This window comes from Bacillus sp. CPT56D-587-MTF (genome assembly GCF_058792335.1).
Genome location: NZ_JBYTEF010000001.1, coordinates 125,001 through 240,343 on the forward strand (window position 1 = coordinate 125,001; position 115,343 = coordinate 240,343).

Consider the following 115,343-nt stretch of genomic DNA (forward strand, 5'->3'; position numbering starts at 1 on the left):
CAAGCAGTTAGGCTGATAAGTAGGCAAATCCGCTTATCGTAAAGGCTGAGCTGTGATGGGGAAGCTCCTTATGGAGCGAAGTCTTTGATTCCCCGCTGCCAAGAAAAGCTTCTAGCGAGATAAAAGGTGCCTGTACCGCAAACCGACACAGGTAGGCGAGGAGAGAATCCTAAGGTGTGCGAGAGAACTCTGGTTAAGGAACTCGGCAAAATGACCCCGTAACTTCGGGAGAAGGGGTGCTTTCTTAACGGAAAGCCGCAGTGAATAGGCCCAAGCGACTGTTTAGCAAAAACACAGCTCTCTGCGAAGCCGTAAGGCGAAGTATAGGGGGTGACACCTGCCCGGTGCTGGAAGGTTAAGGAGAGGGGTTAGCGTAAGCGAAGCTCTGAACTGAAGCCCCAGTAAACGGCGGCCGTAACTATAACGGTCCTAAGGTAGCGAAATTCCTTGTCGGGTAAGTTCCGACCCGCACGAAAGGTGTAACGATTTGGGCACTGTCTCAACCAGAGACTCGGTGAAATTATAGTACCTGTGAAGATGCAGGTTACCCGCGACAGGACGGAAAGACCCCGTGGAGCTTTACTGTAGCCTGATATTGAATTTTGGTACAGTTTGTACAGGATAGGCGGGAGCCATTGAAACCGGAGCGCTAGCTTCGGTGGAGGCGCTGGTGGGATACCGCCCTGACTGTATTGAAATTCTAACCTACGGGTCTTATCGACCCGGGAGACAGTGTCAGGTGGGCAGTTTGACTGGGGCGGTCGCCTCCTAAAGTGTAACGGAGGCGCCCAAAGGTTCCCTCAGAATGGTTGGAAATCATTCGTAGAGTGCAAAGGCATAAGGGAGCTTGACTGCGAGACCTACAAGTCGAGCAGGGACGAAAGTCGGGCTTAGTGATCCGGTGGTTCCGCATGGAAGGGCCATCGCTCAACGGATAAAAGCTACCCCGGGGATAACAGGCTTATCTCCCCCAAGAGTCCACATCGACGGGGAGGTTTGGCACCTCGATGTCGGCTCATCGCATCCTGGGGCTGTAGTCGGTCCCAAGGGTTGGGCTGTTCGCCCATTAAAGCGGTACGCGAGCTGGGTTCAGAACGTCGTGAGACAGTTCGGTCCCTATCCGTCGTGGGCGTAGGAAATTTGAGAGGAGCTGTCCTTAGTACGAGAGGACCGGGATGGACGCACCGCTGGTGTACCAGTTGTTCTGCCAAGGGCATAGCTGGGTAGCTATGTGCGGAAGGGATAAGTGCTGAAAGCATCTAAGCATGAAGCCCCCCTCAAGATGAGATTTCCCATAGCGTAAGCTAGTAAGATCCCTGAAAGATGATCAGGTTGATAGGTTCGAGGTGGAAGCATGGTGACATGTGGAGCTGACGAATACTAATAGATCGAGGACTTAACCATATAATATGTAGCAATGTTATCTAGTTTTGAGAGAACATAAAAAACTTGTTGACTTTTAAAGTAAATAAGTTATAATAATGATTGTCTCAAAAGAATAATGTCTGGTAATGATGGCAGAGAGGTCACACCCGTTCCCATACCGAACACGGAAGTTAAGCTCTCTAGCGCCGATGGTAGTTGGGACCTTGTCCCTGTGAGAGTAGGACGTTGCCAGGCAATATTATTCCGCAGTAGCTCAGCGGTAGAGCTATCGGCTGTTAACCGATCGGTCGTAGGTTCGATTCCTACCTGCGGAGCCATTGGAGAGCTGTCCGAGTTGGCCGAAGGAGCACGATTGGAAATCGTGTATACGTCACAAGCGTATCAAGGGTTCGAATCCCTTGCTCTCCGCCATAGGATTTATAATATTTGGCCCGTTGGTCAAGTGGTTAAGACACCGCCCTTTCACGGCGGTAACACGGGTTCGAATCCCGTACGGGTCACCACTTTGGAGGATTAGCTCAGCTGGGAGAGCACCTGCCTTACAAGCAGGGGGTCGGCGGTTCGATCCCGTCATCCTCCACCATATAAATTTTATATGAATAGTATTATCGCGGGGTGGAGCAGCACGGTAGCTCGTCGGGCTCATAACCCGAAGGTCGCAGGTTCAAATCCTGTCCCCGCAACCAAATGGTCCCGTGGTGTAGTGGTTAACATGCCTGCCTGTCACGCAGGAGATCGCCGGTTCGACCCCGGTCGGGACCGCCATTTTAATAAGGCTCGGTAGCTCAGTCGGTAGAGCAGAGGACTGAAAATCCTCGTGTCGGCGGTTCGATTCCGTCCCGAGCCACCATTTATTTTAATAAAATACGCCGGCTTAGCTCAATTGGTAGAGCAACTGACTTGTAATCAGTAGGTTGGGGGTTCAAGTCCTCTAGCCGGCACCATGTAAGTTTCGGAGGGGTAGCGAAGTGGCTAAACGCGGCGGACTGTAAATCCGCTCCTTCGGGTTCGGCAGTTCGAATCTGCCCCCCTCCACCATTTACATAGGGGCATAGTTTAAAGGTAGAACTGAGGTCTCCAAAACCTCCAGTGTGGGTTCGATTCCTACTGCCCCTGCCAAATATATTTACACAACATGGCGGTTGTGGCGAAGTGGTTAACGCACCGGATTGTGGCTCCGGCATTCGTGGGTTCGATTCCCATCAGTCGCCCCATTTTTATTTTAAAAATTACAAATAATCTAATGGATACTTACATATAATTAAGTAAGAATTCGATGGGCTATAGCCAAGCGGTAAGGCAACGGACTTTGACTCCGTCATGCGCTGGTTCGAATCCAGCTAGCCCAGCCATTTTTGCGGAAGTAGTTCAGTGTTAGAATACAACCTTGCCAAGGTTGGGGTCGCGGGTTCGAATCCCGTCTTCCGCTCCAATAAAATTTAATATGGCGGCATAGCCAAGTGGTAAGGCAGAGGTCTGCAAAACCTTTATCACCGGTTCAAATCCGGTTGCCGCCTTTTCTTTTGTGCCGATGTGGCGGAATTGGCAGACGCGCACGACTCAAAATCGTGTTCCTTCGGGAGTGTCGGTTCGACCCCGACCATCGGTATCATGAACGGCGTAATAAAAGACTCTACACCAAATGTGTAGAGTCTTTTTATGTTTTCATCATACTATAAAATAAGCAAAAATGGTGTGTTGGTGAAATGGTTATAAATGATTAAGGTAAACTTATTCATTTAGTACATGCGATACAGTTGGGGAAAGCTACAAAACAATAAAGGGATAAATTTTTATCCCTTTATATAATTTCATTATTTTATAGAGAATTTCTCCAACCTGGTGACATGAAGTTAAATCCGACGCCACCAGTAGATATTAGTACATGATCAGCTGTTAATTTCGTAATTTCTAAGAACTTCTTTTCAAACTCTTCTCTGTTGTATTTGTACATAGTTGAGTGGCATGACCACATGTGCGTTGAAGTACTCAACCAGTCTCCTAATTCCTTTAATTCAGGAAACGACTCAAATCGAATTGGTTCATCTAATTTCATGAATCTCACTTGATAGATAGTTGGGTTTAACTTCTCTCCTATTCCTTTAAAAGCATGTGATTTTTTGTCTTTGGAATGTGTCATAATTCACCCTCCATCTTTTCTTCAAATTTTTTCCTATTTTTATTATACAACAATAGAAAACAATTATGGGAATAATATGGAAATGTTTATTGGCAATATAAAAAGACTGTAACAGAAATGTTAGAGTCTTTTTGTTAAATTATACTATGTGCTTCTAAAATTCGTAATAAACGTAGGAATTCATGTATAATATAACTTGTCGAAAGAACAAAATGATAGTGATTTATATTATGTCTGTAATATGAATCAAAAATGAACTTTTTATATTTCTTTTAAAAATGTGTTGAACACACATTATATTTCATATTAATATTTTTATGTAGATTTAAAACGGGAAAGAGAGTGGAAAGTATGGGCCGTAAATGGAACAATATTAAAGACAAAAAAGCATCAAAAGATGCAAATACAAGCCGTATATACGCGAAATTTGGGCGTGAAATTTATGTGGCAGCAAAACAAGGCGAGCCAGATCCAGAATCAAACCAAGCACTAAGAGTTGTATTAGAGCGTGCGAAAACATACAATGTTCCAAGAACAATTATTGATCGTGCAGTTGAAAAAGCAAAAGGCGGTTCAGAAGAAAATTATGACGAGCTTCGTTATGAAGGATTCGGACCAAATGGAGCTATGGTTATTGTAGATACACTTACAAATAACGTAAACCGTACTGCAGCAGATGTACGAGCTGCATTTAGCAAAAATAGTGGTAATATGGGTGTGAACGGTTCTGTAGCTTACATGTTTGATGCGACAGCTGTTATCGGCCTTGAAGGTAAAACATCAGATGAAGTTCTTGAAATTTTAATGGAAGCAGATGTAGATGCACGTGACATTCTAGAAGAAGAAGATTCTGTTATCGTGTATGCTGAACCAGATCAATTTCATGCAGTACAATCTGCACTTAAAGGTGCTGGCGTTGAGGAGTTTACAGTTGCAGAATTAACAATGCTTGCACAAAGTGATGTAACACTTCCTGAAGATGCTCAAGCACAATTTGAGAAAATGGTTGATGCATTAGAAGATTTAGAAGATGTTCAACAAGTTTATCACAACGTAGACTTAGGAGAGTAATACGATAGATGACCCTTTTCGCTTAGCGGATAGGGTCTTTTTTATGAAGTTAATTAAGGTGATGAAGTATTAAAGGTATTTTGTTGTAGGTAGGGAATATAATTATAGGGATATATAAAATATTCATTATCTCTAGGAGGCTTAATATGGAACATAAGACACCAAAGCATATCGTTGCTGTAGCCGGTTATTTAACAAATGGAAAAAATGAAGTGTTATTAACAAAAGTGCACTGGCGAGCTGATACGTGGGAGTTGCCAGGAGGACAGGTAGAAGAAGGCGAAGCGCTCGATCAAGCTGTCTGTAGGGAAATAAAAGAGGAAACAGGGTTAACGGTGAAGCCTATCGGAATTACAGGCGTTTATTATAATACTTCTATGCATATTCTAGCTGTTGTTTTTAAAGTAGCATATATAAGTGGTGAAATAAAAATTCAACCTGAAGAAATACAAGAGGCTAAATTTGTTGATTTAAATGAAGAGAACATAGATGAGTATATAACGCGTCCTCATATGAAATCCAGAACGCTTGATGCAATGAGAGCAACACATTTTATTCCGTATGAAACGTGGGAAGTACAGCCGTATAATTTAATAGGAAGATTGTAAAGAAAAGAGTAGCCGATTTGAGATACATTCGAATCACTACTCTTTTTTTGTATACTGTTTAAGAAAAAGGTCAAAATAATAGTAGCACTAGTATTGATTTTGAGAACGTTTGTTCTGTATAATAAATCTATATGTTATATACATTTAGATTACTAGATAGTCAAAAGTATATATATTTGTAGATGATATAATTAAAGTGTAAAGTGAAAATATAATAGTCTTAAGGGTTTCTCTTTTATTGGTTATTCGTACTTTAACATAACCTATATTCAATATTTCAGATGAATAGTAGATAAAAAAAGACTGTGATACAATACTTTTTTATCCCACTATTTGCTAGGCAGTAAGCTTGATTAATGAGGACCGATTAAAGTTTCACTTTATACCTTACAATGATGTAAGGTACGTGTAAGAGAAATCGATGGGATATTTTTTTACAACAATGTATTCTTAAAGTAAGAGTTATATGCTGTGTGGAAAAGAGGTGTTCAAGATGAAAGAACGAGTATTATCTAGGGTGAACTATCATCAAAAAGTTGCATTAAATCCAATGACTAAACTTTTTTATAAAGCCATTATATTATTATTATTGTTAAGTTGTACGTTATTATTCATTGGAAATGTAATGATTGAGAAAAGTGATATTAGTAAATTACATGTACCGGCTAAGTTAGAGGTGCCAGAATCATTAACACATGCATTTATTGCGACAGAAGATAAAAGATTTTATCATCATAACGGTTTAGATTATATAGCAATTATTAGGGCCTCTGTTGAGAATATAAAGGCTGGTGGTGTCGTGCAAGGAGGAAGCACAATTACACAGCAGCTATCTAAAAATGCCTTTTTAACGAATGAACGTACATTTTCTCGGAAGTGGAAAGAGATTTTTTATACGAAAAAAATTGAACGCACATTTACGAAGGATGAAATATTAAAATTATATGTAAGTAATATTTATTATGGAGAAGGAGCATGGGGAATTGAAAAAGCAGCAAACCTTTACTTCGGTAAAAAGGTGAACCAATTAACGTTGGCTGAAAGTGCAATGATGGCTGCTGTAGTAAAAGCACCTGCTTATTACTCACCTGCCCAAAATTATGATAAAGCAGTAGAGAGACGTAATGTCGTTTTGAGACTAATGGAGAAAGAAGGCTATATAAGCCATGATGAGTATGTTCAAGCAGTTAGTGAGAAATTGGTAATTCGTCATGATATAAAAATAGAGCAGTCGATGTTAAATAGCGCGCGTAAAAAAGCAGTAAGTTAAGAGAAGTTCCTACAGAGGAGCTTCTTTTTTTGAATAAATTGTGACAAATTGTGACACAATATCGTCACAATTATTGTGTTTTTGTAATTTATGTGAGCGTGTTCATTGCGTGACGTATATAAGTGTTGATATTATGTGTATTGTGTACAATGCTGTATACAGAATATGAATTTAAAGAGGAATGTATATGAAATCAAATAAACTCATGGCTCTTGGTATAGTTTTTTCTATCGCAGTATTGATTGTAATTGGAACAATTGCGTATAGCATCATAAATGACAAAAAAGATAAAGGGAATGAGATGTTTGCTTATTCTACGCAACAATCTTTAGGGAAAGATGATGCTCCAGTTAAGGTAGTTGAATTTGGAGACTTTAAATGTCCTGCTTGTCGTACTTGGGATGTAACAGTATTACCTCGATTAAAAGAAGAGTATATTGATAAAGGCAAAGTGCAGTTATACTTTATTAACTTCCCATTTATCGGAAAAGACTCAGATTTAGGTGCAGCAGCTGGTGAAGCAATTTATAAACAAGATAAAGATTCATTCTGGATTTTCTATGATGAGATTTATCAAAATCAAAAGAAAGATACGGAAGAATGGATTACAGAAGATTTGCTTCTTAGCATTGTGAAAGAGAAACTTCCAAAAGTTGATGTAGAGCAATTTAAGAAAGATTTACACAGTAAAGACATTAAAGAAAAAGTAAGTAAAGATTCAGATCGTGCTCAAAAATTAAAAGTTCAAGGTGCTCCTTCTGTATATGTAAACGGAAATCTTGCAAATCCTGATTTTGATAGTATGAAGAAGGCAATTGATAAAGAATTGAAAAAGTGATGAGGTCTCTCATCACTTTTTCGACTTTTTTCGATAAAATTCTTGCCTCTACTTTTTTTACATGCTATACTATTTTACATAAGTTATTCTAATATCTTATATGTAATTCATATTTGCGGGTGTAGTTTAGTGGTAAAACAAGAGCCTTCCAAGCTCTGGTCGAGAGTTCGATTCTCTTCACCCGCTCCAAATTTTATTAAAAGTTTTTCTATAAATTGTGATCAACGCAGTGTTTCGTTTCCGAGATAAACGAGGCATTGCGTTTTTTAATGTTTGAAAAATATAATTACATGCGAAAATAGAAGTAAATGATAGTATTCCAAACGTGAATTACTAACCAATAGAGTGGTTACATAAGGGGTGGATTCATCTGAGGAGGCGATTAAGAGTGGATTTTGAACAATTAAAGCAAGATGTAATTGCGTATAGTAAAACAATTGGCATAGATAAAATAGGCTTTGCGAGCGCTTCTCCTTTTGAGGAATTAAAGCAGCGCTTAATCCAGCAACAACAATTAAATTATCAATCTGGATTTGAAGAGCCTGATATAGAGAAGAGAACGAATCCGCAACTGTTATTACCGGGTGCTAAATCAATTATTGCGATTGCTTTAGCATATCCTTCAAAATTAAAAAATGCACCATTAAGTAAGCGTGGAGAACGCCGTGGGATTTTTTGTCGTGCTTCTTGGGGACAAGATTATCATCTTGTTTTACGAGATCGTTTGAAAAAATTAGAGGCATATTTAATTGAAAAACTTCCCGATATAGAAGTGAAGTCCATGGTTGATACAGGTGAATTAAGTGATCGAGCTGTATCAGAGCGTGCTGGTATTGGATGGAGCGGTAAAAACTGCTCTATTATTACACCTGAATTTGGTTCGTACGTATACTTAGGGGAAATGATTACAAATGTTCCATTCCCGCCAGATAAGCCGATAGAAGATCAATGCGGAGGCTGTACGAAATGTATCGATATTTGCCCTACCGGTGCTTTAATACAGGGGGGACAGTTAGATTCGAAGAAGTGCATTGCGTTTTTAACACAAACGAAAGGATTCCTACCTGAAGAATATCGCGATAAAATAGGAAATCGCATATATGGATGTGATACGTGTCAGACTGTTTGTCCGAAAAACAAAGGAATGGATTTTCATAATCATCCTGAGATGGAGCCGGATCCTGAGCTAGTTAAACCATTATTAACGCCACTTTTAACAATTAGTAATCGTGATTTTAAAGAGAAATATGGGATTATGTCAGGGTCATGGAGAGGGAAAAAACCACTGCAAAGAAATGCGATTTTAGCATTAGCACATTTTAAAGAAGCATCGGCAATTCCAGATTTAATTGGTGTTATGAAAGATGACCCAAGACCGGTACTACGCGGAACGGCAGCATGGGCACTTGGGAAAATTGGCGGAGATGGAGTAGGCGAAGCGATTGAGAAAGCGATGGAACGTGAGAAAGATGAAGAAGTGCTTCATGAAATGAATCGCGGGCTTGAATTGTTAGCACAGAAAAAAGAGTAGATAATATTTCCCTTTTTCATATTGTAATATGGGAGGGAGACAGAATGGTTGTAAAAACGAAGATTGAAAACCAAGTACAACAATTTTTAGCATATATAACGGAGAAAAGAACGAATGTGGATGGTATTGCTGAGGATTTACTACAAATGGCACTGAGAAAGAAACAATTGTTTCAAAGGCGTAGTGCACATATAGTGAAAGCAACTGCGGATGTTTCTTTCATTAGACAATTAAATAGTAATGACCATCAAGAAATTGATTATCAAATACATTTTAAATATTTAATTAAGCATAAAGAATTATTTTATATTGAAGAGGAACAATTAAAACGAAGAGTTTGTTTAAATAATAGTCGAATTATAGGCGATTCTGCTATTGAAGTGTCAGAAGAAATTAGAATGGGTGAGACATTAGAAAGGGATATTACGAAAGAGAAGTACGGTTCTTATCAGTATAATCGTTTAGAGGCAGTGAAATATGCAGAGCGTTGGTGGGATGACCGGAATCCTATGTATCGTAATTTCCCTGATAATTGTACGAATTTCATTTCTCAATGTCTTCATACTGGAGAAGTACCTATGAACGGGTATCCTAATATTCGTAAAGGATGGTGGCAAAGGGAGAATCAGTGGAGTTGGAGCTGGGCTGTTGCACATTCTTTTTATTGGTATTTGTCAGGTGCTACAACAGGACTTCGAGCAGAGGCGGTAGAGAGGCCAGAAGAACTTATTCTTGGAGATGTCATTGCTTATGATTTCGAGGATGACGGAAGATGGAATCATACGACGATTGTAGTAGCAAAAGATGCAGATGGTATGCCGCTTGTAAATGCACATTCAGCGAATAGCCGTCGACGTTATTGGAACTATGAAGACTCTAGTAAATATACACCACAAATGAAATATAAATTCTTTCATATTATTAATGGGTAGAGATTTTTCGCTCAAGTGGTATAATACGTAGTAGACAAAAAACAGAGGTGAATATCGCGTGGGAGTACATGTTGTTTTATATCAGCCAGAAATTCCAGCAAATACAGGGAATATTGCTCGTACTTGTGCAGCAACTGGAACAGAATTACATTTGATTAGACCGCTTGGATTTTCAACGGATGATAAAATGTTAAAGCGTGCAGGATTAGATTATTGGCAGCACGTAAAAATTACGTATTATGATTCAATTGAAGAATTTTATGAAAAAAATAAAGACGGTGAATTCTTCTATTTAACAAAGTATGGCGAGAAAGCTCATACAGCGTTTGACTATAGCAAGCGTGAGAAGGATTACTATTTTGTATTTGGAAGAGAAACAAACGGCTTACCAGCTAATGTAATCGAAGAAAACTTTGATCATTGTTTACGTATTCCAATGACAGATAAAGTACGTTCATTAAATTTATCTAATACAGCAGCAATTTTAATTTATGAAGCGTTCCGTCAACAAAATTACCCTGGATTAGATTTAGAAATCGTTTATTAAAAGTCGCCATATGGCGACTTTTTTTTATAAAATAAAAATAATATATAATCATACATTTAAAAGAGAGGACATAATCATATAGAATGGGATATATGATTAAAAATAGATAAGACGGGTTGAGATAAATATGAAGGAAGAATATAGTAATCAAAATACCTTTTTAAGTATGATAGATATGGATTTAATTAGACAAGGATTATTACATGCTATTCAAGATTTAGTATTCATATTGAAAGTTATTGATAATGAAACGTTTCAATATATGTATGTGAATAAAATAGGAATGGATTATGCTAGGTTAAGCGAAGAGTGCTATGGAAAAACTTTTGCAGAAGTATTACCAAAAGATATAGCGGGGATATTGCAAAGGCAATATGCAAAAGTAGTGAGAGAAGCGAAAGCACACACCTTTTGTGATGTAGTCAATTTACCAAAAGGTGAGATACATTATGAATCTTCACTTAATCCTGTCTGCGACGAAGAAGGAATATGTCAATTTGTTATTTGTATTACAAGAGATATTACAGCTCAAATTGAGGAGAAGACAAAGATAGAGGAAAAACAAATGTTATTTAAGTCGTTACTGGAATATAATAATGACTCAATTATATCTATAGATTCTATAGGGAGAGTTACATATGCAAATCCGGCAACGTATGAAATATTTGGATACCGGTATGAGGAATTAAATAATAAATTTATTTTTGAATTCATTAATAAAGAATATGAAAAAGATTTTCAAATTATATTTAAGGGATCGATGCAAGGAAAAGCAAAACAAATTGTTTCAAAGAAATATGTTCATAAAGAAGGGTACGAGCTATATATTTCTTTGAGAACTATCCCGATTATTGTGAACGGTGAAATTGTTGGGATTTATATTGTTACGAGAGATGTTACAAGGCAAGTATTAAACGAAATGCGAACAGAATATTTAGCTTACTATGACCAGTTAACGGGATTAATGAATAGAATTTCATGTACAAATAAGTTAAATACTTTTTTAAATGAGAGTGTAAATTTTGCGCTTGTATTTATAGATTTAGATGAGTTTCATCGTATTAATGATACATTTGGTCATAAAGAGGGAGATAAAGTATTACAAAAAGTTACAGAATGTTTAAGCAATCTAAAAATAGAAGGTATGCACTTATTTAGAGAACACGATGATCAATTTGTTATGTTGATAGAAAATATAACGAAAGAATATGTAGAGGAAGTTGCAAAAAGCATACTGAAAAATATTAGTGAATATTTTGTAATCGAAGAAGAAGATGTATATTTAAGTGCATCAATTGGAATTGTAATGGCTCCAGCAGATGGAGAAGATGAAAAAATACTATTTCAGAGGGTCGATGCTGCTTTAGAAAAAGCAAAAGAAAAAGGAAAAGGACATTATCATTTTTATTGTAGTGGATTAGACTGTGAGCGTGAACAAAGGTTTATAATAGAAAACCAGTTACATCGTGCTATAGAAAAAAATGAATTTTTCTTATATTATCAGCCACAAATTAATATTGAAACGAAAAAAATAGCTAGTATGGAAGCTTTAATAAGGTGGGAGAATAAGGAATTAGGATTTGTTTCTCCAAACCAATTTATTCCGTTGGCAGAAAGAACAGGATTTATTATTAAGCTCGATGAATGGGTAGTAAATCAAGTGTGTCAGCAACTGCGCGAATGGTTAAATAAAGGATATGAAGTGGTCCCAATTGCGGTTAATATTTCAGCTAGACACTTTCGTTCTATTACATTAATAGAGATGATTACACGGGCTTTAAATAAGTACAATGTATCAGCTCATTTATTAGCGATAGAGGTTACAGAAGGAGCTCTTATACATAAAGATATATCAAAGAGAGTGTTACTACAATTAAAAGAACAAAATTTAAAGATTCATTTAGATGATTTTGGAACAGGCTATTCATCTTTAAGTTATTTAAAAACATATCCAATTGATACTTTAAAAATTGATCGTTCTTTTATGGAAGGTATACATATAGATGAACGTGATACGAATATTACAGCTGCAATTATTCATTTAGCTCATACTTTAGAATTGAATATAATTGCAGAAGGAGTAGAAAAAAAGGAGCAAATACAGTTTTTGAAAGAAAAGAATGTGAAGCTTGTACAAGGTTATTATTATAGCCGACCACTATCCAAATATGATATGGAAAATATGTATTATAAATAAAAAAATGATGTGCTAAAAGCACATCATTTTTTATGTGTACCTGGTTTGTCATTGTAACCGGATGTAAAAATAGCTGTAAGAAATGTGAGTGATACACCTAAAATTAATAATAATTTCATACTAATATCCTCCTTACTGTTTTCGGTTTATGAGTTTTATTTATTATCCAAAATGTATGTAAGGTTCTTAGAAGAAAAGAATTTATTTATAATGAATAGCAGTGTAAAAATGTTAATACCTATATTATACAGAATTTTCTTTGAATTTTGGAGAGAATTTTAGCGTGCTATTATATATTTCGTTTTGATTTAAAGAATGTTTAAGGACATCCTAGCATACCTTTTATAATAATCCGATTGAACAAGGAGATGGGGGAGGAGCTATAATGGATATTCTAAAAAAGATTGAACAGCATCGAGCAGCAGAAGAACGTTTACAATGGGAAGGTACGTTTGCGGAGTATTTGGAGCTTGTGAAAGAAAGACCATGGGTGGCTCAAACAGCACACTCTCGCATTTACAATATGATAAAAGACGCTGGAATTGAAGAAGTTGATGGTAGAAGAAAGTATAACTTCTTTAGTAATCAGCTCTTTGGATTAGAGGATGCTCTAGAACGTCTTGTAGAGGAATATTTTCATCCATCTGCAAAACGATTAGATGTTAGAAAAAGAATTTTATTATTAATGGGTCCTGTTAGTGGAGGGAAATCAACGTTAGTTACAATGTTGAAACGAGGATTAGAAACATATTCAAGAACAGATCGCGGAGCAATTTTTGCAATTAAAGGATGCCCAATGCACGAGGATCCACTGCATTTAATTCCACATCATTTACGAGATGATTTCTTTGATGAGTATGGGGTTAGAATTGAAGGGAATTTATCACCACTAAATGTCATGCGTTTAGAGCAAGAATACGGATCAAGAATTGAGGATGTAGTTGTAGAGCGTATTTTCTTCTCTGAAGATCGCCGTACAGGGATTGGTACATTTAGCCCGTCTGATCCAAAATCACAGGATATTGCAGATTTAACAGGTAGTCTGGACTTTTCTACGATTGCAGAATATGGTTCAGAATCAGATCCGCGTGCGTATCGATTTGATGGAGAATTAAATAAGGCAAACCGAGGAATGATGGAGTTCCAAGAGATGTTAAAATGCGATGAGAAGTTTTTATGGCACTTATTATCGCTTACGCAAGAAGGGAATTTCAAAGCGGGAAGATTTGCGCTTATTTCAGCAGATGAATTAATTGTAGCGCATACGAATGAAACAGAGTATCGCTCATTTATAGCAAATAAGAAAAATGAAGCATTGCACTCAAGAATTATTGTAATGCCAGTTCCTTATAATTTACGAGTAAGTGAAGAAGAACATATTTATGAAAAAATGATTCGTGAAAGTGATGTATCGAATGTTCACATTGCACCACACACACTTCGCGTTGCAGCAATGTTCACTATTTTAACTCGTTTAAAAGATCCGAAGCGTCCGGATATTGATTTAATTAAAAAGATGCGTTTGTATGATGGAGAAACGGTAGAAGGTTATAATGCGATTGATGTAGAAGAATTACAACGCGAATATCAAGATGAAGGTATGAAGGGTATTGATCCTCGTTATGTCATTAACCGAATTTCGTCTACAATCATTCGAAAAGAGGTACCATCTATTAACGCGTTAGATGTACTTAGATCTTTAAAAGATGGGCTAGATCAGCATCCATCCATTAGTAATGAAGACCGTGAACGTTACATGAACTTCATCTCATTAGCGAGAAAAGAATACGATGAAATCGCGAAGAAAGAAGTACAAAAAGCGTTTGTTTATTCATATGAAGAATCAGCTAAGACGCTTATGGATAATTACTTAGATAACGTTGAGGCGTACTGCAATAAATCGAAATTACGTGATCCGTTAACAGGAGAAGAAATGAGTCCAGATGAAAAATTAATGCGCTCAATTGAAGAGCAAATTGGAATTTCAGAAAATGCTAAGAAAGCGTTCCGTGAAGAGATTTTAATTCGCATTTCTGCTTATGCCCGTAAAGGAAAACGCTTTGATTATAATTCACATGAACGTCTTCGTGAAGCGATTCAGAAAAAACTATTTGCTGATTTAAAAGATATAGTGAAAATTACAACATCAACGAAAACGCCGGACGAAAATCAGCTTAAGAAAATCAATGATGTTGTTGCGCGTTTAATTGATGAGCATGGTTATAATTCTTCTTCAGCAAATGAATTACTACGCTATGTAGGTAGCTTGTTAAACAGATAGTTTGATAACAAAACGCTGTCTCTTGTATTTTGCGGGACAGCGTTTTATTATCCGTTCATATGTGTATAAAGTGTCATACCTTGTCCAAATGTAATAAATTAAGATGCAATTTTATGAATTTATTGTCAATTATTTTTACAATATGCATATGATAGAGTAACCAACCATTCATACGAAAAAAGCCAACACAATACAATATGTTGCAAAGTAAAAATGTGTGCAACAATGCATTGTGTTTCTTTCTTATCAGTGGCTGAATATTTCTTTCTATTTATGTGAGTGGCAAAATTTTGTTTAGGATGCTCGGGGTATTGTATGAAAAACGTTATAAATGTTTATGGGATGATTTTCTGTGGGCAGTTACCTTTCAAATATTCTAGCTTGCATATTACAGAACAAAATTTATAGATTGCTGTTCATACAGGAAGACAATTACAGTAAGGAGGGAAAGGAATGGGCGAAGAAAATCAACCAAATTATACGATTTCACAGGAAAACTGGTCCCTCCATCGCAAAGGATATGACGACCAACAGCGCCATCAAGAAAAAGTACAAGAGGCAATTAAGAATAATTTACCCGATCTTGTAACAGAAGAAAGTATAGTTATGTCTAATGGCAAGGATGTTGTAAAAATACCAATTCGTTCTCTAGATGAATATAAGATTAGATACAATTATGATAAAAATAAACATGTTGGGCAAGGAAACGGTGACAGCAAAGTTGGTGATGTCGTTGCGAGAGATGGATCAGGTGGTCAAAAACAAAAAGGGCCAGGAAAAGGGCAAGGAGCAGGAGATGCAGCTGGGGAAGATTACTATGAAGCTGAAGTCTCTATTTTAGAATTAGAGCAAGCGTTTTTCAGAGAGTTAGAACTGCCTAATTTAAAGAGAAAAGAAATGGATGAAAACCGGATTGAACATGTTGAATTTAATGACATTAGAAAAACAGGATTATGGGGAAATATCGATAAGAAACGAACAATGATATCCGCATATAAACGAAATGCGATGGGTGGTAAAGCATCTTTTCATCCAATTCATCAAGAAGACTTAAAGTTCCGCACTTGGAATGAAGTATTAAAGCCAGATTCAAAAGCTGTTGTATTAGCGATGATGGATACGAGTGGATCGATGGGAATATGGGAGAAATATATGGCACGTAGCTTCTTTTTCTGGATGACAAGATTTTTACGCACAAAGTATGAAACAGTTGATATTGAATTTATTGCTCATCATACAGAAGCGAAAGTCGTTACAGAAGAAGAATTTTTCTCAAAAGGAGAAAGTGGCGGAACAATATGTTCTTCCGTATATAAAAAAGCATTAGAACTTATCGATAATAAATATTCACCTGACCGCTATAATATTTATCCATTCCATTTTTCAGATGGTGATAATTTAACATCAGATAATGCTAGATGTGTAAAACTTGTTGAAGAGCTAATGAAGAAGTGTAATATGTTTGGGTATGGGGAAGTGAATCAGTACAACCGCCACAGTACACTCATGTCAGCCTATAAAAATATTAAAGATGAAAACTTTAGATACTATATTTTAAAGCAAAAAGCAGACGTATTTCATGCGATGAAAAGCTTTTTTAGAGAAGAATCAGGTGAGAAAATGGCATAACCTCTTTTAAAGAGGTTCTTTTTTTGTAAACTTTTTATTTTTTCAGTTGATAATGATAATGAAAATCATTATCATTTATTCGAGAAATGATTACATTTTGAATTATATATTTCGGAGGAGATGTAAAGTTGAAACAAAATAAAAGAAAACGTATAAATGCAATGATTATAGCGGCGGCGTTATCACTTCCGTTTGCTGTGTATTCAACACCTGCTTTAGCGGCAGTAGCAATTGAGGCGAATAAAACTGGACAAGGTTTAGAAGATGGTACATATGACGCTGTTATTAAAGCGTATAAAGATAAAACGAATGAAGAGTCTATGGCAGCTGTTTATATAAAGGATCCGAAATTAACAATTGAGAATGGAAAGAAAATTGTAACAGCAACGTTAAGTGATAGTGATTTCTTTCAATACTTGAAGACAGAGGATATTCACACTCCAGGTGTGTTTCATGATGTGAAAGTAATATCAGAAGACAAAAAGAAAAATGGAACGAAAGTGATTCAGTTTGAAGTAGGGGAATTAGGAAAAAGGTATAATATGCGAATGCATATTTATATTCCAACAATGGCCTATGACAATAAGTACCAAGTACAGTTTGAAGTAAATACATTGAATTTAGATAAAGATGTTCCATAAGCACAAAAGGAAAATAAAGAGGATAAAGTGGATCAACAAGATGCAAATGTAATAGTAGATAAGCAATTACAAAGGCATATTAATAAATACAACTTAGATAGAGATAATGTTGATGCGCCAATCACAAAGAAAGATTTATTAAAAATTAAAACGTTATCCATTTATTCTGGTAAAGGAATAAATGAAATAACTGGTTTAGAGTATATGACAAATTTAGAGAAGTTGACGTTACGAGAGTCTAATGTAAAAGACATATCAGCCATCTCGAAATTGAGAGGTTTGAAGTACGTTGATTTAACGTCTAATTCAATTGAAAGTATTCACCCAATTGAGCAGCTAGAGAATATTAGTATGCTTTTTTTAAGAGATAATAAAATTTCTGATCTTACACCATTAAGTAAAATGAAAAAAATTAAAACATTAGATTTAATCGGTAATAACATTAAAGATATCCAGCCATTATTTACATTATCAACTATGAAACAATTATACTTAGCAAATAATCAAATCAGTGATCTTACGGGAATTGATCGATTAAATAATGTGGAACTATTATGGATAGGGAACAATAAAATTAATAATGTTGAATCTATTAGTAAAATGAGTAATCTTATTGAACTAGAAATTTCTGATAGTGAAATAAAAGATATATCACCATTATCTCAATTAGGAAATTTACAAGTGCTGAATTTAGAAGAGAATTATATCTCTGATGTATCGCCGCTGAGCACCTTAACAAATTTACATGAGATAAATCTTGGAGCAAATGAAATTTCTGACGTAAGGCCTGTTGAGGAATTAGGTAAGCGAATTTCAATTGACATTCAAAGACAAAAAATCTTTTTAAATGAAGCAAGTGTAGATGAAGAAATAAAAATCCCAGTATACAACCTTAAAGGAGAGCCACTTCAAAATATTAATCTACAAAGTGAGGGGGCTACTCTGAATAACGGATTTATAAAATGGAATAGTCCTGGAGAAAAAATATATGAATTTAAACTAGATACTAATTCTACTGAAAGTAAAATAAGATTTAATGGCACGGTTATACAGAATATAGTTGAAAAACAAAAAGAAAGTCAAAATGTAATTCTCGATAAAACTTTACAACAACATATTAATAAAGAGAATTTAGGTAGAGAGAATGTAAACGCTCCTATCACAAAAGAAGATTTATTACAGATTAAAAAATTAGAGATACTTAAAGAAAAAGGAAATGAGATAAAAGATATAACAGGTTTAGAATACATGACGAATTTAGAAAAACTTACTTTAGAAGGAGTAGGCCTGAAAAATATTGAGTTCATCTCAAACTTGAAACAATTGAATAATGTGAATGTATCTCATAATCAAATTGAAGATATAACACCACTATCTTCATTGGAAAATTTACAGTGGTTAAATCTTGCGGACAATCATATTAAAGATGTAACGGTTATTGGTTCCATGCTAAACTTATTTAGCTTAAATCTAGCTGGAAATGAGATTCGTGATGTAAGGCCGTTAATACAATTAGGTCAGTGGTTTACAATTGATGTTGGAAGACAAAATATCATTTTAAATGATGCAAAAATAAACGAAGAAATTCAAATTCCTGTATATGATTTAGAAGGAGAAAGTATTGAAAATATTCAATTGGTAAGTGAGGGAGGGACGTTTAATAACGGAGTAATAAAATGGAGTACCCCAGGTGAAAAGGTGTATAAATTTGATTTAGATTCTGATGAAATTAGCATAAGGTTTAACGGAACAGTTATACAGAATATAGTGGAAAAAGAAGAAGAAAAAGAGCCGGTAAAAGAAATTGAAGAAACAAAAGAAGAAGTGAAAGAGCCGGTAAAAGAAGTTGAAGAAACAAAAGAAGAAGTGAAAGAACCAACAAAAGAAGTTGAAGAAGCGAAAGAAGAAGTAAAAGAGCCAACAAAAGAAGTTGAAGAAACAAAAGAAGAAGTGAAAGAACCGGTAAAAGAAGTTGAAGAAGCGAAAGAAGAAGTAAAAGAGCCAACAAAAGAAGTTGAAGAGGTAAAAGAAGAAGTAAAAGAACCAACGAAAGAAGTTGAAGAAACAAAAGAAGAAGTAAAAGAACCGGTAAAAGAAGTTGAAGAAGCGAAAGAAGAAGTAAAAGAGCCAACAAAAGAAGTTGAAGAGGTAAAAGAAGAAGTAAAAGAACCAACGAAAGAAGTTGAAGAAACAAAAGAAGAAGTAAAAGAACCGGTAAAAGAAGTAAAAGAGGAAGTAAAAGAGCCAACGAAAGAAGTTGAAGAAGCGAAAGAGGAAGTGGACGAGCCAACAACAGGAGTTGAAGGATCGAAAGCGGAGGTAAAAGAAACAGGAAAAGAAATTGAAGGTTCAAAAGACGCGGTAAATCAATCAGCAGTAGTCCAAGAACAAAACGTGAATAATCAAGTTGTGAAAGAAAATAAACCAGCTGTTAATAAGCAAGAAGAAAGTAAGAAATCATTAGGAGCAACAGGTGGACAAGAGAATACATCAACATTACTTTCAGGCATAGCGTTAGTTCTTTCAGCACTGAGTATGTTTGTATTTAGAAAGAGATTATTTAAGAAATAAAAAACGTTTTATCTTATTATAACGTAAGATGATTATATGAGTTTTTGAGAAGACATTATCATGGCGATTTCATTTTGAAATATGCTTATGGTGATGTCTTTTTTAGAAGGATATAAATGGAAAAGGTGTGAATATATTAGTGAAGGAGGAGAGGTTATGTATGTCAGTTCTATTTTGAAAATTGAAGAGGTGGCAGCATTTATTGCGAATATGAATAAAGATGCTACTCATCATGTTGGCTATTGTGGAGATGAGAAAGAGGAGTTGTTACAGACAATTATTCATGATTTTTCAGATATAGGCTGGGAACAATCTTTTGTTGCTACTTATGAGAATAATAATTTAATAGGTTTATTAGGATTTGATGTGGATGAAGTAAAGAAATGTGCAGAGATATGGGGGCCGTTTATTATCGAAGAGAATTGGGAAGAAGTTGCTTTACATATGTGGAAGGAACTTATAGAAAAGGTGCCTTTTCATATTGAGAGATTTTATGGTTTTTATCATGTGGAAAATAATAATTGTGCCCGTTTAATGAGGAATTTACATGCAAAAGAACAAGGTCGACATAGTATTCTCGTTTTAAATAATATTGTGGAGCACCGTATTATATGTAATGTAGAAGAGGCTTTACCACAAGTGTTTGAGCAGTTTATCGCTTTACACAATCATGTATTTTCTAATACGTATTATGACGGAAACGAAATTATTGAACGTTTAAGTAATACGAATAAATTATTTGTAAGTATGAAGAATGATAAGTTAGAAGGTTATGTATATGTGGAAGTAAATCCAGAGTTTCAAGAAGCGAATATCGAATTTATTGCAACCGCTGAAAATAGTAGAAGAAAAGGTGTCGGAGAGCGGTTATTACAAAAGGCAATTCAGTATATTATTTCCTTCCAAGGAATGAAGGAGATAGAATTATGTTTGAATACGAATAATGATCGTGCGATGAAATTGTACAAGAAAGTAGGATTTGAGGAGAAGGCATGTTTACAACACTATATAATAGAGTGAAAACCCATTCGTATGAAAATTATATTTCATACGAATGGGTTTTATTAATCTACTTTTCCCTCAGTTGTTACGGATTCAGAAGTAATTTGAGGTGCTAATCGTTACATAACCTTTTTTATTTTTTGAGATACTTCTTTTGTTTGCAAATTAACATCTTCTTTTCGCAGCTCCTTAAAGAGCGAAATGACCATAAGAACGACTACGATAGAAAATGGTAGTGCTGCGATGATAGCTGCGATTTGTAGTGCATTTAATCCTCCAGCTTGTAATAAAATAGCGGCAATTATCGCGATTGTTAATCCCCATATAAGTTTTAAACTATTTTTCGGTGATAAGCTTCCGTTACTCGTTTGCATGGAAACAACAAATGTTGCTGAATCGGCAGAAGTAACGAAAAATGTGGCTACTAAAATTAACCCGATAATCGTTAAAAATGTAGAGAATGGTAGATGTGAAATAACAGCAAATAATCCAATCTCTGTACCATTTTTTGCAATTTCATCAGCTATTCCAAGCGATTGGAACATTTCCATATGAATTGCGGTACCACCAAATACTGCAAACCAAAATGTACAGATAAGAGTTGGGACTAATACAACTCCAAAAATAAATTCTTTTATTGTGCGTCCTTTAGAAATACGTGCGATAAATGTGCCGACGAATGGAGACCAAGAGATCCACCATCCCCAATAGAAAATAGTCCAGTTTTCAATCCAAGAAGAAGATTTTTCACTAAATGCTCCTAAATTTAATCCCATACTAGGTAAAGCGCCGATATAAGAACCGAGTGTAGATGTGAAATATTTCATAATAAATACAGTTGGTCCTAAAAGTAAGAAAGAGATGAGTAAAATACCTGCAAGAGAGAAATTCAAGTTACTCAAATATTTAATCCCACGATCTAAGCCAGTTTGTGCACTTGTTAAATATAAAACAGCGAAGATAGCTATAAGTACGAGCTGAGTAAGTAAAGTGTTATGAATGGAAGGGAATAAATAGCTTAATCCTCCAGCAATTTGTTGAGCACCAATCCCAACAGATGGTACAATGCCAAATACTGTGGCTAAAACAGCTAGAATATCAACTGTTTTTCCAATACGAGAATTTTTCGATCGATTAAATAATGGAGTAACTGTAGCCCCGATAGTGCTACCTTTTTGTTTGCGGAATGTGAAATATGCAATTGTTAAAGCGACCATTGCGTATAGTGACCACGGAAAGAGTCCCCAGTGGAAAAATGAATATTGCATAGCGAGTTTGGCGCTTTCTTCTGTACCTGCTTTTCCTGTTAACGGATCTGTAAAATGTGAAATCGGTTCAGCGATTCCATAAAAGAGGAGTCCAATTCCCATTCCTGCCCCAAACAACATGGATAGCCAAGATGGATAATTATATTTTGGCTTTTCTCCATCTTTACCGAGACGAATAGAACCGTACTTGGAAAATGCTAAATAAGCAGCCAAAATAATCATTGTAGTCATAAGTAGAGAGTAAAACCATCCAAATTTATTGAGGATAAATGAGTTTAAAGAAGATGTAACACTTTGTAAATCGTAGCCTTGTATCCAACTTGCTGGGGTAATTCCCCATATAATGAATAATGTTGTTAGCAAGAAGGAGATATAAAATACACTGTTTTCTTTTTTTATCATAGAATCCCACCCTTATTTAATAAAGTTAACAATTATAATAATCATAACAATTAAGTTTTTAATTGTCAAAAAATTCCCTTTTTATAATGTGAAAGGATGCAATTTGTTTTAGGGAGGTAAAGAGCAATGCGTTCACGATATGTACAAATTATAGGAAGAAATAATATGAAATATTGCATTTTATATTGTTACATCCAGATTTTATGTTAAATTCTTGAATGGAATATTAAAATAGGGGGTCAGGATATGAACAAGAAATCAAAGATCAATAAAGTGATGCTTAGCATTAGTACAATGGCTTTATCGTTAGGCGCACTTCAAACTCATGCAGCAGCGGAAGAAAAAGTACCGTATAACGTGTTAAAAACGAAACCGGTTGGAATTGAAAAGTCGGTAGATGAAGTTGGACATATTTCAAAAGTTGATGAAACTTTATCATTTCAAGAACGTTTAAAAGTAGGAGATTTTTCACAGCGACCAGCATCTATTACGAAGAAAACTGCAGTAAAGCAGGTTAAAGAAAGCTATTCAATGGCTGATTTAAACAAAATGAATGACCAAGAATTAGTTGAAACGTTAGGCAGTATTAAATGGCACCAAATTACAGACTTATTCCAGTTTAATGAAGATGCAAAGGCTTTTTATAAAGATAAAGGAAAAATGCAAGTCATTATAGATGAATTAGCTCATAGAGGTAGTACATTTACGAAAGATGATTCAAAAGGAATTCAAACGTTTACTGAAGTGCTGCGTTCAGCTTTTTATCTTGCATTTTATAATAGTGAATTAAGCGACTTAAATGAAAGAAGCTTCCAGGATAAATGTTTACCTGCTTTAAAAGCAATCGCAAAAAATCCAAACTTTAAGCTTGGTACAGTTGAACAAGATACAGTCGTATCTGCATACGGTAAATTAATTAGTAATGCTTCAAGCGATGTTGAAACGGTTCAATACGCATCGAATATTTTAAAGCAATACAATGATAATTATACTACTTATGTAAATGATCGAATGAAGGGACAAGCAATATACGATATTATGCAAGGTATTGACTATGATATACAGTCGTACTTAACTGAGGCTCGTAAAGAAGCGAATGAAACGATGTGGTATGGAAAAGTAGATGGGTTTATTAATGAAATAAATCGTATTGCTCTTCTAAATGAAGTAACGTCAGAAAATAAATGGCTCGTTAATAATGGAATTTATTTTGCTAGCCGTTTAGGGAAGTTTCATAGCAATCCAAATAAAGGATTAGAGGTTGTTACACAAGCAATGCATATGTACCCGCGCTTAAGTGAACCGTATTTTGTTGCGGTAGAACAAATTACAACAAATTATAATGGTAAAGATTATAGCGGGAATACAGTAGATTTAGAGAAAATACGTAAAGAAGGAAAAGAGCAATACTTACCAAAAACGTATACATTCGACGATGGATCAATTGTGTTCAAAACAGGAGATAAAGTATCAGAAGAAAAAATTAAGAGACTATATTGGGCTGCGAAGGAAGTAAAGGCACAGTATCACCGTGTAATTGGAAATGACAAAGCGTTAGAGCCAGGAAATGCGGATGATGTATTAACGATCGTAATTTATAATAGTCCAGATGAATATCAGTTAAATAGACAATTGTATGGATATGAAACAAACAACGGTGGAATTTATATTGAAGAGACAGGTACATTCTTTACATATGAGCGTACACCAGAGCAAAGTATTTATAGTTTAGAAGAGTTATTCCGTCATGAATTTACTCATTATCTGCAAGGGAGATATGAAGTTCCTGGTTTATTTGGAAGAGGAGATATGTATCAAAATGAAAGGCTAACTTGGTTCCAAGAAGGAAATGCAGAGTTTTTCGCAGGATCTACTCGTACGAATAACGTTGTACCAAGAAAGAGTATAATTAGCGGATTATCATCTGATCCTGCAAGCCGTTATACAGCAGAGCGTACACTATTTGCTAAATACGGTTCTTGGGATTTCTATAATTACTCGTTCGCATTGCAGTCTTACTTATATACGCATCAGTTTGAAACATTTGATAAAATTCAAGATTTGATTCGTGCGAATGACGTGAAAAATTATGATGCATATCGTGAAAATCTAAGTAAAGATCCTAAGTTAAATAAAGAGTATCAAGAGTATATGCAGCAGTTAATTGATAATCAAGATAAATATAATGTACCGGAAGTAGCAGATGATTATTTAGCTGAACATGCACCGAAATCGTTAACTGAAGTGAAAAAAGAAATTAGTGATACGTTGCCTATGAATGATACAAAAATGACAAAACATAATTCTCAATTCTTTAATACATTTACATTAGAAGGTACGTATACAGGTAGTGTCACAAAAGGTGAATCAGAAGATTGGAAAGCAATGAGTAAAAGAGTAAATGAATCTTTAGAACAATTGGCGCAAAAAGAATGGAGTGGCTACAAAACTGTTACAGCATACTTCGTCAATTATCGTGTGAATAGCTCAAATGAATTTGAATATGATGTAGTCTTCCATGGAATCGCAAAAGATGATGGAGAAAATAAAGCTCCAACGGTTAATATAAATGGCCCTTATAGCGGTCTTGTAAAAGAGGGAATTCAATTTAAAAGTGATGGCTCAAACGATGAAGATGGAAAAATTGTTTCTTATTTATGGGAATTTGGAGATGGAAGCACAAGTGCAGAAGTGAATCCAGTACATGTATATGAAAGAGAAGGTTCTTATAAAGTATCGTTAAGAGTAAAAGATGATAAGGGAAAAGAGAGCAGAAGCGAAACAACTGTTACGATTAAAGATGGAAGTTTAACAGAATCAGAACCAAATAATCGTCCAGAGGAAGCAAATCGTATCGGGCTAAATAGTACGATAAAAGGTAGTCTTATTGGCGAGGACCACACTGATGTTTATACATTTAATGTAGCATCAGCGAAAGATATCGACATTTCTGTTTTAAATGAGTATGGAATTGGGATGACATGGGTACTTCACCATGAATCAAATATGCAAAATTATGCAGCTTACGGTCAAGCCAATGGGAATCATATAGAAGCGAAATTTAATGCAAAACCAGGCAAGTATTACTTGTATGTATATAAATATGATAATGGCGATGGAACGTACTCATTATCAGTAAAGTGAAACTTTAATCATTCATTCCCCAATGATTATTAGCCCACACCAATCGGGGGAAAATAAGTGATTTTCCAATGTATGTTTAACTTTACTTTTTGTGGAAAATAGTATATTATATAGATATATAATATATCGGTTATTTTCTAGGAGGAGCCTGTCACAATAGGTTTCTCCTGTTCTTTTTTAGGGGCCTGTTTTACAGGCTTTTCTTTAAAAAGTAAATAACTGAAAATTAAGAACTATAATCTTTGAAAGAGGTGGGGCATACACATAACAAAAAAGGGATTGTTTAAGAAAGGGGGATAAGAAATGGTCTTGTTTGGTTATCCACTTGAAACAATTTATTTATATGGATTTATTATTGCTACTATACTCACTGTTATTTATATCTTCTTTGGAGATATATTTGAATCGATATTTAGTTTTGGGGGCGGATCTGTATCCGTTGTTACTTTATTACTTAGTTTCTTCGCCATGTTATGTGGGCTTAGTTATATAGGAGAGTACTTATTTTCCTTTAATAGTATTACTATTTTCGGGGCTGCATTTGCTATATCTTTTCTCGGTGTTTTCATCATGAAAATACTAATTTTAAAACCGATTGCAGAAGCAGAACAAAATACGATGCAACGTATGGATGAATTTATCGGTTGCAAAGGAGAAGTCATTACGACAATTCCTACAGAAGGATTTGGTGAAGTATTAATTTTATCCCAATTTGGAAGTAATGCAATCCCAGCTAAAACTGTTGGAAAAAAAGATATTTCGCAAGGAACAGAGGTTATTATCGAGGGAGTCCAAGATGGTGTTTTACTTGTACAAAACATCGCTTATTCTTTAAAAAAACCAAAATTATAAGGGGGAATTTACATGACGATTCCATTAATTATCGGTGGAGTTTTACTGGCAATTTTAATTCTACTCATTTTAGTATTCATTACGAAGTATCGTACGGTTGGTCCAGATGAAGCGTTAATTGTTACAGGGAACTGGCTTGGTGGAGGAAAGAATGTTGTTACCACTGATGATGGAAAGAAGATTAAGATTATCCGCGGGGGCGGTACTTTCGTAGTTCCAATTATGCAAAGAGCAGAGCCTTTAAGCCTATTAAACTACAAATTAGAAGTTGGTACACGTGATACGTATACGAAGCAAGGTGTTCCAGTTACAGTAAATGGTGTTTCTATTATTAAAGTAGGTTCTACAATTGAAGAAGTATCTACTGCAGCTGAGCAATATTTAGGAAAAGAAACAGAAGAGTTAAAAGTAGAAGCAAAAGAGGTTTTAGAAGGTCACTTACGTGCAATCTTATCTTCTATGACAGTAGAGGATGCGTATAGTAATAGAGAGCAATTTGCTCAAAAGGTACATGAAGTAGCTTCTACAGATTTAAAGAAGATGGGACTTCGCATTGTTTCTTTCACAATTAAAGAAATAATGGATAAAAACGGATACTTAGATGCGCTTGGTCAGCCGCAAATTGCGACAGTTAAGCGTGATGCAACAATTGCAAATGCAGAGCGTGAAAAAGAAGCACGTATTGAAAAAGCACGTGCTGAAAAAGAGGCAAAAGAAGCAGAATATCAACGTGATGCACAAATCGCTGAAGCTGAAAAACATAAAGAATTAAAAGTACAGTCCTATAAGAGAGAACAAGAGCAAGCACGTGCAGATGCGGATCTTTCTTACGAATTACAACAAGCGAAAGCACAACAAGGTGTTACAGAAGAGCAAATGCGCGTTAAAATCATTGAGCGTGAAAAGCAAATCGAGTTAGAAGAAAAAGAGATTGCGCGTCGTGAAAAGCAATACGATGCAGAAGTTAAGAAAAAAGCAGATGCAGATCGTTATGCTGTTGAGCAATCAGCAGAAGCAGAAAAAGTAAAACAAATTAAAAAGGCAGATGCGGATCAATATAAGATTGAAGCTGAAGCGAGAGCTCGTGCGGAAGAAGTACGTGTGGAAGGTTTAGCGAAGGCGGAAATCGAAAAAGCGCAAGGTCAAGCGAAAGCGGAAGTACAAAAAGCGCAAGGAACAGCAGAGGCAGATGTTATTAGATTAAAAGGTTTAGCAGAAGCAGAAGCGAAACAAAAAATTGCTGAAGCATTTGAATTATATGGTCAAGCGGCAATTATGGATATGGTTCTTAAAATGCTTCCAAGTTATGCGAAGGAAGTTGCAAGTCCGCTTAGTAATATTGATAAAATCACAGTTGTCGATACAGGCGGCGGTGGTAAAAATAGCGGGGCCGGAAAAGTTGCGGGCTATGCGACTGATTTAATGGCAACGATGCAAGAAACGTTAAAGGCTTCTTCTGGAATTGACTTAAAAGAGCTATTAGAAGGATTTGCAGGAAAAGGAGCAGTGCAACAATTATCAAGTGATAAACCTGTTGTATCTGTAGTAGAAGATAAGAAAAAAGAAGTAGATAAAGAATAGTAAGGTGGAAAGAACCTCTAGTAAGTGAAATACTAGAGGTTCTCCTATGAATTATAATATTTCGAATAATATACATTTTTATACATTGTTTTAATTATTTAATTTATATAGAATGAAAAAGATATGTATCAATTCTTTAGATGTATAAAAAGATAGAGAGTCTCATTGATACATTTAAATCGTATTATTTTTATAGAAAGATTAAATGTTAATTAATTACATTTAAAACGGTATGGAGGGGTAGAAGTATGTTTCAAGGGAAATTAAGGAGTAGTAGTTTAAAAACAAAGTTACTTGTATCATTTATTATTATTTTAATTCTTCCAAGTATTGTAATTGGTTGGACGTCTTATCAACAGGCGAAGACGAATTTTAATGAAACGATTTTAAACTCGGCGAAAGATAATATAAAAATTTTGGATAATGTAATTAATAAAGAATTGGATAGTAAAAAAGTAGATGCAACTTATTTTACGAAATTATTCACACAATCAAGTTACCACGCAGATCAAATTCAAAACATACAAAATAAACTAGAAGAATACAATAAACTGCATCCAGAAATGGAAGCAATCTATACAGGATCTGGTAATGGACAGTTCATTCAATCACCAGCTATTCAGATGCCAGATGGATATAATCCTACAGAAAGAGATTGGTATAAAGAGGCCGTGAAGAAAAGTGGAGAGGTAATTGTAACTGCTCCATATAAGTCAAAAACGACAGGGAATATTGTTATTACACTAGCAAAACAAAACGAGGATAAAAGTGGAGTTCTTGGGATTGACTTAATCATTAATAATATTGTTACTACTTCCAAGATGGTTAATATTGGTAAGGAAGGATATGTAGCGATATTTGATCAAGATAAAAATGTAGTAGCGCACCCGAAAATGAAGCCAGGAGAGAAATTAGAAGAGAAACTTAGTAAAGAATTGTATAAACAGGAAGCTGGGGATTTTCATTATTCATTAGATGGTGAAGATCGCAATATCACTTTTAAAACGAATAAGAAAACTGGGTGGAAAATAGCAGGAATTATGCCTTCCAAAGAAATTATCGAAGCGGCTGAACCTATTTTCTATAAAACAGTAACTGTTCTTGGAATTTCACTAATAATCGGTGGGATTGTAATTTACTTCATAATTGCGTCTATTATTAAACCGTTAAAACAACTTGTCATATCATCGAAGAAGATTAGTGAAGGTGATTTAACAGAATCAATTACAGTTCATTCTAAAGATGAAATTGGACAGCTAGGAGAAAGTTTTAACGAGATGGCTGCATCGTTACAAAGTGTCATTTCCAATATAAACACTTCAGCAAGTCATGTAGCGGCATCTTCAGAAGAATTAACAGCTAGTATGAAGCAGACAAGCGAAGCAACGGAACAAATTACACAGGCGATAGAGCAAGTATCAAGTGGTGCAGAAATACAAACGAAAGAAGTTGAAGAAGGAGCAACATTGTTAGAAGAAGTTACAGAAGGAATTCAGCGTGTTGCAGATAGTTCTTCATTAGTATCTACAGCCTCTATGTATACGAAGAAAAAAGCTGAAAATGGTGGGAAGTTAGTTGAACAAACTGTGAATCAAATGCAATTAATTCATGAGTCTGTTTCACAGTCAGACAAAATCATTGGTTTGTTAGACGATAAGTCGAAACAAATTGGAGCAATCCTTGAAGTGATTCAACATATTGCAGAACAGACAAATTTATTAGCGTTAAATGCGGCAATTGAGGCTGCGAGAGCTGGAGAGCAAGGAAGAGGATTTGCAATTGTAGCAGATGAAGTGCGAAAGCTAGCAGAACAATCAGGACAGTCTTCTACGGAAATTGGGAAACTAGTGAAAGAGATTCAATTTGATATAAAAGAAACAGTAAGCTCTATGAATCAAGTTGGAGCAGAAGTACAATCAGGACTTGTAGTTGCAAATGAAACGAAGCAAAGCTTTGCCGAAATATTGAAGTCTACAAATGATACAGTTGTACAAATTGATAGCATGGTAGATGTAGCAAAACAAATGACGGTAGATGCAAAACAAGTAAGTGCATCTATTAATGAAATTGCAGCTACAATTGAAGAAAATGCAGCAAGCGTTCAAAATATTGCTGGTTCTTCAGAAGAACAATTAGCTTCAGTAGATGAAATAAATGCAGCAGCAGTCCATTTATCACAAATGGCAGAAGAATTACAAGAGATGATTAGTAAGTTTAAAGTGTAATAACAAATATTAAGAAACGAGGTAATAATTTTACTTCGTTTCTTTTTTTATGAAGAGAAAAAGAAAGAAATATAGAGTAACCGTGTTATGATTAAGTATAATTAAAGAGACTGTATATTCTTTAAATTCTATCTTTAATCATGTTAGGGGAATGGTTTTGAAATTAAAAAAATTAAAACTCCAACCGAGAATTACATTAACTATTAGTACACTTATTTTAGTGGTACTTCTGCTAACGAGTTATTTATTTTATTACATATTATCTGAAACGGTAGAAGAGCAAATTGGGAAACGGGCTTTGCATGTTGCGAAAACAGTTGCCGCGATACCAGAAATTCAGGAAGCTTTTCAAAAAGAAAATCCAGCTTCTATTATTCAGCCAATCGCAGAAAAAATTCGAATGGATACAGAGGCTGACTTCATTGTAGTTGGAAACAAAGAGGGGATTCGTTATGCGCATCCTGAGCGAGATAAAATAGGAGAAAAAATGGTTGGCGGAGATAATAAAGGCGTTTTATTAGAAGGAAAATCATATGTTTCGAAAGCAACTGGATCATTAGGCCCTTCATTACGCGGAAAAGTTCCAATCCGTAATCAGGAAAATGAAATCATTGGTGTGGTGTCTGTTGGATTTTCAATGGCTGATATTCATGGAGCGGTAGAAGTGTATGGAAAGCGTGTATTTTGGATTACAATAATAGGGCTATTAATTGGAGTAATCGGCTCTATATATTTAGCGGCAAGTATAAAAAGAATGATGTTCGGGATGGAACCAGAAGAAATTTCATCTTTATATGAAGAGCATAGTACAGTGATTCAATCTGTACGTGAAGGGATTATTGTAATCGATAAAAATGGCATGATTAGTTTAGTCAATCAAGCAGCTTATGATATTCTTTCGCTAGATAAACAACAAAATATTATTGGGGAATTTATTTTAAATGTAATTCCTAATTCAACGATACTAGATGTACTTCAAACTGGTGAAGAACAGTTTGATCGCCAATTAAATATAAAAGGACAGGCTGTTATTGCGAACCGTCTACCTATTAAAGTAAAGAATAAAGTAACTGGCGTTGTATCGAGCTTACGTTTGAAATCTGAAATGGATCAGTTAACAGCAGAATTATCTCAGACGAAGCAATATACAGAGGCATTACGAGCGCAAGCGCACGAATATAATAATTTATTGTATACGCTTTCAGGTCTTATTCAATTAGAATCATACGAAGATGCTTTAGAGCTTATTCATAAGGAAACAGCGGTATATCAAGATTTTGTTCAATTTATTATGAAGCGGATTCAAAATCCATGGCTAGGTGGAATTTTAATTGGATTTTATAATAGAGCACGAGAGTTGAAGATTGATTTTATGCTAGATAGAGAAAGTGGTTTAGAAAAATTAAGTCCACATATTGAGAGTAATTATGTCGTTTCTATTTTAGGAAATTTAATTACGAATGCATTTGAAGCAATTGAAAAAAATGAAGAGAATGATAAGAAAGTAAGGATGTTTGTAACTGATATTGGAGAAGAAATATTAATTGAAGTGGAAGATTCAGGGCAAGGGATTCATGATGAAATAATTACTAGCATATTCTATAAAGGCTTTTCGACGAAAGAAGGAGGAGAGCGAGGATATGGATTAGCAAAAGTGAAAGAGTTAGTAGAAGATTTAAATGGAAGTATTGCAATTGAAAAAGGGGATTTAGGTGGTGCGTTATTTATTATTGCACTACCGAAAGAGAGAGGCGAATAGTAATGGGTGAGGAGATTGAAGTATTAATTGTAGAAGATGATATTCGGATTGCTGACATTCATCGTCGTTTTACTGAGAAAATTGAGGGATTTAAAGTAATTGGAACGGCAACGACTGGAGAACAAGCGAAAGAATGGCTAGAGCTTGTGAAGCCACAGCTTGTTTTATTAGATGTGTACTTACCTGATATGCAAGGAACGGAACTTGTCACATATATTAGGCATCATTTGCACGATACAGATATTATTATGATTACAGCGGCATCGGAAACAGATGTAGTGAGGCACGCCCTGCGGGGCGGAGTAACAGATTATATCGTAAAGCCACTAATGTTTGATCGATTTAAAGCAAGTCTGGAAGGCTATCAAAAAAAGATTATACAGTTAAAGAAAAATAATCAATTATCTACGGAGCAAATTGAATATTTATGGTCTCAAAGAGGGGTGAAGGGAGATCAAATAGAATATGCCCCGAAAGGGATAGATCCTTTAACTTTAGCGAAAATAAAAAAGCATATGTTAACAGTTAATGAAGAAGGGATTACAGCAGAGGTGCTAAGTTCAATGGTAGGCGTAAGCCGATCAACGGCAAGGCGTTATTTAGAGTATTTGATATCTGGGAAGAAGGTCCACGCAGAGCTAATATATGGAAGTGTTGGGAGACCCGAGAGACGTTATTTTCTTGTTTCTTCATAATAAAAAACAGTAGAGGATTTTATTCCTTCTACTGTTTTTTTTTGCATCTTATATTGGAATAATCCCAATTACAATTCCGGTAATTAACATAACCATTGTCGTTCCAACGGCCCACAATAAAGTGAAGCGTTGATGTTCACCGAAATCAACTTTTGCCATTCCAACCAATAAATAAGTGGAAGCGACAAGAGGACTTAATAAGTGAACGGGTTGCCCAAGTAAGGAAGCGCGTCCCATTTCAGCTGCACTAATTCCGTAAGTAGCAGCAGCTTTCGTCAAAATAGGTAATACCCCGAAGTAAAATGCATCATTAGACATGAAAAATGTGAATGGCATACTGAGAAGTGCTGTAATAATTGGCAATTGTGGTCCAAGTGCATCTGGTATAAGAGTTACTACACTGTTAGCCATTGCATCTACCATTTTTGTTCCAGATAAAATACCAGTGAAAATACCGGCAGCAAATACGAGAGAAACAACTGCTAATACATTCCCAGCATGAGAAGCAATACGTTCTTTCTGTTGCTCTAAGTTTGGATAGTTAATCATAACAGCGATAGCAAAAGCGACTGTAAATAAAACAGGTAATGGCATAACTTCTAGTATGAGACAGACAAGTAATGTGGCGGTTAATAAAAAGTTAATCCATAGAAGTTTAGGGCGTTTATGCACTGCTGCTTCGACAGTTGCAGCTTGCTCATCCATTGTTTGCATTTGTTTTAAATACTGTACATCCATAATTCCTAAACGTTTTCTTTCTTTTTTTCCAAGATAGTAGGCAACGAAAACAACCCAAATTGCACCAGCAATCATTCCTGGAATAAGAGGTGTAAATAATTCGGAAGCCTCAAGTCCAAGTGCGCTCATAACACGAGCTGTGGGTCCACCCCAAGGTGTAAGATTTGTTACCCCTGCTCCTAACATAACAACTCCAGCTAATATGAGGGGGTTCATTCCAAGGCGCTTATATAGTGGATACATTGCGGAAACTGTAATCATGTATGTTGTTGTACCATCACCATCTAGAGAAACGATAATAGTTAATATAGCCGTTCCGACAACGATTTTTAAAGGATCTCCTTTTACAAATTTTAAAATCTTACTAATGACAGGATCGAATAAACCGCTATCAATCATAATCCCAAAATATAAAATAGCGAACATAAGCATAATACCAGTAGGTGCTAATTTTTGGATCCCCTCTAACATCATAGGCCCCATATTGGCATAGAATCCGCCAATTAATGCAAAAACACTCGGAATTAATATTAATGCTACTAGCGCTGACATACGTTTCGTCATAATTAAAAACATAAAGACAAATACCATCGCAAATCCAAGTAGTGCTAACATGTAATTTCCCCCTCAAAAGAATGATTGCGCTTTCAAAATAGAATAAAAATTCAGAAAAAGGTTTTTTATTTATAATAAAAGCATCTATTCAAATGGTAAATAATTTGAAAAATAACATCATTAGAAGCATAATTTTTATTTTGTTCATTTTGTTCACGGTAGTTAATTTGAATTTTTAAAAAGTAAGCTGCTTCTCGTAAGAATGGTAGAATAAGATGAAAATAGTGAAGTGTGAAATAGGGAGTAGATGTTATATGAAAACGAGAATTGAAGAGATTTATAGCTCTTATGAAGGAAAAGTAGAGGAGATTTTTATTAATGAATCTTCTTACGTATATGAATGGGAAAAATTACTGATGATCCGAAAAAATGACGGTGAGCTTAAAAAAATTGCAGTCGGGATTAGTGGAAATATAAGATTGGTAAATGTAGAAGTTGGACAGGAAATTAGTGCGGATACATTATTAGTTAAATTAGAAGATGATTTGTTAATTACAGGTTGCGAGTGATGAGAGATGTGTAGAAATAACTACACATCTTTTTTTGTTTCCTATATTACAAAAAGCACATTGTTTTTTCACAAATCTCACACAACCTTTTGGTATTCTTTTCGTGGAGTATACGGTTTCTAGGGAGGAATATTGATGAAAGTAAAATATGTCGTACTTGCTATATGTTTATGTTTCGTATTTACGGTAGTCGGGTGTGGGAAAAAGGAAACAGCAGCTGTTGCCATTGATGAGAAACATGATAAATGTGATATTTGCCAAATTGGGGTAACAGATAATCAATTTGCAACAGAAATTATTTTAGAAAATGGAAAAGCGTTAAAGTTTGATGATATCGGTTGTATGTATAAATGGATGGAGATCAACTCAGATGAAAAGACGAAAGAGAAATTTGTCCGAGATTATGATTCGAAAGATTGGATTTCGTTAGAAGACGCTACTTACGTATATGATAAAACAATAACGACACCGATGGCTTATAATGTCATTTCATTTAAAAATAAAAAAGATGCAGAGAGCTTTGTATCTAACTATAAGGGGAAAGTTCTTTCGTATAAAGAGCTAGCAGAGCATAAATGGGAAATGAATAAAGAGATGATGGGGAAACCGAAAGCAGGAAATCATGGTGGACATCATTAATAGAAAAAGACAACTATGTAGTTGTCTTTTTCTCAGGCTGTGGAGAAAGTCTTCTCCACAGCCTGTTTTTGTGTCTGAACCTCTTTTTATGTGTCAACACTGATAAAAAAGAGGAAAAGGAGAGATTTTTTATGATGGGTGCTTTAAAAAATCATCGTGATGAGCGTGTATCTGTTTCTGTAGAAGAGTTGGTTCCACAAGATCATTTCCTTCGTGCAATTGAAGCGACAATTAGTTTTGATTTTATTGAAGAGAAGTTACGCCCTTATTACTGTGAAAACAATGGACGCCCGTCCATTCATCCTATTGTTTTATTTAAGATGATGTTTATTGGATATTTTTACGGTATTCGTTCTGAGCGTCAATTGGAAAAGGAAATTAAAACGAATATTGCCTACCGTTGGTTTTTAGGGTTTTCTCTATCGGATACTATTCCGGATCACTCTACAATCAGTTGGAATCGTCGTACTCGTTTTATTCATACAAATATTTTCGAAGAAATTTTTGATGAGATTGTGAGACAAGCGACGGAGCACCGGATGGTAGGAGGACGTGCACTGATGACAGATTCTACACATATTAAGGCCAATGCCAATAAAAATAAATTTGTACATAAATATAAAAAAGAAAAAGCAAAGTTTTATATAGACGAGCTAGAAGCTGCGGTAATCGAAGATCGTGAGGTACATGGAAAAAAGAATTAAAACCTAGAAAGGAAAGTGATACCCCTACCAAAAAAACTCGTATAAGTACAACGGATCCAGATAGTGGATTTTTAATGAGAGATGGAAAACCAAATGGTTTTCATTTCTTGGATCATCGTACGACTGATGCGAAGTACAATATTATTACAGATACCTATGTAACGGCTGGAAATATGGCAGATTCCGAGCCGTATTTAGCACGCCTCCAAGCTCAGATTGATAAATTCGACTTCAAAGTAGAAGCTGTTGCCCTTGATGCTGGCTATTTTACAGGATATATCTGTAAGAAACTATCAGAACGGAATATATTTATGGTGATGGGGTATCGCCGATTTGGAAAACGGAATAAAGAAGTACCGAAAAGCCAATTTAAATATGTAGAAGAAATGAATGTTTTCGCTTGTCCGATGGGATGTATTCTAGAATATGTAACAACTGATCGTGAAGGATACCGTCAATACAAATCGAATCCAGAAGACTGCGCTGTTTGTCCGTTACGTGAGGTGTGCTTTTCAAAGAAACAAAAACAAAAAGTTATCACTCATCATGTGTGGGAGAAATATAAGGATATTGCTAGAAAAAACAAGCTAACAGCTACAGGGAAAAGGTTGTATAAAGTACGCTGTTCCACTATAGAGCGAAGCTTTGCAGACGCCAAAGAACTACATGGCTACCGCTATGCCCGGTTTCGAGGGCTGAAGTCTGTCCAAATGCAAGCTTATCTCACCGCAGCTTGTCAAAACATGAAAAAAATAGCCCTCCACCTGACCAAAAAGGGTCAGGTGGAGGGCTATTTTTTAAAATTCTATTATTTTATGTTGTTTTTATTCGCTAAAATCAAAAAAGATTCCAGAGTGTTGGGAACCCTAAAGGGTTTCCCAACACTCTGAGAAAAAGACAACTATGTAGTTGTCTTTTTCTATTATTACTCAGGTGCAAATATAGAAAAGGTGTAAAATTTTTAGCAGAACGGTTACAATGGAATATAGTAACCTAAAGCAATCATTTATGTACTTTTTAGAAATGTATACAAATGCGGTAAAAACGTGCTAAACTAATTGCTTCATAATGTTAATGATGGGGCCATCAGGCGTATCATTTCAATAGGTTGAGAAACATAGTATAAGCTTAAGATAATCCGATTAAAGAAGGAATCTAAAGGGCTTATGGATAAATGTACTCAAGAAGAGTTATTGTATGTGATGGAGGAATGGTTAAGAAAACATTATCTTTCATAGGAGCTGTAGTTGTGAGAAAACAAAAAATTTTATTATGTATTTTATTAGGACTTTTAATGACGGTAGTGGCTTGCGATAAGCAAGAAGAACCAGAATCGAAACCGGTTCATGTGAAAAATGAGAAGAAAAAAGAGAAGCATAAAGAACAGGAAGAATCTAAAGAAGAGAAAAGTATAAATTTAATGGACAAACAGTTGTTACTTTCAGCTACTCTTGGAGACACAGAGACAGCTATGAAGTTGATTCAGGATGGAGCGAATATAAACGTAGAAGGTGACAACGGAGAAACGCCTGTCCTTGCAGCGACGTACCAAAATCATGTAGAGACAGTTAAAGCATTAATTGGTGCAGGTGCTAATATTGAAATTAAAGATGAGAAAAAAAGTAATCCACTTCTTTATGCAAGTAGAGAAGGATATACGGATATTGTAAAAGTATTAATTAATGCAGGAGTTAATACGAAAGAAACGACTAGGTCAGGTGGGACAGCACTTATTTCTGCATCTGAGCGTGGCCATGTAGAGGTTGTTAAAGAATTATTAGAGCATACAGATATTGATGTGAATTATAAAAATGAACGTGGTGGAACAGCGTTATTAGAAGCAATTGTATTAGGAAATGGTAGTGAAAACCATAAGAAAGTAATTCAATTACTTATTGATCACGGTGCAGATGTAAACATGGCTAACAAGGAACATCTGACGCCACTGCAATACGCTGAAAAAAGAGGTTTTAAAGATATTGTAAATATGTTGAGGGTAGCTGGAGCGAATGAAGTAGTACAGCCACAACAACCAGTAGAGTAAAAAACGAAAAATAGTCCCATTTAGATAGACAGAATGAAGAAATCAGTTAGTATGATGGATTCAGTAATGTGTATTTGAATGGGATTTTTATTTTGAACATGAAAAATAGATTATGAATGGATGGTAAATGGAGTAAATAAGGAGGCAACCTTATTTGGCAATTGTAAAAAATGAAAAAGTAGTTTCTGTTTGTTGCAGTGCCAGAAGTACGCCCGTAGCTGCTGAGGCAAGTGTGGAAACTTTAGCGGAGTTTCAAGGGAACGGATATGGTACTGATGTTGTTACAGCCTGGGCCATATCAATACAAGAGAAAAGGCGCATTCCACTTTATAGTACTGCATGGGATAACTTTAGTTTGCAAGCAGTGGCAAGCAAACTAAAAATCATTAACTATGGAATGAATTTACATATTGATTGAATTTTAAGTATTGTTTCGTTCTATTTATTTATATTTTAATATCTAGATTAATGTAAATAATGATATGGTGAATATTAACATTCGATTAACACCTAATTAACAATCTATCAAAACTGACTTAATAAATGCGTAATATAGTAAAGGTAACAAAATAACTAGGGTAGAGAACATTTGAGAACACCCACTTACATATAATGTGCCACTTTCTTAGGTGTGCTCTATTCCCTAGAGTTCAAATAAGGAGAAAGGCGTTCTATGTAAGTAGGTGTTTTTAGTTTGGATAAAAATAGAACAGTTAGGTGGAATAAATGTTTAAAGAACCTTATATTGCGATGATAAAGGATTGGAAAGGATACAAAGCATACAAAAAATTGCCGAAAACAGTTTTTCTTATGACTGGTTCAATGCTGGAATTACCAGAGCGTGTATATGAATTGCAGAAACATGGACATGATGTATTTCTTCATTGTGATTTTATACAAGGCTTAAATACGAATACAGAGGAAGCGCTTTTGTATATTCAAGATGTTATCGGGGCACAAGGTATTATTTCAACAAAGGGTTCAACAATTCGAAATGCTAATAAAATTGGATTGAAAGCAATTCAACGTATTTTTATTGTAGATACGTAACTACTCAGCTTCTTCAAATAAAAAAACAGGCCAAATACATGTTTCCGATTCGAAAACATGAAAAGAAAATACTCCAATCAGAGAAAGAATCTATGCCAAATAGAGAAATTCTCTTATGAAGTCGTGTTATTCCAAGGAACCGTTCTAGTTTCTATGACTTGGTTTATCGCTTGTAAGACCGATTGTTTTTGTTTTTTCATGGTACTCATAAAGCTTCGTATCTGACAAAAAGATTCTGCGCCTTTCTTACTTCGGAAAGTCCCAGACACTTTCTGTTTTACTTTCGTCATCCGAATATCCCGTTCTGCTTGATTGTTATCAAATGGAATGGCTGGATGTTCTAAAAACGCTAGAATTCTGTCAGAATACTTGACGAAGCGATTCCATAAATTTTGAGAAGGCGTCTGCTTTCCTTTCTTCTTTTGTTTCGTGGAAAGAATCTGTTGTTCTTTCAATATGGATTGATACATAATAAACAGATTCTTTTGCGTCGCTTTTGGCATGGTACCTTCGGATTGCTTTTTCATCGTCAACGCTTGCGTTAGAAATTTCTGCATCTGTTGTGCCCATTGTTCTCCAGTACTATCTATAATTCCTTGTAAATCTCGTAAGAGATGGGCATTACATAAAACGTGACGACAATCTGTATACGCATCATACGATTTCCAACCATCATGCATCGCAATTCCAGAAAAAGATGGCAAGATTTCTCCAGCATCCATTGCTTCTTTTCCACGTTTTTGATGAATATGTTGCAATGTCACCTCCGGTGTACTGGCAGTATGTAACCATTGTGTTTTGTTTTCTACACGCATACCAGTTTCATCAAAATGGACAACAGGAGACTGCAGAATCTTTTCCTTTACTTCTTTTATGAATGGCTGCAATTGAGAAGCGAAAGCCTGTGTATGATTTACCAGGGTTCCTTCGCTTATAGAATGTCCAAAACAATCCTGAAAGAATTCTTTTGTTCGCTTCAAAGAAATGCATTGATAATGCGTTAAATAGGGAATCAGTCTTTTTATATTTGGACCATATTGAACAGGACGAGATACTGTCGAAGGAAATTGGGCTTCTTGGATAGAATGGCAATGTGGGCATTCTTTCTGTTCTACTTTATGTTCTGTCACTTCGATCTGAATAGGTGGTAAGTCATACACTTGGCGAATGCGATACCCTTTTACAGGCTCGTGGTTCAAGGAAGTATGACAACAAGTACAATATGTAGGAGAATGTGTAATCGTATGATCTGGAGTCGCTGTCAAACCAAGAGTATGTCCCTTGTGGCCCAACTGGCCACCCGTTTGACGATGAGACGGTTTGCGCAAACTTTTTGTAACGGGCTTACCCAAACCATCTGTAGAAGGTGGCTTATGACTATTTTTGGAGTTTTTTTTTGAAGCATTTTCTAGTTCTTGTATACGTTTTTCTAACTTAGAAAATGTTTCTTCAAATAAAGAAATAACAGCTTCAGGTCCTTTTTTATATGTATCTAAAATAATTTTTCGATCGACCATAAGATTCACCTCCCCTGTTTGATATACTCAGTATTTACAAATGGGAGGCATATGAAACTAGTAAAATTTAAAAAAGACACCGAAAGGTGGCTGAGTAGTTACGTAGATACTTTATCTCTTACTAAATCAATTGAAAATTGTAAAACGACTAAACCAAATGCAGTAGAGATTATGCCGGGGATTATGCCTTCTATTATTAAGCAGCTAGTAGAGGAAATAGAGTTTCCTATTATTGCAGGAGGGCTGATTCAAACGCGAGAAGATGCGGAAATTGCAATTCGTGCAGGAGCAAGTGCGATTTCAACAAGTCATTATGAAGTATGGATACAAGAAGAAAAAAGGAGTGCAACCTTGTGATTGAATTGAAAAAGGTTTCAAAGGTATATAAAAATGCAGAAGAGACAGCGGTTAAAGGCGTATCGGTTCATATTAAGAAGGGTGAATTTTTTGTTTTAGTTGGACCTTCGGGATGCGGGAAAAGCACATTATTACGAATGATCGCTGGCTTAGAAGAGATTTCTTCAGGAGATTTAATTATTAATGAACGTGTTGCAAATGATCTAGAGCCGAAAGACCGTAATCTATCAATGGTATTTCAAAATTATGCATTATATCCACACTTATCTGTAGAAGAAAATATTTTATTTGGACTTAAGGTAAGAAAAGTACAAAAAGAAGAGCGACAAAAGCGATTAATGGAAGCTATTGAAATGGTAGGACTGAAAGAGTATGTGAAAATGAAACCAGGCCAATTATCAGGCGGACAAAGACAGCGTGTTGCACTTGCCAGGGCAATTGTGAGTCAAGCGCCAATCTGTTTAATGGATGAACCACTTTCGAATTTGGATGCGAAATTACGTGCGCAAATGAGAATTGAAATTAGAGAAATTCAGCAGCGATTAGGAATTACGATGATTTACGTTACCCACGATCAAATAGAAGCGATGACTATGGGTGATCGTATCATGGTTTTAAATAAAGGAAGTATACAGCAAGTTGGAACACCACTTAACATATATAACGAACCAGCAAACGAATTTGTTGCAAGCTTTATAGGTTCTCCTTCTATGAATATAAATGATGGGGAAGTAAATAAAGAAAAAGGTGTATTACATATAGGACAATTGCAAATTCCATTATCTATTAGACAGTTAAAGCAATTACCAGAAGGAACAATTCGCATAGGCATGCGCCCTGAGCATATTGCACTGTCTGAGGAGGGACAAGAAGTGACGTTGCAATCTGTAGAAGTATTAGGGAATGAATCTATATTGAACTTTGCGGTAAATGGAACAACTTGGAGTGCGAAAGTTATCGGACAGTTACTCCTGAACAAAGGTGACAAAGTAAAATTATTATTCTCGCAAGAAAAGTTATGCTTCTTTAACGAAAACACGAATGAACGCTTAAAAGTGGTAGGTGAAGAAGAGTTGAAAGTGGTGGCGAAATAATGATCGAAGTAAGTAAGTTACCAGTTCAAACAAAGGTGTCAAAAAAGAAAAAATTATGGGAGAGAACGAAAGATTTAAGAATAGGATTATTGTTTTTGGCGCCATCTATTTTGCTATTTTCGATTTTTCTGTTCTATCCATTGTTTAGGACGATTTATTATAGTTTTTATTTAACCGATATACATGGAGAAGCTAATCTTTTCGTTGGCTTAGAAAATTATCAATATTTATTCTCTGATCCAGCCTTCTACAAAAGTATAAAATCAACTTTATTATTTGTTTTATATACAGTTCCTACGAGTATTATATTTGCTTTGTTTCTTGCATTGATTGCAAATGGAAAGGTAAGAGGTATTGGGTTATTCCGAGTTCTTTTTTCTTCGACGATGGGAATATCAGTAGCTGCTAGTGCAGTGATTTGGCTATTTTTATTTCATCCAAGTGTAGGATTATTTAATAATATATTAGCCTCTATGAACCTTCCTGCAATCGCATGGTTAACGAGTCCGGACTGGGCACTATTCTCTGTATCAGTTACAACAGTTTGGGTGAATACAGGTTTTGCATTTTTAGTTATATTAGGTGGTTTACAAAATATTGATACGTCTTTATATGAGAGTGCATCTATAGATGGTGCTAGTTATTTATATAAGCTTCGCCGTGTTACATTACCGATGCTATCACCAACTTTATTCTTTATTGTAACAGTAACATTAATTAGTGCGTTCCAAAGCTTTGGACAAATTGATATTTTAACGCACGGTGGACCAAATGATGTAACGAATTTAATTGTGTACTCGATTTACAAAGAGGCGTTTGTGAATCATCAATTTGGAACAGCAAGTGCACAAGCGATGGTATTATTTGTTTTCATTTTCGTTGCTACATTACTTCAATTTAAGTTTGCTGAGAGAAAGGTGCATTATAAATGATTGTTAAACAGTGGAAACAAAATTTCCTATTATACATGCTACTCATTATTAGTGCAGTGATGGTATTTTTTCCTGTACTGTATGCATTTTTAATAAGCTTTATGACACCAGACGATATTCAAATGAGAAGGTTATTTCCGACCCAGTTTACTTTTGATAATTTCATTAATATTTTTCAAAAAGTACCGCTTTTTACATACTTATATAACAGTTTAATTGTATCGACAGTCGTTATGATTGGACAACTTATCGTATCAAGTTTAGCAGCTTATGCTTTTGTTTTTCTTCAGTTTAAAGGGAGAAACTTAATTTTCTTCCTGTTTATTTCAACGATGCTTATTCCGTGGGAAGCAACGATGGTGCCTAACTTTTTAACGATTCAAAACTTTGGCTGGATCAATAGTTTCGCCGGGATGACAGTGCCGTTTTTTGCAACAGCTTTCGGTATTTTCTTGTTACGTCAACATTTTATGACACTCCCGAATGAACTGAAAGAAGCTGCTTTTATTGAAGGGATTGGAAATATAAGATTTTTATTCAGCGTTGTAATACCGTATTGTAAAACGAGTTTTATTACGCTTGGAGTATATAGCTTTTTAACAACATGGAATATGTATTTATGGCCACTTTTAGTGACCACTGATGAAAAAGTAAGAACAGTGCAAATCGGTGTAAAGCAGCTTCAGTCTCAAGAAGTTGCAACTGATTGGGGAAGCGTAATGGCCGGTGTTACGGTTATCGTTATTCCAACATTGATTTTACTATTTTTAGGGCAAAAGCAATTACAACAAGGATTAACCAAAGGTGCAATTAAATAACTAAGAGAAGGTGAGATTTAAATGAGTCTAGTTAAAAAAGGTGCTGCTCTATTAATGGTAGCAACAATGGCATTATCTAGTGCAGCTTGTTCAAATAGTAAAACAGAGGGAAAATCTGAAGTACAGGCAAAAGTAGCACCAGTTGAAAAAAATGGTGATAAAACTGTAATTCGCTTCTGGCATGCGATGGGTGGAAAAACACAAGGAGTATTAGATGGTCTTGTTGCAGACTATAATAAGTCGCAAAATAAATATGAGATAAAGGCAGAGTTCCAAGGGACATATGAAGAGTCTTTAACGAAATTTAGAACGATGTCTGCAACGAAAGAAGCGCCAGCTCTTGTTCAATCGAGTGAAATTACAACGAAATATATGATTGATAGCAAAAAAATCACACCAATTGATAGCTGGATAAAAAAAGATAAGTACGATACGTCAAAATTAGAAAAAGCAATTACAAATTATTATTCAGTTGATGGAAAAATGTATTCTATGCCATTTAATTCATCTACACCAGTATTAATTTATAATAAAGATGCTTTTGCAAAGGCGGGCTTAGATCCAGAGAAAGCTCCAAAAACATATGCGGAATTACAAGAAGCAGCGAAAAAGTTAACGATTAAAGAAGGCGGAAATGTAAAACAATATGGATTCTCCATGCTTAACTATGGTTGGTTCTTTGAAGAATTGTTAGCGACACAAGGTGCTTTATATGTAGATAACGAAAACGGCCGTAAAGATGCTGCAAAGAAGGCGGTATTTAACGGTAAAGAAGGACAGAAAGTATTTGGAATGTTAGATGATTTAAATAAAGCTGGCGCACTTGGAAAGTATGGAGCAAGTTGGGATGATATTCGTGCCGCGTTCCAATCTGGACAAGTTGCTATGTATTTAGATTCTTCAGCCGGTGTTCGTGATTTAATCGATGCATCTAAGTTTAATGTAGGTGTTTCATATATTCCGTATCCTGAGGATTCGAAACAAAATGGTGTTGTTATTGGTGGAGCATCATTATGGATGACGAATATGGTTTCAGAAGAAACGCAACAAGGTGCTTGGGACTTTATGAAATATTTAACGAAGCCAGACGTACAAGCAAAATGGCATACTGCAACAGGTTATTTCTCAATTAATCCAGATGCATATAATGAGCCATTAGTAAAAGAGCAATATGAAAAATATCCACAGTTGAAAGTAACAGTAGATCAATTGCAAGCGACGAAGCAATCTCCAGCAACACAAGGGGCTTTAATTAGTGTATTCCCAGAATCACGAGATGCAGTTGTAAAAGCATTAGAAGCGATGTATGACGGGAAGAATAGTAAAGAAGCGTTAGATGAAGCTGCCAAAGCAACAGATAGAGCAATTAGCATTTCAGCTCGTACGAGTCAAAAATAAGAGAAAGCCGTATCCTTAAAAGGGATACGGCTTTCTTTATAGGGAGATAAGGGATCAAAGAAATGATGAAGTCTTATCTCTTTTATATGAGTAAAGGGTCTAGAGTGAATGTTGTCCTTTTCATTATTTATTTAACTCCATTGCGACTTGTTTACCATTTACGAAAACCTCTACTACCGCTACTACAACTTCCATTACTTTTTTCATCTCTCATCTCTCCTTATTTTTTGTTTCATTTCTTACTCTCAGTATAAGGAAATACAGTAATTACAACTATCGAATTGGATGACAAGAGACTTACATTGTTGTAAGGATAATAGTTTAGTTTGTAATAAAGTGAAACTGTAATCAGTGGGGGGCTTACTGCCCGTTAATACGGGATTTCAATTCTGAACTTTCTGTCGTTTTGAACTATAATTAGAAAGAGGGGGGATAATATGAAAAGAATTCTTGTTATTAGTGATATTCATGGAGAGATAGAAAAGTTCGAACATTTATTGGAAGAAGCTCAATATGATGCGAAACAGGATCAATTAATCTTACTGGGAGATTATGTAGATCGTGGTCCAAATGCGCGTGCTGTAATTGAAAAGGTAAGAGAATTGAAAAAAGATGGAGCACTCATTTTAAAAGGAAATCATGAAGATATGATGATTAAGGCGTTAACGACAAATGAGGAACGTTCATGGAACCATTGGGTAAAAAAGAAATGGTGGAGATAAGACATTATATAGCTATGGATTTGTAGAAGAAGATATTGCGGTTAATGAGAAAGACTTCCAAAAACCGATTTTACACTCTCGTGTATTAGAGGAACATATAAAGTTTATTCAAGAATTAGATCATTACATTGAAACAGAAGAGTATATATTTGTACATGCTGGGGTTGAACCGATGAAACGAGTTTCTGAATCTGAACCATATACATTAATGTGGATCCGTAATGAATTTCATAATGGATATAGCGGTGAAAAGGTTATTGTATTTGGGCATACGGAAACAAAAACGCTTCATGGTAGTGAGGATTGCGGAGTGTATTTTGGTAGTAATCGTATTATTGGAATTGATGGCGGGGCTGTGTATGGCGGTCAGCTAAATTGTTTAGAGTTGCCGAGTAAAAAGGTATATGTAATAAAAAATTGAAAGAGATAAGAGGAATCTTATTTCTTTCAATTTTTTATTAAGCTAAATTTAAGACAAAGTTTTTATAATAAAACTTCAAAATTTTAGAAGGAAATAGTTAAAAATGAAATTACGTAATGTAACTACATTCTTTTGTTATGAAGAGAAGAAATGTAATAATAAATAGAATTGAACTATTTGATGGAAGGTGAGAGCATGCGTTTACTTGTAGTAGAAGATAATGCTTCGTTATTAGAGTCTATCGTACAAATTTTACGTGATGAATTTGAAGTAGATACGGCAATAAATGGAGAAGATGGATTGTTTTTAGCTCTTCAAAATATATATGATGCAATTTTGCTGGATGTGATGATGCCAGGGATGGACGGATTTGAAGTGATTCAAAAAATACGAGATGAAAAGATTGAAACACCAGTCCTGTTTTTGACAGCGAGAGATTCTTTAGAAGATCGGGTGAAGGGATTGGACTTTGGTGGAGATGACTATATTGTTAAGCCATTTCAGGCCCCTGAATTAAAAGCGAGAATTCGTGCTTTACTACGCAGAAGTGGTAGTTTAACAACGCAGCAAACAATTCGCTATAAAGGCATTGAATTGTTCGGAAAAGATAAAGATGTTCAAGTAGATGGAAAAGGTATGAAGTTATCATTAAAACAATATGAGCTTCTAGAGTACCTTGTTCAAAATAGCGGAAAGATTTTAATGCGTGAACAAATTTTTGATCGTGTTTGGGGATTTGATTCAGATACGACAGTAGCGATTGTAGAAGTGTATGTGCATCATTTACGTAAAAAATTAGAGCCATTCGGTTATCAGAAAGATATTCAAACCGTTCGAGGTATTGGATATATATTAAAAGAACAATGAAAAAAGGAAGTATGTTTCAAAAAACACGCATTCGTTTGACTATAGTGAACTCATTAGTATTTATTCTATTAATAGGTATATTAGGCAGTATTATTTATTCGTACACATACAAGCGTATTTATAGTGAAGTAGATCAATCTATAAAAATGATAGCTCAGTATAGAGAAAAATTAGATGTTAAAGTACCACCAAGAAAACGCATGGAGAATATCCAAATTGGAGATCCGCGAGTAACTAGAATAACTTGGAATGGGAAAATAGTGAAAATAGAGGGCGATAACCGTAAATTCCGTTCTATTTTTGAAGAGAATTTGGAAAGTTTTTCTCCCGAAAAATTAGAGGAGTTACAAGATATTGAAGTACAAGGACGATATTTTAGAGCATTTTCGCTTCAAAAAGATGGAGAAATAGTTCAAATCGTGCGAGATATAACAGCGGAAGAAGGAATGTTAAATACTTTATTTTTAATTCTTGTTATAGGTTGTAGCATAGGAAGCCTCTGTGCGATAGGTATTGGCTTTTTCCTAGCTGGTAGAGCACTTGTACCTATTCAAAGTTCATGGGAGAAACAGCAACAATTCGTTTCTGATGCATCACATGAACTCAGGACACCACTTGCAGTTATTCAATCAAAAACGGATGTTTTATTCCAGTCACCATCCGCTACGATAGAAGAAAAAGCGATGGATATTTCTACAATTTCAAAAGAATGTAGGCGGTTATCGAAACTCGTTAGTAATTTATTATTGCTAGCACGTTCTGATTCTAATCAAATTGAGATGGATAAGAAAATATTTGAACTTGATAAATTGTTAGAAGAAATAGTAGCTCCATATAAAGAGATTGCTTCTTATCAAGAAAAAGAAATGATGCTAAAAGTAGAACGTGGTGTATCTTTTATGGGGGATAGAGAGCGGATTCATCAAATGATGGTCATACTGTTAGATAATGCGATGAAGTATACAAACGAAGGTGGGCATATTCAAATTGATTGCACGCAAACGAGTAGTTCAATTCGCATACAGGTGAAAGATGACGGGATAGGAGTGAAAGAAGAAGATATTCCGAAATTATTTGATCGTTTTTATCAAGGGGATAAAGCAAGAAGTACGTCAGAAGGAGCTGGATTAGGTCTTTCAATCGCAAATTGGATTGTAGAAAAGCATTACGGAAAAATATCAGTAGAGAGCAAATGGGGAGATGGCACTTGTTTTGAAGTGATTTTCCCTAAAAATCAAAAAATATAAGTAAGAAGACGACCTTGTTTTTACAAGGTCGTCTTCAGAGTGTTGGGAAACCCTTTAGGGTTCCCAACACTCTGGAATCTTTTTTGATTTTAGCGAATAAAAACAACATAAAATAATAGAATTTTAAAAAATAGCCCTCCACCTGACCCTTTTTGGTCAGGTGGAGGGCTATTTTTTTCATGTTTTGACAAGCTGCGGTGAGATAAGCTTGCATTTGGACAGACTTCAGCCCTCGAAACCGGGCATAGCGGTAGCCATGTAGTTCTTTGGCGTCTGCAAAGCTTCGCTCTATAGTGGAACAGCGTACTTTATACAACCTTTTCCCTGTAGCTGTTAGCTTGTTTTTTCTAGCAATATCCTTATATTTCTCCCACACATGATGAGTGATAACTTTTTGTTTTTGTTTCTTTGAAAAGCACACCTCACGTAACGGACAAACAGCGCAGTCTTCTGGATTCGATTTGTATTGACGGTATCCTTCACGATCAGTTGTTACATATTCTAGAATACATCCCATCGGACAAGCGAAAACATTCATTTCTTCTACATATTTAAATTGGCTTTTCGGTACTTCTTTATTCCGTTTTCCAAATCGGCGATACCCCATCACCATAAATATATTCCGTTCTGATAGTTTCTTACAGATATATCCTGTAAAATAGCCAGCATCAAGGGCAACAGCTTCTACTTTGAAGTCGAATTTATCAATCTGAGCTTGGAGGCGTGCTAAATACGGCTCGGAATCTGCCATATTTCCAGCCGTTACATAGGTATCTGTAATAATATTGTACTTCGCATCAGTCGTACGATGATCCAAGAAATGAAAACCATTTGGTTTTCCATCTCTCATTAAAAATCCACTATCTGGATCCGTTGTACTTATACGAGTTTTTTTGGTAGGGGTATCACTTTCCTTTCTAGGTTTTAATTCTTTTTTCCATGTACCTCACGATCTTCGATTACCGCAGCTTCTAGCTCGTCTATATAAAACTTTGCTTTTTCTTTTTTATATTTATGTACAAATTTATTTTTATTGGCATTGGCCTTAATATGTGTAGAATCTGTCATCAGTGCACGTCCTCCTACCATCCGGTGCTCCGTCGCTTGTCTCACAATCTCATCAAAAATTTCTTCGAAAATATTTGTATGAATAAAACGAGTACGACGATTCCAACTGATTGTAGAGTGATCCGGAATAGTATCCGATAGAGAAAACCCTAAAAACCAACGGTAGGCAATATTCGTTTTAATTTCCTTTTCCAATTGACGCTCAGAACGAATACCGTAAAAATATCCAATAAACATCATCTTAAATAAAACAATAGGATGAATGGACGGGCGTCCATTGTTTTCACAGTAATAAGGGCGTAACTTCTCTTCAATAAAATCAAAACTAATTGTCGCTTCAATTGCACGAAGGAAATGATCTTGTGGAACCAACTCTTCTACAGAAACAGATACACGCTCATCACGATGATTTTTTAAAGCACCCATCATAAAAAATCTCTCCTTTTCCTCTTTTTTATCAGTGTTGACACATAAAAAGAGGTTCAGACACAAAAACAGGCTGTGGAGAAGACTTTCTCCACAGCCTGAAGACGACCTTGTTTTTACAAGGTCGTCTTTTTTTAAGGGAAAGTTAAGAAACTATTTATATTATGTATGGCATAAAGAAAGTTCGTTACATGAAGAAGAGATTAGGTGTATGTGAGTGGGGTTTATCAATCATAATGTTATCTCAAGCAGCGATGAGATGTATGTATAGTATTAAAAAAACTAGGGGAATGATGGGAAAGAAAGTATAAGAGGGAGGAATTAATTTTGAAAAAGAAAATGATGACGGTATTCACTATTGGAGTAATGAGTTTAAGTATATTAGGGGGGGCCTCTCCTTCTGAAACACAAAAAGGAAAGACAGATTACACGCAGCGCAGTAAAGAACAATTGAACAATGGTAAGATACATGCAGTGCATACAGAAGAAAAAGCAGAGAAACTAGGTATTGAAACGGAAGGAAAAGAACAAATTACACTAGAAAAAGAAATTCATGAAACAGAAGTAGGAAGGGAAGCAGAGCAGTTAGGCATATCGATTGAAGGAAAAGATGTTGGGATGCTGTCAGAAGAAATCTATGAAACAAAAGTAAAGCAAGAAGCGTTAAAGCTAGGTATATCTATAGAGAATACATCAATTGTAGATTTAATTACTCAAATTAATGCGATTAAAATTAAAGATGAAGCAGATAAATTAGGTATTTCGACAGATGGAAAAGAAATCGAAGACATCGCGGAAGAAATCTACGGAAAGAAAGTAAGAGAAGAAGCAGGAAAGTTAGATATTTCTCAAAAAGGAAAAGAAATTGAAGAGTTAGCACAAGAAGTGTACGAACAAAAAGTACAAGAAGAAGCAAAAAAACATCATATTGATTTGTATGGTAAAGATATATATCAAATATTAAGAGAAATTAATGAACAAAAGGTGCTACAAATGGCAGATGAGCTTAATATGGATAAAATGAATATGAATATTCAAGAGTTAGCGGAAAAGATAAAAAAAGATCAGCCTGAAAAAGGAAAAGAACTAAATTTTGTACCGATGGTACGAACGGATGCTGACGCATTTTATTCTTATTTAACGAATTAATAAGGGTGTGAAAGCGATAAGAAAATTGAAGTGGTATATATGTACAGCTTTACTAGGTGCAGCAATATGGAGTGTATATACAAATGGAATTCCAAAGTATGTAGAGAAGTTAACATTCTCAAATATACAAAGAGGAAAAGAAACGGAGTTTAGTAATAACGATGAAAAAGTCATCTTAGCAAATGTTCCCTTAATTCAGCAGTTACCAGAATTGGATAGAGGCTGTGAAGTGACGAGCTTAGCGATGATGTTACAATACGCTGGTGTTTCAGTGGATAAGATGACATTAGCAAATGAAATAAAAAAAGTTGATTTTATAGACGATGGTGTGCGCGGGAATCCGAATGAAGGATTTGTAGGTAATATTTATACATTTTCTGAATCGGGATATGGTGTATATCATGGGCCACTTTTTCAGTTAGCGGAAAAATATTTACCTAATAAAGCTGTAGACTTAACAGGGAAGAATATAGAAGAAATTTATAAGAGTATAAAAGCAGGGCAACCTGTAGTCATGATCACAAATGCAACATTTGCACCATTAGATGAAGCTGAATTTACTACATGGGAAACAAATAGTGGAGATGTTTCTATTACGTATAATGAACATTGTGTTGTACTTATTGGGTATGATCAGGAATCTGTATATATTCGAGATCCACTTGAGGATAGCTTAGATGTAAAAGTACCGAGAGAAACCTTTGAACAGGCATGGGTACAAATGGGAAGTCAGGCAATTAGTTATGTAAAGAGCGCTAAATAAATTAGGACGAAGAGTTTTAGTAATATGACTATAAGGCGAAGGGTAAAGATTTGAGGATTATAAGAGAAGTTTTATAGAGTAGAAGCTGTTAAGAAATAAGAGAACTTTAGCATATATAATGCTAAAGTTCTCTTATTTTTATGATTAAAATACGTATAAGGAGTGGATATGCAAAAATGCATAATTGACGAAAAAATTACATGTTATCATTATATATTGTTTTATATATATTAATTGTATAAAATGACACAAGTATCCACATTACATAAAGGAGGCTTATTATGCAAAAAATATTTAACTGGGTTAAATGTATGAGTATCAATAAAAAATTAATCATTTCATTTTTTATTATTTTAACTATACCAGGAATTATTATCGGTGGTGTTTCATATCAAACTGCCAAAACAAATTTTGAGCATCAAATGACAGATAAGGCAAAGGAGAATATTTCGATTTTAAATACTGTTATTTCTCAAAATATAGAAGAGAAATTTGTTGATGCGACGTACTTTGCAGACATCTTAACAGAGGATACATATCTAAATGGACAAGAAGAAATAGTAAGAACGAAGTTAGCACAATATATAAAGCTTCATCCAGAAGTAGAAGGTATTTATATTGGAACAGAGACGGGAAAGTTTATAAGAGAACCATTTATTCAAATGGCTGATGGGTATAATCCAACAGATAGATCTTGGTATAAAGAAGCACATGAAAATAAAGGGAAAGTAATTGTTACTGCGCCATATCAGTCAGCATCTACAAAAAATATGGTAGTGACGATTGCGAAAGAAGTAAAAGATGGTAAAGGTGTTATAGGAATTAATTTAAATTTAGATAACATCTTAAAAATTTCCAAAATGATTAACATTGGTGAAAAAGGTTATGCAGTTATTTTAGATCAAAATAAGCAAATTGTTAGTCATCCATCTAGAAAACCAGGTGCAAAAGTTACTGATCCTTGGATTAAACCAATTTATGAAGATAAACAAGGAAATGTGTCTTATACAGAACAAGATGATAAAAAGAATTTAATCTTTGCAACAAATGAGAAAACGGGCTGGAAAGTAGTTGGTGTTATGTTCGATGAAGAAATTACCCAAGCTGCCAGTCCAGTGTTTTATAAGACTTTGATTGTCATTGCTATCGCTATTGCATTTGGTAGTATATTAATTTATTTCATTACAAAGTCTATTACAAGGCCATTACGAAAAATAGCTGAATCGGCATATAAAATTAGTAAGGGAGATTTAACAGAGAAAATTACAATCCATTCCAAGGATGACATAGGGAAATTAGGGAATTCATTTAATGAAATGTCTACGTCTTTACAAGATGTTATTACCCAAATTAGCTTTTCAGCAGAACATGTTGCAGCATCGGCAGAAGAGTTAACAGCGAGCGTACAGCAAGCAAATGATGCGACAGATCAAATTACAATTGCAATGGAACAAGTATCAGGTGGGGCTGAATCACAAAGTCAAGGTGTTGAAGAAGGTGCGGCTACATTGCAACAAGTAAATACAGCAATTCAAGATGTAACTGGAAGCGCAGAGTCAATTTCTATTTCCTCATTACATGCGCGAGAAAGAGCTGAAGAGGGAGAAGATTTAGTTGAACAAACTGCAAAACAAATGCAGTCTATTTCTAGGTCGGTATCCGAGTCAGATGCTATTATTAAACTGCTTGATGAGAAATCAAAGCAAGTAGGAGCTATTTCTGAAGCAATTCAAAACATCGCAACTCAAACAAACTTATTAGCTTTAAATGCGGCTATTGAAGCAGCAAGAGCAGGTGAACAGGGGCGAGGATTTGCTATTGTAGCAGATGAGGTTAGAAAATTAGCAGAGCAATCAGGAGAGTCATCTGGAGAGATTGCAAATTTAATTGCAGAAATTAAGGCGGATATTGAACATACTGTTAAGGCGATGGATAATGTGAATGGAGAAGTTCAACAGGGCCTTGATGTTGTAACAAAAACGAAAGTAAGTTTTACGGAAATTTTAAGTTCTACTACACATATTGTTTCTCAAGTTAATCAAATGGTAGAAACAACGAAGAGAATTGCTGGGGATGCAAATGAAGTGACAAATGCTATTGATGAAATTGCAGCTGCTGCAGAAGAAAATACAGCTAGTATGCAAAGTGTTGCAGCTTCAACAGAAGAACAGGTTAATTCCATGGAGGAAATTAGTTCAGCTTCGCAAAACTTAGCTGAGATGGCAGAAGAACTACAAGCGATGACTAGTAAATTTAAAGTATAATAACAGCAGATAAGTAAGGTGAAAATAATATCATCTTACTTATTTTTCTATTCAGCAATTAGGGGAGTCATTAACGGGATGAAAAAAAGAAAAAGACTATGGAATTTATGGAAAACGATTACATTGTTAGTTTGTACAGTTGTAATTTTTTCTTTACTTGTGACAGATATATTAATTAGTCATAATGTAGAACGGACGACGGAGGATAGCCAAGCAGAGAAGGCAAAAACAATTGCACACATTGTGGCGAATGATTCGATTGTAATCGATGGTTTGGTTGGGAAAGCAGATACCTCTGCAATCCAAACGTATACAAATAGAATATTACAAAACACAGGTGTTCAGTTTATTGTAGTTATGGACATGAATGGAATAAGAAAGTCACATCCAAATCCTCAAAAAATAGGGCATCATTTTATTGGGGGAGATGAAGGGCCTGCATTGAAAGGAAAAGAACATGTATCGTTAGCAGAAGGAACTTTAGGTATTTCCATGCGAGTGTTTGTACCAATATTTTCTGAAACAGGTGAACAACTTGGAGCTGTGGCTGTTGGTATTTCAGCAGATAATGTAAAAGAGAGAGTTAAGGAAAGTAGACATATCATTTATATTGGTGTCGGAGTTGGTGTATTAGTCGGAATTATAGGAGCAATATTGCTAGCTAGACATATAAAGAAAAGTTTATTCGGTCTTGAGCCGCACAGGATAGCAAAAATTCTTGAAGAAAGAAATACGATGCTACAATCTGTAAAGGAAGGTATTATTGCTGTAGATAAAGAGGCTAGAGTAACATTAATTAATAATGAAGCGAAACGTCTATTTAAAAAAAGCGGACTTGAAGAAGATTTTATCGGTAAAGATGTTGAGTTGTATATGCCAAATTCACGTATAAAAGAAGTATTGCAAACGGGAGAAGTACAATTAAACGAAGAACAAAATATTTATGGAATTACGATTGTGACGAATCGAGTTCCTTTATATGTAAAAGGAGAAATAGTTGGTGCAATTGCAACATTTCGTGATAAAACAGAGATTAGAAAACTAGCAGAGGAACTAACTGGTATTAGACTATATGCAGAAGCATTACGGGCACAATCTCATGAGTTTATGAATAAGATGCATGTCGTATTAGGGCTTACACATATGAAGCAGTATGAAGAATTACAGAAGTATATAAACGGCATGGTATCAGAGCATCAATATGAAATTGGTGGAGTTATGAAAAGAATAAAAAGTCCAGTATTTGCTGGTTTTTTACTAGGTAAGCTCAGCTATGCTAGAGAGAAAAATATAAAATTAATTATAAGTGAAGATTCTTATATGCCGGAAATAGATGATGAAAGTATTACTCATGAACTTATTACGATTGTCGGAAATTTAATTGATAATGCATTAGAGGCAGTTACGAATTGTGAAAAGAAGCGAGTTGAAGTTAAGATACAACATGGGGATATACTAACTATTACAGTACAAGATACGGGAAAAGGTATACAAGAAAAAGAAATAGAGCAATTATTTACGAAAGGTTATTCCACAAAGGGAGATAACCGCGGTTATGGTTTGTATCTTGTAAAAGAAAGTATACAGCGAATAAATGGGGAAATTCATATGCATTCATTAGTAGGTAAGGGAACAACGATAACAATTGAAATACCTAAAGGTAGGGATGAGAGGCAAATATGATTAAAGTTTTAATTGTAGAAGATGACCCGATGGTAGCAATGCTAAATACGCATTATTTAGAGCAAGTAGGAGGATTTGAACTTGTTCAAGCAGTTAACTCAGTAAAGTCGGCGATCGAAATATTAGAGAAATCACGAGTAGATTTAGTATTACTTGATATTTTTATGCCTGAAGAGACTGGTTTTGAGCTTTTAATGTATATCCGGAACCAAGAAAAAGAAATTGATATTATAATGATTTCAGCTGTACATGATATGGGAAGTATTAAAAAAGCATTACAATATGGTGTAGTAGATTATTTAATTAAACCATTTACATTTGAACGATTTAAAGAGGCATTAACTATATATCGAGAAAAACTTACTTTCATGAAAGAACAACAAAAAATTAGTCAATCGGAATTAGATTCGTTAATTTTACAAAAAGAAAAAAGGGAGCCTACTGTCACGAAAGAGCTTCCGAAAGGGTTAACGAAGCAAACGTTGCAATTAATTTGGCAGAAGATCGAGTCGTTGAATGGAAGAGTGTTTACAACAGATGAAATGGCACAATTAGTTGGAATTTCAAGAGTTTCTATTCGAAAATATGTAATGTTTTTGACTGACATTGGAGTGTTAGAAAACGAAATGATGTACCAACATGTGGGCAGACCTGTAAGTAAATTAAGATGTGTTGATCAAAAGAAAATAGAGTTTTACGTATAAGCGACTTAATATAAGTCGCTTATACTTTTTTTAATTACAAAATCAATTACAAAACTTACAAAAACTATTTTTACTATTGAAAGCGTTTTAATATTGTTATTAAGAAAACGAGGGGGTGCCATATGGGAATTCAAAAGAATGTGGAAGCGGTATCATTTTCTGAAGGAAATGAAGTACAAAGAGAATCTTTCGCTTCTAAAATTATGAATGTAAAAATCGGTGTTATACCTTTACCGTTATATGTAGTATTGGCTGCTATTATTTATGGGGCATCTGTATATAATAAATTGCCAGCAGATATGATTGGTGGATTTGCAGTTATTATGATCATGGGGATTTTCTTAGGCGATATTGGGATGAGAATTCCAATTTTAAAAAATATCGGCGGTCCAGCAATACTTTCGTTATTTATTCCATCATTACTTGTATTTTTTAACTGGATGAATCCAGCTTCAATGGAAGCTGCGACTATGTTAATGAAAAAATCGAACTTTTTATATTTATATATTTCTTGTTTAGTAGTCGGAAGTATTTTAGGAATGAACCGTAAAGTGTTAGTACAAGGTTTCGTTCGTATGTTTATTCCTTTAGTAGTAGGGACGTTAGCTTCTGTAGCAGTAGGGTTATTGGTCGGTTCATTATTTGGATTTGAAATGAAGCACACATTCTTCTTTATCATCGTACCAATTGTGAGTGGTGGTATCGGGGAAGGGATTTTACCATTGTCGCTAGCTTATAGTGATATTTTAAATGAATCATCAGCGACGTTTGTATCACAGCTTATTCCAGCAGCTATTATTGGAAATATGTTCGCAATTGTAAGTGCAGGGTATATGAAGCGTTTAGGTGAGAAGAAACCGGAGCTTAGTGGTAACGGTGTATTAGTGAAAACAGACAATCAAGCAGAATTATTAAAAGAACAAAATACAGAGAAGCCAATTGACTTCTCATTAATGGGAGCAGGTTTATTAATTGCGTGTACGTTCTTCATCTTTGGAGGATTTGCTTCTAAGTTCATCGGTATTCCTGGGGCAATCATTATGATTTTTTCAGCAGCACTTGTGAAATACTTTAAATTAATGCCAGCAAAAATGGAGCAAGGAGCATTCCATTTATATAAATTTATTTCGAAGAATTTAACTTGGCCTTTAATGGTTGGATTAGGATTGCTATATATTCCGTTAAAAGACGTAGCAGCAGTTCTTTCAGTAGGATATGTTGTTGTGTGCGCATCGGTTGTTCTTACAATGGTAGCATCAGGTTTTCTTGTAGGGAAAGTGATGAAGATGTATCCAGTTGAATCGGCGATTGTAACTGGATGTCATAGCGGTTTAGGCGGAACTGGAGATGTTGCTATTTTATCGGCTTCAAATCGTATGGAATTAATGCCGTTCGCGCAAATTTCAACTCGTTTAGGTGGGGCGGCAATGGTTGTAACGGCGACAATATTATTAAAAATGTTTTCATGATCAAACAAGCTAGCTATATTCATATAGCTAGCTTGTCAAATTAAGGGGAGATTATAAGTATGTTAGCAAATCAAATTAATGAAAGATCATTGTTATTGCATAAAGAATTAGTAGGGAAAATTGAAATTACAAGTAAAGTGGAGGTAAATTCAGCGGATGATTTAAGCCTGACGTATACACCAGGTGTAGCGGAGTCGTGTAAAGCAATTGCGGCAGATGAAGAAACAGTGTATGACTATACAGCACGTGGCAATATGGTGGCAGTTGTTTCAGATGGAACAGCGGTACTCGGTTTAGGAAACATTGGACCGAAAGCGGCTATGCCTGTTATGGAAGGAAAAAGTATTTTGTTTAAGAAGTTTGCGAATGTAGATGCTTTCCCATTATGTTTAGGCACAACGGATGTAGATGAAATCGTTACCCTTGTAAAAAATTTAGAGCCTACATTTGCAGGGATTAATTTAGAAGATATTGCAGCACCGCGTTGTTTTGAAATTGAAAAACGATTAAAAGAAGAAACGAATATTCCTGTATTCCATGATGATCAACATGGAACAGCTATTGTCGTTTTAGCAGCTGTTATTAATGCATTAAAAGTTGTTAGCAAACAAATGGATAATGTGAAAATCGTTATTAACGGTGCGGGTTCGGCAGGAATTGCAATTGGAAAATTATTATTAAAGGCTGGTGCAAAGCACATTACGTTAGTTAGCCTAGAAGGTATTGTTTGTGAAGGTGAAACATGGATGAACGAAGCACAAATTGAAGTTTCAAAAAAGACAAATCGTGAACATGTGCGTGGAACGTTAAAAGAAGCAATTCACCAAGCTGATATTTTTATTGGCGTATCTGCTCCTAACGTATTAACGAAAGAACTTGTACAGACGATGAATGAGAAAGCAATTGTGTTTGCAATGGCGAATCCAATTCCAGAAATCTTCCCTGAGGATGCATTAGAGGCTGGGGCAGCTGTAGTAGGAACTGGACGCTCGGATTATGCGAATCAAGTAAATAATGTATTGGCGTTTCCCGGAATATTCCGCGGTGCGTTAGATGTGCGCGCAACTGATATTACAGAAGAGATGAAATTAGCGGCAGCATATGGGATCGCTAACATCATTACTGATGAAGAACGTAATGCGAATTATGTAATCCCGAATCCATTAGATAAAAGAGTTGTTCCAAGTGTTGCAGAAGCAGTAGCGAAAGCAGCTATTGATTCAGGCGTGGCACAAATTACGAAAATACCACGTTATTAATAGCGAAAAGCAGTGCCTAAAAGGCACTGCTTTTTTGAGATAAGAAATCAAAATAATGAAGAAGTGTAGAATTATTTATGTTTCTTCATTATTTATTTAATTCCATTGCAACTTGTTTACCATTCACTAAAACCTCAGTTACTGCTACGATCACTTCTATCATTTTTTTCATCTCTCATCTCTCCTCGTTTCATTTCTTACTTTAAGTATAAGAGAAGAGAGATAATTCAACTATCGAAGTACATGACGTAGAAATTACATTGTTGTAAGAAAGTGGTTTATTTTTGTCACTTTACTCAGCAGTGATTACAAACTGATCATAATATTTTTCATTCACATATATATTTAATAACCATAATCCAGATGAAGGTAGTGACATAGTGAGAGGGAGTTCGTTTGTAGTAGAATCGATTGTATTTGAAGTAGTCCAAGTTTGTTTGGAAGTTTCTTTTTGAAAGAGTACTTGTGTCGGAGTTACAGATCCTTGTTTTAGCGCAATAATAGACAATTTTCCAGTTGGTATTTCAGAATCTAGAAAGTGCCACATTATTTCATTTTGTTCATTTGCGATAATAGGACTATCAGCCATTGCGACTTTACCTTCGATGCCTTTTAAAGGCATTTTTCCTTCTACGAAAGAAGGTGTTTCTTCCCAATTTACATCTTTTAAAACACTAAGGTGAAAGAAGGAAGGTGCGTTCACTTGAGTGGATGACGTTGCTATTACGTCTTTTTTTTGTTCTTTTGAATCCGGTTGCGTTTGTGTGCATCCAGTGATGAGGAAGGAGAGAAGTAGCATAGTTCCGATTTTTTTCATGGTGCCACACTCCTAGTTTTTATTGTTAGTGTAATTGTATTTGCTAGAAGGCGGGACAATTCCTTTAAAGTATAAAAAGAGGTCGTAAGTTTTGTACGACCTCTTTTGACATTTTTATCCCGTAAAAGCCCGATTGGTGTAGGTTAATAATTAGTGGGAGATAGTCCCCACTAATTAAAGTTTCATTTTATATTTGTTCCGTTGTATAGGTTGGTTCGGTTTCTTTTTGAGGCATCGTCAAAAAAATAACGGACAGAACGATACATACGCCGCCTAATAATTGATATGTTCCAAAAGATTCATTTAGCCAAGTGATTGAAACGATGGCAGCTACAAGGGGTTCAATGCTAGATAAAATGCTTGTTTCTGTTGCTGCTAAATATTTAAGACTACCGATATATAGAAGGAAAGAAAGGGTACCACTAATAATGATAAGAATAAGCATAGAAAAAGTTTTTAGTGTAAGGGTTTGTGAAAATTGATTCCACCCGAATGAACGATTATAAATAAGTAGTGCAATTCCTCCGATTAACATCCCCCAACCAATTACTACAGTTGTCCCGCATTCTTTAATGAGAGAAGCCGGATGAAGGGTATAAAATGCAAATCCGATTGCTGTTAATAGTCCAAAAATAATAGCTTCTTTGGATAAAACAATATTTTCAATTGAGCCATTTGTAATAATAAAGTATGTTCCTATTAGCGCGGCTATAATTGCGAATAGTTGCATGGAAGCAGGGAATTTTCTTTGTTCAAATGCAACATACATGGTAATAAGAACAGGACCTAGAAATTGAAATAGCGTTGCTGTGACTGCATTACTAATATGAACCGTTTCGATAAAGGCGTATTGCGCACCGAGCATGCCGAGAATAGAGAAAATAATAAGTTGTATAGAATATCTAGGGTGTTTCCAAATTTGAAATATGTTTTGTTTCTTTATAAGTAAGAAAGACAAAATAAATATTCCTGCAAGCAACAATCGAATTGTTAAAAAATCAATTGAGGATACATTAGTATGTTGAAATAGCCACTGAATCATTGGACCAGATAATCCCCATAATGTAGCCCCTGTAATAATCATAATGAGTCCGATACGTCTACCATTGTTCATTATCATGTTTCTCCTCTCCAGTATTTGATTTTTTATGTGTGACATGATAAAAGGAATTATATATAACTTCTGGTACTGTAAAAAGTATCAGATTTTAGTTTTATTAAGGGGTCAGATATTATGTTAGAATTAACGCCTAATTTAAATATGAATAGTAAAAAGGCATTGTATGTGCAATTGTATGAGTATATAAAAAAAGAAATTAAAGATGGATCGATTGTCCCTTTTACGAAATTACCGGCTAAGCGAAAGTTAGCGATACATTTACAAGTAAGTAAAAATACAGTAGAGGCAGCGTACGAACAATTACTGGCAGAAGGTTATATTGAGTCGATAGCGAGAAAAGGTTATTTTGTATGCAAGATTGAGCAAATGGTTCATATAGAGGATAGCGGAGATAGAATAGAAGAAGTACCGTTTCAGGAGAAGAGTTATAAATTTGATTTTACACAAACAGGAATTGATACAAATGCTTTTCCATTCAATATGTATCGGAAAATTGTAAATGAAATATGGCAGCCGCATAATAACGAACTTCTCTTTCTAGGACACCCTCAAGGAGAAGCGAGCTTAAGAGAAGAGATTACGAATTATTTGTATGAATCTAGAGGTGTACGTTGTTCAGCTAGTCAAATTGTATTAGGAGCGGGAACACAAATATTAGTGAAACTATTGTTTCAATTGTTAAAGGGAAGCAATTATGCAGTTGAAAACCCAGGATATCATAGAAAGATGGTTGTTTTTGAACAGGGAGAAGCAAGAGTCCAAATGTTATCTTTAGATAGAGATGGAATTTGTATTGCAGATTTAGAAAATAGCAATGCGAATGTTGTATTTGTTACACCTTCCCATCAGTTTCCATATGGAATGATTATGCCTATTACGAGAAGGATGCAGCTTTTACAATGGGCAAAGAAAGAAGAGAGCAGGTATATTATTGAAGATGATTACGATAGTGAATTTCGCTATTCTGGAAAGCCTATACCGGCGCTGCAAGGGTTAGATACAGAGGGGAAAGTTATTTATATGGGGACGCTATCTAAAGCATTATTACCATCGCTACGGATGAGCTATATGGTGTTGCCGAAGAAATTAATTAAAAAGTATCAACAGCAATATTTATTTTATACACAAAGTGTTTCAAGAATGGACCAAGAAGTGATTAGAAGATTTTTAAATGAAGGCTATTGGGAAAAACATATTCATAAAATGCGTGTCGTCTATCGAAAGAAGAGAGATCGACTTGTTTTTGAAATAGAGAAGTATTTCTCTAATCGTGTTGAAGTGATAGGAGAAGATTCAGGATTACACATTTTATTAAAAGTGCATAATGGAATGCGGGAAGAAGAATTAATTCAAGAAGCTGCGAAACATAGTATCAAAATATATCCTGTGTCTACGTACTATAAAGACGATACTGCACCTGAAAATGTAGTTTTACTTGGGTTTGCGATATTATCAGAGGAAGAAATTGCGAAAGCGATTCAATTATTACACACGGCATGGTTTACAAGAAAGTAAAAAACATCCTCCAAACATGAGGATGTTTTTTATTATTTATTTTCATCTAAGAATAAGACCATATGCTCTTCGTCCCAATATTGTCCGTTATATTTTAATGAACGTTCTTGTACACCGAATGTTTTAAAACCTAATGATTCATAAAGTTTTTTCGCTCCATCGTTGCCAACAACAACATCAAGCATAACTTGTTCTACTTCTAAAGATTTAGCAAGCTCAAGACATTCTTTAATAAGTGCTTTTCCTGCTCCAAGTCCGCGCGCTTTTGGAGATACATATACAGAACCGATTTTAGCTTTATGTTCTTGTTTTACATATGGTTTCGTTTCCAGTGTTGCAACCCCGATTAATTTTCCATCTTTAAATGCACCTAGCGTATAGTTTTCATCTTGTGCTAATTTTTGTGCTTTATATTCAATTGCACACTCTTTATTAATAATATCTTCATAAGAAGAGCTGAATGCTTCAGGGTTTTGCTTTAATCCTTCTACGCGAAGTTCTAAGTAAATTTCTGCTTCGTCTTTTGTTAATACATGGATATCCAATTATATCACCCTCCAAATCTTTGCAAATGTACCTTTATTTTATATTGAAATAAGAATAATTTCAAAAGCTTAGCTTATATGAGCTGTTTTTATGAACAAAATAACACCAGTAGTGTTTACTGCTACTGGTGTTTTCACACGCATATTATTCAAAAGGTAGCTCGATTATAAAGTTTGTTCCCGCTCCTAATTGGCTTGTTACTAGAATAGAACCGTTATGCAATTCTACAATTTCCTTTGCAACAGCTAGCCCGATACCTTTTCCGCCTGTAGCTCGTGTTCTAGATTTATCGACACGATAAAAACGGTCAAATATATGCGGGATATCTTCTTCAGGAATACCTTCACCTTCATCTTGTACACTTATTGTAAAAGAATCTGTTTCCATGAGTACACGTATCGTAATGGCTGTGTTTTCTGGCGAATGTTGATAAGCGTTGTGTAATAAATTTAACATAACTTGTTCCATACGTCTTTCGTCTATACAAACTTCTAAATCATCTTTGCAATATACATGAAGTTGCATTTGCTTATTTGTTAATGTTGTTTTTGTTTTTTCTACCATTCGTTCTAAAAATGGCTGAAGAAGCACTTTTTGTTTTTTTATAACAAATTGGTGTTGTTCTAATTGTACAAGCATAAATAAATCTTGGACGAGATCGGTTACACTATCCGTTTCATCCTCAATAATTTGTAAGTATTCTTCTCGCTCCTCTTTTGTTAAAGAGTCTCTCTTTGCTACCTTCGCATAACCTTTCATATAGGTCAATGGAGTTAATAGTTCATGAGCGACACTAGCGAGAAATTCATTGCGCTCTTTTTTCATATACGTAAGTTCACTCGATAAATCTTCAATTGTTTTTGCTAAACTTCCGAGTTCATCATTTCGTTTAATACCTAATTGAATTGGCTTGTTTAATTTTGACATTTTTTCTGTCGCTCTCTTCATTTTTACAAGTGGTTCTGTAATAACGCGTGAAAAAACAAAGACAGAAATTGTTGTTAAAATAATTGTTAAAACGCTAATGATAAGAAATTGGTTCATGAGTTTAAGTAACATATTTTCTAGGAAAGATGTTTTTAATAACATATATAGCTTTCCTTGAAACTTTGTTGTGTTAAGTGGGCTTACTGTTGTGATGAACTTTGATTTTTTCCAGTTCCTTTCAACGACCAATCCGCCGTCTGGGACAGTTTCTGTTTTACAAGTAAGTTGTTTTTGCATATCTTTTGTTACGGGTTCTGAGGTGGAAATAATTTTGCCATTATGGTCAGTAATAATGATAGCTATATCGGAGTTAGAAATTGATTCCGATTCAACTAAGTGTGCAGCCTCATTCGTAATATCGAACTCAGGGTACACAGGACGTTTAGGATTTTTATTATGTTCAGCGTGTTTCATTTCTTTATAATATTCATCCCGTCTCTCGCGGCTTTTAATTTTTTTACTATAGCGATTACCTTTCTCTAAAAGAGCATCTGTTTCCTCTACAATACGCATTTTTGAAAGGCTTTTATAAAAAGATACGAAAGCAATTGTTTCAATACATAAAGCTAATATTAAAAAGTATGTCCCAATTTTAAGGGAAAGTTTACTCATTTTTTCACCATACCTTATTCATAATAAAGAGTCAGTGGTATACGATTTCCCACTGACCGAAGTAATTATTCACTTTTCCATTTATATCCGACTTTATAGACCGTTTCTAGGTAATCTTCAATCGGAAATCCTTTTTTGCGTAGTTTATCACGGATATTACGAATGTGTGAGTCAATTGTTCTATATTCGATATCTGTTTCATAGCCCCAAATTTTTTCGATTAAATCATCTCGGCTATAAGCACGGTTTGTATTTTGTAAAAATAGTCCGAGTAACGAAAATTCGATAGGAGTTAATGAGATTTTTTCATCATAAACTGTGACAGTATGTTTCGTTTTATCCCACTCAATACCATTGAAACTAACAAAGCCATCTTTTTTTGTACGGCGTAATATAGCCTCGATTCGTGCGACTAATACATGCTCATCAAATGGTTTTGTAATATAATCATCTGCGCCCATCGTGAGGCCTTTCACCATATCGTAGTTTTGGTTGCGAGCTGTTAACATAATGATAGGAACGTTGGAAATTTGACGAATTTGATAGCAAGTATCCCATCCATCCATACTTGGCATCATAACATCTAATAAAATAATATCGAATTCTTTTTGTTCGATTAATTTTAGTGCTTCAAGGCCAGAGGTAGCTTTCATACAAAAATAGCCGCGAGGGCTTAAGAACAGATCTAATAATCGTAACATACGTTCTTCATCGTCTACTAATAAAATTTTTACCATAATCTTGTGCACCCCAAACTGTTCATTCTACTTGTATAGTTTACATGAAAATAATAAAAAACTCTTTTTATGTGATTGAATGGAGGGCTGATTTTTTCGCTCAGAGTAATTGACATAAAAAATGCACTAGTTTTGCACAACTATTTTTTATAATAGAAAACGTAGCGACACAAAATACCCTATGTTGCGACATAACGTCATGTCATTTTATTTATAAAATGACAATTCCATTCTATTGTGTATGTGAGATAGAGAGGGTTTTCGTATTCACCTCGCATCGGATAAGAAAAATTTCCTATCTCACACTTTTTTTAAAAGGAGATCATACACATGAATTCAAAAGAAGAAATTTCAAAAAAAGAAAAGCAAGATCGTAATACGGTTGTCATGTGCGTTGCCGTATCTATGGTTATTATTATAAGTTGCGTAAATAAAATTTTGGGGATTTTATAATATAAAAAAAGCTGATTGCTTCTTAAGAAGCAATCAGCTTTTTTCATTGTTAGGGGGAGTGTTCATATAATAAACCAAGGTAAAATTGCTAATCCAGAAGTTACAATTGCTGTAGTAAATATTAAAAGCATAGCTCGTTTGTTTTGTTTCATGTCACATTCTCCTCTACATATCAAGTACATGCGATCAGCGTGGGATGTAGTTCCCCACTGAGTAAAGTTTCACTTTATATTTTTAGTATAATGAATGGAAAGGTTTGGTACGATCGATAAAGGTGACATGAAGATTACATTGTTGTAATGAAAAAAGCATCTTTCTTAATAAAAAGATGCTTTTGGAAAACTATATTGAAGTATTAATCATTTAAGAACAGAACCATATGTTCCTCGTCCCAATATTGACCGTTATGTTTTAATGAACGCTCTTGTACGCCGTAAGTCTGGAAACCTAATGATTCATATAATTTTTTTGCACCAGCGTTACCAACTACAACATCGAGCATAAGTTGTTCTACATGTAATTTATCGGCATTTTCAATAATTGCTTTAATAAGAGCTCGTCCTGCTCCAAGGCCACGCGCTTTTGGGGAAACGAAAACGGAACCGATTTTTGCTTTATGTTCTTGTTTAATAAAAGGCTTTGTTTCTAAAGTAGCAATGCCGATTAAATCATCATCTTTGAAGACCCCTAGAGTATACTTATCCGGATTGCTTAATCGTTTTGCCATAGCAGCTACAGGATCCTCATGTTTCAAAACGTCTTCATAGGAAGAGCTAAAAGCTTCCGGGTTCTTCGTTAAACCTTCCATACAAACTTTTAAATATATTTCTGCGTCCTCTGTCGTTAATAAGTGAATTTCCATCGTTGTAACCTCCTTGGTCGATTTCAAATAAAATAAATCCATTACTTTTATAAGAGTGTGTATGTGTTTTGTTAGCAGTCTCTTTTAATTTGTAAAAGAATGAAAAGATATATGCTACAATGTTTTGTTTTTTAATATGTAATGAAATTATATATTAACTTTATTAACTATTCAAGTATTTAATATATTACATTTTCATAACTAAAATAACTCCTCAATTGAGGAGTTATTTTCAGGCTGTGGAGAAAGTCTTCTCCACAGCCTGTTTTTGTGTCTGAACCTCTTTTTATGTGTCAACACTGATAAAAAAGAGGAAAAGGAGAGATTTTTTATGATGGGTGCTTTAAAAAATCATCGTGATGAGCGTGTATCTGTTTCTGTAGAAGAGTTGGTTCCACAAGATCATTTCCTTCGTGCAATTGAAGCGACAATTAGTTTTGATTTTATTGAAGAGAAGTTACGCCCTTATTACTGTGAAAACAATGGACGCCCGTCCATTCATCCTATTGTTTTATTTAAGATGATGTTTATTGGATATTTTTACGGTATTCGTTCTGAGCGTCAATTGGAAAAGGAAATTAAAACGAATATTGCCTACCGTTGGTTTTTAGGGTTTTCTCTATCGGATACTATTCCGGATCACTCTACAATCAGTTGGAATCGTCGTACTCGTTTTATTCATACAAATATTTTCGAAGAAATTTTTGATGAGATTGTGAGACAAGCGACGGAGCACCGGATGGTAGGAGGACGTGCACTGATGACAGATTCTACACATATTAAGGCCAATGCCAATAAAAATAAATTTGTACATAAATATAAAAAAGAAAAAGCAAAGTTTTATATAGACGAGCTAGAAGCTGCGGTAATCGAAGATCGTGAGGTACATGGAAAAAAGAATTAAAACCTAGAAAGGAAAGTGATACCCCTACCAAAAAAACTCGTATAAGTACAACGGATCCAGATAGTGGATTTTTAATGAGAGATGGAAAACCAAATGGTTTTCATTTCTTGGATCATCGTACGACTGATGCGAAGTACAATATTATTACAGATACCTATGTAACGGCTGGAAATATGGCAGATTCCGAGCCGTATTTAGCACGCCTCCAAGCTCAGATTGATAAATTCGACTTCAAAGTAGAAGCTGTTGCCCTTGATGCTGGCTATTTTACAGGATATATCTGTAAGAAACTATCAGAACGGAATATATTTATGGTGATGGGGTATCGCCGATTTGGAAAACGGAATAAAGAAGTACCGAAAAGCCAATTTAAATATGTAGAAGAAATGAATGTTTTCGCTTGTCCGATGGGATGTATTCTAGAATATGTAACAACTGATCGTGAAGGATACCGTCAATACAAATCGAATCCAGAAGACTGCGCTGTTTGTCCGTTACGTGAGGTGTGCTTTTCAAAGAAACAAAAACAAAAAGTTATCACTCATCATGTGTGGGAGAAATATAAGGATATTGCTAGAAAAAACAAGCTAACAGCTACAGGGAAAAGGTTGTATAAAGTACGCTGTTCCACTATAGAGCGAAGCTTTGCAGACGCCAAAGAACTACATGGCTACCGCTATGCCCGGTTTCGAGGGCTGAAGTCTGTCCAAATGCAAGCTTATCTCACCGCAGCTTGTCAAAACATGAAAAAAATAGCCCTCCACCTGACCAAAAAGGGTCAGGTGGAGGGCTATTTTTTAAAATTCTATTATTTTATGTTGTTTTTATTCGCTAAAATCAAAAAAGATTCCAGAGTGTTGGGAACCCTAAAGGGTTTCCCAACACTCTGAAAATAACTCCTCAATTGAGGAGTTATTTTAGTTATTCGATTGATAACCATCAATTCGATGTGGATGTGTGTAAATATTGCAGGATTCATTTCTGATAAATCCTACGACTGTAATGCCTAAATCGTGAGCGAGTTGCAATGCTAGTTTTGTTGGGGCAGATTTAGATAGAACAATTTCACATCCGATTTTTGAAACTTTGAGTAAAATTTCAGATGAAATACGTCCGCTAAATGCGATAATTTTTCCTTTAACAGATATATCGTTGCGCAAACAATGACCATATATTTTATCTAATGCATTATGTCTGCCAATATCCATTCTTGATAGGAGAATTTTGTTTCGATCACAGAGCGCGGTATTGTGAACACCGCCGGTTTGGCGAAAGGTAGTGGAAGATTGTTGTAACGTATTCATTAAGTAAAAGCATTCTTCAGGAGTCATTTTTACATGTATATCATGTAAGTCTTTTGCTTTTGCTGCGTCGTTTACGAAAATAAAACCTTGTCTACCTTTTCCGCAGCAAGAAGTGATGTATCGTTTATTATATAAAGTTTGATAGAGCGGATTCACTTTTGATGATTTTACATGGACAATTCCGTTATCTTTTTGAACCCATATTTCTTCAACATCGTTATAGGAAGAAATAATCCCCTCAGAAATTAAAAAACCAATTACCATATCTTCAATATAATTTGGTGTGCATACGACTGTTACATATTCTTCACCATTCAATTTAATAGTAATAGGAGATTCTGTAACAATCTCGTCAAGTTGTTTTGAAAATGTACCAGATTGATAACGTACAATTGTATAAGTCTCTTGCGTAGGCCCCATATTTAATTCCCCTTTTATATGTATTTCTCTCCCACATTTATCATAAAACAATGGGAAAAATAAAAACACCTATTAACAAGAAGATCACAGATTATTTTGGTTATTATTGTATATGTACGATATAATAGAACTGTAGAATAGTGATATTTTCAAGCTTTCGTAGTTATACCTTATAACATCTAGAATCCACTTCATAAGAAAGTATTTGGGTAGAGCGTTTCAAAAATATGTACAGTAATGCGATTTTGAAAACGGATTCATGATTGTGTTGTACGTTGGTTGTAAGGAGAGGGGAAACTATGGCAGAACAGACAGTCCGTGTAACCGTCGATGGTAAAGAATTTTCTGCATCAGGTGAAAAGACGATACTACAATTATTTAACGAGAGTAATTTGGAACATCCTCAAATTTGTCATGTACCAGAAGTAGATCCAATTCAAACTTGTGATACGTGTATTGTAGAAGTAAATGGAAAGTTATTGCGTGCTTGTTCAACGAAATTAGAGAACGGTATGCATATCGAAAGACAGTCCCAGCGTGCAAAAGAGGCACAGACTGAGGCAATGGATCGAATATTAGAGAATCATCTACTGTATTGTACCGTTTGTGATAACAATAATGGTAACTGTAAAGTCCACAATACAGTACATATGATGGGAATTGAGGAACAGAAATATCCGTATGAGCCAAAAGTAAGTGCGTGTGAAGTGGATATGTCACATCCGTTTTATCGATATGATCCAAATCAATGTATTGCTTGTGGACAGTGTGTAGAAGTATGTCAAAACTTACAAGTGAATGAAACTATATCGATAGACTGGAGCTTAGACCGTCCACGTGTTATATGGGACAATGGTGTAAGTATAAATGACTCATCTTGTGTAAGTTGCGGGCAATGTGTAACAGTATGTCCATGTAATGCGTTGATGGAGAAATCAATGTTAGGTGAAGCTGGATTCATGACAGGATTGAAACCGGATGTGTTAGATCCGATGATTGATTTTGTAAAGGATGTAGAGCCGGGATATAGTAGTATTTTAGCAGTTTCAGAAGTAGAGGCTGCGATGCGTAAGACGAAAGTGAATAAAACAAAAACAGTTTGTACATTTTGTGGTGTAGGTTGTTCATTTGAAGTATGGACGAAAGACCGCCACATTTTGAAAGTGCAGCCTGTTTCAGATGCGCCGGTTAACGGTATTTCAACATGTGTAAAAGGCAAATTTGGATGGGATTTTGTAAACAGTGAAGATCGTATTACAAAGCCATTAATTCGCCAAGGGGATATGTTTGTTGAAGCTTCATGGGAAGAGGCTCTTGAAGTTGTTGCATCCAATATGCAGCATATTAAATCAGAATATGGAAGTGATGCATTTGGGTTTATTTCTTCTTCGAAAGTAACGAATGAAGAAAATTATCTTATGCAAAAACTAGCCCGTCAAATATATGGAACGAATAATGTAGACAACTGTTCCCGTTATTGTCAATCTCCAGCAACAGATGGTTTATTTAAAACTGTCGGTATGGGAGGGGACGCTGGAACAGTGAAGGATATTGCGGAAGCAGGCCTTGTCATTATCGTTGGAGCAAATCCAACAGAAGGACATCCTGTACTTGCAACGCGTGTAAAACGTGCTCATAAATTACATGACCAAAAATTAATTGTGGCGGACCTTCGTAAACATGAAATGGCAGAGCGTGCGGATTTATTCATTCATCCGCGCCAAGGAACTGATTATGTATGGCTCGTTGGTATTACGAAATATATTATTGATCAAGATTGGCACGATAAAAAGTTCATAGCTGAAAATGTGAAGAATTTTGATGAATATAGCAAAATGGTAGAAAAGTATACGCTTGATTATACAGAAGAAATTACGGGGATTTCGAAAGAAAATCTGAAAGAAATGGCACGTATGGTATATGAAGCAGATGGTACTTGTGTACTTTGGGGAATGGGTGTAACGCAAAATACTGGAGGAAGTACAACTTCAGCAGCAATTTCAAATCTATTGCTTATTACGGGTAACTATCGTCGTCCTGGTGCAGGAGCATATCCATTACGCGGACATAATAACGTACAAGGCGCTTGTGATATGGCAACATTACCAAACTGGCTTCCAGGTTACCAAGCGGTTTCAGATGATGCGCTCCGTGCGAAATTTGAAAAAGCATACGGTACTACAATTCCGAAAGCACCAGGCTTAAATAATATTGCAATGTTACTTGCGGCAGATGAAGGAAAACTGCGTGGTATGTATGTTATGGGTGAAGAAATGGCTTTAGTAGATTCGAATGCCAACCATGTACAACATATTTTAGCAAATTTAGATTTCCTTGTTGTTCAAGATATGTTCTTATCGAAAACAGCTCGTTTTGCTGATGTTATTTTACCGGCAGCACCAAGCTTAGAAAAAGAGGGAACATTTACGAATACAGAGCGCCGTATTCAAAGATTATATGAAGTATTGAAGCCGCTTGGTGATTCAAAGCCAGACTGGTGGATTTTACAAAAAGTAGCTCGTGCGCTTGGCGGGGACTGGAATTATGAAAGTCCAAGTGAAATCATGGATGAAATTGCATCGCTTGCACCTTTATATTCTCAGGCAACATACGATCGTTTAGAAGGATGGAATAGTTTATGTTGGGGTAGCCATGATGGTAGCGATACACCGCTATTATATGTGGACGGATTTAACTTCCCGGATAAACTAGCTCGTCTATCATTAGATGAATGGGTACCACCAGTTGTAGCGCCAGATGAGTATGATTTACTTTTAAATAATGGTCGTATGTTAGAACATTTCCACGAAGGGAATATGACGAATAAATCGGCTGGTATTTTATCTAAAGTATCTGAAGTGTTCGTTGAAATCTCGCCTGAACTTGCCCTAGAGCGCAATGTGAAAGATGGTGGTCTTGTAGAATTAGCATCACCATTTGGGAAAATTAAAGTACAGGCACTTGTTACAGATCGTGTAACGGGGAAAGAGCTATATTTACCGATGCATGCAACGGTAAATGAAGAGGCAATCAATATTTTAACTGGAACGGCGACAGATCTTTATACGTGTACACCAGCGTACAAACAAACGATGGTAAAGATGCGTGTATTACGTGAAAAAGGGAAGCGTCCGTTACCATCTTCAAACCCGAGAGATAAAAAGCGTAATCCGCAAAACGGTGTTGAAATCCAGCAAAAATGGCAAAGAAAACAATACGTATCACTTGTGGACTAGGGGGCGGAGATAGTGGCGAAAGAAATTACTGTAATTAAAAAGAAAGTTGTAACAGAGGAAGAACAGAAACAGCAAGTAGCAGATGAACTTCTAAATGAGCTATCTAATAATCGTGAAGCAGTAGAAGAAACGATGCAGCTTTTAGCACAGTTGCAGAAGGCTGGTATATTAGATGCGGCAATTAGTTTACTTGCTGCGAAGGAAGATGTTTCAAAAATCGCTGTGGAGCAATTAAATCGTGAACCCGTTAAAAATGCGTTAAACAATATGATGGGGGCAGGAGAAGCGTTATCTTCAGTTGACCCAGAAATAACGAAGCAAATTACGTCAAGTTTAGTTACAGGATTGCAATTTGCAACAGACGAATTAAATAGTGGTAAAAAAACAAAAGTGATGGATTTCTTTAAAGTATTAAAAGATCCAGATATCAATAGAGCTATTACATTCGGTTTTAGCTTCTTGAAAGCATTTGGACAAGGGTTAGAGAAAAAATAGAATAGATGAAAAAGTGATGGGAAGTAGCCATCACTTTTTTCATTATATGTATAAGAGTGTTCATGTTAAGCGGAATATATTATTATTAAAAAGATGGATTAGAACTGGAAATATGGAATCCATCTCAAATACCGTTTTAGAATTTGGAGGAATATATGCAACACCGTAAAAAACTATCTATACCAGGAGTAATGAGACATTCCTTTCAAACAGTTAAATTTGCCTTTTGGAATGTATTAACTTTTCAACTTGCTTATAAATTATTAGCAGCGATTGTGTTTGTTCCACTATTTGGGATTATTTTTAATAAGTTATTGTATTTTGGTGGTTATGCAAATGCGACAAATGATGAATTATTAGCATTTTTAAAGACGCCTTATGGCATCTTAGCAATCGTAATTTTATCATTGTTAGCACTGTTTCTTATCTTTACAGAATTTGCGGTGCTTATTATTATTTCGTATTTCGCTCATAAAAGACAGAAGGTGAAATTACGTCCGATTTTATATAAAACGGTAACGTATTTACCTACTCTTTTCACATATTGCTTACCAGGATTTATTTTATATGCTGTCGTATTGTTGCCTCTTTTAAATATGGGATATGAAACGGCATTAATCCCGCAAATTCAAATTCCTAACTTTATTACAGGAGAACTGTTTAAGACAACGATGGGACAAGTTGGTTATTACACGTTCTTTGCTGTAGTCGCGTATTTGAATCTTCGATGGATTTTCGTTCTACCTATTGTTGTTTTAGAGCAAAAACCATTTCGCGTGGCAGCACGTAAAAGTGCAACTTTAGTAAAGGAAAGCTTTTTTAAAGTACTATTCTTTTTAGTAGGATTTTTTATCTCAATTGGAATTGTATATGTCGTGTTTTTAGGAATGTATTTATTGTGCCTATGGGGTGTTTATGAATTTACAAACCCGAAAGGAACATTTGCATTATTAGCTGAATCAACGATTTCTGTATTTTTAACGAGTACATTGTATTTATTCAGCTTTATCGTGACGCCATTTTATATTATGGCGATTACGCGATTATACTTACAAAAGGTTCCAGTTGAGGATGTTTTATTAGAAGAAGGATTAGATTATTCGAAAACGAAAGCAGATAAATGTTTCTTCCAAAAACATCGTTGGAAATTCATTGGCGTATACATTGTAGGAATTATTACTGCGGGAATGGTCGTTGCCTTCATTGTAACGTTTATTTCAAATTCGTATAAAGAACCGATTATTATGGCGCACCGCGGGTATATATCAAAAGGCGTAGAAAATACGAAAGAAGCTGTGCAAGGTGCTATTGATGCAAAAGCAGACTACGCTGAAATAGATGTATTACAAACGAAAGACGGTGAGCTAGCGGTTATACATGATTTGAAGTTGAAACGTCTCGCAAATGCCAATGTACATGTGTCAGATTTAACGATGGCTGAGTTAAGGCAGCTTACCCTTAGTCAAGATGGACTTTCAGGATAAATAAGTACACTTGATGAAATCATTAAGCTAGCAAATGGCAAAATCAAACTTAATATAGAAGTGAAGCTTCATGGGGGCGAAAAAGATTTTGTAAACAAAGTCTTAAAAACGATTAAAGATAATGAATTTGAGAAGCAATGTGTAATTCAAACGTTACACTATCCACTTATTAAAGAGTTTAAGCGTGCAAATCCAGATATAAAAGTAGGGTATATACTGTATGCAAGTAGAGCTAACTTAAAGAATGTGAAGGCTGACTTTTACGTAGCAGAAGAATATATGTTAAATAAGAAATTAGTAAAAGAAGCAAGGAAGTTAAACAAACCAATTTACGTATGGACAGTAAATGATATGGAAAATTTAAAGGCATATTATAAGTTAAACGTAGATGGTATCATAACCGATTACCCTGAAGATGCACGTGAAACAATTAAGATGTTAAAAGAGCAAGAAGCGGAAGAAAGTGATCTGTTTGATAAAATTACTGAAACGACAGATGATTTATTTTCTAAGTTATTTATAAGTTACCCAGCTGCTAGCTAAATGCTAGCAGCTGTTTTTGTGTGAAAAGAATATATCTCTAAAGTATTGAGTAAAGTAATAACTGTATATGTATACGTTATCGCTTAGGTTTCTTACATTGTTAAATTATTGTAAAATAATAAATGATTGCTGTTTATTTTGAAGCAGTATAATAAAAATAGAGTGAAAGATAATGGAATGACACGAAACCCCTAATAGAATCAATGTTTTTTATATTTACACTATTCTAAATATAAAAACTTTAGGAAAATGATATGTTAGCGTTTTCATAACTTTTAAGTTATGCTAGAATAAGGACATAAGTTATTAATTATTACAAAAAGAAAAAAGAATCTCTTTTTTCTGTTAATTATAAGGGGGCATTTCATTATGCGTATTGGGGTACCAGCAGAAATTAAAAACAACGAAAACCGTGTGGCAATGACACCAGCAGGTGTTGTACATTTAATTCGTAACAATCACGAAGTATTCATTCAAAAGGGTGCAGGTTTAGGGTCTGGTTTCACAGATGCTCAGTATGTTGAAGCGGGAGCAAAAATTGTTGATACAGCTGAAGAAGCTTGGAATATGGAAATGGTTATGAAAGTTAAGGAACCAATTGAAAGCGAATACAAACACTTCAGTGAAGGCTTAATCTTGTTCACATACTTACACTTAGCTCCGGAGCCAGAATTAACAAAAGCTTTAATCGAGAAAAAAGTTGTTTCTATCGCATATGAAACAGTACAATTAGAAAACCGTTCATTACCATTACTTGCACCTATGAGTGAAGTAGCTGGTCGTATGGCTGCACAAATTGGTGCACAATTCCTTGAGAAAAACAAAGGCGGTAAAGGTATCTTACTTGCAGGTGTTCCAGGGGTTAAACGTGGTAAAGTAACAATCATCGGTGGTGGACAAGCTGGTACAAATGCTGCTAAAATTGCAGTTGGACTAGGTGCGGATGTAACAATCATCGACTTAAGTGCAGAACGTCTTCGTCAATTAGATGACATTTTCGGAAACCAAGTAAAAACTTTAATGTCTAATCCTTACAATATTGCAGAAGCTGTTAAAGAGTCTGATCTTGTAATCGGTGCAGTATTAATCCCAGGTGCAAAAGCTCCAAAACTTGTAACAGAAGAAATGATTAAATCAATGGAACCAGGTTCTGTTGTTGTAGATATCGCGATTGACCAAGGTGGTATTTTCGAAACAACTGACCGTATTACAACTCATGATAACCCAACTTACGAAAAACACGGCGTTGTTCATTATGCAGTTGCAAACATGCCAGGTGCGGTTCCACGTACATCAACTCTTGCATTAACAAACGTAACAGTACCATATGCAGTACAAATTGCTAACAAAGGCTACAAAGAAGCTTGCCTAGGCAACTCTGCATTACTAAAAGGTATTAACACATTAGATGGCTATGTAACATTCGAAGCAGTTGCAGAAGCTCACGGTGTAGAGTACAAAGGTGCTAAAGAATTATTAGAAGCAGAAACAGTATCTTGCTAATAGAAGCATTATACAAAACAAAATCGAACAATATATAAAACAACATGATAAGAGCTAAGAGTGAAGATCTCTTAGCTCTTCTTGGCAAAAGGGGGCATACATCGTGGCCAACCTATTTAAAAAGAAATCCGTTACGCAATTGTTAGGGGAAAGTAAAAGTAAAACTTTGACGAAAACGCTAGGGGCATTTGACCTAACAATGCTAGGGATTGGTGCGATAATTGGTACAGGAGTTCTAGTATTAACTGGATTAGTAGCAGCAAGAGATGCTGGTCCAGCAGTTATTTTTTCATTCATGATTGCAGCCATCGTTTGTGGATTTGCAGCATTATGTTACGCAGAGGTGGCTTCTACACTTCCTGTTTCAGGTAGTGTGTACACATACTCATATGCAACAATTGGTGAGTTTGTAGCTCATTTAATGGGATGGACATTACTATCCGTATATGTTGTAACGACTGCCGCAGTAGCTGGCGGATGGACTGGTTACTTCCATAACTTAGTGAGTGGATTAGGGCTTGAAATTCCAAAAGCACTGCTAACGATTCCGTCTCAAGGTGGTATGGTGAATTTACCAGCAGTTATCGTTACATTAGTTATAACTTGGTTATTATCAAGAGGTACGAAAGAAAGTAAACGCGTGAATAACATAATGGTATTAATTAAAATTGGTATCGTTGTTTTATTCATTGCAGTTGGTGTATTCTACGTGAAACCAGAAAACTGGATACCATTTGCACCGTACGGTTTAAGTGGAGTTTTCGCGGGGGGAGCAGCAGTATTCTTTGCTTTCTTAGGATTTGATGCATTAGCAACTTCTGCTGAAGAGGTAAAAAATCCGCAACGTGATCTACCGATTGGTATTATCGCTTCGTTAGTCATTTGTACAATCATTTATGTTGTAGTTTGTCTCGTTATGACGGGTATGGTTTCTTATAAAGAATTAGATGTACCAGAAGCTATGGCATATGTGTTAGAAGTTGTAGGACAAGATAAAGTAGCAGGTGTAATCGCAATTGGAGCTGTAATTGGTATTATGGCAGTAATTTTTGCTTACATTTATGCAACGACACGTGTATTCTTTGCGATGAGCCGTGACGGTTTATTGCCAGAATCTTTCGCGAAAATTAATAAAAAGACAGAAGCGCCAACATTTACAGTTTGGTTAACAGGAATTGGTAGTGCTTTAATTGCTGGATTTATCGATTTAAAAGAATTGTCGAATTTAGCGAATATTGGAGCGTTGTTAACATTTGCGATGGTTGGTGTGTCAGTTATTATTCTTCGTAAAACACATCCAAAATTACAACGTGGATTTATGGTACCACTTGTACCGATCTTGCCGATTATTTCGATTGCATGTTGTCTATTCTTAATGGTAAATCTACCATTAAAAACATGGATGTACTTCGGTGCTTGGTTAGCAATTGGAGTAGTTGTATACTTTGTTTATTCGAAAAAACATAGTCATTTAAAAGACGATGGAAGTTCGCAGGATAATTTAGAACAAGCTAATTAAAAGCTTAATTAAAAGGGATATAAGTATAGTAAGCCTTGTGCGTCTAGGGAGCGCGCAAGGCTTTTTCTTTTGTTGAAATAAAGGGAATGTATATTACTTTGTTGAATTTTTATGTCGGAATATGAAAAAGGGTGTGCGAATTGTGCATCCTTTTTTGTATGAGAATATAGAGGGTGCGGAAAATATGTATACGACTTATTAAAATGTGAACGGAATGTTCATAAAAAAAATTCAGATTTCATTGACACATATGAGTAGACGCTCATATAATAAGAGTATAAGATATATGAATGATTGTTCATATGTTCAATTAAAGAGGTGAGCTATAATGGCTGGAAATAAAGTAGAAACACCACAAGAGACATGTTCTCAAACGATAATTCATGAAGAAGTTGTAGAGCAAGTAAAACAAACAATTCCAACTGATGAAAGTTTAAGTAAAGTAGCAGAACTATTTAAAGTATTAGGTGACCGTACACGTACGAGAATATTACATGCGCTATTTGAAGCTGAAATGTGCGTTTGTGATTTAGCTTATTTATTAGGAATGACACAATCATCTATTTCGCATCAGCTTCGTGTGTTAAAGCAAGCGAAACTTGTGAAGAATCGTAAAGAAGGAAAGGTTGTTTATTATTCGTTAGCTGACCAGCACGTAATTCATATCTTCGAGCAAGCGTTTGAACACGTAAACGAAGAAGAATAAAAAGAACGCGAGGAGGGAGAACGATGGCTGAAGCGTTAGTGAAAAAGAAACTGATGTTAGAAGGTTTAGATTGTGCGAATTGTGCAATGAAAATTGAAAAAGGTGTTGGGAATATAGAAGGAGTAAATTCTTGCTCTGTAAACTTTGCAACAAAGACAATGATTTTAGAAACGGCACAAAATAAAGAAAACGAAGTTGTTACGGAAGCAAAACAACTCGTTACAAAATTAGAACCGCATATTAAAGTGCAAGAAGAACAAAAAAATAAAATTGCTAAAGAAGTATTTATATTAGAAGGTTTAGATTACGCGAACTGTGCAATGAAAATTGAAAATAAAGTTAAGGAAATGCCAGCTGTCTCAGAAGCAACTGTTGATTTCGTATCGAAGAAACTACGAGTAGAAGTTGCGAATAAAAGAGAACTAGAAGCGACTGTAGCAAATATAACAAATGTCGTTCAAAAGTTAGAGCCAGACGTGAAAGTTGTTCGTGAAGAGAAGAACGGTCATGACCACGGGCATAGTCATGATCATGGTGAAGCAAATGTGAAAAAGATGGTAGGGAGATTAGTGGTCGGCGGAATTTTGACAGCAATTGCTGCATTAGCGGGCTTACCACAAATGGTAACAATTCCGTTATTCGTCCTTGCTTATTTATTAATAGGTGGAGATATCGTTTGGAGAGCGGTAAGAAACATAACTCGTGGCCAAGTATTTGATGAAAACTTCTTAATGGCAATTGCAACTGTAGGAGCTTTTGCAATTCAACAATACTCAGAAGCTGTAGCAGTAATGCTATTTTATCAAGTAGGAGAACTATTCCAAAGCATTGCGGTAAACCGCTCTCGAAAATCAATTACTTCATTAATGGATATTCGTCCTGATTATGCGAATGTAAAGGTTGGAAATGAAACGAAACAAGTATCACCAGAAGATGTACAAATTGGCGATTATATTATCGTTAAGCCAGGTGAGAAAGTGCCGTTAGACGGAAAAGTAATTGAAGGAACATCAATGGTAGATACTTCAGCATTAACAGGTGAATCTGTACCACGTGAAGTTGAAGTTGGAAATGATGTATTAAGTGGCTTTGTGAACCAAAACGGTGTTTTGACAATTGAAGTTACAAAAGAATTCGGTGAATCAACTGTATCGAAAATTTTAGATTTAGTTCAAAATGCAAGCAGTAAAAAAGCACCAACGGAAAACTTTATTACGAAGTTTGCACGTTACTACACTCCAGTTGTAGTTATTACAGCGGCAATCATGGCGTTTATTCCACCACTTATTTTAGAAGGAGCTACATTCTCTGAGTGGATTTATAGAGCTTTAGTGTTCTTAGTAATCTCTTGTCCATGTGCGTTAGTTGTATCCATTCCTCTTGGATTCTTTGGAGGTATTGGTGGTGCATCTAAAAGTGGTGTGTTAGTAAAAGGTAGTAACTATTTAGAAGCTTTAAATGATGTGAAATATATTGTTTTTGACAAAACAGGAACATTAACAAAAGGTGTTTTCAAAGTTACAAAAATGGAACCGAGCGAAGGCACTACAAGTGAAGAGTTATTAGAGTATGCGGCATTTGCTGAAGTATATTCTAACCATCCAATTGCCCAATCTATTCGAAAGGCATATGGAAAATCAATTGATGAAAAAATAATCGATGATTATAACGAAATTTCTGGTCACGGTACAGTCGTAAAAGTACAAGGAAAAGAAATTTTTGCAGGTAATGCAAAATTAATGAGAAAAGAAAATATTGAATTTAAGCAACCAGAAACAGTAGGTACATTAGTTCACGTTGCTGTAGATGGAAGATATGCAGGTTATATTGTTATCTCTGATGAGGTAAAAGAGGATTCGAAACAAGCGATTCAAAAGTTAAAAGAACTAGGTATTAAAAAGACAGTAATGTTAACTGGTGATGCAAAACCAGTTGGTGAAGCTGTTGGTAAAGAATTAGGCTTAGATGAAGTTCATGCGGAATTACTACCGCAACAAAAAGTAGAAGAGATTGAAAAAATTGATGCAGCGAAGCACGGAAAAGAAAAAATTGCCTTCGTTGGTGACGGTATTAACGATACACCAGTATTAGCCCGTGCAGACGTTGGTATTGCGATGGGTGGTTTAGGGTCAGATGCAGCAATTGAAGCGGCAGACATCGTTATTATGACTGATGAGCCTTCAAAAATTGCGACAGCTGTAAAAATTGCAAAACGCACAAGAAGTATAGTGTGGCAAAATATCATCTTTGCTCTAGGTGTAAAAGGGATCGTTTTATTACTTGGTGCCTTTGGTATTGCAACAATGTGGGAAGCTGTTTTCTCAGATGTTGGTGTGACACTACTTGCAGTGTTAAATGCAATGCGTGTATTACGAGTGAAAGATTTATAAAAAAGAGGACGCGAACCGCGTCCTCTTTTTTATTGGTGATTTTGTTGAAATTGACTCAATAAAATAATATCAAATATTATTTTACTTTAAAATAGTATAATATTAAAATTTACAAATAAAATACATTCGTCTTATTATTTTAATATATTTTTTACAAATATCCATATAGTATTGAAAAAACAGAGAAGGGGAAACTTCTCTGTTTACTTTTGTATGTTTTTTTCAACTTGTTCTCGAACTGTTTGAATGTAATTCATTTTATGATCCCAGCACTCTTGGCTTAAATCGACAGGGTATTCTTCAGGGTTTAAAGTTCGCATATATTCTTCCCAAAATAGAGAGAGGCTCTGTTCATTATATTTTTGAATATCTAATATACTTGGTAGTTCATATGTTCTTTCACCGTTAACGAAAATGTCTTTATGCAGTTCACGGGCTTCAAAGTTTGTTACGAATTTACTTATATATGTGTGAACTGGATGGAACATTTTTAAGCGCTCTTCTTTTCCTGGTTCTTCAGAATCTAACGTAATATAATCGCCTTCTGCATGATCGTTAACCCGATTGATAATACGATAAATTCGTTTCAGTCCTGGAGTGGTAATTTTTTCAGGGTTAGATGAAATTTTAATTGTATCATTTAATTTTCCGTCAGTATCTTCAATCGCAACGAGTTTGTAAACAGCCCCCAATGCAGGTTGCTCAAAGGACGTAATTAATTTCGTTCCAACGCCCCATACGTCAATTTTTGCTCCTTGAGATTTAAGGTGCATAATTGTGTATTCATCTAAATCGCTAGAAGCGATAATTTTTGTATTTGTAAACCCTGCTTCATCTAGTAGTTTTCGTGCCTTTTTCGATAAATAAGCCATATCACCACTATCAAGACGTATGCCATAGAAATCAATACGATCCCCAAATTCTTTTGCAACACGAATCGCATTTGGAACACCAGATTTCAATGTGTCATATGTATCAACGAGAAAGACGCACTTTTTATGAGTTTCAGCGTATTTTTTAAACGCGACGTATTCATCGCGATATGCTTGAACGAAAGAGTGAGCGTGTGTGCCAGCTACAGGAATCCCAAAGCGTTTCCCAGCACGAACGTTGCTTGTAGAGGAGAAACCACCAATAAAGGCAGCACGCGTCCCCCAAAGGGCAGCATCGAACTCATGGGCACGTCTTGTGCCGAACTCTAAAAGCTCATCATTACTTGCAGCATGTTTCATACGTGCTGCTTTTGTGGCAATTAATGTTTGGTAATTCACAATATTTAAGAGGGCAGTCTCAATAATTTGTGCTTCACCAAGTGGTGCATCAACACGTAATAAAGGCTCGTTATTAAATACAACTTCACCTTCTTGCATACTGCGAATCGTCCCAGTGAATTTCATATTTTGTAAATAATGAAGGAATTCTTCTTCGAATTGTAATTCTGCTAAGTAAGCGATATCGCTTTCAGTAAAACTGAAATTTTCTATGTACTCTACAATTTTCTCAAGGCCAGCAAAAACAGCGTAGCCGTTCTCAAATGGAAGCTTTCGAAAATATAAATCAAAAACAGAACGGCGATTATGAATACCATCTTTCCAATATGTATAAGCCATGTTGATTTGATATAGGTCTGTATGTAAGGCATAACTATCGTCTTTATAATGAGTCATCGCAAGAACACCTCCATAATTTGGTTATAGTATACCAATTTTTCACCATTCGTAGCAAAGAAGAGATATTGATGTGAAGTCAAGAGAGAAAAAAATGAAATTATGCATATTTTTTAGAAAATTTATATTTATCAATTTATATTTCTCCAAATTTTATGTATTATTAGAGTAATGGGGGTAATGAGAATGGAGGAGGACAATGCAACAAACATTAGAAAAAATAGGCAAACAAGTCTTTTATAAACGGCTCCAGCAAAAAATGACACAAGAAGAATTATGTCAGGGCATTTGTTCTGTCTCATACTTAAGTAAGATCGAAAATGGAAAGATCGAAGCATCAGAAGAAATTCTACAATTGCTCTGCACAAGACTAGAAATTGCTGTGACGGATTTGAGAGATGTAGAAGAAGATGTGAAGGGGAAGCTAGATGAATGGTTAAATGCACTAGTTCATTTAGACAAGCAACAAGTAGAACGTATATATGAAGAGTTGCAAGGTGAAATGAAGCATGTGTTGGATTTTGAAATTATAAATTATTATAAACTGCTGTATACACGTTATTTAATTATGAAAAGGGATATTTCTGCACTCGAAGAAGAATTAGATAAGTTGAAGAAGGTATATAAAAAATATTCTCCATTTCAGAAGTTGTTATATATGTATAGTAGAGGATTATTGTGCTGTTTACAGTATAGATGGAAGGATGGGCTAGATTACTTATTAAAAACAGAAGTAATGGCCAAAGAACAAGGGTATCATGAAACAGGCTTGTATTATAATATAGCGCTTGCATATACTCATTTAGATATTCATCATCTTGCAATTCATTTTGTAAATATGGCATTAGAAGGATTTCGTAGTGAATATAAGTTTAGAAATATAATTAATTGCCAAATCCTTATTGCGGTAAGTTATACAGAAAAAGGTCAGTATGAAGAAGCTTTAAAAATGTATGAGAGTATATTGAGAGAGGCCACATCTTTTGCTGATAAGGATGTACTATTAGCTATTACTTTAAGTAATATGGGAAGTATCTATTATAAAAAAGGTAAATATCAGCAAGCGAAAAAATATTATTTAGATAGTCTACAACTTCAAAAACAAATAGATTTAAACTATTTAGATACAATATACGAAATGGCATTAGTATGCATTAAATTAGAAGAATGGGAAGAGGCAAGGACATTAATTGATAAGGGAATTGATGCAGCAAAACAGGAAGAGAGATTTAATGCAAAATTATATTTGCTTTTAATGCTTAGATATAAATATTTTGAAGAAGCAAAAGATTATAAAGCATTTTTGGAAAATGAGGCTATCCCGTTGTATAAATCTGCAGGAAATAAAATAGAATTAAAGAAAGTATACGTTGAACTAGCAGAACATTTTTCCAGTTTATCGAGATTTGAAGAAAGTAATCGATATTATAGGTTAGTTATTGATTTAATGAATGATAATAAGGAGGAATAAACATGAAAAAGATGGTATTTGGAGTATTGGCGTTTATATTGACTCTTACAGTTGCTGGAGGAATACATCAATATAGCAGTAAACCTGATATTGTTGGTCAACAAGCTAAAACTGTTGAACAAGTTAATTTATAATCTCCACCCTTTCCAATCGGAAAGGGTTTTTTCAATATTTGTTCCTCAAAATTCTACAAAACTTGAGAAAATAATTATTTGAATTTTTAGTATATTAATAGTGGAAACATAATGCTAATATAAAACTACTCTTTTTCAAAAAAAATTTTTATTAGGGGGAAGGTTCATGAAAAAGAAAAGTTTAGCGTTAGTGTTAGCGACAGGAATGGCAGTTACAACATTTGGAGGGACAGGCTCTGCATTTGCGGATTCTAAAAATGTACTCTCTACGAAGAAGTACAATGAGACAGTACAGTCACCTGAGTTTATTTCTGGTGATCTAACTGGAGCGACTGGTAAGAAAGCGGAATCTGTTGTGTTTGATTACTTAAATGCAGCAAAAGGTGATTACAAGCTAGGGGAAAAGAGTGCGCAAGATTCTTTCAAAGTGAAACAAGTGAAGAAAGATGCTGTAACTGATTCAACAGTAGTACGTATGCAACAAGTTTACGAAGGAGTACCTGTATGGGGTTCTACTCAAGTAGCTCACGTAAGTAAAGACGGTTCTTTAAAAGTATTGTCTGGAACAGTTGCACCTGATTTAGACAAGAAGGAAAAGTTGAAAAATAAAAATAAGATTGAAGGCGCAAAAGCGATTGAAATCGCGCAGCAAGATTTAGGGGTAACACCGAAATATGAGGTAGAACCAAAAGCGGACTTATATGTATATCAAAATGGTGAAGAAACAACATATGCATACGTTGTAAATCTAAACTTCTTAGATCCAAGTCCAGGAAACTACTACTATTTCATTGAAGCAGACAGCGGTAAAGTATTAAATAAATATAATAAATTGGATCATGTAACAAATGAAGATAAATCACCAGTTAAGCAAGAGGCTCCTAAACAGGATGCGAAAGCAGTAGTAAAACCTGTAACAGGAACAAATAAAGTAGGAACTGGTAAAGGTGTATTAGGAGATACAAAATCACTTAATACAACGTTATCTGGTTCATCTTACTACTTGCAAGATAATACGCGCGGGGCAACAATTTTCACATATGATGCGAAAAATCGTACTACATTGCCAGGAACTTTATGGGTAGATGCAGATAATGTTTTCAATGCAGCGTATGATGCAGCAGCAGTAGATGCTCATTACTATGCAGGTAGAACATATGATTATTATAAAGCTACATTTAACAGAAACTCTATTAATGATGCAGGAGCTCCGTTAAAATCGACAGTTCATTACGGAAGTAAGTATAATAATGCATTCTGGAATGGCTCACAAATGGTATACGGAGATGGTGATGGTGTAACATTCACTTCATTATCTGGTGGAATTGATGTAATTGGTCACGAATTAACGCATGCTGTTACTGAAAATAGCTCGGACTTAATTTATCAAAATGAATCAGGAGCGCTAAATGAAGCAATTTCTGATATTTTTGGTACTTTAGTAGAATTCTATGATAACCGTAACCCGGATTGGGAGATTGGTGAAGATATTTATACGCCTGGTAAAGCAGGAGATGCGCTTCGCTCTATGAGTGATCCAGCGAAATACGGTGATCCAGACCATTATTCTAAGCGTTACACTGGTACTAGTGATAACGGTGGGGTTCATACAAACAGTGGTATCATTAACAAACAAGCTTATTTATTAGCAAATGGTGGTACGCATTCGGGTGTAACTGTAACGGGCATTGGTAAAGATAAGTTAGGTGCAATTTATTACCGTGCAAATACACAATATTTCACGCAATCTACTACATTTAGCCAAGCTCGTGCTGGTGCAGTACAAGCTGCAGCTGATTTATATGGTGCGACTTCTGCGGAAGTAGCAGCAGTTAAGCAATCATTTAGTGCTGTTGGTATTAACTAAGGATTTAAAGGATAGCTATTAATAAAATACCTCAAAAATAAAGAAGGAGCCTATGCTCCTTCTTTATTTTTTTCTCCATTTTTTCCACAAATAATATAATCCGATACAACCTGCAATTGTCACAATCCACTTTGCTTCATTTGTTCCGTTCATGACATGATAGGCAGAATATACTTCGATTAACAATGCCGGTATTTTCCCTATTGTGCTGGCAATACTGAAGGAGAGTAATGACATCTTACCTAGAGCCGCAAATAAAGTCACAATACTTGATGGGATGAAAGGTATCAAGCGAAACGATAGAACGAGTAGAAAGGCCTCTCTACCTTCTACATAAAGAAGACGCTCTACCTTTGGGTATTTATTTACTTTATCGTGAGTGAACTTTTGAAGGCCCATGCGGTAAATATAAAACGAGATAATAGCCCCTAATGCTTCGCCTGCGATCGAAATAACAGTACCATTTGTTACGCCAAAGAGCTGTATATTAATGGCGGTTAAAAAAATACTAGGGATAAAACCTAAAAGACTAATGATGATGTTAATTAAGATACTAAGTGGAATTGCGATTGAATAGTATTCTGTTAAGAAATTTTGAATCGTTTCAGCCATTGTTTAAAATCCTTTATCTTTTTTTGCATTACACCACATTTCGTTTGTATAGGCAAGGGTAAATTTACATAATGTAGAAAAACGTTGATAAGAAGGTGTTTTTATACCTTATATGGGTATTAGGTATATGAAAATAGGGGTATTTTAAAATATTTTTAAAAATACTATAAAAACCTTTGTATAAAAGAGTTTTATAGTTATGTTATCTGTGATTTCATCTGGGAAATAATCGAAAAATATAGGGGGTATATATTATAAAAGGCAAAAATAGAGGGTTGATGAAATTGCTGGGGTAAATATGGAAAAATAGATGAAAAAAATGAAAACTGATAGATTTTTTCGTTGTGAAATTGACTTTTAGTGAAGTTGCGATAATAATCATGGAAGAGGTGATATGATGAAACGAATAAGTAGTCTTTTCTTCAGTAGTTTATTGGCATTAATGCTGATCTTAAGCGGATGTGCAGGAAAAGAACAAAAAACAGAGAAACAGACAGGGAATCAAGCTACATCGGTAGAAAAAATTAGTGATAATATTTTAGATGAAATGGAAGGACCACCTAAAAATGGTCATACGATTGAAAGACATGTAGGCAAGTCAGAAGAGGATTTGAAGAATCGCTTGAAGACAGATAAAGTGTCAGCCGCAAGTACATACTATGATAAAGAAACAGCGACGAAAGCTGTAAAAGATAGCTTGAAGCAACATGACAAGGAAATTCAAGATTGGTTAAAAAATTCTAAAGAGGCTCGTCTCGTATTAAATACAACTCATTCATTTCCTGTTGGAAAAACGGTAATAAAGAAAAATATGAGTGTAAAAGACAAGTTAGTAAAAACTGTTACTGTTTTAGCAAGAGATAAGTCAGGAGAATTAGGGTTTAAGATTATTACTTCTTATCCATCTGATAAATAAGAAGGGGGAGTACATTATGTATACGACATTACAATACTTTCTTAAATCGTACTGTACGTTAAGTATTCATGAGGATGAAATAGTAAGCGTGATGGAAGAGTTTATTGAACAAGAAGACGAAGAAATTGTTTTGAAATTACGTGATGAATTAATAAATATGAAGAAAAAGAACGCGTGGGAAGAGGCGTGTGTATTAGCTGCGAAGCAAGGAAATCGTATGTGGTCTTTAGAAGAAACGAAAGACCATCTTGAAACTTTTTTACTATTACTGCAAAAGAAAAAGGCGTGATTAAATCACGCCTTTTTCTTTATGCTATTCGGTTGATATTATCTATTCTTTTGGAGCGCTTTTATATACGCTTTTTGAAATTTGTCCATTTGATATTACTTCCCCGTTTTGTGTTACTTTTTTATACGTAACCGCGGTGATTTTATCACTAGTTCTACTAATTACTTGAGAAGAAACTTCAACATTTTTACCAGTATTTGTACCGAAAATGCGTGTAGTAATACTACCTCCATTTGAAAATGCTTGAATATAAATATGATTGCCTGTATTATTTTTAAATTTTAAATCTGGACCATAATCTGCTACTGCTGCATCTTGTCCAAGTGGTAAATAATTTACTGGCATAGAATGATTGCTTCGAGAAACAATGCCTAAATCTGCCCTTAAAGCTGCACTGTATAATGTACTACTGACTTGGCAAACTCCTCCGCCTGCACTTTGTATTACTTTACCTTGTGAATATACTGCTGCAGATTTATAACCATGTGCAGCATCAGTTACGCCAACGCGACCGTTAAAACTAAATGTTTCATCAGGTGCGACAATAACCCCACTTAAAGTATTAGCTGACTTATTTACGTTAAATGATTGATTTCCGTTACGGCCAGCCATTGGAGTAGAATATTCAGCAATGACTTCTTTAATACCCATTTTCTGTATGTCTTCTGTAGAACGTTCTGGTTTTATGAATGTAACTGGTAATGTAACATCTGATTTACCAGTAGTAATAGCTTCATTTGTTAAACCGCTTAGTTTCCCTTTATCAATTTTTTCTCCGTTTTGGCTTTGACTAATATTTACTGTTGAGCCTTCAATACTTAATTCTGCGTTAACAGGATTTTTTAATGTTTCATTATATTTATCTTTTATAAAGGTTTCATAAGCTGTTGCATTTAATTGTGGTGTTAATTTATAGTCACGTTTTAATTCACCGTTTTCAGCTTGCTTACGCATTTTGTAACGATTCATTACGTTTCCTTCTTGTTCTTTGAAGATTTTGTCAATAATATCTTTCTCTTTATAATTTATCCCTAAATCTTTCCATGTGTAAGTTTGTTTATCGTTTTGGAATATGTAGGTAAGGGATTTTTGATCTAACTCAGTTACCTTTTGATTAATAATTGCTTGAATATCCTTCTTATTTTTTCCGTCGAGAGAAATACCTTCAAATGTAGTATTTGGTAATGCAGTAGTATCTAATTGATTATTTAATTTGGATACATATTGATATCCCCCAACACCGCCTACACAAAGTAATATGCCCCCAGCAATTGCAGAACCAATCAGTATTTTACTTAGCTTCATTTATTTCCCCCCAGAAATTTATGTATAAATATATGTATTACATTTTTTGTATAAAAATGATGAAAATAACATTATGTACGTACTAGTATACTATTATTTTCACTGTGTGTGTAATGTTTTCATAAAAAATGTTACACCGCTGTAATAATTGTCACTTCTTGTCACAATGTGTATGAAAAATATGTTGAAAAATATAATAAAAAGGCTGTCTAGAAAGATCTAGCAGCCTTTTTATTATAATTTTTTATGTTCATTTTTATTCGTAACACCGAGATGTTTTTGAAGGGTAGTTGAAATAGTATCGACGCTTTTTTCATTTGGAACGTAATAATAAATACCACCTATATATTTATCTGTACCCTCTACTTGCATTTTTTCCATTTTTAAATTTGAATCCATTGAATTTTTTGTAATTGTCATCATATCATCAAAAGTTAAATTAGTTTTTAAATCTTTATCGACAGCGTCTAGTAGGCCACCGATTTTATTAATGGAATTAAGAGATAGTGCCTTTTCAGCAATGGCCTCTAATACAAGCTGTTGACGTTGACCACGCATATAATCACTATCGATATGACGAGTTCTAGCTAGTGCCAGTGCCTCTTCTCCATTTAAATGTTGACGTCCTTTTTTTAGATGAATGGCATCTGCTTCATCTTTACTATTTTGCTCTGTGAACTCAACTGGAACGTCTACAGTAATACCACCAAGAGAATCAACAATTTTAATAAAGGATTTAAAATTGAATTTTACATAGTAGTCAACTGGAACATCTAAAAAGTTCTCTACCGTATCAATTGTGCTGTCTACACCACCGAATACGTGCGCATGTGTGATTTTATCGTATTTATCACGTGATTTAATGTAGACGCGTGAGTCACGTGGAATGCTTACAAGTTTAACGGATTTATCGTTTTTATTAATTGTTGCAAGTAATAACGCATCTGTTCGAGTTGCTTTTCCATAACCTTTTTCCCTAATATCACTTTCATCAACACCCATAATTAGTACGGAAATATTGTCGGTCATAGGTTTAACAGCTTTTTCACGTTTACTGGACTTATCTCCTCGACCTAGTTCAGCATAAGCGTTATTTAAGACGGACTTTGCTTTACTGTATATATGGAAGGAGTAGCCTCCTGCTCCAAGTGCTACAATTAGTAATGGAATAAGAAGGAACCAAAGTAGGCGTTTTTTCTTTGAGCGTCCTTTTTTGGCTCGCGTATTGTTGTTCGTGTCGGATTTCATCATTTTTTCTCCTTTAAAACTATCAAAGTGTATACATTTAGAAGTGTATTCAAACACATAAAAAATATTTTACGCTAAATAAAAGCGATTGTACATGTATAAAAAATAGATGTCTTGATTATTTATAAGACACCTATTCGTTATTGTATACAAAAGATAGGGATAAGAAAATGATAAAATTTTACCTAATTACAACATAATGCTTACGATAATTGCAGATAAAATACTAACGAGAGTAGCTCCATATAGTAATTTAAGGCCAAACCTCGCAACAACGTTTCCTTGTTCTTCGTTTAGTCCTTTTACCGCACCTGAAATAATACCAATGGAAGAAAAATTGGCAAAAGATACAAGGAAAACAGAAATAATACCAACTGTACGGGGAGAAAGGCTATTAGAAATTTTACTAAGGTCCATCATTGCGACAAATTCATTCGTTACAAGCTTCGTTGCCATAATGCTGCCAGCCGCGACAATTTCAGAACTGGGTACACCGATAAGGAATGCGATAGGTGCAAATACATAGCCGATTAATTGTTGGAACGTAATACCGAATATAATGAGGAACAGGTCATTAATACAACTAATTAATGCGACGAATCCGATGAGCATAGCGCCGACAACAATGGCTACACGAAAACCATCAAGAATGTATTCTCCAAGCATTTCAAAAAAGCTTTGTTTTTCACCTTTGATTTCTAAAATATCTTCGTCATCTTTAACGTCGTAAGGGTTAATGATGAGTATGATAATAAAACCGCTAAATAAATTGAGAACGAGTGCAGTTACTACATATTTAGGTTCAATCATTGTCATATAGGCACCTACGATAGACATAGATACGGTTGACATAGCAGAGGCACAAAGTGTATAAAGACGGTGTTTTGGAATTTGAGCTAATTGTTTTTTCACTGTAATAAAAACTTCTGATTGGCCGACAATGGCAGAGGCGATAGCGTTGTAAGATTCTAATTTACCAAGACCATTTATTTTACTAAGAAAGTACCCGATCCAACGAATAAAAAATGGTAATATTTTGAAATGTTGTAATATACCAATTAAAACAGAAATAAAGACGATTGGTAATAATACAGTAAGGAAAAATGGCATTTCACCTTTATTTGCAAGACCACCAAATACGAAATTTATTCCATCAGCAGCATACTCGAGTAGCTTGGTAAACAAACTGGAAATGATTCTAATAAGTATGAGGCCGATTTCTGTATTTAATAGTAAATAGGTTAAAATTAACTGTATAATAAGCATGATAAAAATTGGTTTAAATTTAATATGCTTCTTATTATTGCTAGCAATATAAGCGAGCAAGAAAACAACAATTAGTCCGACGAAAAAAGTAATGAATTTCATGGTAAGCCCCCTAAAAGAGATATTCTGCTATATATGTTTTTCATTTCAAGGGAGAATATGCATCTTTGGTAAAGAAAGGAATAGAGAGAGCATGAATATATGTAGAGTGCATCACGTTGCAATTATTTGTTCGAATTATGAGACGTCAAAGGATTTTTATACTAGGATATTAGGGTTTAAAGAGATAAATGAAGTATATAGAAAGGAACGAGATTCTTATAAATTAGATTTATGTGTAGGAGAAGAGTATCAAATCGAATTATTTTCATTTCCAAATCCGCCTGAGCGTAAAAGTTTTCCAGAAGCAGCCGGTCTTAGACATTTAGCATTTGCTGTTACAAATATAGAAGAAGCTGTGAAGCATTTAAACCAATGTGGTGTTGAGACGGAACCGATCCGTATTGATGAAATAACGGGGAAGAAATTCGTCTTTTTCCAAGACCCTGATGGTTTACCTTTAGAATTGTATGAGGTTGGAAAATTGGTGGATTTTATATAGAGTTGCTTTCCAATAATTGAAGAAACTAAAGTGAAACTTCTTTTTAAAAGGAGGTGTAACTTTAGCTAAGAAAGCTAAAGAGCATATGTGGATATTTTAAAATTATTGATGGTAGTCATTCTTATTGGGTTAACAGCATTTTTTGTGGCTGTTGAATTTGCAATTATTAAGGTACGTAGCAGTCGTATTGATCAACTCGTTAGCGAAAAAAGACGAGGTGCACTGGCAGCTAAAAAGGTAACTTCAAATTTAGATGAATATTTATCGGCCTGTCAGCTAGGTATTACAATTACTGCTTTAGGGCTTGGGTGGTTAGGGGAACCAACCATTAAACATTTACTCGAGCCGTTGTTTTTAAAATTAAAATTCTCACCTGCAATTTCCAGTACAGTTTCATTTATTATTGCCTTTGCAGTAATTACATTTTTACATGTTGTCATTGGGGAACTTGCTCCAAAGACATTTGCTATACAAAAAGCAGAACAAGTTAGCTTATTGTTATCGAAACCACTTATTTATTTTTACCGAGTTATGTATCCGTTTATTTGGGCTTTGAATGGTTCAGCGAGGGTTGTAACTGGTTTATTCGGATTACATCCAGCTTCTGAACATGAAGTAGCTCATTCAGAAGAAGAATTAAGGTTAATCTTATCTGAGAGCTATGAGAGCGGAGAGATTAACCAAAGGGAATTTAAATATGTAAATAATATTTTTGAATTTGATAATAGAGTAGCAAAAGAAATTATGGTACCTCGTACGGAAGTTGTAGGCTTATATGAGGGCGAACCATTTGAAACACATATTAAAGTAATCGCGCAAGAAAAGTATACGAGATATCCTGTATTTGGTGAAGATAAAGATGAAATTATTGGGATGGTTAATGTAAAAGATTTATTTATTCGTTATATGGATGGTAATCGGGATGAAGAGTGCTCAATTATGCCATATACAAGGCCAGTTATTGAAGTGCTAGAAAATATTCCAATTCATGATTTACTATTACAAATGCAAAGAAAACACATTCCATTAGCTGTATTGTATGATGAATATGGTGGTACAGCTGGGATTGTTACACTAGAAGATATTTTAGAAGAAATTGTTGGAGAAATTCGAGATGAATACGATGAAGATGAGAATCCTCCTATAGAGCATATAAGTGAAGGTTATAAAATCGTAGAGGGAAAAGTGCTTATTAGTGAAGTAAATGATTTGCTTGGCATACATTTAATTGCTGATGATGTAGATACAATTGGTGGCTGGATTATGGTACAAAAACAAATCGTTGCTGAAGGAGATATTATTGAGAAACACGGTTTTTATTTTAAAGTCCTTGAAAAGGATATGCATCAAATTAAACGAGTGGAAATAAGGAAAGTAGAAGAATGGTTTTCTATAAACTTTAATAAAAAGGATATACAGAAAAATAAATGTTTGCGCTTTCAAAAAAGGTGCTATATAGTGAAGGTGGATACTGAAAAATTCTTCTGAATGATACTCGTGTTTTTAGAGGGCGGATTTTTTGGATAAGGATTTAGAATGAAAAAGTATAGGTGATAAAAATGATAGCAACGAAGGATATACGTATAGAAAAAGATTTTTTAGGTGAAAAAGAAGTACCAAGTGTAGCTTATTATGGTGTACAAACATTACGTGCCGTAGAAAACTTCCCAATTACAGGATATCGCATTCATCCATCACTCATTACAGCAATGGCAATTGTGAAAAAAGCGGCGGCGCTTGCGAATATAGATACTGGTTACTTAGCTAAAGACATTGGACATGAAATTGCAGAAGCAGCGCAAGAAATTGTTGATGGAAAGTTTCATGATCAATTTATCGTGGACCCTATTCAAGGTGGAGCCGGAACTTCTATTAATATGAATACAAATGAAGTAATTGCGAATAGAGCGTTAGAACGTATGGGATATGAAAAAGGGGCGTATGCGAAAATTAGCCCAAACACTCATGTGAACATGGCCCAATCAACGAACGATGCGTTTCCAACAGGGATTCATATTGCAACTCTTATGATGTTAGAAAAGCTTCTTATTACAATGGAAGAACTTCATTCTGCTTTTCGTAAAAAAGCAAAAGAGTTTGATCATGTTATTAAAATGGGACGCACACATTTACAAGATGCAGTTCCAATTCGCCTTGGACAAGAATTTGAAGCGTATAGCCGAGTGCTTGCGCGTGATATAAAAAGAATTAAACAGTCTCGTCAACATTTATATGAAGTGAATATGGGCGCGACAGCTGTTGGTACAGGATTAAATGCAAATCCTATGTATATTGAACAAGTGGTAAAACATTTAAGAACGTTTAGTGGATTCCCACTTGTTGGTGCAGAGCATTTAGTTGATGCAACGCAAAATACAGATGCATACACAGAGGTATCTGCAGCACTTAAAGTATGTATGATGAACATGTCTAAAATTGCAAACGATCTTCGTATTATGGCGTCTGGCCCACGTGTTGGGTTAGCTGAAATTCAATTGCCAGCACGTCAGCCAGGTTCATCGATTATGCCAGGAAAAGTAAATCCAGTTATGGCAGAAGTGATTAACCAAGTCGCATTCCAAGTAATCGGAAACGATCATACAATTTGCTTAGCATCAGAAGCAGGACAATTAGAGTTAAACGTAATGGAGCCTGTGCTTGTATTTAATTTAATTCAATCTATTAGTATTATGAATAATGGATTCCGTGTATTCCGTGAATATTGTATTGAAGGAATTACGGCAAATGAAGAATTGCTGAAGCAATATGTTGAGAAAAGTGTTGGAATTATTACAGCAGTTAATCCTCATATTGGTTATGAAGTAGCATCTCGTATTGCACGTGAAGCAATTGAAACAGGGAAATCTGTTAGGGAGTTATGTTTAGAACATGGTGTACTGACAGAAGAGGAATTGGATATTATTTTAGATCCATTCGAAATGACTCACCCTGAAATTGCTGGAGCTTCTTTATTAAAAAATAAAAAAATGTAATGTGAAAAACACCGATCCACTTGGATCGGTGTTTTATTTTTAAAAGATATTAAATACAGCGTTTAATTGAAGTAAGCTAATAACAGCTAAGAAGATTAAACTGTATTTCATTGCTGTCTTAAATAGAGCAGATTCTTTACCAACTAGTCCAACTGCGGCACAAGCAACTGCTACAGATTGTGGTGAAACCATTTTTGCCATTGTACCACCTACTACGTTTAAGGCAACGAGTGTAGAAGGAACGATGTTTAACTGGTCTGCTGTTACTGCTTGAAGTGGTGCGAATAAAGAACCACTTGAAACTACTGAACCTGTAATGAATACGCCAATCCATCCTAAGATTGGAGAAAGAACTGGGAATGCATTACCAGTAGAAGAGAATGCAAGTCCAAGTGTAGATGACATACCAGAGTAGTTTTCTACGTAAGCTAAAGCGATAACGCTACAAATTGTATATACTGGAGCTTTTAATTCTTTCATTGTTTCAATCATTAATTCTTTAACCATTTTACCTTTTACGCGGTAAACGATAAGTGAAACGATAATTGCTAGTACAATCGCAGTAGTTGTAGAAGAGAATACATCAAATTTGAAAACAGCTGCGAAAGGTGTATCAGCTTTTGTAATTGGTGTAGTTTTCATAACAGCATTATGAAGACCAGGGAACTGAATGTTAAATACTAAGTTTGCTAACGCACCATCTGGAGCAAATAAAGCTTTAATCGGTTTTAAGTTAAAGATTGTTACAAATGCAGTTAAGAATACGAATGGAGACCAAGCGTATAAAATTTGATTGAATGTATGTGATGCTTTAGTTTCTTGTTTTTCTTCTTTAGTAGAAGATTTTGGTTGCCAAACACGTAAGAATAATGCAAGAGCAATCATACTTACAACTGCTGCGAAAATATTAGTAAGTTCTGCACCTAAGAAGTAAGTCACAGCGAATTGAGTAATAGCGAAAGAAACACCACTTACAAGAATACCTTGCCAAGTTTCTTTAATACCTTTAATTCCATCGACCATTGAAACAAGTAAGAAAGGTAAAATAATACTAATGAAAGGTAAAATAAGAACAGTTTGACGACCAATAGTTAATGCGTCAAGTTGAGTTAATTGTGCTGGCACTGTAACTGGAATACCCATAGCACCCATAGCACCACCAGCAATATTAGCTACTAAACAAATACCTGCTGCTTTTAATGGATTAAAGCCCATACCTACAAGTAGTGCGGCTGTAATAGCAACTGGAACCCCTAGACCAGCTGCACCTTCTAAGAAAGCACCGAAAGAATAAGCGATTAATAATACTTGTAAACGTTGATCATTTGTAATGCTTGAAATACTATCGCGAATAATATTGAATTGCTCTGTTTTAACAGTTAATTTGTAAAGGAAAATTGCGGCGATAACGATAGTACAAATTGGATAAAATCCAGATAAAACACCGAATCCAGCAGATGCTACAGCTACTGTTGCTGGCATTTTATAAACAAATATTGCAAGGATAATAGCGACAATCACACTATAAAGACCAGCCATGTAACTTTTCATTTTGAATCCCATTAAACAAATGATGAAACAAAAGATTGGAAGTGCTGCGATTAGTGCAGATAACCAAATATTGTTTAATGGGTCATAAATTTGTGTCCAAGTGCTCATAATAATGACAACTCCTATCTATTATATGTGAAGAAATTCACATTATTTGTGAAACTATTCACAATCAACTTACATGCTTAGTATATTCTCCTTCAACACTATTGTCAACGTAAAAAAGTATAATTATTCCATAATAGTGTTAAAAGAAAAGCTTTGTTCATAAAGTAGACAAAAAACACACTCAAATGAATTTAAGTGTGCTGTATAAACTATTTGCATATTATTTTGCTTATTCAGATGGCGTGTTTCCTATAAGTGTATATTAGATGCCGTCTTTTATATCGAGTATAAATTTTAATATATGCACCTATCTGTCCTATTTGATCTAGTGTGAGGGAGGATTGGTGAGTGGATTAAAATAGGAAGTTTTGCACAACAGTCCAACCGCTTGCAATACGAATAAAAAATTAGAAACAAACTTTTAATATCACATCATCTCTTTTTACTGAAAATTCCTTTTAGCGTAACAAAGAGGTTAATTATAGTTCAACTACATTACGATAGGTTATCAATTATAGACGGTATTTTACAATACCGTTACTGTACGTTTCAATGAGGTGAAAATATAACAAAAAGCTTGATAAAACAACGTTTGCAAGCAAAGTATTCGTAGGCCATTATTTTGCTTTTTCGTTATATCATATAGTATAATATTCAAAATCAGCAAGGATTTTTTCCTGAATTTTTGCTGATAAAGATGGAAAAATTTTTCGGCTTTATAGGTTGATAAAGTTATGTCGTAACAGGAAATATAAGAACAGATATATAAATAAATAAAAAGAACATAAAAACGCAAATAAAAACGAAAATGAGGGGAACTTTATGAGCCAAAATCAATTCGAATGTCGTATTTCAGAAGAAGATGTACAAATGTTAAGAGCGTTAGCTCACCCACTTCGTCTACGTCTAGTAATGGAACTTATGCAAAGAGGAACATGTAATGTAACACAACTACAGGAAGTATTAGAAATTCCGCAATCAACGGTTTCACAACATTTAACGAAGTTAAAGCAAAATAAAGTAGTGCGCTTTGAAAGACGAGGATTAGAAGTGTATTATCAAATCCATAATGATAAAGTAAGTGCGGTAGTAAAAACATTATTTTCTTAAAATTTGAATATTATGGAAAAAGACGTATGGAATATACGTCTTTTTTTATTTGTCAGAAAGGTAGTGAGAGAGTAAATATTAGCATGTGAGGAAGAAATGACTATCAATCAACATGCTGCCTTACGGAATATATTCTAAAAGGAAAAGAAAAAATAGAAAGGAGTGTAGTAAGCAAAAGGAGGGATAGTAGTATGGATGTGAAACGTGTGAAACAAATTTTATCTTCTTCAAGTAGAATTGACGTTACATATGAGGGCGTACCAGTATGGATTGAGAGCTGTGATGAGCAGAAGGGGAGTGCTCAAGTGTATGATGTATCTAATCCTGGTGAGAGCGTTCATGTGGACGTGACAGCTTTAGAGGAGAAATAATAAAAAAGACGCTTCTCAATTGAGAAGCGTCTTTTTGCAGGCTGTGGAGAAAGTCTTCTCCACAGCCTGTTTTTGTGTCTGAACCTCTTTTTATGTGTCAACACTGATAAAAAAGAGGAAAAGGAGAGATTTTTTATGATGGGTGCTTTAAAAAATCATCGTGATGAGCGTGTATCTGTTTCTGTAGAAGAGTTGGTTCCACAAGATCATTTCCTTCGTGCAATTGAAGCGACAATTAGTTTTGATTTTATTGAAGAGAAGTTACGCCCTTATTACTGTGAAAACAATGGACGCCCGTCCATTCATCCTATTGTTTTATTTAAGATGATGTTTATTGGATATTTTTACGGTATTCGTTCTGAGCGTCAATTGGAAAAGGAAATTAAAACGAATATTGCCTACCGTTGGTTTTTAGGGTTTTCTCTATCGGATACTATTCCGGATCACTCTACAATCAGTTGGAATCGTCGTACTCGTTTTATTCATACAAATATTTTCGAAGAAATTTTTGATGAGATTGTGAGACAAGCGACGGAGCACCGGATGGTAGGAGGACGTGCACTGATGACAGATTCTACACATATTAAGGCCAATGCCAATAAAAATAAATTTGTACATAAATATAAAAAAGAAAAAGCAAAGTTTTATATAGACGAGCTAGAAGCTGCGGTAATCGAAGATCGTGAGGTACATGGAAAAAAGAATTAAAACCTAGAAAGGAAAGTGATACCCCTACCAAAAAAACTCGTATAAGTACAACGGATCCAGATAGTGGATTTTTAATGAGAGATGGAAAACCAAATGGTTTTCATTTCTTGGATCATCGTACGACTGATGCGAAGTACAATATTATTACAGATACCTATGTAACGGCTGGAAATATGGCAGATTCCGAGCCGTATTTAGCACGCCTCCAAGCTCAGATTGATAAATTCGACTTCAAAGTAGAAGCTGTTGCCCTTGATGCTGGCTATTTTACAGGATATATCTGTAAGAAACTATCAGAACGGAATATATTTATGGTGATGGGGTATCGCCGATTTGGAAAACGGAATAAAGAAGTACCGAAAAGCCAATTTAAATATGTAGAAGAAATGAATGTTTTCGCTTGTCCGATGGGATGTATTCTAGAATATGTAACAACTGATCGTGAAGGATACCGTCAATACAAATCGAATCCAGAAGACTGCGCTGTTTGTCCGTTACGTGAGGTGTGCTTTTCAAAGAAACAAAAACAAAAAGTTATCACTCATCATGTGTGGGAGAAATATAAGGATATTGCTAGAAAAAACAAGCTAACAGCTACAGGGAAAAGGTTGTATAAAGTACGCTGTTCCACTATAGAGCGAAGCTTTGCAGACGCCAAAGAACTACATGGCTACCGCTATGCCCGGTTTCGAGGGCTGAAGTCTGTCCAAATGCAAGCTTATCTCACCGCAGCTTGTCAAAACATGAAAAAAATAGCCCTCCACCTGACCAAAAAGGGTCAGGTGGAGGGCTATTTTTTAAAATTCTATTATTTTATGTTGTTTTTATTCGCTAAAATCAAAAAAGATTCCAGAGTGTTGGGAACCCTAAAGGGTTTCCCAACACTCTGAAAAAAGACGCTTCTCAATTGAGAAGCGTCTTTTTGTTATTCCATCATATGTGCAATTTTCTTAGAGAACATAAGAAGTACTAATCCCAGTACAATTACGATAATACCGATACTTGCGAATACTTCTAAATATCCTAAAGATTGAGTGAAAGCAGCTAATTGTCCTGCTAATAAGTTTGCGAAGCCAGTACCAGCTAACCATACACCCATTAATAATGATGCTAATTTAACAGGAGCAATTGCACTTACCATAGATAATCCGATTGGTGATAAGAATAACTCACCGATTGTGTGGAACATGTAAGTGAATACAATGAATAGTAAGTTTGCTTTCATTGTAATGTTACCTTCATCGCTACCAGTTTTTAAAACAGCTAAAGTTAGAACTAAATATCCAATCCCTAGTAAAATCATGCCTAATGCCATTTTTGTTGGGATTTTCAAATCGCCATTTTTTGTTTTTGAAAGCTTAATCCATAACGCAGAAACAGGTAATGCTAGTAAGATAATGAATAGTGGGTTTACAGATTGGAACCAAGGTGTTGGAATTGTAAATCCACCAATTGTACGATCGACGAACTTATCTGTGTAAAGTGTTAAAGAACTACCAGCTTGCTCAAATCCTGCCCAGAAGAATACTACGAAACAAGTTAAAATTAAAATTGCAGCAGTACGTTTTTTCTCTTGTGTTGTTAAAGGTTTTTTCTCAATTGCTTTTGCATTTTTTTCTTTAGATTGTTTACCTACAACAGTTGTTCCGATAGACCCTAAGTAACGAGGTGCTAAGAAATTAAAGGTAAGCTGCCCAATAATCATACCGATACAAGCTGTTAAGAAACCGTATCTATAATCTGCAAAGTAACCGCAAATGAATGGAGCGATAAGAGCTCCTAAGTTAATCCCCATGTAGAAGATAGTGAAGGCACTATCACGACGAGAATCATTTTCGCTATATAATTGACCTAATAAAGTCGAAATATTTGGTTTGAAGAATCCGTTACCAATAACCAATAATCCTAATCCTAAGAAAAGTCCAGTTTTTGTGTTCATTGAGAATAATACAAAGTTACCAATTGCCATGATGATACCACCAATAGTAATGGCATGTCGCTTCGTAATGAAATGGTCAGTTAACCAACCACCAATAATAGGTGTGAAGTATACTAACATTGTGAAAATACCGTAAATTTGAACTGCAACTGCTTTATCAAATCCTAAACCGCCGCTTACTAAGCTCGTTGTTAAATAAAGAACTAATAAGCCACGCATTCCGTAATAACTAAATCTTTCCCATGCCTCTGTAAAGAACAACAAGTATAACCCTGGTGGATGTTTTTTTGGTGATTGTTGCTCTCCAGCTTTGTCTAATTTTAAAGCTGCATCCATTTTTGTTTCCCCCTAATCCTGTATAACGGATATTTATGTAATCATTTTAATTTACAAAATATTTAGAAGTCAATAGAATTATATGGAAATAGAAAGAAAATTTCTAAAAAAGTTCTATTTTTCTTCGACCGTTACTGTATTTTGCCCTGAAAACGAGATGATAAGCGTTTTCAAATGTAATAATTGAATTCTAAAAGAAAATAAAATAGTGATTAATCAGAAAATTTAGATTAAAATATTTATTCTGATATAGAGAAAATATATTCTATTTACTTTTATAATATAACATATTGGGAATAAAAATACAAAATGAAATAATGTGACACTTCAGTGAAATAGAAAATAGCCAGCACCATAGGAGGGTGCTGACTAGAGGTGTATTATTTAACAAAGCGCTTTTCGATGTCATCTAGTAATAGGTTAGCAGCAATTACACCGCCAGCTGTATTCCAAATAACATCGTCGACTTTGTATGCTTTACCATTCTTTACGGCATTTAAATTTTTAAATAGAGGATCGTTTATATATTCTTTTTCTAGTTCAGATCCTTTTTTCTCATTTCCTTTATCGAATGTGAAGTAGAATAATACGTCACCATCCATAGCAGAAATACGCTCTTTAGATACGTTACGCTCTGCAAAATCATCTTTGTTTTGATCTCCAGGACGTTTAAATCCAAGTTCTTTTAAAATAACACCAGAGAATGTATCGCCATGATAAATACGAACATCACCAGGCATGAAACGAACCATAGAGATTTCTTGATTTACTTTATCGCCAAGTTTGCCTTTTAAATCTTTCATACGTGATTCGTAATCAGCTACAACTTTTTGACCTTCTTTTTCTTTATTTAATGCTTTTGCATAAAATTTGAAGTTATCTTTCCATTCACCACGTAATGTTTCTGAGAACACAGTAGGTGCAATTGCTTTTAATTGTTCGTACACTTTTTCGTGGCGCATTTTGTTACCGATAATTAAGTCTGGTTTTAAAGAAGCGATTGTTTCAACGTTAACTTGTCCTTCATCACCAACAACTTTTACATCTTTCATTTTATCCTTAATATGTGGATACCATGGGTCACCAGTCCAAGACTTTACAGCACCAACTGGTTTCACACCTAATTCAAGTAAAGCTTCAGTTCCTTCATTTGTTAAGATAACTACACGTTTTGGATTAGCAGGAACTTCTGTTTTACCCATTGCATGTTCTACAGTAACCACTTCTTTTTTATTATCTTCTTTTGTAGATTCTTCGTAACTACTCAGCTTCTTCAAATAAAAAAACAGGCCAAATACATGTTTCCGATTCGAAAACATGAAAAGAAAATACTCCAATCAGAGAAAGAATCTATGCCAAATAGAGAAATTCTCTTATGAAGTCGTGTTATTCCAAGGAACCGTTCTAGTTTCTATGACTTGGTTTATCGCTTGTAAGACCGATTGTTTTTGTTTTTTCATGGTACTCATAAAGCTTCGTATCTGACAAAAAGATTCTGCGCCTTTCTTACTTCGGAAAGTCCCAGACACTTTCTGTTTTACTTTCGTCATCCGAATATCCCGTTCTGCTTGATTGTTATCAAATGGAATGGCTGGATGTTCTAAAAACCCTAGAATTCTGTCAGAATACTTGACGAAGCGATTCCATAAATTTTGAGAAGGCGTCTGCTTTCCTTTCTTCTTTTGTTTCGTGGAAAGAATCTGTTGTTCTTTCAATATGGATTGATACATAATAAACAGATTCTTTTGCGTCGCTTTTGGCATGGTACCTTCGGATTGCTTTTTCATCGTCAACGCTTGCGTTAGAAATTTCTGCATCTGTTGTGCCCATTGTTCTCCAGTACTATCTATAATTCCTTGTAAATCTCGTAAGAGATGGGCATTACATAAAACGTGACGACAATCTGTATACGCATCATACGATTTCCAACCATCATGCATCGCAATTCCAGAAAAAGATGGCAAGATTTCTCCAGCATCCATTGCTTCTTTTCCACGTTTTTGATGAATATGTTGCAATGTCACCTCCGGTGTACTGGCAGTATGTAACCATTGTGTTTTGTTTTCTACACGCATACCAGTTTCATCAAAATGGACAACAGGAGACTGCAGAATCTTTTCCTTTACTTCTTTTATGAATGGCTGCAATTGAGAAGCGAAAGCCTGTGTATGATTTACCAGGGTTCCTTCGCTTATAGAATGTCCAAAACAATCCTGAAAGAATTCTTTTGTTCGCTTCAAAGAAATGCATTGATAATGCGTTAAATAGGGAATCAGTCTTTTTATATTTGGACCATATTGAACAGGACGAGATACTGTCGAAGGAAATTGGGCTTCTTGGATAGAATGGCAATGTGGGCATTCTTTCTGTTCTACTTTATGTTCTGTCACTTCGATCTGAATAGGTGGTAAGTCATACACTTGGCGAATGCGATACCCTTTTACAGGCTCGTGGTTCAAGGAAGTATGACAACAAGTACAATATGTAGGAGAATGTGTAATCGTATGATCTGGAGTCGCTGTCAAACCAAGAGTATGTCCCTTGTGGCCCAACTGGCCACCCGTTTGACGATGAGACGGTTTGCGCAAACTTTTTGTAACGGGCTTACCCAAACCATCTGTAGAAGGTGGCTTATGACTATTTTTGGAGTTTTTTTTTGAAGCATTTTCTAGTTCTTGTATACGTTTTTCTAACTTAGAAAATGTTTCTTCAAATAAAGAAATAACAGCTTCAGGTCCTTTTTTATATGTATCTAAAATAATTTTTCGATCGACCATAAGATTCACCTCCCCTGTTTGATATACTCAGTATTTACAAATGGGAGGCATATGAAACTAGTAAAATTTAAAAAAGACACCGAAAGGTGGCTGAGTAGTTACGATTCTTCTTTGTTATTTGATTTTCCACAAGCGCTTAAAAGCATTGAAAATGCTAGTAAAAATACAAATACTGTAAACGATTTCTTCCGCATGAAATTCATTATGTACCCCCTATATGTTGAGAATATTTTTCAATAGCAAGCATGATATTAAGCCTTTATCTTTTGATTGTCAATACATATGGGTGAAAATAATTCTCATTTCCGTTGACAATGAGAATTAAGTTGAAATACACTAACAACGTATCATTATACATTGAAGGGGAAACGCTGCATGTTATTAAAAATAAATCGAGCAAAATGGATTGGATTATTTGTTGGAATCATTGCAGTCGTTATTTGTATTTGGGGAAGTATTATTTTCGGATATACAAATACGAGTTGGAAACTAGCATTGGATGCTTTTTTCCATTTTAACGGTTCCAATGAACATATTATTATTCAAAATGTACGTCTGCCTAGGGCGTTAATTGCAGCTAGTGTTGGTGCTAGTTTAGCCATTGCTGGTTGTCTTATGCAAACTTTAACTAAGAATCCACTTGCTTCTCCAGATTTTATTGGATTAAATTCAGGTGCTGCGTTCTTTATAGTTGTAGCAATTGTAATCTTTTCAGTAACATCATTATCAGCTTTCACATGGATTGCCTTTTTAGGAGCGGCGGTTGCAGCTGTACTTGTATTTGCTTCTAGTTCTTTAGGAAAAGAAGGGACTACTCCTCTTAAGTTAACGTTAGCAGGGGTCGCAATTAGTGCATTATTTTCATCATTAACACAAGGATTACTTGTGTTAAATGAAAAAGCACTTGAAGAGGTATTATTTTGGCTTGCTGGATCTGTGCAAGGGAGAAAGTTAGAAATTTTACAATCTGTATTCCCATATTTATTAATAGGATGGATTGCATCTCTTATGATGGCAGGGAAAGTAAATACATTGATGATGGGAGAAGACGTCGCGAAAGGACTTGGACAACGAACAATTTTAATGAAATCATTCGTGTTACTTATTATTGTACTGTTGTCTGGTGGTTCAGTTGCGGTTGCTGGCCCAATTGGATTTATTGGAATTATTACTCCGCATTTTGCGAGATTTCTTGTTGGAGTTGACCACAGATGGAGAGTGCCTTATGGCGGATTGTTAGGTGCAATACTACTAATATTGGCTGATATAGCAGCAAGATATGTCATTATGCCACAAGAAGTACCAGTAGGAGTTATGACAGCATTTATTGGAGCTCCATTCTTTATTTATATTGCACGTAAGAGAGGGCTTAGCAAATGAAGAAATATATTCCGTTTCGTATAGGAAAAGGTGAGCTCTCGTTTTTAATGTATAAACGAGCTTGTCTCGTCTTGTTAAGTTTACTAGTTGTTTTAGTAGGATTATTCTTTGCGAGCGCAGGTATGGGGGACATGAAAATTGCTCCTTATGACGTATGGCAAGCAATTACTGGAAATGGCGATGCGATGTCAAATATGGTTGTAAATAAGTTTCGTATGCCACGTATTTTAATTGCTATCCTCGTAGGAATTGCGCTTGCAGTAGCGGGCTGTATTTTACAAGGGCTCGTTCGAAATCCACTTGCTTCTCCTGATATCATCGGGATTACGGGCGGGGCAAGTGTTGCAGTTGTATTATTTTTAGCGCTATTTAGTGATAAAAATAATGCGCTAACTGTAAGCATTCATTATATGCCGTTAGCAGCTTTTGCAGGAGCAACGATTGTAGCGGTTTTTGTATACTTATTTGCATGGAAAAATGATGGATTATCACCAATTATTCTCGTTTTAATTGGTGTTGGATTTTGGGCATTAACGAAGGCGGCAACAACATTATTTATGTTGTTAGCACCAATTTATCAAGCGAGCCAAGCGAATGTATGGATTACGGGTACCGTTTATGGCTCTTCTTGGCAAAATGTTATGGTACTTGCACCGTGGGTTCTCATTTTAACGGTAATATCATTTATAGCTGCTAGACATTTAAATGCGCAAGAGCTAGGGGATGATATTGCGGTAGGACTTGGTGTTCCTTTAACGAAGTCACGCGTATTCATGTTATTACTTAGTACGGCTTTAATTGGGGGAGCAGTTGCCTTCGCCGGAGGGATTGGATTTGTCGGTGCAATTCTAGTACTTGCTGCAGATTTAATAGGGCGTACAATTTTCACACCACTTGAAATTCCAGCAGGGGTATTTACATCAGCAATTGGTGCACCTTATTTTATTTATTTACTTTATAAAAGTCGGAATTCATAAAGGGAGATGAATATGCAAAAAGCATTGGAGACGAAACGCTTGACGTTGTCTTATGGTGAAACAATTATTATTGATGAGTTGAATTTAGAAATTCCAAAAGGTGAAATTACAATCTTTATCGGTTCCAACGGTTGCGGGAAATCAACTTTATTACGTTCACTAGCTAGATTATTAAAGCCAACAACTGGTGACATTTTGTTAGATAATCAAGCTATTCAAAGTATGCAAACGAAGCAAATTGCTCGTCAAATGGCAATTTTACCGCAAGGACCGCAAGCACCAGAAGGGCTTACAGTATTGCAACTTGTAAAACAAGGACGCTATCCATATCAAACATGGCTGAAACAGTGGTCAGAAAAAGATGAGGAAATGGTACAGAAGGCACTTGCAGCAACAGGTATGACAGAATTTGCTGAGCGTGATGTGCATGCTCTTTCAGGTGGGCAGCGTCAACGTGCTTGGATCGCAATGACACTTGCACAAGATACAGATATCATTTTACTGGATGAGCCAACTACATACTTAGATATGACTCACCAAATTGAAGTGCTAGATTTATTATTCGAATTAAATGAAACAGAACAAAGAACAATTGTTATGGTATTACATGATCTGAATTTAGCATGCCGCTATGCAGATAACATTGTAGCAATTCAAGATAAACAAATATATGCACAAGGTAAACCTGAAGAAGTGGTAGATGAGAAACTAGTACGTGATGTATTCCGAATGGAGTGTCAAATTAGTACGGATCCGTTGTTTGGAACACCGCTTTGTATCCCTCACGGAAGAGGAAGACGTGTAGTTAAAGAAGTTGCTCAGGCAATGAGATAAAAAAACGATGAGTGATTCATCGTTTTTTTTATTTGGTACAAGAAAATAAGAGGACGAGAGGAATACGTAAGCGACGTTTATACTCTTCTTCATCTTGAAAATAGGTTGGATTTGGTGTAGCTTCTTTTAATGATGTAATGGTAAATCCGGCTTGCTGTAATAATGTGAAATACTCTTCTGTTGTACGATGATATTTAATAACTTCTTGCTCAATCCATGGTTCAACCCGTTTGCCTAGTTTAAAATAATCATCGACGAGCCAACTCGTTCTTTTACCACTTGTTTGTAAGCTTTCAAATGAAGAAGTAATAACGGGATGTTGAACGCTAAAGGTAAAGGTGCCATTTGTTTTTAAAGTTTGAAATACATTTTTAAAAATAGTATCAAGATGTTCAATATAATGTAAGGCGAGTCTAGATGTTACTAAATCAAAAGTGGAAGAGGGGTAGGTATAATCTTTGAGGTTTAAAAAATGAACAGATCCATTTTTATTTTCTAGTTGTTTTTTAGCTTTTTCATACATAAGTTCGGAGCCTTCAATGCCGGTGTAAGAGTAGCATCCCTTCTCTAATAATTCCGCGCCAAACTTAGCATCACCACAGCCTAAATCGAGAATTTGTTTTCCTTGCACATGACCAATGAGCTGAAAGAATACTGGTTTTTCAATGGATTCATTTGGGCTATTTTCTCGGTATCTTCGTTTCATATATTGTTCGAAAAATGCTGTGTTATTGTATACATCAGATTCTGTAAATGCCATGTTTGAAACCTCCCGAAATATTTTTTTAATTCTATCAAATATGAAAAGTAAATGATAGATTTATTGTAATGAATCATATATAATCTAAAATTGTAAGCGGTTACTTTAAACTATTTTTCTATAATAAATTCTGAAAACGTGTTAAGCTAGTAGAGGGATTATTAGAACTATTAAGACAATAATCCGCTTACATGAACGATGGGAGGCTTCACGATGTCTAGTAAAACACTTGCGAAATTTTTAGAAGAAAATTTAGAGGATTTAAAATCAAAGGGGCTTTATAACGTAATTGATCCGCTTGAGAGTTCAAATGGACCGATCATTACAATTGGCGGAAAAGAATATATTAACTTATCTTCAAACAACTATCTGGGATTAGCAACAGATAGCCGTTTGCAAGAAGCAGCAATTGGTGCTATTCATAAGTACGGTGTTGGGGCAGGGGCTGTTCGTACAATTAACGGTACTTTAGATTTGCATATTAAGTTAGAAGAAACAATTGCAAAGTTTAAACATACAGAAGCAGCAATTGCTTATCAATCAGGATTTAACTGTAATATGGCAGCGATTTCAGCTGTTATGGATAAAAATGATGCGATTCTTTCAGACGAATTAAATCATGCATCTATTATTGACGGTAGTCGTCTATCAAAAGCAAAAATTATTGTTTATAAACATTCTGATATGGAAGATTTACGCCAAAAAGCAATCGCGGCGAAAGAATCAGGTCTTTACAATAAATTAATGGTAATTACAGACGGTGTCTTTTCGATGGATGGAGATGTTGCAAAACTACCAGAAATTGTTGAGATTGCAGAAGAGTTAGATTTAATGACATACGTAGATGATGCACACGGTTCAGGTGTACTTGGAAAAGGTGCAGGAACTGTAAAGCACTTCGGTCTTTCTGATAAAGTTGATTTCCAAATTGGTACATTATCAAAAGCAATTGGGGTAATTGGTGGATATGTAGCAGGGAAACAAAACTTAATTGACTGGTTAAAAGTTCGTTCACGTCCATTCTTATTCTCTACAGCATTAACACCAGCTGATGCAGCAGCTTGCATGAGATCAATTGAAATCTTAATGGAAAGCACAGAGTTACACGATCGCTTATGGGAAAATGGCCGCTACTTGAAACAAGGATTAAAAGAACTTGGCTTTAACATTGGGGAAAGTGAAACGCCAATTACACCTTGTATTATTGGGGACGAAGTATTAACACAAGAATTTAGTAAACGTCTAAATGAAGAAGGTGTATACGCAAAATCTATCGTGTTCCCAACTGTAGCAAAAGGAACAGGGCGCGTTCGTAATATGCCTACAGCAGCTCATACGAAAGAAATGTTAGATGAAGCAATTCTTAAGTATGAAAAAGTAGGAAAAGAAATGGGCATCATTTAAGTAACGACATCTTTTGAATAGCTTGCAAATGAGGAGTGGGGAAAATGAAAAAAATTCTAGTAACCGGTTCTTTAGGGCAAATTGGTTCTGAACTAGTAATGAAACTTCGTGATGTATACGGCGCATCAAATGTTATTGCAACAGATATTCGTGAAACAGATAGTGAAGTAGTAACGTCTGGTCCATTTGAAACGTTAGATGTAACAGATGGACAAAAACTACATGATATCGCAAAGCGTAATGAAGTAGATACAATTATTCATTTAGCAGCTTTACTTTCAGCAACAGCAGAAAAAAATCCGTTATTTGCATGGAATTTAAATATGGGTGGACTTGTAAATGCTCTAGAAGCAGCTCGTGAATTAAACTGTAAGTTCTTCACGCCAAGTTCTATCGGTGCATTTGGTCCATCAACGCCAAAAGATAATACACCGCAAGATACAATTCAGCGTCCTACTACGATGTATGGGGTAAACAAAGTGGCAGGAGAATTACTGTGTGATTATTATCATCAAAAATTTGGCGTAGATACGCGCGGTGTCCGTTTCCCAGGTTTAATTTCTTACGTAGCGCCTCCAGGAGGCGGAACGACTGATTATGCAGTTGAAATTTATTATGAGGCGATTAAAAAAGGTGCATACACCTCATACATTGCTGAAGGAACATATATGGACATGATGTATATGCCTGATGCTTTACAAGCGATCATTTCATTAATGGAAGCTGATCCAAGTAAGCTAGTGCATAGAAATGCATTTAACATTACAGCAATGAGCTTCGAGCCAGAGCAAATTGCAGCGTCAATTCGTAAACACATTCCGACGTTTACAATGGATTATGCAGTAGATCCAGCTCGTCAAACAATCGCTGATAGCTGGCCAAACTCTATTGATGCAACAGCAGCAATGAAAGAGTGGGGCTTTAAAGCAGAATACGATTTAGACAAAATGACAACTGACATGCTGGCTAAGTTAAAAAAAAAGCTCACAGCTGAGTTAGTGATGAATTAATAGGAAGAATCGATTCTTAGGAATCGGCTCTTCCTCATTTTTGGAAGGAGAGAAGTCTTATGCAAAGAGTTGATGTCGTATATGCACTAATACATGACGAAGAAACAGATAAAATATTAATGGTACATAATGTAGAACAAAACGTTTGGTCATTGCCAGGTGGGGCTGTGGAAAAAGGTGAAATATTAGAGGAAGCACTAATAAGAGAAGTGAAAGAAGAGACAGGTTTAACTGCTACGTTAGGTGGACTTGTTGCGATCAATGAAAAATTCTTTGAAGAATCAGGGAATCATGCGCTATTTTTTACATTCCGAGCGAATGTAGAAAAAGGTGAACTTATTGCGGAAGATGAAGGTGAAATTTCTGCAGTAGAGTGGGTGGATCGAACAATTGCGAATGAGCGCTTCCCATACTATGACGGAGGATTTGAATATTTGTTAGAAGTAGCCATTCCATACAAGTTTCAACCAGAAACAAAGTAATTGAACGAAAAAACAGGAGCCACAAGGCTCCTATTTTCTATTCAATCGTCTTCAGTAATAATTTTTTCAGTAATGGTTTAATCTTCAGTCGTAAATCTTCAGCGTGATTTGCAACTAAGAAGTGATGGTTATAAATGTTTTTCATCAATTGATAAGTTGCTTCTTTCGCTTCGCCTTCTTCGATGAAGATACCGATTACTTCCATACCACTTTTACGCGCGAGTTTAACAGCTTCATGCGTATCTAAAATTCCGTCTTGTTGATAGTCTAGCGCAGAAGGCTCACCGTCTGTGAAGACTAGTAAGAATTTATGTTTCTCAGGTCTTTTGGCAAGCTTTTCAGAAACGATACGAATAATATATCCGTCGCGGTTATCTTCTTCTTCACGAAGTTGCATAATTTCTGGACCAACGTTTGGTAACGTTGAGTTTTTATAATTTACAACTTCATGGATAACGTTCGGCTTATCTTCAGGTTTAGCGCTAGAGGCATCTTCCCAAAATCCGCTAATAGCGTGCGGGATTTTTAAAGATTTTAAAGCTTCATGGAATAGTACAACACTCTTCTTCGTTTCTTCCATTTTGTTATACATAGAACCAGAACAGTCAACTAACAGTTGGAATGCAACGTCGAGCTCTTGTGATTCTTGCCCTTTTTTATAAAACATGCGAGGCTGCTTTTCAGTATAAATACGAAGGAATTTCTTACGAAGTCTTCCGTAATATTTATCACTATTTGCATTCGTTTTATTTTCAATCGTTTTTTCGATAATTTTCTTTAATTCTTTTACATCTTTATTAACGACTGATTTGATAGCTTGGTAATCCTTTTTCTCATCAGGATTTGGTTTACGTGCTTCTTTAAATGTATGAGAAGCGCCAGTGTTATATTTACCATATGCACCATCATTTTGACTAGAAGCGTGTGAAGCCCTTGCTTCTTCTGTATCAGCGCCATCAAAGTTGGATTGTGTACTTTTTTGAGAAGTACCTTGTACAGAACCAAGTGCTTGGTCGCCATCTTCTGATTCACGAGCAGTATCGCCCATCATGTTTGTTTTTGTTCCGCTTTCTAATTCAAAGCGTAAAAAGTTCTCGTTTTCGTTATTTTTATTTTCACGATGCCATGTGGAGAAACTTTCATCCATTTTGTTTTTATTTTCATCGTCATCTATAAGCTGCGTATCATCATTTGCTAAATTTTCGACGCGACAGTTCTTTTCGTCTGCAAGAACAGATAAATAAAGCGGTGCATGTCCGAAATAGTTGTTAAGCATATCACTTTCAAGAAGCTCCTCTAAGCGGTAGCGAATTTTCTCAACGATATACATAATATCTTCCGTATTACGAGCTTGGAATGTTTCATGCAAAATAGCTTCAATTTGTTCGAAATATTCATTATTAAACATTTCATATTTATCGCTCGTTAATGAAAGATAGCATAGGCAAAATAGACGATCACCGTGATAGTTACGAACGCGATTGATTTCATTTTGTGAGCTAAAGTAATTGCGATACATTTCTTTTCTTCTTTTAAAAACATGCTTCGTGCCAGGACGTAAGTTCTTTACAATTTCCTCAACGCGTAAATCTTCTAATAGAACAAATAATTGTGTTAAAAACTTTTTTAGGGGCGATTCTTGCAATTCAATCGCATAAGAACGAATTAAAGTCATGTCCGAGTAATGTTTATTACCAAGTGCTTTTAAGAACACTTCGCTTTTTAATCCGATTACTGTATCTTCTTCTTTTCGATCATCCCAAAAGTGACTAATGACAACTTTCTTTTCAATTTCGTCGTAGTATGCTTTATAGCCATATTCAAGATAGGCATCGTCTTCTTTTAGAAGGGCATACATTAAGTTTTCCATTTGTAGAAACAGCGACGCATCAATTTTTTTGTCACTAAAAATTTGTCTCATAAATTATCCCTCAAAGAAATAACTTTCTGCTAATTCACGGACAGTCATTTGTTCTGTTTCATCATTAAGTTTTGCAATTATGCTTCGTTCAATCGCTCGCATAACAGGAATATATACACCTAAATCACATGCGTCGATAATGCCACGAATACTTGCCGCTTCTTCACTTACACGTCCATCGCGAGCTAAAGGCATAAGGTCGCTTGCAAAGGCAACGAACTTTTCAATTGTTGCAACATCTTTTAATTTTGATTCTGCTAATAATAATTCTTTTAATGTATCACCTTGAATGTAAGGAACTTCAATAATAACAAAACGGTTTTTTAACGCTTCGTTTAGTTCACTTGTTCCAACGTAACCTTCGTTAATCGCAGCAATTACACGGTATTCGTCATCACCGTATACAACCTCTTGTGTAAATGGGTTTGTAATCATTTTACGGTAATCTAATGCGCCGTGAAGAAGTGGTAACGTTTCAGGTTTTGCCATATTGATTTCGTCAATATATAGGAAGTGACCGTTCTTCATTGCTTTCATAAGAGGACCGTTAACGAATGAAACTTCAGATGCACCATCTTTCGTTTGTAGTGTGTTGTATCCTAAAATACCCTCTACATCTAAGTCGACAGAGCAGTTAATGCTATGCATTGGTTTTTGGAATAAAGAAGAAAGAGTTTCCGCTAGTACTGTTTTACCACTACCAGTCGGTCCTTTTAATAGAATGTTCTTGCCAAGAAGAAGTGCTGTAATCGCATCTTCAATAATGCTATTATCAGACGCTTTATATATTTTCGTTCCGATTAAATGTGCGTTTTCACCAGCTTCTTGCTTATTCTTTTCATGAATCGTAGAAAGCTGTTGTTTTAAATCAGCATGTATATGAAATTGTTCTAACATGTATTTCCCACCTAACATTATTTTCATAAAGTAATACATCTTATGATAACTTGTTTTAATATGGTATGCAAAGAAAAGGAAGGAGGATAAAGGGAAAAGAAAAAGCAATCAAGATGAAGTTGATTGCCTACAGTAAAGGAGAAATGAGCCTCATGAAAGACTCCAATATGCGTTTTTTTATACTTCTTTTTTGGAAAGAGTTCCATTTAATTTCAGTTGAATGTTTAAAATCTTCTTCAAAATCACGTTTAATATCGTGAACTGTTTTTGATTCATAAAGTACACTAATAATTTCGTAATTCAATTCAAAGCTACGTACATCCATGTTCGCTGTTCCAATAGTTGCAATTGTATCATCAACGAGTACAATTTTTGCATGCATAAAACCATCTTTATAACTGTAAATAGAAGCACCAGCTTTTAAAAGCGGAGTGAAATAGGATTGAGATGCTTGATCACTAATGATGCTATCACTTTTACCTGGATATAAAATCCGTACATCTATTCCGGCAATTGCACTTAAGCGTAATAATGTTAAAGTTTCTTGATCTGGAATAAAGTAGGGTGTAGCGATCCAAATGGATTTTTTTGCAGAGCCCATAACAGCTAATAATGTATTACGAATACTTTTATCATCGGAGCTTGGTCCGCTTGCTACGATTTGAACAGCACCTTCTGCATTTGAAATCTCTTTACCTGGGAAGTATTGTCTATTCATGAATTGATCCCAGGAATAAGTATTTAAACCACTAGAGGCATAGAGCCAGTCTTCTAGAAAGATTGCTTGTAATTTATATAATGCTTTTCCTTCTATTTTTAAATGACTATCACGCCAAACAGGAAATTTCTTGGAACGGCCAAGATATTCATCACCGACATTGAGTCCTCCGGTAAAACCAATTTCGCCATCTACAATAACAATTTTTCGATGGTTACGATAATTGACAGTTTCAAGTAACCAAGCTGAAAAAATAGGGTCAAATTCTACAATTTCAATCCCAGCTTCTTTCATAGGTTGCAAAAATCGTCGTCTTAACGTATTACTTCCAAGGCCATCATAAAGGAAGCGTACAATAACACCATCTTTTGCTTTTTGTATTAAAGCATCTCGAACTTTTGTACCAATTTCATCAGATTTATAAATGTAGTATTGAATATGTATATGATGTTTTGCTTGCTCTATAGCTCGCAAAATTTCTGAAAATGTTTGATCTCCGTTTGTTAAAAGT

General features: G+C 35.2%; 83 protein-coding genes, 16 tRNA genes, 2 rRNA genes and 12 pseudogenes (2 of these 113 cut by a window edge). 87 read left to right on the forward strand and 26 right to left on the reverse strand.

Annotated features, from left to right (window positions below; all coding sequences use genetic code 11):
- The 17 genes from AC3WVZ_RS00625 to AC3WVZ_RS00705 form a co-directional block, all read left to right on the forward strand.
- Positions 1-1,404, forward strand: a 23S ribosomal RNA gene (locus AC3WVZ_RS00625) (it extends 1,518 nt beyond the left edge of the window).
- Positions 1,405-1,504: 100 nt separating this feature from the next.
- Positions 1,505-1,620 (forward strand): 5S ribosomal RNA (rrf, locus tag AC3WVZ_RS00630).
- A gap of 8 nt (positions 1,621-1,628) precedes the next feature.
- Positions 1,629-1,703, forward strand: a tRNA-Asn gene (locus AC3WVZ_RS00635).
- A 2-nt stretch (positions 1,704-1,705) separates the two neighbouring features.
- Positions 1,706-1,797, forward strand: a tRNA-Ser gene (locus AC3WVZ_RS00640).
- A 17-nt stretch (positions 1,798-1,814) separates the two neighbouring features.
- A tRNA-Glu gene (locus AC3WVZ_RS00645) sits at positions 1,815-1,889 on the forward strand.
- 4 nt (positions 1,890-1,893) lie between these two features.
- Positions 1,894-1,969: transfer RNA gene (locus AC3WVZ_RS00650), tRNA-Val, on the forward strand.
- Positions 1,970-1,995: 26 nt separating this feature from the next.
- Positions 1,996-2,072 (forward strand) — tRNA-Met (locus AC3WVZ_RS00655).
- A gap of 3 nt (positions 2,073-2,075) precedes the next feature.
- A tRNA-Asp gene (locus AC3WVZ_RS00660) sits at positions 2,076-2,151 on the forward strand.
- A gap of 9 nt (positions 2,152-2,160) precedes the next feature.
- A tRNA-Phe gene (locus AC3WVZ_RS00665) sits at positions 2,161-2,236 on the forward strand.
- Between the two features lie 18 nt (positions 2,237-2,254).
- Positions 2,255-2,330 (forward strand) — tRNA-Thr (locus AC3WVZ_RS00670).
- A gap of 10 nt (positions 2,331-2,340) precedes the next feature.
- Positions 2,341-2,424 (forward strand) — tRNA-Tyr (locus tag AC3WVZ_RS00675).
- A 7-nt stretch (positions 2,425-2,431) separates the two neighbouring features.
- Positions 2,432-2,505: transfer RNA gene (locus AC3WVZ_RS00680), tRNA-Trp, on the forward strand.
- Positions 2,506-2,524: 19 nt separating this feature from the next.
- A tRNA-His gene (locus AC3WVZ_RS00685) sits at positions 2,525-2,600 on the forward strand.
- A gap of 63 nt (positions 2,601-2,663) precedes the next feature.
- Positions 2,664-2,738, forward strand: a tRNA-Gln gene (locus tag AC3WVZ_RS00690).
- A gap of 5 nt (positions 2,739-2,743) precedes the next feature.
- Positions 2,744-2,818: transfer RNA gene (locus AC3WVZ_RS00695), tRNA-Gly, on the forward strand.
- A 14-nt stretch (positions 2,819-2,832) separates the two neighbouring features.
- Positions 2,833-2,903, forward strand: a tRNA-Cys gene (locus AC3WVZ_RS00700).
- Positions 2,904-2,913: 10 nt separating this feature from the next.
- Positions 2,914-2,995: transfer RNA gene (locus tag AC3WVZ_RS00705), tRNA-Leu, on the forward strand.
- A gap of 210 nt (positions 2,996-3,205) precedes the next feature.
- On the opposite strand, the gene AC3WVZ_RS00710 is transcribed toward AC3WVZ_RS00705, so the two are convergent.
- On the reverse strand, positions 3,206-3,526 hold the full coding sequence (locus AC3WVZ_RS00710; RefSeq protein ID WP_000149743.1) for a DUF3884 family protein: 321 nt from the start codon (positions 3,524-3,526) through the stop codon (positions 3,206-3,208).
- A gap of 351 nt (positions 3,527-3,877) precedes the next feature.
- Between AC3WVZ_RS00710 and AC3WVZ_RS00715 the strand changes: the two genes are divergently transcribed.
- The 14 genes from AC3WVZ_RS00715 to AC3WVZ_RS00780 all read left to right on the forward strand — a co-directional run bounded on the left by AC3WVZ_RS00715 (position 3,878) and on the right by AC3WVZ_RS00780 (position 20,662).
- Positions 3,878-4,597: a YebC/PmpR family DNA-binding transcriptional regulator gene (locus tag AC3WVZ_RS00715; protein WP_000532952.1), complete on the forward strand. Its 720-nt coding sequence runs from the start codon at positions 3,878-3,880 to the stop codon at positions 4,595-4,597.
- 146 nt (positions 4,598-4,743) lie between these two features.
- Positions 4,744-5,205 (forward strand): NUDIX hydrolase, encoded by a 462-nt coding sequence (locus AC3WVZ_RS00720; RefSeq protein ID WP_000400469.1) that lies wholly within the window; start codon positions 4,744-4,746, stop codon positions 5,203-5,205.
- A gap of 493 nt (positions 5,206-5,698) precedes the next feature.
- Positions 5,699-6,475, forward strand: coding sequence for a transglycosylase domain-containing protein (locus tag AC3WVZ_RS00725; RefSeq protein ID WP_000664715.1), 777 nt, complete (start codon positions 5,699-5,701; stop codon positions 6,473-6,475).
- Positions 6,476-6,662: 187 nt separating this feature from the next.
- Positions 6,663-7,313 (forward strand): DsbA family protein, encoded by a 651-nt coding sequence (locus tag AC3WVZ_RS00730; protein ID WP_000841307.1) that lies wholly within the window; start codon positions 6,663-6,665, stop codon positions 7,311-7,313.
- 115 nt (positions 7,314-7,428) lie between these two features.
- Positions 7,429-7,502 (forward strand) — tRNA-Gly (locus tag AC3WVZ_RS00735).
- A 199-nt stretch (positions 7,503-7,701) separates the two neighbouring features.
- Positions 7,702-8,844, forward strand: a complete 1,143-nt coding sequence (gene queG, locus AC3WVZ_RS00740) for a tRNA epoxyqueuosine(34) reductase QueG (RefSeq protein ID WP_000345206.1) — start codon at positions 7,702-7,704, stop codon at positions 8,842-8,844.
- A gap of 44 nt (positions 8,845-8,888) precedes the next feature.
- Positions 8,889-9,776, forward strand: a complete 888-nt coding sequence (locus AC3WVZ_RS00745; protein ID WP_000260591.1) for an amidase domain-containing protein — start codon at positions 8,889-8,891, stop codon at positions 9,774-9,776.
- Positions 9,777-9,834: 58 nt separating this feature from the next.
- Positions 9,835-10,323, forward strand: coding sequence for a tRNA (uridine(34)/cytosine(34)/5-carboxymethylaminomethyluridine(34)-2'-O)-methyltransferase TrmL (gene trmL / locus AC3WVZ_RS00750; protein ID WP_000538147.1), 489 nt, complete (start codon positions 9,835-9,837; stop codon positions 10,321-10,323).
- Positions 10,324-10,450: 127 nt separating this feature from the next.
- Positions 10,451-12,520 carry a sensor domain-containing protein gene (locus AC3WVZ_RS00755; RefSeq protein WP_000657173.1) on the forward strand — a complete coding sequence of 690 codons (2,070 nt, stop codon included), beginning with the start codon at positions 10,451-10,453 and terminating at the stop codon, positions 12,518-12,520.
- 385 nt (positions 12,521-12,905) lie between these two features.
- Positions 12,906-14,801, forward strand: a complete 1,896-nt coding sequence (locus tag AC3WVZ_RS00760; protein ID WP_000353273.1) for a PrkA family serine protein kinase — start codon at positions 12,906-12,908, stop codon at positions 14,799-14,801.
- A 453-nt stretch (positions 14,802-15,254) separates the two neighbouring features.
- On the forward strand, positions 15,255-16,430 hold the full coding sequence (gene yhbH / locus AC3WVZ_RS00765; RefSeq protein ID WP_000503517.1) for a sporulation protein YhbH: 1,176 nt from the start codon (positions 15,255-15,257) through the stop codon (positions 16,428-16,430).
- Positions 16,431-16,558: 128 nt separating this feature from the next.
- Positions 16,559-17,071 (forward strand): NEAT domain-containing protein, encoded by a 513-nt coding sequence (locus AC3WVZ_RS00770; RefSeq protein WP_425594299.1) that lies wholly within the window; start codon positions 16,559-16,561, stop codon positions 17,069-17,071.
- 27 nt (positions 17,072-17,098) lie between these two features.
- Positions 17,099-19,642 carry a leucine-rich repeat domain-containing protein gene (locus AC3WVZ_RS00775; protein WP_425594300.1) on the forward strand — a complete coding sequence of 848 codons (2,544 nt, stop codon included), beginning with the start codon at positions 17,099-17,101 and terminating at the stop codon, positions 19,640-19,642.
- Positions 19,643-19,798: 156 nt separating this feature from the next.
- On the forward strand, positions 19,799-20,662 hold the full coding sequence (locus tag AC3WVZ_RS00780; RefSeq protein ID WP_233935865.1) for a GNAT family N-acetyltransferase: 864 nt from the start codon (positions 19,799-19,801) through the stop codon (positions 20,660-20,662).
- A 101-nt stretch (positions 20,663-20,763) separates the two neighbouring features.
- On the opposite strand, the gene opuD is transcribed toward AC3WVZ_RS00780, so the two are convergent.
- On the reverse strand, positions 20,764-22,314 hold the full coding sequence (opuD, locus tag AC3WVZ_RS00785; protein WP_233935866.1) for a glycine betaine transporter OpuD: 1,551 nt from the start codon (positions 22,312-22,314) through the stop codon (positions 20,764-20,766).
- Positions 22,315-22,560: 246 nt separating this feature from the next.
- Here opuD and colA point away from each other — a divergent pair, with 246 nt between their 5' ends.
- The 7 genes and pseudogenes from colA to AC3WVZ_RS00820 all read left to right on the forward strand — a co-directional run bounded on the left by colA (position 22,561) and on the right by AC3WVZ_RS00820 (position 32,570).
- Complete coding sequence (colA, locus tag AC3WVZ_RS00790; protein ID WP_233935868.1) at positions 22,561-25,458, forward strand: collagenase ColA; 2,898 nt, start codon at positions 22,561-22,563, stop codon at positions 25,456-25,458.
- A gap of 303 nt (positions 25,459-25,761) precedes the next feature.
- Positions 25,762-26,310, forward strand: a complete 549-nt coding sequence (locus AC3WVZ_RS00795) for an NfeD family protein (RefSeq protein WP_233935870.1) — start codon at positions 25,762-25,764, stop codon at positions 26,308-26,310.
- A 12-nt stretch (positions 26,311-26,322) separates the two neighbouring features.
- Positions 26,323-27,891 (forward strand): flotillin lipid rafts scaffold protein FloT, encoded by a 1,569-nt coding sequence (floT, locus tag AC3WVZ_RS00800; RefSeq protein WP_000155020.1) that lies wholly within the window; start codon positions 26,323-26,325, stop codon positions 27,889-27,891.
- 248 nt (positions 27,892-28,139) lie between these two features.
- A pseudogene (locus tag AC3WVZ_RS00805) lies at positions 28,140-29,174 on the forward strand (HAMP domain-containing protein); the annotation flags it as partial.
- Positions 29,175-29,255: 81 nt separating this feature from the next.
- Entirely contained in the window at positions 29,256-30,116 is an 861-nt protein-coding gene (locus tag AC3WVZ_RS00810; RefSeq protein WP_370622813.1) for a methyl-accepting chemotaxis protein, read from the forward strand.
- A 151-nt stretch (positions 30,117-30,267) separates the two neighbouring features.
- Positions 30,268-31,875, forward strand: coding sequence for an ATP-binding protein (locus AC3WVZ_RS00815; protein ID WP_002025277.1), 1,608 nt, complete (start codon positions 30,268-30,270; stop codon positions 31,873-31,875).
- Between the two features lie 2 nt (positions 31,876-31,877).
- On the forward strand, positions 31,878-32,570 hold the full coding sequence (locus AC3WVZ_RS00820; RefSeq protein WP_000503461.1) for a response regulator: 693 nt from the start codon (positions 31,878-31,880) through the stop codon (positions 32,568-32,570).
- 48 nt (positions 32,571-32,618) lie between these two features.
- Here the strand turns inward: AC3WVZ_RS00820 and AC3WVZ_RS00825 are convergent, their stop codons facing one another.
- Positions 32,619-33,923: a CitMHS family transporter gene (locus AC3WVZ_RS00825; protein WP_000880474.1), complete on the reverse strand. Its 1,305-nt coding sequence runs from the start codon at positions 33,921-33,923 to the stop codon at positions 32,619-32,621.
- A 254-nt stretch (positions 33,924-34,177) separates the two neighbouring features.
- Between AC3WVZ_RS00825 and AC3WVZ_RS00830 the strand changes: the two genes are divergently transcribed.
- From AC3WVZ_RS00830 to AC3WVZ_RS00855, 6 genes and pseudogenes are all read left to right on the forward strand, one after another.
- Complete coding sequence (locus AC3WVZ_RS00830) at positions 34,178-34,432, forward strand: hypothetical protein (protein ID WP_000857376.1); 255 nt, start codon at positions 34,178-34,180, stop codon at positions 34,430-34,432.
- 135 nt (positions 34,433-34,567) lie between these two features.
- Positions 34,568-35,071 (forward strand): nitrous oxide reductase accessory protein NosL, encoded by a 504-nt coding sequence (locus AC3WVZ_RS00835; RefSeq protein ID WP_000865665.1) that lies wholly within the window; start codon positions 34,568-34,570, stop codon positions 35,069-35,071.
- 131 nt (positions 35,072-35,202) lie between these two features.
- Positions 35,203-36,572 (forward strand): annotated as a pseudogene (locus tag AC3WVZ_RS00840) (IS1182-like element ISBth7 family transposase); the annotation flags it as partial.
- A 377-nt stretch (positions 36,573-36,949) separates the two neighbouring features.
- Entirely contained in the window at positions 36,950-37,819 is an 870-nt protein-coding gene (locus AC3WVZ_RS00845; protein WP_000287336.1) for an ankyrin repeat domain-containing protein, read from the forward strand.
- A gap of 142 nt (positions 37,820-37,961) precedes the next feature.
- A pseudogene (locus tag AC3WVZ_RS00850) lies at positions 37,962-38,237 on the forward strand (GNAT family N-acetyltransferase); the annotation flags it as partial.
- Positions 38,238-38,545: 308 nt separating this feature from the next.
- A pseudogene (locus AC3WVZ_RS00855) lies at positions 38,546-38,866 on the forward strand (glycerol-3-phosphate responsive antiterminator); the annotation flags it as partial.
- 116 nt (positions 38,867-38,982) lie between these two features.
- Here the strand turns inward: AC3WVZ_RS00855 and tnpC (AC3WVZ_RS00860) are convergent.
- Positions 38,983-40,386, reverse strand: coding sequence for an IS66 family transposase (tnpC, locus tag AC3WVZ_RS00860; protein ID WP_100910632.1), 1,404 nt, complete (start codon positions 40,384-40,386; stop codon positions 38,983-38,985).
- Between the two features lie 102 nt (positions 40,387-40,488).
- On the opposite strand from tnpC (AC3WVZ_RS00860), the pseudogene AC3WVZ_RS00865 reads away from it, so the two are divergent.
- The 8 genes and pseudogenes from AC3WVZ_RS00865 to AC3WVZ_RS00900 all read left to right on the forward strand — a co-directional run.
- Positions 40,489-40,743 (forward strand): annotated as a pseudogene (locus tag AC3WVZ_RS00865) (glycerol-3-phosphate responsive antiterminator); the annotation flags it as partial.
- Positions 40,740-41,837 carry an ABC transporter ATP-binding protein gene (locus AC3WVZ_RS00870; RefSeq protein ID WP_233935871.1) on the forward strand — a complete coding sequence of 366 codons (1,098 nt, stop codon included), beginning with the start codon at positions 40,740-40,742 and terminating at the stop codon, positions 41,835-41,837. The pseudogene AC3WVZ_RS00865 and the gene AC3WVZ_RS00870, both read left to right, overlap by 4 nt.
- On the forward strand, positions 41,837-42,769 hold the full coding sequence (locus AC3WVZ_RS00875; protein WP_233935873.1) for a carbohydrate ABC transporter permease: 933 nt from the start codon (positions 41,837-41,839) through the stop codon (positions 42,767-42,769). Before AC3WVZ_RS00870 ends, AC3WVZ_RS00875 begins: the two co-directional genes overlap by 1 nt.
- Complete coding sequence (locus AC3WVZ_RS00880) at positions 42,766-43,587, forward strand: carbohydrate ABC transporter permease (RefSeq protein WP_000635946.1); 822 nt, start codon at positions 42,766-42,768, stop codon at positions 43,585-43,587. Before AC3WVZ_RS00875 ends, AC3WVZ_RS00880 begins: the two co-directional genes overlap by 4 nt.
- A gap of 21 nt (positions 43,588-43,608) precedes the next feature.
- Positions 43,609-44,985: an ABC transporter substrate-binding protein gene (locus AC3WVZ_RS00885; RefSeq protein WP_063220130.1), complete on the forward strand. Its 1,377-nt coding sequence runs from the start codon at positions 43,609-43,611 to the stop codon at positions 44,983-44,985.
- A gap of 437 nt (positions 44,986-45,422) precedes the next feature.
- Positions 45,423-46,128, forward strand: a pseudogene (locus AC3WVZ_RS00890) (metallophosphoesterase family protein).
- Between the two features lie 195 nt (positions 46,129-46,323).
- The gene (locus tag AC3WVZ_RS00895) at positions 46,324-46,995 is read left to right on the forward strand and encodes a response regulator transcription factor (protein WP_001238621.1); all 672 of its coding nucleotides are present in this window, start codon (positions 46,324-46,326) and stop codon (positions 46,993-46,995) included.
- Positions 46,992-48,242 (forward strand): sensor histidine kinase, encoded by a 1,251-nt coding sequence (locus AC3WVZ_RS00900; protein ID WP_000715835.1) that lies wholly within the window; start codon positions 46,992-46,994, stop codon positions 48,240-48,242. The genes AC3WVZ_RS00895 and AC3WVZ_RS00900 overlap by 4 nt, the downstream gene beginning before the upstream one ends.
- A gap of 127 nt (positions 48,243-48,369) precedes the next feature.
- Here AC3WVZ_RS00900 and AC3WVZ_RS00905 read toward each other — a convergent pair.
- A pseudogene (locus AC3WVZ_RS00905) lies at positions 48,370-49,739 on the reverse strand (IS1182-like element ISBth7 family transposase); the annotation flags it as partial.
- A 324-nt stretch (positions 49,740-50,063) separates the two neighbouring features.
- Here AC3WVZ_RS00905 and AC3WVZ_RS00910 point away from each other — a divergent pair.
- The 8 genes and pseudogenes from AC3WVZ_RS00910 (at position 50,064) to AC3WVZ_RS00945 (ending at position 59,027) form a co-directional block, all read left to right on the forward strand.
- Positions 50,064-50,885, forward strand: a complete 822-nt coding sequence (locus AC3WVZ_RS00910; RefSeq protein WP_000728585.1) for a hypothetical protein — start codon at positions 50,064-50,066, stop codon at positions 50,883-50,885.
- Between the two features lie 7 nt (positions 50,886-50,892).
- A complete protein-coding gene (locus tag AC3WVZ_RS00915) occupies positions 50,893-51,648 on the forward strand; it encodes a C39 family peptidase (RefSeq protein WP_033689701.1) in 756 nt (251 codons plus the stop codon).
- A 422-nt stretch (positions 51,649-52,070) separates the two neighbouring features.
- Positions 52,071-52,973: pseudogene (locus AC3WVZ_RS00920) on the forward strand (HAMP domain-containing protein); the annotation flags it as partial.
- Positions 52,974-53,093: 120 nt separating this feature from the next.
- Entirely contained in the window at positions 53,094-53,912 is an 819-nt protein-coding gene (locus tag AC3WVZ_RS00925; protein WP_432804035.1) for a methyl-accepting chemotaxis protein, read from the forward strand.
- A gap of 78 nt (positions 53,913-53,990) precedes the next feature.
- Positions 53,991-55,595, forward strand: a complete 1,605-nt coding sequence (locus AC3WVZ_RS00930) for a sensor histidine kinase (RefSeq protein WP_233935875.1) — start codon at positions 53,991-53,993, stop codon at positions 55,593-55,595.
- Positions 55,592-56,299 carry a response regulator gene (locus AC3WVZ_RS00935; RefSeq protein ID WP_000598666.1) on the forward strand — a complete coding sequence of 236 codons (708 nt, stop codon included), beginning with the start codon at positions 55,592-55,594 and terminating at the stop codon, positions 56,297-56,299. Before AC3WVZ_RS00930 ends, AC3WVZ_RS00935 begins: the two co-directional genes overlap by 4 nt.
- 122 nt (positions 56,300-56,421) lie before the next feature.
- Positions 56,422-57,768: a 2-hydroxycarboxylate transporter family protein gene (locus AC3WVZ_RS00940; protein ID WP_000512722.1), complete on the forward strand. Its 1,347-nt coding sequence runs from the start codon at positions 56,422-56,424 to the stop codon at positions 57,766-57,768.
- A 59-nt stretch (positions 57,769-57,827) separates the two neighbouring features.
- The gene (locus AC3WVZ_RS00945; protein WP_000880780.1) at positions 57,828-59,027 is read left to right on the forward strand and encodes an NAD(P)-dependent malic enzyme; all 1,200 of its coding nucleotides are present in this window, start codon (positions 57,828-57,830) and stop codon (positions 59,025-59,027) included.
- 292 nt (positions 59,028-59,319) lie between these two features.
- Here AC3WVZ_RS00945 and AC3WVZ_RS00950 read toward each other — a convergent pair whose 3' ends face one another.
- Positions 59,320-59,844, reverse strand: coding sequence for a DUF4871 domain-containing protein (locus tag AC3WVZ_RS00950; RefSeq protein WP_000719692.1), 525 nt, complete (start codon positions 59,842-59,844; stop codon positions 59,320-59,322).
- Positions 59,845-60,031: 187 nt separating this feature from the next.
- Complete coding sequence (locus AC3WVZ_RS00955; protein ID WP_001059054.1) at positions 60,032-60,958, reverse strand: DMT family transporter; 927 nt, start codon at positions 60,956-60,958, stop codon at positions 60,032-60,034.
- 120 nt (positions 60,959-61,078) lie between these two features.
- Between AC3WVZ_RS00955 and pdxR the strand changes: the two genes are divergently transcribed.
- A complete protein-coding gene (gene pdxR / locus AC3WVZ_RS00960; protein ID WP_063220126.1) occupies positions 61,079-62,479 on the forward strand; it encodes a MocR-like pyridoxine biosynthesis transcription factor PdxR in 1,401 nt (466 codons plus the stop codon).
- Positions 62,480-62,511: 32 nt separating this feature from the next.
- Here pdxR and AC3WVZ_RS00965 read toward each other — a convergent pair whose 3' ends face one another.
- The 3 genes from AC3WVZ_RS00965 to AC3WVZ_RS00975 all read right to left on the reverse strand — a co-directional run bounded on the left by AC3WVZ_RS00965 (position 62,512) and on the right by AC3WVZ_RS00975 (position 65,361).
- Positions 62,512-63,024 (reverse strand): GNAT family N-acetyltransferase, encoded by a 513-nt coding sequence (locus tag AC3WVZ_RS00965; protein WP_000351212.1) that lies wholly within the window; start codon positions 63,022-63,024, stop codon positions 62,512-62,514.
- Between the two features lie 145 nt (positions 63,025-63,169).
- Positions 63,170-64,624, reverse strand: coding sequence for a HAMP domain-containing sensor histidine kinase (locus AC3WVZ_RS00970; protein WP_000041022.1), 1,455 nt, complete (start codon positions 64,622-64,624; stop codon positions 63,170-63,172).
- Between the two features lie 65 nt (positions 64,625-64,689).
- A complete protein-coding gene (locus tag AC3WVZ_RS00975; protein ID WP_000238957.1) occupies positions 64,690-65,361 on the reverse strand; it encodes a response regulator transcription factor in 672 nt (223 codons plus the stop codon).
- Between the two features lie 330 nt (positions 65,362-65,691).
- On the opposite strand from AC3WVZ_RS00975, the gene AC3WVZ_RS00980 reads away from it, so the two are divergent.
- Positions 65,692-65,814 carry a hypothetical protein gene (locus tag AC3WVZ_RS00980; protein WP_001085006.1) on the forward strand — a complete coding sequence of 41 codons (123 nt, stop codon included), beginning with the start codon at positions 65,692-65,694 and terminating at the stop codon, positions 65,812-65,814.
- Positions 65,815-66,169: 355 nt separating this feature from the next.
- On the opposite strand, the gene AC3WVZ_RS00985 is transcribed toward AC3WVZ_RS00980, so the two are convergent.
- Positions 66,170-66,676, reverse strand: coding sequence for a GNAT family N-acetyltransferase (locus AC3WVZ_RS00985; RefSeq protein ID WP_233935876.1), 507 nt, complete (start codon positions 66,674-66,676; stop codon positions 66,170-66,172).
- A 331-nt stretch (positions 66,677-67,007) separates the two neighbouring features.
- Between AC3WVZ_RS00985 and AC3WVZ_RS00990 the strand changes: the two are divergent.
- Positions 67,008-68,377, forward strand: a pseudogene (locus tag AC3WVZ_RS00990) (IS1182-like element ISBth7 family transposase); the annotation flags it as partial.
- Positions 68,378-68,497: 120 nt separating this feature from the next.
- On the opposite strand, the gene fdhD reads toward AC3WVZ_RS00990, so the two are convergent.
- Positions 68,498-69,304, reverse strand: a complete 807-nt coding sequence (gene fdhD, locus AC3WVZ_RS00995; protein WP_000529234.1) for a formate dehydrogenase accessory sulfurtransferase FdhD — start codon at positions 69,302-69,304, stop codon at positions 68,498-68,500.
- A 299-nt stretch (positions 69,305-69,603) separates the two neighbouring features.
- Here fdhD and fdhF point away from each other — a divergent pair, with 299 nt between their 5' ends.
- The 7 genes and pseudogenes from fdhF to AC3WVZ_RS01030 all read left to right on the forward strand — a co-directional run bounded on the left by fdhF (position 69,604) and on the right by AC3WVZ_RS01030 (position 81,180).
- Positions 69,604-72,540 carry a formate dehydrogenase subunit alpha gene (gene fdhF / locus AC3WVZ_RS01000; protein ID WP_233935878.1) on the forward strand — a complete coding sequence of 979 codons (2,937 nt, stop codon included), beginning with the start codon at positions 69,604-69,606 and terminating at the stop codon, positions 72,538-72,540.
- Positions 72,541-72,552: 12 nt separating this feature from the next.
- Positions 72,553-73,035, forward strand: a complete 483-nt coding sequence (locus AC3WVZ_RS01005; protein WP_001040540.1) for a helical membrane plugin domain-containing protein — start codon at positions 72,553-72,555, stop codon at positions 73,033-73,035.
- Positions 73,036-73,190: 155 nt separating this feature from the next.
- Positions 73,191-75,062, forward strand: a pseudogene (locus AC3WVZ_RS01010) (glycerophosphoryl diester phosphodiesterase membrane domain-containing protein).
- Positions 75,063-75,431: 369 nt separating this feature from the next.
- Positions 75,432-76,565, forward strand: coding sequence for an alanine dehydrogenase (ald, locus tag AC3WVZ_RS01015; protein WP_001219742.1), 1,134 nt, complete (start codon positions 75,432-75,434; stop codon positions 76,563-76,565).
- A 103-nt stretch (positions 76,566-76,668) separates the two neighbouring features.
- The gene (locus AC3WVZ_RS01020) at positions 76,669-78,084 is read left to right on the forward strand and encodes an amino acid permease (RefSeq protein WP_001284893.1); all 1,416 of its coding nucleotides are present in this window, start codon (positions 76,669-76,671) and stop codon (positions 78,082-78,084) included.
- A gap of 328 nt (positions 78,085-78,412) precedes the next feature.
- Entirely contained in the window at positions 78,413-78,790 is a 378-nt protein-coding gene (locus tag AC3WVZ_RS01025; protein ID WP_000918378.1) for an ArsR/SmtB family transcription factor, read from the forward strand.
- A gap of 23 nt (positions 78,791-78,813) precedes the next feature.
- Positions 78,814-81,180, forward strand: coding sequence for a heavy metal translocating P-type ATPase (locus tag AC3WVZ_RS01030; protein ID WP_233935879.1), 2,367 nt, complete (start codon positions 78,814-78,816; stop codon positions 81,178-81,180).
- Positions 81,181-81,383: 203 nt separating this feature from the next.
- On the opposite strand, the gene AC3WVZ_RS01035 is transcribed toward AC3WVZ_RS01030, so the two are convergent.
- Positions 81,384-82,847, reverse strand: a complete 1,464-nt coding sequence (locus tag AC3WVZ_RS01035) for a nicotinate phosphoribosyltransferase (RefSeq protein WP_233935881.1) — start codon at positions 82,845-82,847, stop codon at positions 81,384-81,386.
- A gap of 199 nt (positions 82,848-83,046) precedes the next feature.
- Here AC3WVZ_RS01035 and AC3WVZ_RS01040 point away from each other — a divergent pair, with 199 nt between their 5' ends.
- The 3 genes from AC3WVZ_RS01040 to AC3WVZ_RS01050 all read left to right on the forward strand — a co-directional run bounded on the left by AC3WVZ_RS01040 (position 83,047) and on the right by AC3WVZ_RS01050 (position 86,319).
- A complete protein-coding gene (locus AC3WVZ_RS01040) occupies positions 83,047-84,318 on the forward strand; it encodes a tetratricopeptide repeat protein (RefSeq protein ID WP_233935883.1) in 1,272 nt (423 codons plus the stop codon).
- 2 nt (positions 84,319-84,320) lie between these two features.
- Positions 84,321-84,452: a quorum-signaling peptide NprX gene (gene nprX, locus AC3WVZ_RS01045; RefSeq protein WP_000738910.1), complete on the forward strand. Its 132-nt coding sequence runs from the start codon at positions 84,321-84,323 to the stop codon at positions 84,450-84,452.
- A gap of 166 nt (positions 84,453-84,618) precedes the next feature.
- Positions 84,619-86,319 carry a M4 family metallopeptidase gene (locus tag AC3WVZ_RS01050; protein ID WP_000730383.1) on the forward strand — a complete coding sequence of 567 codons (1,701 nt, stop codon included), beginning with the start codon at positions 84,619-84,621 and terminating at the stop codon, positions 86,317-86,319.
- 63 nt (positions 86,320-86,382) lie between these two features.
- Here AC3WVZ_RS01050 and AC3WVZ_RS01055 read toward each other — a convergent pair whose 3' ends face one another.
- Positions 86,383-86,931, reverse strand: coding sequence for a TVP38/TMEM64 family protein (locus AC3WVZ_RS01055; RefSeq protein WP_000852222.1), 549 nt, complete (start codon positions 86,929-86,931; stop codon positions 86,383-86,385).
- A 397-nt stretch (positions 86,932-87,328) separates the two neighbouring features.
- On the opposite strand from AC3WVZ_RS01055, the gene AC3WVZ_RS01060 reads away from it, so the two are divergent.
- On the forward strand, positions 87,329-87,847 hold the full coding sequence (locus tag AC3WVZ_RS01060) for an RNase A-like domain-containing lipoprotein (protein WP_000822694.1): 519 nt from the start codon (positions 87,329-87,331) through the stop codon (positions 87,845-87,847).
- Positions 87,848-87,863: 16 nt separating this feature from the next.
- Positions 87,864-88,136, forward strand: coding sequence for a hypothetical protein (locus tag AC3WVZ_RS01065; protein WP_000288803.1), 273 nt, complete (start codon positions 87,864-87,866; stop codon positions 88,134-88,136).
- A gap of 42 nt (positions 88,137-88,178) precedes the next feature.
- Here AC3WVZ_RS01065 and AC3WVZ_RS01070 read toward each other — a convergent pair whose 3' ends face one another.
- The 3 genes from AC3WVZ_RS01070 to AC3WVZ_RS01080 form a co-directional block, all read right to left on the reverse strand.
- Positions 88,179-89,441 carry a VanW family protein gene (locus AC3WVZ_RS01070; RefSeq protein WP_000777355.1) on the reverse strand — a complete coding sequence of 421 codons (1,263 nt, stop codon included), beginning with the start codon at positions 89,439-89,441 and terminating at the stop codon, positions 88,179-88,181.
- A gap of 234 nt (positions 89,442-89,675) precedes the next feature.
- Positions 89,676-90,692 (reverse strand): LCP family protein, encoded by a 1,017-nt coding sequence (locus tag AC3WVZ_RS01075; RefSeq protein ID WP_002163841.1) that lies wholly within the window; start codon positions 90,690-90,692, stop codon positions 89,676-89,678.
- A 186-nt stretch (positions 90,693-90,878) separates the two neighbouring features.
- Entirely contained in the window at positions 90,879-92,057 is a 1,179-nt protein-coding gene (locus AC3WVZ_RS01080) for a NupC/NupG family nucleoside CNT transporter (protein ID WP_000668866.1), read from the reverse strand.
- 91 nt (positions 92,058-92,148) lie between these two features.
- Between AC3WVZ_RS01080 and gloA2 the strand changes: the two genes are divergently transcribed.
- The 3 genes from gloA2 to aspA all read left to right on the forward strand — a co-directional run bounded on the left by gloA2 (position 92,149) and on the right by aspA (position 95,549).
- The gene (gene gloA2, locus AC3WVZ_RS01085) at positions 92,149-92,556 is read left to right on the forward strand and encodes an SMU1112c/YaeR family gloxylase I-like metalloprotein (RefSeq protein WP_233935885.1); all 408 of its coding nucleotides are present in this window, start codon (positions 92,149-92,151) and stop codon (positions 92,554-92,556) included.
- 87 nt (positions 92,557-92,643) lie between these two features.
- On the forward strand, positions 92,644-94,044 hold the full coding sequence (locus AC3WVZ_RS01090; RefSeq protein ID WP_233935887.1) for a hemolysin family protein: 1,401 nt from the start codon (positions 92,644-92,646) through the stop codon (positions 94,042-94,044).
- Between the two features lie 71 nt (positions 94,045-94,115).
- Positions 94,116-95,549 carry an aspartate ammonia-lyase gene (gene aspA, locus AC3WVZ_RS01095; RefSeq protein ID WP_000562156.1) on the forward strand — a complete coding sequence of 478 codons (1,434 nt, stop codon included), beginning with the start codon at positions 94,116-94,118 and terminating at the stop codon, positions 95,547-95,549.
- Positions 95,550-95,588: 39 nt separating this feature from the next.
- Here the strand turns inward: aspA and AC3WVZ_RS01100 are convergent, their stop codons facing one another.
- Positions 95,589-97,208, reverse strand: coding sequence for an L-lactate permease (locus AC3WVZ_RS01100; protein ID WP_017673740.1), 1,620 nt, complete (start codon positions 97,206-97,208; stop codon positions 95,589-95,591).
- An 822-nt stretch (positions 97,209-98,030) separates the two neighbouring features.
- On the opposite strand from AC3WVZ_RS01100, the gene AC3WVZ_RS01105 reads away from it, so the two are divergent.
- The 3 genes and pseudogenes from AC3WVZ_RS01105 to AC3WVZ_RS01115 form a co-directional block, all read left to right on the forward strand.
- Positions 98,031-98,318: an ArsR/SmtB family transcription factor gene (locus AC3WVZ_RS01105; protein ID WP_000081428.1), complete on the forward strand. Its 288-nt coding sequence runs from the start codon at positions 98,031-98,033 to the stop codon at positions 98,316-98,318.
- A gap of 191 nt (positions 98,319-98,509) precedes the next feature.
- Positions 98,510-98,689: an acid-soluble spore protein H gene (locus tag AC3WVZ_RS01110; protein ID WP_000382679.1), complete on the forward strand. Its 180-nt coding sequence runs from the start codon at positions 98,510-98,512 to the stop codon at positions 98,687-98,689.
- 135 nt (positions 98,690-98,824) lie between these two features.
- Positions 98,825-100,194 (forward strand): annotated as a pseudogene (locus AC3WVZ_RS01115) (IS1182-like element ISBth7 family transposase); the annotation flags it as partial.
- A gap of 128 nt (positions 100,195-100,322) precedes the next feature.
- On the opposite strand, the gene AC3WVZ_RS01120 reads toward AC3WVZ_RS01115, so the two are convergent.
- The 4 genes and pseudogenes from AC3WVZ_RS01120 to AC3WVZ_RS01135 all read right to left on the reverse strand — a co-directional run.
- A complete protein-coding gene (locus tag AC3WVZ_RS01120; RefSeq protein ID WP_233935889.1) occupies positions 100,323-101,672 on the reverse strand; it encodes a peptide MFS transporter in 1,350 nt (449 codons plus the stop codon).
- Positions 101,673-102,052: 380 nt separating this feature from the next.
- Positions 102,053-102,991 (reverse strand): ABC transporter substrate-binding protein, encoded by a 939-nt coding sequence (locus AC3WVZ_RS01125; protein WP_233935891.1) that lies wholly within the window; start codon positions 102,989-102,991, stop codon positions 102,053-102,055.
- A 54-nt stretch (positions 102,992-103,045) separates the two neighbouring features.
- Positions 103,046-104,449: an IS66 family transposase gene (gene tnpC / locus AC3WVZ_RS01130; protein WP_233935200.1), complete on the reverse strand. Its 1,404-nt coding sequence runs from the start codon at positions 104,447-104,449 to the stop codon at positions 103,046-103,048.
- Between the two features lie 101 nt (positions 104,450-104,550).
- Positions 104,551-104,652, reverse strand: a pseudogene (locus AC3WVZ_RS01135) (iron siderophore-binding protein); the annotation flags it as partial.
- Positions 104,653-104,824: 172 nt separating this feature from the next.
- Between AC3WVZ_RS01135 and AC3WVZ_RS01140 the strand changes: the two are divergent.
- From AC3WVZ_RS01140 to AC3WVZ_RS01150, 3 genes are read left to right on the forward strand one after another with little or no spacing between them, the layout of a single operon-like run.
- Positions 104,825-105,829: a FecCD family ABC transporter permease gene (locus tag AC3WVZ_RS01140; RefSeq protein ID WP_233935893.1), complete on the forward strand. Its 1,005-nt coding sequence runs from the start codon at positions 104,825-104,827 to the stop codon at positions 105,827-105,829.
- Positions 105,826-106,806 carry a FecCD family ABC transporter permease gene (locus AC3WVZ_RS01145; protein WP_233935895.1) on the forward strand — a complete coding sequence of 327 codons (981 nt, stop codon included), beginning with the start codon at positions 105,826-105,828 and terminating at the stop codon, positions 106,804-106,806. The genes AC3WVZ_RS01140 and AC3WVZ_RS01145 overlap by 4 nt, the downstream gene beginning before the upstream one ends.
- A gap of 12 nt (positions 106,807-106,818) precedes the next feature.
- Complete coding sequence (locus tag AC3WVZ_RS01150; protein WP_001167962.1) at positions 106,819-107,640, forward strand: ABC transporter ATP-binding protein; 822 nt, start codon at positions 106,819-106,821, stop codon at positions 107,638-107,640.
- Positions 107,641-107,668: 28 nt separating this feature from the next.
- On the opposite strand, the gene AC3WVZ_RS01155 is transcribed toward AC3WVZ_RS01150, so the two are convergent.
- Complete coding sequence (locus AC3WVZ_RS01155; RefSeq protein WP_233935897.1) at positions 107,669-108,400, reverse strand: class I SAM-dependent DNA methyltransferase; 732 nt, start codon at positions 108,398-108,400, stop codon at positions 107,669-107,671.
- A gap of 213 nt (positions 108,401-108,613) precedes the next feature.
- On the opposite strand from AC3WVZ_RS01155, the gene AC3WVZ_RS01160 reads away from it, so the two are divergent.
- Genes AC3WVZ_RS01160 through AC3WVZ_RS01170 form a run of 3 tightly spaced genes read left to right on the forward strand, consistent with a single transcriptional unit; the run spans position 108,614 to position 111,296 of the window.
- The gene (locus AC3WVZ_RS01160; protein WP_000095905.1) at positions 108,614-109,804 is read left to right on the forward strand and encodes a glycine C-acetyltransferase; all 1,191 of its coding nucleotides are present in this window, start codon (positions 108,614-108,616) and stop codon (positions 109,802-109,804) included.
- A gap of 44 nt (positions 109,805-109,848) precedes the next feature.
- On the forward strand, positions 109,849-110,814 hold the full coding sequence (locus tag AC3WVZ_RS01165; RefSeq protein WP_000723125.1) for an L-threonine 3-dehydrogenase: 966 nt from the start codon (positions 109,849-109,851) through the stop codon (positions 110,812-110,814).
- 59 nt (positions 110,815-110,873) lie between these two features.
- Complete coding sequence (locus AC3WVZ_RS01170; RefSeq protein WP_001189941.1) at positions 110,874-111,296, forward strand: NUDIX hydrolase; 423 nt, start codon at positions 110,874-110,876, stop codon at positions 111,294-111,296.
- 37 nt (positions 111,297-111,333) lie between these two features.
- Here AC3WVZ_RS01170 and AC3WVZ_RS01175 read toward each other — a convergent pair whose 3' ends face one another.
- The 3 genes from AC3WVZ_RS01175 to AC3WVZ_RS01185 form a co-directional block, all read right to left on the reverse strand.
- Positions 111,334-113,217 (reverse strand): vWA domain-containing protein, encoded by a 1,884-nt coding sequence (locus AC3WVZ_RS01175; protein ID WP_167316813.1) that lies wholly within the window; start codon positions 113,215-113,217, stop codon positions 111,334-111,336.
- A 3-nt stretch (positions 113,218-113,220) separates the two neighbouring features.
- Positions 113,221-114,114 carry an ATP-binding protein gene (locus AC3WVZ_RS01180; RefSeq protein WP_000892971.1) on the reverse strand — a complete coding sequence of 298 codons (894 nt, stop codon included), beginning with the start codon at positions 114,112-114,114 and terminating at the stop codon, positions 113,221-113,223.
- Positions 114,115-114,241: 127 nt separating this feature from the next.
- Positions 114,242-115,343, reverse strand: partial view of a cardiolipin synthase gene (locus AC3WVZ_RS01185; protein ID WP_233935899.1) — the 3' portion only. Its footprint extends 428 nt past the window's final position; only the last 1,102 of its 1,530 coding nucleotides appear in the window; the start codon falls outside the window, past its right edge; the stop codon is at positions 114,242-114,244.

Bases quoted from the DNA above. Each gene is read 5' to 3' on its own strand.
- AC3WVZ_RS00710 (WP_000149743.1), bottom strand. From the start codon at position 3,526: ATGACACATTCCAAAGACAAAAAATCACATGCTTTTAAAGGAATAGGA.
- AC3WVZ_RS00715 (WP_000532952.1), top strand. From the start codon at position 3,878: ATGGGCCGTAAATGGAACAATATTAAAGACAAAAAAGCATCAAAAGAT.
- AC3WVZ_RS00720 (WP_000400469.1), top strand. From the start codon at position 4,744: ATGGAACATAAGACACCAAAGCATATCGTTGCTGTAGCCGGTTATTTA.
- AC3WVZ_RS00725 (WP_000664715.1), top strand. From the start codon at position 5,699: ATGAAAGAACGAGTATTATCTAGGGTGAACTATCATCAAAAAGTTGCA.
- AC3WVZ_RS00730 (WP_000841307.1), top strand. From the start codon at position 6,663: ATGAAATCAAATAAACTCATGGCTCTTGGTATAGTTTTTTCTATCGCA.
- AC3WVZ_RS00745 (WP_000260591.1), top strand. From the start codon at position 8,889: ATGGTTGTAAAAACGAAGATTGAAAACCAAGTACAACAATTTTTAGCA.
- AC3WVZ_RS00755 (WP_000657173.1), top strand. From the start codon at position 10,451: ATGAAGGAAGAATATAGTAATCAAAATACCTTTTTAAGTATGATAGAT.
- AC3WVZ_RS00760 (WP_000353273.1), top strand. From the start codon at position 12,906: ATGGATATTCTAAAAAAGATTGAACAGCATCGAGCAGCAGAAGAACGT.
- yhbH (WP_000503517.1), top strand. From the start codon at position 15,255: ATGGGCGAAGAAAATCAACCAAATTATACGATTTCACAGGAAAACTGG.
- AC3WVZ_RS00780 (WP_233935865.1), top strand. From the start codon at position 19,799: ATGTATGTCAGTTCTATTTTGAAAATTGAAGAGGTGGCAGCATTTATT.
- opuD (WP_233935866.1), bottom strand. From the start codon at position 22,314: ATGATAAAAAAAGAAAACAGTGTATTTTATATCTCCTTCTTGCTAACA.
- colA (WP_233935868.1), top strand. From the start codon at position 22,561: ATGAACAAGAAATCAAAGATCAATAAAGTGATGCTTAGCATTAGTACA.
- AC3WVZ_RS00795 (WP_233935870.1), top strand. From the start codon at position 25,762: ATGGTCTTGTTTGGTTATCCACTTGAAACAATTTATTTATATGGATTT.
- floT (WP_000155020.1), top strand. From the start codon at position 26,323: ATGACGATTCCATTAATTATCGGTGGAGTTTTACTGGCAATTTTAATT.
- AC3WVZ_RS00810 (WP_370622813.1), top strand. From the start codon at position 29,256: ATGAAGCAGACAAGCGAAGCAACGGAACAAATTACACAGGCGATAGAG.
- AC3WVZ_RS00815 (WP_002025277.1), top strand. From the start codon at position 30,268: ATGGTTTTGAAATTAAAAAAATTAAAACTCCAACCGAGAATTACATTA.
- AC3WVZ_RS00820 (WP_000503461.1), top strand. From the start codon at position 31,878: ATGGGTGAGGAGATTGAAGTATTAATTGTAGAAGATGATATTCGGATT.
- AC3WVZ_RS00825 (WP_000880474.1), bottom strand. From the start codon at position 33,923: ATGTTAGCACTACTTGGATTTGCGATGGTATTTGTCTTTATGTTTTTA.
- AC3WVZ_RS00830 (WP_000857376.1), top strand. From the start codon at position 34,178: ATGAAAACGAGAATTGAAGAGATTTATAGCTCTTATGAAGGAAAAGTA.
- AC3WVZ_RS00835 (WP_000865665.1), top strand. From the start codon at position 34,568: ATGAAAGTAAAATATGTCGTACTTGCTATATGTTTATGTTTCGTATTT.
- AC3WVZ_RS00845 (WP_000287336.1), top strand. From the start codon at position 36,950: ATGTACTCAAGAAGAGTTATTGTATGTGATGGAGGAATGGTTAAGAAA.
- tnpC (WP_100910632.1), bottom strand. From the start codon at position 40,386: ATGGTCGATCGAAAAATTATTTTAGATACATATAAAAAAGGACCTGAA.
- AC3WVZ_RS00875 (WP_233935873.1), top strand. From the start codon at position 41,837: ATGATCGAAGTAAGTAAGTTACCAGTTCAAACAAAGGTGTCAAAAAAG.
- AC3WVZ_RS00880 (WP_000635946.1), top strand. From the start codon at position 42,766: ATGATTGTTAAACAGTGGAAACAAAATTTCCTATTATACATGCTACTC.
- AC3WVZ_RS00885 (WP_063220130.1), top strand. From the start codon at position 43,609: ATGAGTCTAGTTAAAAAAGGTGCTGCTCTATTAATGGTAGCAACAATG.
- AC3WVZ_RS00895 (WP_001238621.1), top strand. From the start codon at position 46,324: ATGCGTTTACTTGTAGTAGAAGATAATGCTTCGTTATTAGAGTCTATC.
- AC3WVZ_RS00900 (WP_000715835.1), top strand. From the start codon at position 46,992: ATGAAAAAAGGAAGTATGTTTCAAAAAACACGCATTCGTTTGACTATA.
- AC3WVZ_RS00925 (WP_432804035.1), top strand. From the start codon at position 53,094: ATGGAACAAGTATCAGGTGGGGCTGAATCACAAAGTCAAGGTGTTGAA.
- AC3WVZ_RS00930 (WP_233935875.1), top strand. From the start codon at position 53,991: ATGAAAAAAAGAAAAAGACTATGGAATTTATGGAAAACGATTACATTG.
- AC3WVZ_RS00935 (WP_000598666.1), top strand. From the start codon at position 55,592: ATGATTAAAGTTTTAATTGTAGAAGATGACCCGATGGTAGCAATGCTA.
- AC3WVZ_RS00940 (WP_000512722.1), top strand. From the start codon at position 56,422: ATGGGAATTCAAAAGAATGTGGAAGCGGTATCATTTTCTGAAGGAAAT.
- AC3WVZ_RS00945 (WP_000880780.1), top strand. From the start codon at position 57,828: ATGTTAGCAAATCAAATTAATGAAAGATCATTGTTATTGCATAAAGAA.
- AC3WVZ_RS00950 (WP_000719692.1), bottom strand. From the start codon at position 59,844: ATGAAAAAAATCGGAACTATGCTACTTCTCTCCTTCCTCATCACTGGA.
- AC3WVZ_RS00955 (WP_001059054.1), bottom strand. From the start codon at position 60,958: ATGAACAATGGTAGACGTATCGGACTCATTATGATTATTACAGGGGCT.
- pdxR (WP_063220126.1), top strand. From the start codon at position 61,079: ATGTTAGAATTAACGCCTAATTTAAATATGAATAGTAAAAAGGCATTG.
- AC3WVZ_RS00970 (WP_000041022.1), bottom strand. From the start codon at position 64,624: ATGAGTAAACTTTCCCTTAAAATTGGGACATACTTTTTAATATTAGCT.
- AC3WVZ_RS00975 (WP_000238957.1), bottom strand. From the start codon at position 65,361: ATGGTAAAAATTTTATTAGTAGACGATGAAGAACGTATGTTACGATTA.
- AC3WVZ_RS00980 (WP_001085006.1), top strand. From the start codon at position 65,692: ATGAATTCAAAAGAAGAAATTTCAAAAAAAGAAAAGCAAGATCGTAAT.
- AC3WVZ_RS00985 (WP_233935876.1), bottom strand. From the start codon at position 66,676: ATGGAAATTCACTTATTAACGACAGAGGACGCAGAAATATATTTAAAA.
- fdhD (WP_000529234.1), bottom strand. From the start codon at position 69,304: ATGGGGCCTACGCAAGAGACTTATACAATTGTACGTTATCAATCTGGT.
- fdhF (WP_233935878.1), top strand. From the start codon at position 69,604: ATGGCAGAACAGACAGTCCGTGTAACCGTCGATGGTAAAGAATTTTCT.
- ald (WP_001219742.1), top strand. From the start codon at position 75,432: ATGCGTATTGGGGTACCAGCAGAAATTAAAAACAACGAAAACCGTGTG.
- AC3WVZ_RS01025 (WP_000918378.1), top strand. From the start codon at position 78,413: ATGGCTGGAAATAAAGTAGAAACACCACAAGAGACATGTTCTCAAACG.
- AC3WVZ_RS01030 (WP_233935879.1), top strand. From the start codon at position 78,814: ATGGCTGAAGCGTTAGTGAAAAAGAAACTGATGTTAGAAGGTTTAGAT.
- AC3WVZ_RS01035 (WP_233935881.1), bottom strand. From the start codon at position 82,847: ATGACTCATTATAAAGACGATAGTTATGCCTTACATACAGACCTATAT.
- AC3WVZ_RS01040 (WP_233935883.1), top strand. From the start codon at position 83,047: ATGCAACAAACATTAGAAAAAATAGGCAAACAAGTCTTTTATAAACGG.
- nprX (WP_000738910.1), top strand. From the start codon at position 84,321: ATGAAAAAGATGGTATTTGGAGTATTGGCGTTTATATTGACTCTTACA.
- AC3WVZ_RS01050 (WP_000730383.1), top strand. From the start codon at position 84,619: ATGAAAAAGAAAAGTTTAGCGTTAGTGTTAGCGACAGGAATGGCAGTT.
- AC3WVZ_RS01055 (WP_000852222.1), bottom strand. From the start codon at position 86,931: ATGGCTGAAACGATTCAAAATTTCTTAACAGAATACTATTCAATCGCA.
- AC3WVZ_RS01060 (WP_000822694.1), top strand. From the start codon at position 87,329: ATGAAACGAATAAGTAGTCTTTTCTTCAGTAGTTTATTGGCATTAATG.
- AC3WVZ_RS01065 (WP_000288803.1), top strand. From the start codon at position 87,864: ATGTATACGACATTACAATACTTTCTTAAATCGTACTGTACGTTAAGT.
- AC3WVZ_RS01070 (WP_000777355.1), bottom strand. From the start codon at position 89,441: ATGAAGCTAAGTAAAATACTGATTGGTTCTGCAATTGCTGGGGGCATA.
- AC3WVZ_RS01075 (WP_002163841.1), bottom strand. From the start codon at position 90,692: ATGATGAAATCCGACACGAACAACAATACGCGAGCCAAAAAAGGACGC.
- AC3WVZ_RS01080 (WP_000668866.1), bottom strand. From the start codon at position 92,057: ATGAAATTCATTACTTTTTTCGTCGGACTAATTGTTGTTTTCTTGCTC.
- gloA2 (WP_233935885.1), top strand. From the start codon at position 92,149: ATGAATATATGTAGAGTGCATCACGTTGCAATTATTTGTTCGAATTAT.
- aspA (WP_000562156.1), top strand. From the start codon at position 94,116: ATGATAGCAACGAAGGATATACGTATAGAAAAAGATTTTTTAGGTGAA.
- AC3WVZ_RS01100 (WP_017673740.1), bottom strand. From the start codon at position 97,208: ATGAGCACTTGGACACAAATTTATGACCCATTAAACAATATTTGGTTA.
- AC3WVZ_RS01105 (WP_000081428.1), top strand. From the start codon at position 98,031: ATGAGCCAAAATCAATTCGAATGTCGTATTTCAGAAGAAGATGTACAA.
- AC3WVZ_RS01110 (WP_000382679.1), top strand. From the start codon at position 98,510: ATGGATGTGAAACGTGTGAAACAAATTTTATCTTCTTCAAGTAGAATT.
- AC3WVZ_RS01120 (WP_233935889.1), bottom strand. From the start codon at position 101,672: ATGGATGCAGCTTTAAAATTAGACAAAGCTGGAGAGCAACAATCACCA.
- AC3WVZ_RS01125 (WP_233935891.1), bottom strand. From the start codon at position 102,991: ATGTTTTCGAATCGGAAACATGTATTTGGCCTGTTTTTTTATTTGAAG.
- tnpC (WP_233935200.1), bottom strand. From the start codon at position 104,449: ATGGTCGATCGAAAAATTATTTTAGATACATATAAAAAAGGACCTGAA.
- AC3WVZ_RS01140 (WP_233935893.1), top strand. From the start codon at position 104,825: ATGTTATTAAAAATAAATCGAGCAAAATGGATTGGATTATTTGTTGGA.
- AC3WVZ_RS01145 (WP_233935895.1), top strand. From the start codon at position 105,826: ATGAAGAAATATATTCCGTTTCGTATAGGAAAAGGTGAGCTCTCGTTT.
- AC3WVZ_RS01150 (WP_001167962.1), top strand. From the start codon at position 106,819: ATGCAAAAAGCATTGGAGACGAAACGCTTGACGTTGTCTTATGGTGAA.
- AC3WVZ_RS01155 (WP_233935897.1), bottom strand. From the start codon at position 108,400: ATGGCATTTACAGAATCTGATGTATACAATAACACAGCATTTTTCGAA.
- AC3WVZ_RS01160 (WP_000095905.1), top strand. From the start codon at position 108,614: ATGTCTAGTAAAACACTTGCGAAATTTTTAGAAGAAAATTTAGAGGAT.
- AC3WVZ_RS01165 (WP_000723125.1), top strand. From the start codon at position 109,849: ATGAAAAAAATTCTAGTAACCGGTTCTTTAGGGCAAATTGGTTCTGAA.
- AC3WVZ_RS01170 (WP_001189941.1), top strand. From the start codon at position 110,874: ATGCAAAGAGTTGATGTCGTATATGCACTAATACATGACGAAGAAACA.
- AC3WVZ_RS01175 (WP_167316813.1), bottom strand. From the start codon at position 113,217: ATGAGACAAATTTTTAGTGACAAAAAAATTGATGCGTCGCTGTTTCTA.
- AC3WVZ_RS01180 (WP_000892971.1), bottom strand. From the start codon at position 114,114: ATGTTAGAACAATTTCATATACATGCTGATTTAAAACAACAGCTTTCT.